Source organism: Sphingomonas sp. PAMC 26605 (genome assembly GCF_000241485.1).
Taxonomy (GTDB): domain Bacteria; phylum Pseudomonadota; class Alphaproteobacteria; order Sphingomonadales; family Sphingomonadaceae; genus Sphingomonas.
On record NZ_JH584241.1, the window covers coordinates 250,992 to 366,334 of the forward strand.

The following is a 115,343-nucleotide window of genomic DNA, read 5'->3' on the forward strand; positions in this document are numbered from 1 at the left end:
GACCGGGCCGTGCTTTGTCAAAGCAATGCTTTCGATTCTCTTCGAACAAAAACTCTATTATGCAAGACGTGGATATGGCCTAGACTGAGGCGTCGCAAAGTTGTCTGCAAATATACTCTTATTTATAGATTTCATTTATATTTAAGAGTCAGGAATTGGATTGGATGTCGCTGCGACGTGTTGATTTTCAACTATAGCAGGAGGTCATAATGACGGACGCAGTAGGACTTTATCAAGTGAAGCTGCTGGTGCAGGTCGGCGACGGGCATCTGCCGGGTGCGCCCAAGCTCGAGCTCGCTTTGCTGGTCAACGCGCCGACGGGCCACATCACCGGCACCGCGCATATCACGCAAGCGCTGCCGCCGCCCTACGGCTCGATCGAATTCCCGGTGAGCGGTGTGCTGCACCATACCGGCTTCGGTCACGACACCAAGCTGATCGCGCTTCACGGCGAATATGTCGTGTCGGTGCCGCCGCCCGCGATCGGCAGCTATCTCGCGCAATTCTGGGCCGCGCTCGCGCTCGACGCCGACTGGAACGGCGTGGGGACCTACCGGTACGGCAACCACATCGTGCCGCACGCCAAGGTCAGCAAGGAGGCCTGAGCGCCGGGCATCGCGTGCGTCGGTTGATACCGGCGCACGCTTTGCCGCGGCTCAGTAAGGCGGCTTGTCGAACCCGCCGGGGCTGAGCGTGAAGATCTCGCAGCCGGTCTCGGTGATGCCGATCGAATGCTCGAACTGCGCCGAAAGCGAGCGGTCGCGCGTCACCGCGGTCCAGCCGTCGTCGAGCAGCTTCACGTCGGCGCGGCCGGTGTTGATCATCGGTTCGATCGTGAAGATCATGCCGGGCTTGAGTTCCGGCCCGGTGCCGGGCTTGCCGACATGGACGACCTCGGGCGCATCGTGGAACAGCTGCCCCAGGCCATGCCCGCAGAAATCGCGGACGATGCCGTAGCGGTGCTTCTCGGCGTGGCGCTGGATCGCGTGGCCGATGTCGCCGAGATGGTTGCCGGGCTTGGCCGCCTCGATGCCGAGCATCAGGCATTCGTAAGTCACCTCGACGAGCCGCTTTGCCTTGATCGGCACGTCGCCGATCAGGTACATCCGGCTGCTGTCGCCGTGCCAGCCACCCAGGATCGGCGTCACGTCGACATTGACGATATCGCCGGCCTTGAGCGTCTTCTCGCTCGGGATGCCGTGGCACACGACATGGTTGAGCGAGATGCAGCTCGAATGCGTATAACCGCGATAACCGAGCGTCGCGGGCGTGCCGCCGCGCTCGACTATGAAGCGGCGGACCATGTCGTCGATCTCGGCGGTCGACGTGCCGGGCACCATGTGCGGCACGATCATGTCGAGCGTCTCGGCGGCGAGCTTGCCCGCGGCGTGCATGCCGTCGAACGCGTCGCGGCCATAGAGCTTGATCGCGCCGGTGCGGCCGGTCGGGGCGTCGGCGGTGACGGTTACATAGTCGGTCATCCGAGACGATATAGCGAAACCGCTTTCGCTTTGCGAGGGGCGGCGGCGGGGCTATGGCTGCGGGCATGACGACACGCATCTGGACGGCCGCGCTCGCGGTGATCGGCGACGAAATCCTGTCGGGCCGCACGCAGGACAAGAATGTCGCGCAGATCGCGGCGTGGCTCAACGTCCAGGGGATCCGCCTCGCCGAGGTGCGGATCGTGGCCGACAAGCCCGCGGCGATCGTCGAGGCGGTCAATATCCTGCGGACGCGCAACGATTATCTGTTCACGACCGGCGGGATCGGGCCGACGCACGACGACATCACCGTCGATGCGATCGCGCAGGCGCTCGGCGTGCCGGTGGTGTTCCATCCGCAGGCGGTGGCGGTGCTCGACGCCTATTATGCGAGCCGCGGCGGGCTGACCGAGGCGCGCAAGCGGATGGCGCGCGTTCCTGAGGGCAGCGACCTGATCGAGAACCGCATGTCGGGGGCGCCGGGGATCCGCATCGGCAATATCTTCATCATGGCGGGCGTGCCGCATATCACCGCGGGGATGCTCGACGCGCTGACCGGCACGCTCGAGGGCGGGTTGCCGGTGCTGTCGCGCACGATCGGCTGCTGGGTGGCGGAGAGCGAGGTCGCCGATCTGCTGCGCCAGGCCGAAAAGGGCCATGAGGGGGTCGCGATCGGGAGCTACCCGTTCTTTCGCGACGGGCGGACGGGCGCCAATTTCGTCGTGCGCGCGACCGATGCGGCGCTCGCCGACCGCTGCATCGCCGACCTGACCAAAGCGTTGGAGGAGACCGGCCGCAGCGTCGTGGCCGGCGGGATTTGAGACTTGGGAGCGAAGCGATGAAGCGGATCTATCTGGCGGCCGGGCTCGCGATGAGCCTGGCGGCATGCGATGGCAGCCCGAGCGGCAGCAGCGCGCCCGCCGCGGTCGCGACGCATGACCCGATGGAGGCGAAGATCGATGCGCTCTCGCCCGCGCTGCAGGAAACGACGATGTTCCGCGCGATCCAGGACGGGGGCTACACCTGCCAGAAGATCGTGCGGATGGAGAAGCACGCACCGATCGACGGCAAGGCGGTGTGGATCGCCGAATGCGACGACAAGGGGCAATATGTCATCACGCTCCAGCCCGGCGGGATCTTCTGGGTGAGCGGCGTGCCGCAACCGAAGAAGCCACGCTGACGCGGACCAAGGTCAGCGTCTGCCGGCGCAAGCGGCGGTTTGCCGACGAGGCGGCGGCGGTGGCGGCGATCGCGGCGTTGGGGCTCGTGCTGCGGCCGTATCGGTGTGACCGGTGTTGGCAGATTCATCTGACCAGCCGGACCAAGGGAAAGCGGGTTGTCGTCGCTGGTTCTGTCCGGGGTGCGCAACCCTCCGCCGTCATCCCCGCGCAAGCGGGGATCCCGCTGCCTGACCCGGGCGGAGCAGAAGAAGCGGGACCCTCGCTGTCGCGAGGGTGACGAGTGGGGGCGGGCGCGTCGTTCGCCCCAGTCATCCCCGCGCAAGCGGGGACCCCGCTGCCCGGCCCGGGCGGAGCAGAAGAAGCGGGACCCTCGCTGTCGCGAGGGTGACGAGGGGGGGCGGGCGCGTCGTTCGCCCCCGTCATGCCCGCGGAAGCGGGGATCCCGCTGCCTGGCTCGGGCCGGGAAGAAGAGGCGGGACCCTCGCTTTCGCGAGCGTGACGGCGGGAGGACTCGAACGGTGCGCCAGGATAGCGGATCGAGTCCCGCCCGATGGACGTTGAAGCGCGCGCAATGCCCGTTTCACATCGCCGTTGCAGCACGGCGCCGCGAAGCCCACATAGCCCATTCCCGCCGACCACCCGACCAGCCGATCAAGCGCTGGCATTGGAGAGCCCATCCATCCGGTCTCAGCCCCGCGACGCGCCGCTGACCCAAAGCCTTCGGACATCCCATGAGATTGCGCCGCCGGGGCCTCGCCTCGATCAACAGCGAGATTCGCGACGGCATCCTGCCCGCGGCCGGCGACATCGCGCAGGTCGCGCGCGACTCGGGGCCGGTCGACCATACGCCCAAGAACTATCGCCTCGTCGCGCTGATCATCGCCTGCGCGCTGTTCATGGAGCAGATGGACGCGACGATCCTCGCGACTGCGCTGCCGACGATGGCGCGCGATTTCCACGTGCCCGCGACCAATATGAGCTCGGCGCTGACGTCTTACTTGCTGGCGCTCGCGATCTTCATCCCGGCGAGTGGGCGGTTGGCCGACCGCTTCGGGTCGCGCACCGTGTTCCGCGCGGCGATCCTGATCTTCGTCGCGGGCTCGGCGCTGTGCGGGATCGCGCCGAGTCTGCCGTTCATCATGGGCGCGCGCTTCCTGCAGGGACTCGGCGGCGCGATGATGATTCCGATCGGGCGGCTCGTGCTGCTGCGCAGCGTCGCCAAGGAGGACATGGTCTCGGCGATGTCGTGGCTGATCATGCCCGCGCTGATCGGGCCGATCCTGGGACCCCCGGTCGGCGGGGCGATCGTCACCTATCTCGACTGGCGCTGGATCTTCTATCTCAATTTGCCGATCGGTCTGCTCGGCGTGTTCCTGGTGACGCGCTATATCGGCGAGGTGCGCGCCGAGACGCGCGTCGCGGTCGACCCGTGGGGGTTCGTGCTGTCGGGCGTGGCGCTCGGCTGTTTGCTGTTCGGGTTCGAGATGACGAGTCGGACGGGCGAGTTGCCGCTGGCGCTCGGTCTGATCGGGATCGGCTGTATCGCGGGCGCGCTCTACATCCGCCATGCGCGGCACCGTGCCGATCCGATCCTCGACCTGTCGCTGATGCGCGTGCCGACCTTTCGGCTCTCGGTGATCGGTGGATCGCTGACGCGGATCACGCAGGGCGCGCAGCCCTTCCTGCTGCCGATGATGCTGCAATTGGGCTTCGGCATGACCGCGGCGGCGAGCGGGGCGATCACCGTCGCAGGGGCGATCGGCTCGCTCGCGATGAAGGGGCTCGCGCCGCGCATCCTGCGGCGCTGGGGGTTCCGGCGCAGTTTGATTATCGGCGGGCTCGGCGGGAGCGCGGGCTATGCGGTGTGCGGGCTGTTTCGGCCCGACTGGCCGGTGCCGCTGATCTTCGGCGTGCTGATGCTGTCGGGTTTCTTCATGTCGTTCCAATTCTCGGCGTACAACACGATCGCCTATGACGAGATCCCGAGCGACCGGATGAGTTCGGCGACGAGCTTCTACGCGACCTTCCAGCAATTGATGCTGTCGCTCGGGATCTGCGTCGGCGCGGCGTCGCTGCATGTCGGGATGCTGGGGGGCGGGCACGTGCTGCCCCGGCTCGGCGATTTCACGCTGGCGTTCTGGGTGGTGACCGCGGTGTCGGCGAGCGCGACGATCTGGAACGCGCGGTTTGCCGCCGATGCGGGGGCGGGGATGAGCGGGCATCGGGGGTGATCGGGGGGGGAGGCGGATGGCGGGTTTCGACCAAGCCTCGCCATTTAAGTCAAGACCGACCTTGCAGCAAAGCCGTCATTCGGTCAGCTTGGCGCGATGAGAAAGTGGAATGTCGCACTGAGCGCGCTGACGATGCTGGTTTTGACGGCGTGCCACGAAAAAGAATATCAGACGCTGCCGGACGGTGTGAATGCGGTGAATGTGAACCTTGGCTCTGGTAAATGGACCGTGACGATCAGAAACAAGCATGGCGAAGCTTCGGATACGATTTTTGCTGCCAATGATCGTCAGCGGAGCAACATATACCTGACGCCGACGAACCAACTCGTTATCATCGAGCAAGGTGGCGACGACGTATTCTTTGCTATCCCAAAGGATGGTCTGCCGGAAGCGCTTGCAGGCAGGAAATATGCAAAACGTGATACGCGATCTGACAATTGGCGCTACGTTGGCGCGATCAGAGACGAAGTCTTAATTCCATCGACGCGGGCCCCGGAATGCATCGCCCTTTTAGGCGAGGGCCGTTCGCCCTACCGGAAGCAATACCAAGTTCCCGACTTTTGCTCATGAGCCGGTCGAAGCTCTGACGCGCAAGGTCCGCAATTTCGCTTCTGTCACCAAAATCAGCCTGTCTCGAATCTACACGGAGCCGGACAGAGCCACTTCCGTCGCCCCGGCGGAGGCCGGGGCCTCTGGATGGCTCGGGAGCGGTCGGACACAAATAGGGACGCCCCGGCCTCCGCCGGGGCGACGGTTATGGGTGTGGGCCGCACTACGCGAAGTTCGGACGTGTGCGATGCAAGACTTCAGGTTTAGGCCACGAATGGCGGAAAGGGATGCCCTAGGTCCGCCCCTCCCCTTTAGGGGAGGGGATGGGGGTGGGGGACGCCTCGCAGAGACCAACGGCTGTCACTTCCCCACCCCAACCCCTCCCCTGAAGGGGAGGGGCTTTTAAGGTGCGGGGCGCGAAATCGAGTCTTCCACGAGAAGACGTGTCTTGCCTTGGGCGAAGGGGCACGTGACCGTGGGCACATGGCGGGGACCAACCCACCCCCGTCATCCCCGCGAAAGCGGGGATCCCGCTGCCTGACCCGCGGTCTGAAGCAGAAGCGGGACCCTCGCTTTCGCGAGGGTGACGGGGGGCTACCAGACGGGGGCTACCCAATGTCGGGAATTAGCCGCCCGTCAGCCGACGAACGCGCGCTCGATCACATATTGGCCCGGATGCGAGTTCGACCCCTCGACGAAGCCCATCGTCTCGAGCTTGGCGGCGAGGTCCTTGATCATCGCCATGCTGCCGCACAGCATGATCCGGTCGGTCTCGGGGTCGAGCCGCTGCTCGCCGGGCATGTCCTTGAACAGCGTGCCGTCGTCGATCAGTCTGTCGATCCGCCCGCTGGTGTGGAACGGCTCGCGCGTCACGGTCGGGACATAGGAGAACGCCGTCGCCGCCTGCTCGTCGACCAGCGGATCATCCGCCAGCTTCGCCTCGAGCGGCTCGCGGTACGCGAGGTCGGTCACGCGCCGCACGCTGTGGACGATCTGGATCTGGTCGAAGCGATCGTAGATCTCGGGATCGCGCGCGACGCTGAGGAACGGCGCGAGGCCGGTGCCGGTCGACAGCATGAACAGCCGCTTGCCCGGCAGCAGCGCGTCGGCGACGAGCGTGCCGGTCGGCTTGCGGCCGAGATAGACCTGGTCGCCCGGCTGGATCTGCGACAGCCGCGAGGTGAGCGGGCCGTCGGGCACGCGGATCGAGAGGAATTCGAGTTCCTCGGCATAAGCCGGGCTGGCGATCGAGTAAGCGCGCAGCAGCGGGCGCTGCTCGCCGGCGAGGCCGAGCATGACGAACTCGCCCGAGCGGAAGCGGAAGCTCGCGGGGCGCGTGATCGTGAAGCTGAACAGATGCTCGTTCCACATCCGCACGCTGAGCACGGTCTCGACGCTCAAAGCCGTCGTAGGTTCGAGACCGGGCAGGCTAGTCACCACATCACTCATCAATCAATCGTCCTTCAATGCAAGTCCGCCGCCGCGCCGTGCCACCGGGTCTCGACCCGATCCCGGCGCGGCTGCCCATCGCACCTCTTCCTTCAGGCTGAACGCCCGATAGCGCGAGTCGGAGCCGTTCTGGACCCGATCCGCGCGACACGGGGCCGCATACGGCGCGGCGCCCGGGCGATCGACATAATCGCGCACCCGTTACTCCGGTCGCGCGGCACAATTCAACGGGTAACTTCGCGCGTCAGCCCGGCAGCTTCTCGACCAGCGCGGAAATGCTGTTTCCGGTAAAGGCGGTGAGCGACACGCCGTCGAGCTGGATCGCACGCTCGAGCGTCAGCGTCGCGGCTGACTGATGCGCCGGATCGAGCTCGCGCCAGGCGCGCACCGCGCCCTCGAGGCTGGTCACTTCGGCGATGTCTTCCGAGCCGCGCGGCACGTCTTCGAGCGAAGCGCTCATCCGCCAGTCGATCGCGGGGGTCTTGGTGTCGTCGCCCCAGGTTGCTTCAGCCATGATCGTTCGCCTTTGTGAGAGGATGGCCCCGCGGCCTGCTGCGACAAAGCGCCGGGGACCCACTGTATGTTCCCGCAGATGTGCCAACGCGCGGTATAGCACGTCCGGCGCCGACCCGCACAGGCGATGCGCTGTCGCTCAAATGGGGCAGGGCGATCAGTCGGGTCAGTTCGGCGTCGATCAGCTCGGCGACATAGCTCGACAGGCGGCGCTGAGCGACCCGCGGATCCGAGATCCGGCGCCCCCCAGACGCCGTGGCCGACCGCCATCATGAAGTTCGCCAGATCGTCGCGTCGCGCCGCCTTGTCTCCGCCCGGCGCGAGGAAGCCGAGCGCCGGCAGGATGTTGTCGCGCACGCGCGCATCGACCGAATGGGGGATGTCGGCGACGCGTGAGGTGCGCGTCGCCTCCGAGATCGTTTCGACGAACAGCGCGCAATCCAAGGGATCGCTCGGTTCTTCCTGCACGAAGCGCGCGATCCAGCAGCGGACCAAGTCGAAATCGCGCGTTTCGACCGCGTTGCGCAGAACGCCAATATCGGCGCGGCTGTCCGACGCGCGCTATCGCGCCGCGGTCGAGTCGTTCCTGACCTCGCTCGACGCGCAGCGCACCGCTTATGGCGCGCGGCAGGATCTCGTCGCGACGCGGCTGGCGCACGCGACCAACCGCGTCACGCTGTACCGCGTGCTGGGGAGCGGGCTCGACTGAACGGCGCGGCGGCGCAGGTGCGTGTGACGGGTGGCGCGTGCAATCGCCTGGTTGACATCGCGCCGCAAACCACAGAAATACGCGCCAGACGCGGGTGTAGCTCAATGGTAGAGCTTTTGCTTCCCAAGCAAGTGACGAGGGTTCGATTCCCTTCACCCGCTCCACTTTCCGGCCTCAGAACATCCCCTAGAGCTTTGTAAACCGCGGGAACCTGCGGTATTTTTGGCGTTGGCCGGCTCACTGGATCGCGCAAGATTTCAGAAAGGCTCCCGCCAGTGGGGACCACCTCGCGAGAAAAGCGGGCCGAACGCAGCGATCGGCACGACCGACTGCCGCCCGAACAGCTGGAGCTGGTGGGTTAGGGAGCATCAACCCGGACGCTCGGCACAGGTCCGGTCATAAACCCACTGCACCCCTTCTACCCGACCACGATGCGGATCGAAGGTCACGTCGAACAGCTTGCCATTGCGCTTCAGCCTAAGCCGGATCGGTTTTGCAATCTGGTTCGTATAGTCGTTCAGGTCGACGCCGCCTTCGACCACGTCGCCATTTCGAATGCCGGCGCGTCCGGCATTGGAGGCGCGATCGACCCCGCCAATCACCGCGCCTGCGGTCAAGTGTGTCGGTGACGAGAAACCGAGATCAAACAGCCCGATCGATACCGATTTCGAGACGAGGCAGCGACCAAAGGCGCCCTTGGCAGGCCTGATCACATCGCCTCGCATCATGTTCTGCCAATCCGCCACTGCCCACTCGCCAGCACGTTCGCGCAGAATCTGTTGCCAAGCGGCCGCCGTCGCCGGCGTACCGGCGCGCGTACGAGCGACCATGACCTTGACCAAGTCGGTCACAGTCCCGAGTTTGCGGTCTCGAAGCTTGGCGTCCAGGTCAGCGAAGTATAGGTCTCCGCGCCGGTACAGCAGGCTCCAGCTGTTTTGACCGGCGTACATCGTTTCCGCCGCCATCTTGTTTGGCAGATTGCGATCGACGTTTGAGTAATATCCTATTGCCTCCTCGTTGATAAGGCGGAGATAGGCCACGTCGTCGTACAATCCGGCTTCATGCGGTACGGTGATGCTCAGATAATTCGCGATGCCCTCGGTGTACCAGTTTCCTTCTTCACCGGGCTCGCCGGTCATCGCGCCGACGAGCGAATGGACCATCTCGTGCGCCACGAGTTGATGGAGTTTCGCGGCGGCAGGATCGCTTCCGAGCGGCAGGTAGAGCATATAGCCGCCTTCGTCCGCGCGGCCGCTCATCGTCGCGCCGCCGTCGTAAGAGCGAATGAGCAGATTATAAGCGGTTCGGGGCTGGCCGAGCGTGCGCCGCTCCGCCTCATACGCGCGTTTCGGCCAGGACGCGGCCCCGGGCAGTTTCGCCGCGGATTCGCCAAGTGCCGCCGCAACGAACCCGTCAGGCGCGCTCGATGCTGGCCAACGCGCCACGGGGCCGCTGAGAAACAGCGTGTTGCGCAGGGCCTCCGGCGATCCGGTCCAGGCCACGTCGCCGATGCCGCGTGTCGACACCGCCGACTGGCCGGCGGGCAGTCGCCAGTGCAATTTTACGTCGAGATCCGCCACACCCGCCGGAAGCAGCAGGAAGCCCGAGAACGCGCCGGAGAGACCGCCGCCAACAGCTTGAAGGTCCTGCTGAGGCCCGCGTTTCGGCGGCTTCGAGAGCGCGACCGGCATCGTGTAGGAGACCGACACCGTGCCCGACGTGGCGCGGCCGGCCTGCCAGCGCAGAAAGGTCGCTCCATTGCCGCCGCCGGCTTTTGCCTGCGCGTTCATCGTCACGGTCCCGACGGCATCCCGCACGATGAGATCCGAAACCTGGTCGCGGATACGCTGCAGCCCCGGTTCTAATGTATCGAGTTCGAGTATCAGAGGTTGCGAACTCGACCGGGACGGCAATTGATACGCGACCTGCATGGCGATCGGCATCCGCTTGGCATCGAGCACGGGCGCCAGCGTCATGAGGACTTTCTGCGATCCGCCGTCCGTATCTGCGTTGGAAGCCGAGGGGATAAGGGCTATTGCCGCAAGAAAAAATGGTTTGCTCACAATACTATCCTTACTGGATGGGGGCGCCGTGCTCGACACAGCCGTTGTTGGCACCGTTGGAATCAATGAGGTCGCCGGATGGCACATCGATGCTCCGGCAACGATAACGCGGCCGCTGGCAGCGCTGTCCGTCAGCGTGTCACGGGGTCAGGTCGCGGATCGATTGCTGGGACCGTCGAGCGAGGGTGCCTTCTGTTGTTGCTCGCGCCTGCCGCTATCGCAGCGCTTCGCCCATCTCAATAAGGTGGCCATCGGGGTCCCGTATATAGCAGCGTGTCGCGGCATCGTGGATCTTCGGCTCGGGAGGAACTCCGCGCCCAGTCTCTTTCAGCGTGGGTAGCACTCTGCGATGTTCGCGACGCAGATACCCCTTATCGTGCAAGACGTGCCGTGCGGCATCCGGCGCCGAAGGCGTTCCTCTCGCCGCCATTGCTTCGCGACGCGATCGCCAGGTTCCTTAGGCAAGCCGTGGAAGCTGCGACCGAGGAAGGGTCCGTCCCGGGCGTGATGGTGTGCGTCGCGCCACTCGTTGAAGACGCTGAGGTCGGGCAGTCCTAAAGGACGACGCTGCTGGCGGCCTGGCGTTCGTGGAACGCCGTTTCTGCGACGGGATCAGCGCGGCTGAATTCCCGTTTGACTTTCCTGTCCCCACGTGACGCCGAGGCTTGAGAAACTCGCTGGAGAAGGAACAATCCGCCATCGACGCGGCCGGGTGGCGCTTGCGCATGTCCAAGCCGCTTGCGCCGCGTCAGTTCAAAGACGGCGGCCTAAGTCGAACCGATAGGTTCCCGCCCCCACATCGAGCACGACGCCCTTCTCACCGGGCAGCTGCCGAAAATCCTTCGACGAGATCGGGCGACCGGATTCGCGGACTTCGCTGATCGAGGCGGCGGGTAGGCACAGCTCGCAGCGACTGTTGGGCGGAATGCCGATTTCGAGCGAAAACGCCCCGGACGACGATCGCTCCCACCGGGTCGTGATCGTACCCGCCTGGCTGTCGTACCGCCCGCCCGCCTTGGCCATCCGCCGGTCGTAGACGGGATCGAACCGGAAGCGGCTGAAGCCGGGCGCGGTCTGGCTGATGCCGGCGAGGCGGCGGAACATGAACCCGGCAACCGCGCCGAGCGCATAATGGTTGAACGAGTTCATCACCCGGCTTCCGACGTCGCCGTTCCAGCGCTCCCAGATGGTCGTGGCATTATCTGCGATCATATAGCCCCAGGACGGATAGGCAGTCCGCAGCAGAAGGTCGTAGACAAGTTCGTCATGGCCCGCTTCGGCCAGCACATCGAGGCTGTAGGGCGTTCCGAGAAAGCCGGTCGACAGCAGCTTGCCGCGCCGGACGATGTCCGCGACCAACCGGTCCGCCGCAACCGTGCGGAGCGCCGCGGGAAGGATGTCGAAGTGCAGCGCCAGGATGTAGCTCGTCTGCGAATCGTTGCCGACCCCGCCATCGGCCCGCACATAGGCGCGGTTGAAGGCAGCGACGATCGTCTCGGACATCGCCCGATAGCGCCGGGCGTCGGCGGTACGCCCCGTCGCCTGCGCCATGTCGGCCATCGCGTCGGCCACCCCCTTCCACATCGCTGTGCCGATGAGGTCCTTGGGCGTGGTCGGATCGCCGGGCTCCTTGCCGTCGAGCGACAGCCAGTCGCCGAAATCATTTCCGCGCTTGTTCTGCCAGAGAAAGTTCGGGTTCGATGCGCGAAGCGAGTCCACGAACCGGTCCATCGCCTGCCAATGCTCGTCGATGACCGTGGTGTCGCCGTAATGCTGCCAGCTCGTCCACGGCACGAAAACACCCGCGTCGCCCCAGCCCGGCGACGAGCCCGGCGGCGTGAAATGCTCGCGATCGCCGTTCGGCGCGATGTCCGGGAACGACCCGTCCTCGCGCTGCGCTTCGCGCATCGTCAGCATGAATTTGCGCGTGAACGCGGCCGCATCCATGTTGAAGCATGCGGTGTCCCAGAACACATGCGCGTCGCCCGTCCAGCCCAGCCGCTCGTCGCGCTGCGGGCAGTCCGTCGGGGTCCCGAAGAAATTCGAGCGCTGGCTCCACAGGCCGTTCTGCCACATGCGCTGCGGCACATATTGCCCCAGCGTCAGCTCGCCGGTCTCGGTCAGGCTGGAATGAACCACGACGCCATCGATCGCATCGGCGACCAGCCCCCCCGGCAGACCCTCGATCTGGACATAGCGAAATCCGTGATAGGTGAAGGTCGGTTCGAACTGCTCGCCGGCGGGATCGCCGCGCAGGACATAGCTGTCGGTGGCCCGCGCCGCGCGCAGGTTCGATTGATCGACGGCCCCCTTCGCGCCCAGCAATTCGGCGAAGCGGAGCGTAACGCGCCGACCGGCCGCGCCCTTGACGCGCAGCCGCACCCAGCCCGCAAAATTCTGCCCGAAATCGACAACGACGCTCCCGTCGGGCCTGCTTGCAAGCGATTTAGGTTTCAGGACCTGCGTCGGCCGGATCGGCGGGAGCGAACCGCCGAGCAGCGCGACCGACGGCGTATCGATCGGATGCGCCGGCTCCCACCGCGCGCGCGGCGGCGCGAAATCGGCGCGCGACCAGTCCGGCTGGTTCAAGCGTGCGTCGACGTCCTCGCCGTCGTAGATCTCGCTCGAGGTGATCGCAGCGCGTGAGAGCGACCATTTATCGTCCGTCGTGACGACCTCCTTGCCGCCATCCTCATATTCCAGTTCGAGCTGCGCGCGCAGACGCAGAGGCGCGCTTCCGAATCCGTATCGACCCGCAGGCGCCATGTAGCTGCCATACCAACCGTCACCGACGATTGCGCCGAGCAGGTTCGCACCCGGCTTGACCATCTTCGTGACGTCATAGGCGCGGTAAAGGACGTGCTGTCGGAAATCGGTCCATTCGGGGGTCATCTGCTGCTCGCCGACGCGAACGCCATTGAGCATCGGCACATAGGCACCGAGCGCCGTCATGTAGAGACGTGCGGACCGTACCGCGCGACGTGCGTCGAAGGAACGGCGCAACAGGAAGGCGCCTTCGCCAGGGAACGGCGCATCGTCGCCGTCCGCCCGCAGCGCATCCCACGACCGGTCGTCGAAGGCCGGGGCGCTCCACGACGCGGGGCGCCCCACCGCCGAACGCGCTGCGTCACCCTGGAAATATGCGACACGGCCCGACGCATATCGCACACGAACCAATAGCGCACATCGTGCCGGTCTCGCATCCGACGCTGCGCCTGCCTCGCCCGGTACGTAAACGGCCAGGACGCGGCGGCCTTTGGCGAGCGGGGTCAGCGTCCGATAGGGCGGTGGCGGTCCGAATGCGTCGTGGTCGCGCGGCGGCAACGCTACGGATTTCCCGTCGAGCACCATCTCGGCCTGTCGACCGGCGACCAGGAATATGGTCGCTTCGGCGGACTCCGGCAGATCCATCACAAGCCTGTAGGACCGCCCGTCCCGCGCGGCGTCCGCATGCGCGGGGGCGGTCAGATATTTCAGGCCGGCCAGGCGGTCGTCCCGCATCGTTGCGGTCTCCGCGCCGATCCAGGGCCCGGTCCAGTCGCTCGCGTCGAGCAGCCCCATGGTCCAGGTACCGACCCCGCTCTTCGCACGGACGCCAAGATCGTCCCAAATCTCGACGGTCCAGAAACAGCGCATGCGTGACGCCAGCGGCGTTCCTGCATATCGGACATCGAAACTCGCATCGCTCTCGACGCGACCGCTATCCCATAGATCGTGCTGACCGGCCGCGGCGCGGTCGCGGCTCGTCGCCACGCCCACCCTGTAGGCCTTTTGCGCGACCCCGCGCCGATCCGATCGCAAATGCCAGGACAGGCGGACGTTGGCGGAATGCAGGTTCGCCGGTTCAACGAGATTGTCGGCCTGGAGCCCCTCGACATGCAGCGGAAGCGTGGTCGCCGCAGAGAGCCGGGTGCCCACCAGCGTCGCGCTGCCCGACGTGAGGATGAAGCCGCGCCGCGATATCGTGTGTCCCACGTCATTCTCTCCCCTGCCCCTGGAACAGGGCTTGACGCATCGTGCTAGACTCGCAGCTAAGTGTCAATAAGCAGGACAGATTACCGTATTATGGGACATCTCCCGACGCACGGATCGAGCGATCGATCGAGGCGCTGGTCGTCCGAGACGTCAGCGCCATTGCAGCGCGCATCTCGGCTTCGATGAGCTGCAGCATATGCGTGAAGCCCGTCTTCCCGGCCGCGGCGAGCGCGTAGACCCGCGCACGACCGAGCGGTACGCCTTTCGCCCCGAACGCGAGCATCCGCACGGCATTGAGCCCGAGCGCACGTCGCCATCGGCGAGTACGTCAACCGGTCGCCGACCGCCTCCGCGATCGGCGACAGCGCGCGCGGTCGAGGGGACACCATCGAGTTGGCACCCGCCATGGTTCGAGACGATGATCCCGTCGGCGCGGATGAAATCGAGGTTGCGCCAGTCGACCGTGGGATCGCGGCAGCCGTCGCCGCGCGAGCCCGCGATAGTCGAGAGCGGATGCCGCCTTCATTGCAGGTTGACAAACATGCCGCCGTCGACGAGCAGCGCCGCGCCGGTGACGTAGGCGGCGAGATCGGAAGCAAGGAACACGATCGGTCCCGCCAGGTCCTCGGCCGCGCCGAGCCGACCGAGCGGGATGCGCCCCGCCATATAGGCGCGCTTGGCGGGATCGGCGAGATCCTCCTTGTTGATGTCTGTCAGGATCGTGCCGGGCAGCACCGAGTTGCACCGGATGCCGTGCTTGCCGAGCGCGATCGCGGCGGACTGCATCAGCGAATGCACCCCCGCCTTGGTCGGCGTGTAATGCGTCTGGAACTCGCCGCCGACGAGCGCGGAGATCGACGACACGGCGACGATCGCGCCGCCGTGGCCCTGCTTCACCATCTGGTTGGCGGCGGCCTGCACCATGTAATAGGCGCCGTGGAGATTGACCTTCATCGTACGTTCGAACGTCTCTTCGGGCATGTCGAGAAAGGCGTGGAACGGGCAGATGCCGGCATTGTTGACGAACACGTCGACGCGACCGAGCGCCGCGACCGCCTTCGCGACGAATTCAACCGCGGTCGAGCGTTCGGCGACGTCGCCCTTCAGCGCGAACGCGCGACGCCCCATCGCCGCGATCTCGGCGACGCAGCTGTCGGCGCCCGCATCGTCTGAATTATAGTTGATCGCGACGTCGGCGCCGTGACGCGCGGCACCGATCGCAGCGGCGCGGCCTATGCCCGCCGATGCACCGGTGACCAGAACGACTTTACCTTCGAGCAGCACGACATCCCCTTTGCTATTTCATGTATCCGCCACCCATCCCAGATCGCGGCTGATCGCCTGCGCGGCATGGCGGACCTCGTCGGACAGCGTGGCCATCCGGGCATTGCTCATATATTGCGCGGCGCTCGACACGCTGATCGCGCCGACGATCTTGCCGCCCGCCCCGCGCACCGGGGCGGCCACGCAGCGGATCTGGTCCTCGTTCTCCTCGAGATCGAAGGCGCGGCCTTCGGCCACATATTCCGCCATGCGCGCATGCCAGATCGAAGAGTCGGCCTTCGGCACGCCGGCTGCCTGGTCAGCCTCGAACCGCTCGGACCAATATGCGGGCGGGTGGTCGAGCATCAGCGCCTTGCCGAGCCCGGTCGAGGTCAATGGCTGGCGATCACCGACGCGGCTGGAAATGTTGATCCGCCGCCGCCCCGGCATCTTGTCGAGATACAACGCATGGTCGCCGTCGAGCACGCCCAGATGCACCGTGTCCTCGGTCGATGCGGCCAGCGATTCGAGATGCGGCCGCGCGACCTGGATCAGATCGGCCTGCGCCTGTGCGAGAAAGCCGAGTTCGAGCAGCTTGGGCCCGAGCCGATATCCTGAGCGCGGCGTAAAGGCGAGATAGCCGCGATCGACGAGCGCCGACACCAGCCGGTGCGTCGTGCTCTTGGTCAGGTCCAGCTTCTGCGAGAGTTCGCCCAGCGTCTGCATTTCGTGCGCGACGCATTCGATCAGATCGAGACCGCGCATGAGCGTCTGGCTGCCCGCACCGACCGCGCTGGCAGGTTCGGCCGCGTCGGCCGGCGCATACGCTGGCTTAGGGGTTGCGGTTGACGCCATCTGTTCCACTCCTTAAAACAAACTTCCACATTATGGCAAGACTCGCCCGCCCGGCGCGGCGCGACGAAGATCGTATCTTAAGGGATGGAAGCGGTATGGCGCTACCGAAGATCACAGATATCCGCGCCTCGTCGTCCGCAGCGGGGGCGCCGATTATCATGACCAGGGCGCCGGCCACTGGATCGACGACCACATCGCGACCCCGATTCACGCGCCACAATTCGCCGTTCGCCGAGTTCCTGATGATGCACCCCGGCGCGACCGAGGTCGTGCCGATGTTCGCGGCGCAAATGCTCGGCGAGCCGGTCCCCGTGAACGGCCGAATGCGCGCCAGCGCGCTCGACACGCCGGGCTTCGGCGTCGAGCTCGATCGCGACGTCGTGCTCCACCGCCCCTATATGCACTGAGGATCATTCGATGAAGCTTTGCCGCTATGGCCCCGTCGGCGCCGAGAAGCCCGGCCTGATCGACGCCGACGGCCGCATCCGTGACCTGTCCGCGCACGTCGTCGACATCACGCCCGTGGAGGTGACATGCGCGGGCATCGCAGCGCTGAAGGCGATCGATCCCGCCTCGCTGCCGTTCGTCGAGGGCACCCCGCGCTACGGCGTACCGGTTGCCGGAATCGGCAAGTTCATCGCCGTCGGCCTGAACTATGCCGATCACGCCAAGGAGGCCGGGCTGCCGGTGCCACCCGAACCGATCTTCTTTACCAAGGCGATCTCGTGCCTGGTGGGACCGAACGACGACGTGATGATCCCCAAGGGTGCACTCAAGACCGATTGGGAAGTCGAACTGGGCATCGTGATCGGCAAGACGTGCCGCCATGTCGAACAGGACGCCGCGCTCGATCATGTCGCGGGCTATGTGCTCGTCAACGACGTGTCCGAGCGCGCCTTCCAGAAAGAGCTCGGCAGCCAGTGGGACAAGGGCAAGGGCTGTGACACGTTCGGTCCGACCGGCCCCTGGCTGGTCACGCCAGACGAGGTCGGCGATGTCCAGGCGCTCGACATGTTCCTCGACGTGAACGGCCAGCGCATGCAGACCGGCAATACCGCGACGATGATCTTCCCGGTCGCCGAATGTATCGCCTATGTCAGCCGCTTCATTACGCTGCACCCCGGCGACCTGCTCATCACCGGTACTCCCCCGGGCGTCGGCGAGGGGCAGAAGCCCACGCCCGTCTTCCTGAAGGCGGGCGACACGATGCATCTAAGCGTCGCCACCCTCGGCGAACAGCGACAGACTGTGATTCCGTTCGCACTCGGCGACGACGCATGACGACGTTTGCGGACCGCTATGCAGGCCGGACGGCGATCATCACCGGCGGCGCCTCGGGTCTCGGCAAGGCCGTTGCCCGGCGGATCGTAGCAGAAGGCGGCACCGTCGCGCTCTGGGACCAGAACGCGGACGCGCTGACAGCGGCGAGGGACGAAGTCGGCGCCGCAAGCGTCGTGGCGCTCGACGTCGCCGACCGGGCCGCGGTCGAGGCCGCAGCGAGCGAGAGCCTTGCGGCGCTGGGCAAGATCGATATCCTCGTCGCGTCCGCCGGCATCACCGGGGCCACCGCCCCGGTACACGAATATCCGGTCGACAGCTGGTTGCGTGTCTTCGACATCAACGTGAACGGGCTGTTCTATTGCTGCCGCGCGATCGTGCCGTACATGCTCGCGGCAGGCTATGGCCGGATCGTCAACGTGGCGTCGGTCGCGGGCAAGGAAGGCAACCCCGACGCGTCGGCCTATTCGGCATCGAAAGCCGCGGTCATCGGTCTGACCAAGAGCCTGGGCAAGGAATTGGCGGGCAAGGGCGTTATCGTCAACGCGCTGACGCCTGCGACGTTCGAAAGCCCGATTCTGGCGCAATTGCCGCAGAGCCAAGTCGATTACATGCGATCGAAGATCCCGATGGGCCGGCTCGGCGAGGTAGAGGAATCGGCGGCGATGGTCTGCTTCATGGCGAGCGAGGAATGCAGCTTCACCACTGCCTCGACCTTCGACACATCGGGGGGGCGAACCACCTTCTGACCCGGCGATCGGCGCAGCACGTCCCGACAAGAGGGCGGCCGCGCATTTGAAGAGGATAGCGAATGCGCGACCTGCCCTTTGTCGATGCCCATATCCATCTCTGGGACCTGGCCACCCTAAGTTATCCGTGGCTGACCGGACCGTTCGACGACACCAGCCCGAACGGCAGCGTCGAGACGATCGCGCGCACCTATCTGCCCGCCGACTACCGCGCCGATGCTGCCGGCTGGAATCTCGTCGGTGCGGTGCATGTCGATGCCGGCGCGCTGCCCGAACATGCGCTGGCCGAGACGGAGTGGTTGGAAGGCCTATCGCGCGACTCCGGCATTCCCAACGCGATCGTCGCCTTCGCCCCGCTGGACGACCCCGACGTCGAACGGCTGCTGGCGGCGCACGCCGCGCACCCGCACGTGCGCGGCATACGCCATATCGTGAACTGGCACGCCGACCCACGCCGGACCTACACCCCGCGCGACGTGACCGGCGATGCGGCGTGGGAGGCGGGGTTCGCGCTGCTCGGTCGATACGGGCTGTCGTTCGATCTGCAATGCTATCCGTCGCAGATGGCAGGACTGGCGACGCTATTCGCCCGCCATCCCGAGACCCAGGTCGTCATCAACCATGCCGGAATGCCCGTCGATACCGACGCGGCCGGCGTGGCACTCTGGCTGTCGGGGATGCGCGCGCTGGCGGCGCTGCCCAATGTCGTGACGAAATTGTCAGGCTTCGGATTCGTTCATCGCGCCTGGACGCTCGATCAGATCCGCCCCTACCTGCTCCACGCAATCGACATCTTCGGCACTCGCCGCTGCCTGTTCGCGAGCGATTTCCCGACCGACCGGCTGTTCGGCAGCTTCGGCCGGCATCTCGACGCCTATCATGCCATCGTCGCAGACTTTTCCGATGCCGAACGCCGCGACCTGTTCGGGCGCAACGCCAACCGCATCTATCGGCTCGGGCTCGATCTGTGAGTCCGCGCTTCCCCTGACGACCACGACGCGCCGCCACGGGCGCCCATACCTCGCGCTGGAGACGACCATGCCTGCCAATCCGCTGCTCGGCGTACTGTTTCACTGGATCGGCGGGCTCGCTTCGGCGAGTTTCTACGTCCCCTATCGCGGCGTCAAACGCTGGTCGTGGGAGATTTTCTGGCTGACCGGCGGGATCGTGTCTTGGCTGATCGCGCCATGGTTCTTCGCGTGGCTGGGCACCGAGGATCTGGGCGGTGTGATGGCGCAGGTGCCGGGATCGACCGCCGGCCTGTGCATCCTGTTCGGCGTGCTGTGGGGCTTCGGGGGACTGACTTATGGTCTGACGATGCGCTATCTCGGCCTGTCGCTGGGCATGGCGGTGGTGCTGGGCTTGTGTACCGTGTTCGGCACGCTGATCCCGCCCATCGTCCAAGGCGACTTTCACGAAAAGCTGCTCGCGACCACATCGGGGCGAATCATCCTGCTGGGGCTCGTGGTGACGCTCGCGGGGATCATCGTCGTGGCGGCGGCGGGCGCGAAGAAGGATGTGCTGCTCTCCGACGATCAGAAGCGCGCCGCGATCGGCGAGTTCGATTTCCGCAAAGGCATCATGGTCGCGATCTTCTCCGGGATCATGTCAGCCTGCTTCGCCTTCGGTCTCGCCGCGGGCGAGCCGATCAAGGCGCTGTCGGCGAAGGCCGGCACCGGCCCGCTCTGGACCGGCCTCCCAATATTGTGCCTGGTGATGTTCGGCGGGCTGCTGACCAACGCCGCCTGGTGCGTGCTGTTGATCGTCCGCAACCGCAGCGCCGGACAGTGGATCGGCCGCGGCACCGCCGCCGCCACTGACGAAGCGGGAGCGAAGGCGCCGTTGCTCGCCAACTATCTGTTGTGCGCTTCGGCCGGTGCCGCGTGGTACTTCCAGTTCTTTTTCTACACGATGGGAGAGAGCCAGATGGGCCGCTACGGCTTCTCGTCCTGGACGCTGCACATGGCATCGATCATCATCTTCGGGACGCTGTGGGGCTTCGCCTTTCGCGAATGGAAGGACGCGCCGCCCCGCATCCGCGCCATGGTGTGGAGCGGCGTCGGCCTGCTCGTCTTCGCCACGGTCGTGATCGGCTATGGCAACATGCTGGCGGCATGACCGGGCACGGGCCGGGCATCCGATGTGCCGCACGGTGACGGGCGGGGTCCGGCCGCTTCCGCGAGCGAAAAGACCGCCTTTTACTGCGCGCGCTGCGTTTCGATCAGGCGAACCGGCCCGAGCAACCCTGACGGGCGAAGCTCGGTATGCGCGGTGATCGTATCGGTCGGCGCCGTCGTGAAGAAAGCGGCGTCGGGAATGCCGCGCTTCATCCCGATGATCCTGTTCAACCAGGTGTTCGCAACCTCGATCTCCAAGCTGTTGCGACCCGTCCGGAGAAACCGGCCGACATCGAGCCGGTACGGCGCCTTCCAGGCCGTTCCCGCCAACTCGCCGTTGATGCGCACCGTGGCGACATCGCCGACCCGCCCCAGATCGAGCGATACCGTTCCAGACCTGCGATCGAGGTCGAACGTTGTCGAATATATCGCAGTGCCCGAAAAGAACCGCACTGCTGCATCGCTGCTGTCTGACCATGAGGTCAGAGCCGGCAGGATGATGGTCGATGCCGGACGACCGGGATGCAGGAACCGCACGGACCAGAGTCTCGCGATCGTGGCGAGATCAGGCTCGGTGTCGGGGGACAGCACGCGCAAATGCGCGGACGGGTGCCCGCGAAACACGACGAAGGTCGATGCGCCGGCAGCGAGGTTCAGCGGCACGCGCGTCATCGCGCCATCGTCGTCGAAGGACGCCGGTGTTGCGGACCCGGTATCGGCGTTCCAGTATTCGACGTCATGGCCGCTCGTCCGGAACGTTCCGGTCGTGGAAACCGGCCGCGCGGACGGGTTGGTGACGAAATAGATATCGCCGGCATCCAGACGCCGGTGGTAAAATCGCAGGTCGGCGGCGGACGAAAAATCCGGCGCGATGCCGCTGATTTGCAGGGCTTGGGGGAGGGGACCGGTCAGAACCTGGCCGCGGCCGTATCGCCGCCCCTGCCCCTGGGGCCCCCAGAGCAGATCCGCGATGTCGAGGGTGGCCCGGTCGGGCGCCGTCAGACCGCGAGTGCCCGTCGGCTTCGGTCCGACCAGGGTGGCGCCCTTCGCGACCAGATCGCGGATCTTGGCCATGACCCGCGGGTCGAGCCGTTCGGTCCCGACCCCGAGCTTGAGCAGTCCATAGGTCATGCCGCTTCGGGTCCGGATGCGCCCGTTCTCGAAATCGACCAGGTCGAGAAAGCCCTGTTGGTCGACGCAGTCCATGCCGAAGCCGGTGGGGACCGGATCGTCTCCCTTCTGCGGCCCGACGCGAACGCCATCGCCCAGCAGGCACAGCACGTCACGGACCGCCAATCCCTGCTGCAACAGATAGCTCGACCGCGCGATATAGGTCATCCACGCTCCGGCCTGTTCCCCCCAGGTCTCATGTCGGGTGAAATATTGGCCATAAGGACCAAGCGTCATGCCCGGGGCCCTTTCGTCCGGCTGGTGAACCGATGTGTGGACGACGACCCGATTGAGACCCTCGGCGAACATTGCATCGACCTGCGGCTGCAGGTCGCCGGGCACGGCGGAGAATGGGGGATGCTCGGTATTCGGCGCGTAGGTGAAGGATTCGGCGGCAACGATATTCTGTCCGTAAACATGCGCGATCGACGCGGCACCGACCACATCGGCGATCAGGCGCGGATCGACGCCGCCCGCCCAGAACTCCCCCATCGGCACGTCGCCGAAACTGCGGTTGCGGATGTCGTTGCCGGCGAAGGGGCGAAAACCCGCCATCGATTCGGCATAATATCGCAGGCCGTGCTCATGCGCATAGGCCGCGATGGTGCGATAATGCGCGTCGGCGAAGAGGTCGACGATGGTCTGCCGGTAGTCGGCCAGGAAGCGGTCGCTCGCTTGCGCGGACGACACCACCCGGCCTGTCAGCACGGGAATCCAGGGGCGGGGATCATAGCCACGCCGCGTCCGGAATTCCTCGAACAAACGCGGCGACCAATTCTGCTGCCCGGCTTCGTAGCTGTCGGTCAGGATCGCCTGAAGGCCATCATGCCCCTTGTAATCGCCGACCGCCGCCAGAATGGGATCGTAGAAGCTCGCCAGATATCCCCGCACCGCGGTCGCATCGAGCTTGTCGACCTCGAGCCCCGTACCCTCGCGGGTGGCGGGCGAATTGCGGTGACCGGTCAGGCTCGCGCCGAGTCGCAACACGACCCAATCGCCTTTGGGCGCTTGCCAGTCGAGATGCCCCGATGCGTCCATTTTCGCGGTGAGATCTACGATCGACGCCGGATCGATCTCGCCCTGGCGATCGCCGGGTGGTGTCGCCGCTCTGTCATAGTCGACGAGCGAATCGAACGCCGCCTTCGCCTCGAAGCGATTGACGCGCGCTTCGTCGGTCAGGACCATTTCGCTGAGGGCATAGGTGCGGGTCGGCTCCGCCCCCGATTTCGTCGGCTCGAGCACCAGTCGAAACCGGCTGGAGGTGACGGCCGAGGGAAACGCGATCGTGCGCGCAGGCAGTGCGCCGAAGACGTCGCCGGGCGGATCCGCGTCGATCTCAGCGACCTTCGTGAAGCGGCCATCCGATGCTTCCGCCTCGACCCGTCCGTGCGGAAAGGCGCCGGCGACGCCGATGACGATCGCGCGCTTCGTCACGGCGTTCGGATATTCGATCCGGATGATCGCGCCGCCGTCGGCGCTCGCGCGGATAGTCTGATTGCTCGAATAGGCACCATCCGACAGGAGCGCGGTCGACAGCAAAGCGGCGTTCGCGGTGATCCGCGCCGCAACCCGCGGTCCGCGCGACGGCCGCTTGTACGCGACGACGCTGATGTCTTCGTAATGCGGCGCGACGATCGGCTTGGTCGAGACCGCGTTGCCGAAATATTCGAGATACGGATAGTCCTGATACGGCCTGCTGGTGACCGGCGGAGGCGCCAGGGCCGCGCGGACATGCGTGCCGCCGCGCACCTCGGTCTCGCTCCAGACGAGCTTTTTCATCGCACGTTCGGGCGTTACCCATGGTCCGCCCGTCAGGCTCCATCCGTCCGAGCTGGCGATCGTGAATTCCAGCCCCAGCCGCGCCGACTGCTCGGCGGTGTACCGTATGGCGTCCTTCCATTCGGGCGACATGAAGGTGACCGGATGGTCGACCACCCGCGGCGTGTCGAGATTGCCGTTGAACATCGTCATGCCGCCGATCTTCACCCGCTTCATCCATTCCAGATCGCGGCGGATGCCATCCTTGGTGACGTTGCCGTTCATCCAGTGCCACCATACGCGCGGCCGTGCGGCGTTTGGCGGATCACGGAACCCCTCCAGCAGCGGATCGGCGTGCGGCTGCGCATGGAGTTCCATGCCGGATGCCGAGACCAGGAGCAGGAGAGCCAGGCGTGCGCGCCGCTTCGAAAGGTATGACATCTCAGCGGTACCTTAAAGTCGATGATGGCATCGCCTGCGCGATCAGGGTGTCCAGTCGACTGCGAGACGACGACCCTGCAAGCGCGCGCTGCCCGTCAGGTCCGCGGCGTCGGCGGAGCGGCCGACCATCACGCCGTACGTACCCGGCGCGACGATCCATTGCTTTGACGCCTCGTCGAAGCGACCGAGCAGCCGGGGATCGGCTTGAAGCGTGATCGATCGGCGCTCCCCGGGCTTCAGATCGGCGCGGGCGAAACCGATCAACCGACGCACCGGCCGACCGGCGGCGTTCGTCAGATAGACCTGGGGCACGGCCGCTCCCTCGCGGGCGCCGATATTTTTGACCGAGAACGTCACCGAGATCGTCTTGCCGCCGCGCAGCGTCAGGTCGGAGAAGGTGAAGTCGGTGTAGGACAGACCGTGGCCGAACGAAAATGCGGGTGTCCGTCGTTCCCGCGCATACCAGCGATAGCCGACGTCCGACCCCTCGACATAATCGACCGCCACGTCGGCACCATCGGGCTGCCAAAGGTTCGGTAGCGCAGGCCGTTGACTCTGCGCGTCATCGATGGGGAAGGTGATCGGGAGGTGACCCGAGGGGTTTACCTCGCCCGTGAGGATCTCCGCGATGGCACGGCCGCCCTCCTGCCCCGGATACCAGGCGGCCAGGACGGCGCGGACATCCTTCAGCCACGGCATCGCAACGGGATCTCCGGTTTCGAGAACCACGATGGTGTTACGGTTGGCCGCGGCGACTGCCTTGATCAGCTCGTCCTGACCCGACGGCAGCGTCATGCTTGGAACGTCGGCGCCCTCGAACTGATATTGTGTCGCGAAGACGATCGCGATGTCCGCCGAGCGGGCAAGGGCTGCGGCCGAGTCGGGATATTGGCCGGGGTCGAAGATGATCTCGGTACGGGCCAGTCGCTTCTGGAGCTCGGCGTTCGGGGAGGAGGGAAACCAGATCTCGCGCCGCAGGCCTTCCATCTCGCCCGGCCCGCCGATGTGGATGCTGCGGGTCTCGCCGTTCGACGGCTTAACCTGAGACGAGCCGCCGCCCGACAGGACGCCGAATTGCGCGTTGCCGCCGATCAGGGCGATCCGCTTGATCCCAGGCGCGAGCGGCAGCGCCCGCGCGTCGTTCTTGAGGAGGACGATCCCCTCGCGCGCAACTTGGAGCGCGACCTGCGCGTGGGCGGGATAGTCGATTGGACGCGGCGCCGTATCGTCGGTGATGCCGACCGCGAGCATCGACCGGACGATGCGATAGGCCATGTCATCGAGCCGGCGCATCGGCACGTCGCCGCGAACGACGGCATCGCGCAGAGGATTGCCGAACCAGACCTGCTTGTCGATCTGCTCGCCAGATTGCTGGTCGAGACCGTTCAGCGCGTAGTCGGTGGCGTGGACCGCACCCCAGTCGGACATTACCCAACCCTTATATCCCCATTGCGTCTTGAGGACGTCGTTGAGCAGCCACGCGTTGCCGCACGCCCATGGCCCGTTGACCCGGTTATAAGCGCACATGATCGACGCCGGATGCCCGCGTTCGATCGCGAACTGGAACGCCAGCAGATCGGATTCGCGCAGCGCCGCGCGATCGATCCGCGCATCGACCGACTTGCGATTGGTTTCATGCGCGTTCAACGCGAAATGCTTGATCGTCGAGAGGATCCCTTGACGCTGAACCGCGGCTACCTGTTCACCCGCGATCGTACCGGCCAGCAGAGGATCCTCGCCCAGATACTCGAAGTTGCGCCCGCCGCGCTGGTCCCGCGTCAGGTTCATGCCGCCGCCGAGCAGGACGTTGAAACCCTTCGCCCTGGCCTCGCTGGCGATAACGCCCGCGCTTCTTCCTGCAAGTGCGGGATCGAACGTCGCGGCCAACGCCAAGTTCGCGGGGAACGCGGTCGCCCTCGGTCCCGCACGGTCGTTCCCGGCACCCCCCACGCCCATACTCGCGTCGGTCTCGTGGAGCGCGGGTATGTTCAGTCTTGCAATACCGGGCACATAGCCTGCCCCGTCCACGGTGTTCTGAGAATAAGGGCCGGTTTCGCCCGCTTTCTGCAGCCCGCCGGTGGAGCCGTGGACCAGACGGATCTTCTCGTCGAGCGTCGCCCGCGCGACGATCTCCTTGGCCCGGCGATCCACGCTATCCGGCCCGGGGCGGTGCTCCGCCCGCGTCCGCCCGATACTGGCGGAGACGGGCAGAACACCGAGCATGAGCACAGCCAAGACCGCGCTTCTTCGATGCTTCATACGGGGCACCCCGATGGGTTGCTTAGAACTTCGCACGAAGACCCACGGTTACGAGCCGACCCAAGGGGGAGGCATAAGTGGCGTTGTAGCCGTCCCCGCCATTGTAGAAGGGCGGATTCTTGTCGAACAGGTTCTCGATATTGACGAGCAGCTGAAGTCCCGACGCCATGGGGAATGCGGGAATATCGATGACCGTGTTCACGTCCAGTGTCGTGAACGCTTTGACCCGCTGCGTCGGCGTCACGCCGGGATTTTCGTAGGACCCGACATAATTCACGAAGATGTTGGAATCGATCGGACCGTGCGTCCATCCGATGCCGCCGCGTGCACGCCACTTGACCTGTCCATTCTCCAATTCGTCGCGGACGGTGGCGCCTGGCGCGGCCTGGGTGCGATACTGCGTGTAGGTCAGGCCGTTGGCGCTCAGGCGCAACCGGTCGTGGGGGGTGAGATCGAAATCATACTGCGCCTGATAATCGAATCCGGCGACGATCGCGCTTCCGACATTGATGCCCCGCGCGTCGATGAAATAATCGGTCTGGCCGGACGCGAACCGCGGCCCCCGGACTTCGGTATTGCCGATCAACTGCGCCAGCTGCGCGTCTGTCGGATGAGCCACCACATATTTCGCCAATGCGGGGTTGGTGAACGCCGCGCCGAGCGCGCCACCGATGCGGTTCGTAAATTCGACGTGAAAATAGGTCGTGCTCAGCTTCAGTCCGTGGAGCGCTTCGGGCTTTATGTCCCCGCCGAAGGAGTAGGTGGTCGCTTTCTCGGGCGTCAGGCCCGGATTGCCGCCGGCAAGGAGATAGACGTTCCTCGGTTGGGTATCGCCCACCGGCGTGAAGAGTCCCGGCGCGATGACAGCCGGATGCACTTCGATGTTGGTGTCGTTGGGATTGGTCTGTGCAAGGCTTGGCGCGTGGAACGACTTGGCGAACGTCCCGCGAAGCTGCAATCCCTTCACCGGCGCCCATGAGATCCCGACCTTCGGATTCGTGGTGCCGCCGACGTCGTTATAGTGGTCGTAGCGCACGGATGCCGAGAGCGTCAGTTCCTGGAATCCGGGCACGGCATTCGCCGCGCCGAAAACCGGAACGTAGATTTCACCAAAGGCCGAACTGACCGTCCGATTCTGTGCCAGAACCTTGACCGTTGCGGTCTCGCGCGGACCTTCCACGTTGGTGAAGTTGAACGTCTCGTGCCGGATCTCACCGCCCAATGCGACGCGGACATCGCCGGCCGGCAGGGCAAAGAGCGGACCGTCGAGCTTGGCGACGCCCTGATAGAGATTCTGCGTGCCCCGCGGATCGCTGACATAATTGGTGACCGCCGAGATGACCGACGGATTGGTTTGGCCGCCGAACGGATCGAAGGCGGTTGCGCGCGTCGTCGCGGCGGTCGCCGATGAAAGCGCGACGCCGTTCAGACCCTGTTGTGTGACCTTGGGCAACCCGCGCCCGTAATTCCCCAGGATCTGACCATGCCAGCGTGCCCCGATATCGACGTCCGCGCCGGCGCTCGCACCATAGGTTTCCAGCAGCTGCGTATCGTAGCGCTGGCTGCCCAGTTCGCGGGTGAATACGTAGTTGACCGTTTCCTGGGTCGCGCCGGACCTCGAGAAGTCCTGGAAGAAGGGGTTGGTCGACGGGATCGTCAGCTGCGCATTGAGCTGCGGCTGATAGATGATCGTGAAGCTGCGCAGGTAATTGGCATCGCCAAAGAGATGGACGCGATCGCCGAGATCCTGATGCCAGTTCAAGACGACACTGTGACGGGTCGTGCGCGGCAATATGTCGTTGAACTTGGCATTGTCCGCCTTACTGACGACACCCGCCAAGAAATTCGGACCGCCGTAATTGATGCCGCCGATCGTGACGTTGGGCGGGCTGGTGGTCAGACTGCGTCCGTCGACTCCGCCGCGACCGCTGAGATCCTGGGATGCGTACGAGCGATCCGTGCCGGTGAGCGCGTCGTTGTGATAATATTGATACCCCAGCAGGATCGAGCCGGTCTTCCACGCCTTGCCCACGACTAGGCTGGCATTGGTCTCGGCATAGCCGCTGGCGATCCCGTAGGTAGCCCGTGCGTCGATGCCCGAATAATTGCGCTTGAGGATCACGTTGATCACGCCCGCGATCGCATCCGAGCCATAGGTCGAAGAGGCTCCGTCCGGAACGACCTCAATGCGTTCGATGGCGGCAGCCGGAAGAAGGGTCGGATCCGACACGGTGTTTATCACGCCCAAGCCGACCAGCCGGTGGTTGTTGAGCAGCGACAGCGTGGATGTCGCGCCGAGACCGCGGATATCGGGCGACGTCAGCGGAAAGCCGCCTCCGGGGCTCGGCCGCGGACGCGTGCCGAAAGAGGCCAGCTGCGGAATGGTCGCAAGCACCTGAGCGATATTAGCGCGGCCCGAGGCTTCGATGGCGCGGCTGTCGATCTGGATCGATTCGGAACCGGTCGGTGCGATACCCCTGATCGACGTCCCGGTCACAACGATGTCGTCCGACGGAGTAGAAGACTGGATGGTAGCGGGTGCCTTGCCCGCAACGCCCGAATCCGCCTGATCCGTGCCGGCGTCCTGTCCAGCAGCGGGTGCAGGAGCGACGTTCGCCCTAGCGACCTCCTGTCCATAGGCCAGACCAGGAACCAGCGCGAGCGTCGAAAGCCCAAGATGCAGTGCCGCCTTTTTCATGATGCCCCCCCTCCAAGATATGCGCTCAAAATGGCGCATTTATAAATCCCATTATGTGGAACATAGGGCCATATGTGGAAAATGTCAAACGAATTTCGGCAGATGGTCTGCTTTGAGGTTTCGGTGTTTGGTCCGCCTGCCTCAAAGCCACCGATCCCGGGCTCCACAAAGGCCGGCGCGGGTGGCCCTCACACTTCAGCAAAGGGACCCCTCCGCGCAGAAACGCCTTGCGATCGCCATGCGCGATAGGTGACGCCTCTGAGGCGTGGCTTTGCGAGTCGACGCTGTTTACCCTTTCCGAAGAACTGGAATGATCTAACGCGCTGCACGTGCGCTTCCCGCAGTGATGGCATTTTCACAATTCCGGCGCGTGCCGATGCGACACGCGGGTTCTTGGCTACTGGCGTCGATGTCGCCGCCTCTGAATCGTGACGGCAATTGCTCCGCCTTCGATTGACTCGAGGCAATAGAGATTTCGCCATGCAAGCTGGCACAACCCAGTGCGTCGAACCGTTCTAGCGCGCCGATCCCGAGTGCGGGTGAAGATCGCGACCGCGGCCCGGCGAGCCTTGGATCGTATTGGTCACGCATGGATTATTCCTACGCTGCCGCATCCAGCATCCCAGCTCGATCTACGAAAAGGAAATGAAGCCATAGTGAGGGCCACAAATTTGCTGCATCGCAGCATTTATTGGAAAAACCGCCAGAGAGTGAGTCGTTGCGACTGCCTTCTCCCGCTCTCTTCTCCTTCCCGGGTCGCTTCCCATCCTCGCGCCACATGCGCTAGGTAGCGCCCAGCCGCCGCACCGGCCGCGCGATGAGACAGGGATGGCCCGATGACGCTCGAAACGCTTTCCACCACGCGCTCGCATGGCGGGACGCAGGGCGTCTATCGCCATGATTCGTCGCAGACCGGCACGCCGATGACCTTCAGCGTGTTCGTTCCCGATCATGCGCCGGGCGAACGCCTTCCGGTCTTGTGGTATCTGTCGGGGCTGACCTGCACGCACGCGAACGTCACCGAAAAGGGCGAGTTTCGCGCGGCGTGTCGCGAAGCGGGGATCATCTTCGTCGCGCCCGACACTTCGCCGCGCGGCGAGGGCGTTCCCGACGATACCGTGGGCGCCTATGATTTCGGGCTCGGCGCGGGCTTCTATGTCGATGCAACGCAGGCGCCGTTCGCGCAGCATTACCGGATGGCGAGCTATGTCACCGACGAGCTGCCCGCACTCGTCGCCGCCAATTTCCCGGCCGACCTCGACCGCCAGTCGATCACCGGGCATTCGATGGGCGGGCATGGCGCGCTGACGCTCGCGCTGGCGCGGCCGGGGCGGTATCGCTCGGTCTCGGCGTTCGCGCCGATCGTCGCGCCGAGCCAGGTGCCGTGGGGGCACAAGGCGCTGGCGGGCTATCTCGGCGACGACCGGGCGACATGGCGCAAGCATGACGCGGTCGCGTTGATCGAGGATGGCGCGCGGGTGCCGGCGCTGCTGGTCGACCAGGGAGATGCCGATGCGTTCCTGAAGGATCAGCTGCGGCCCGAATTGCTGGAGGCCGCTTGCGCTGCGGCGGGCATACCGCTCGAGCTGCGGATGCAGCCGGGGTATGATCACAGCTATTATTTCATCTCGACCTTCCTTGCCGAGCATGTCGCCTGGCACGCGCAGCACCTTGCGGTGTGAGGCTCAGAACAGCCGCTTCAGCAGCCCGACATTGGTCTTGGCGAGGTCGATCACCGAATCGCCGCGGCCGCTGATCACTGCCTTCGCCATGTAGAGCGTGAAGCCCTTCATCTGCTCGAGCGTGATCGCGGGGGGCATCGACAGCTCGTTGCGCGCGGTCACCGCGTCGAGCAGCGCGGGGCCGGGGTGGGCGAGCACGTCGCGGACGGCGGTCTCGACTTGGCCGGGGTCGGTGACGCGTACGCCGTGGAGGCCGATCGCGCGCGCCATCGCGGCGAAATCGGGATTGTCGAGATCGACGCCGGTCTCGACCAGCCCCGCCGCCTTCATCTCCATCTCGACGAAGCCGAGCGTGCCGTTGTTGAAGACGATGATCTTCACCGGCAGCCCGAGCTGCTTCACGGTGAGCAATTCGCCCATCAGCATCGCGAGCCCGCCATCGCCCGACAGCGTGACGACCTGACGCTGCGGATAGGTTGCTTGCACGCCGATCGCCTGCGGCAGCGCGTTCGCCATCGAGCCGTGGTTGAACGAGCCGATCAGGCGGCGGCGGCCGTTCATCTTGAGATAGCGCGCGGCCCAGATCGTCGGGGTGCCGACGTCGCACGAGAAGACGGCGTCATCGGCGGCGAGCTCGCTCACCACGCGCGCGACGTGCTGCGGATGGAGCACGCCGCTGCCCGGTGTGCCGTGCGCGAGTTCGTCTAGGCCTTCGCGCGCCTTGGCGTAGTTTTCGCGCGCGTCCTTGAGGAAGGCGCTGTCGCGCCCGGCCTTGAGCTGCGGCAGCAGCGCGGCGATCGTCGCGCCGACATCGCCGACCAGCCCGAGGTCGATCGCGGTGCGGCGACCGAGGTTTTCGGGGCGCAGGTCGATCTGCGCGACCTTGGCCTTTTCGGGGTAGAATTGGCGGTAGGGGAAATCGCTGCCGAGGATCAGCAGCGTGTCGCAGCCGAGCATCGCGTCATAGCCCGACGAGAAGCCGATCAGCCCGGTCATGCCGACGTCATAGGGGTTGTCGTATTCGACGAATTCCTTGCCGCCGAGCGCATGGACGATCGGGGCCTGCAACGCGCCAGCGAGCTCGACCAGTGCGGCGTGCGCGGTTCGGCAGCCGCGGCCGGCAAGGATCGTGGCCTTGTCCGAGCCGTTAAGCAATTCGGCGAGCTGTGCGATCTCGGGCGCGCCGGGCACGACGGTGGCCTGCTTAGGCAGCAGCGCCTGCGCCGAGCGGGCGAGCGTGCCCGTCGTGCTGCGCAGCGCGACGTCGCCCGGCATCGCGACGACCGACACGCCGCGATGCCCGACCGCGGCGCGGATCGCGGTGTCGAGCGTGCGCGGCATCTGGTCGGCGTCGGAAATCGTCTCGCAATAGACGCTGCATTCGCGGAACAGCGCCTCGGGGCGCGTTTCCTGAAAATAGTTCGAGCCGATTTCGCCGCTCGGCACCTGCGCGGCGATCGCCAGCACGGGGACGCGCGTGCGGTGGCAATCGTACAGCCCGTTGATGAGGTGCATGTTGCCCGGCCCGCACGACCCGGCGCAGACCGCCAGCTTGCCGGTCAGCTGCGCCTCGGCGCCCGCGGCGAAGGCGGCGGCTTCCTCGTTGCGGACGTGCACCCAGGCGATCTTGCCGCGACGGCGCAGCGCGTCGGTCAGGCCGTTGAGGCTGTCGCCGACGACGCCGTAAATGCGCTCGACGCCGGCGAGTTCGAGCGTTTCGGCGAACAGGTCGGCGATTGAGGTCTTCGACATGGAGAGTCTCCGCGAGCGGTGAGGGTCAGCGCAGGTCGGGCTGCCAGCGATACCCGGTCCCGCTCTTCACGACGCGGCCGACGCCGGGGAAAGGGAAATGCGGCGAGAAGATGCGCTCATGGCTTGCAGCGAGTTGCGCGAGCGTCGCCTCGCGGCGGACCACGCCCTGCTTGGCGTCGGTGTCGTAGGCGATCACCCATTCGGGCTTGGCGAGCGAGACGATCGCGCTGTGCGCGCTGTCGCCGATGTCGAGCAGCCGCTCCTTGCCGGAGCTGATCTCATACCCGGAATGGCCGGGCGTGTGCCCCGCGAGCGGAACCGAACGGATGCCAGGCACGACCGTGGCGCCGGGGGTGAAGGTCTGCACCTTGGGCGTGATCGCGGCGGCCAGCGCGGCGTTGTCGGGTTTGCTCTTGAGGAACGCCCATTCGGCCGCCGCCATCCGGATCGTCGCATTGGGGAAGGCGAGGCCGCCCTCCGCGGTGACGAGACCGCCGACATGGTCGCCGTGCGAATGCGTGATCAGCACGTCGGTCACCTTGGCGGGTTCGACGCCCGCCGCAGCGAAGCTCTTCGGGAGCGACCCGCCGACCTTGGGGCCGAGGCCGGTGTCGATCAGCACGGTGTGCCCCGGCATTTCGACGAGCAGCGCGTCGACACCGAGCGGGAGCGTATCGGTTGGCGCGCCCGCTGCGCGCAGCACCGCCGTCACCGCGGGTACACCGACTTGCGGGCCGAACACGCTGGCGTCGTTGGGCACCGCGTTGATCATGTCGCGCAGCGCGACGAGCCGCAGGCTGCCGAGCTTGAACGCGGTGGCGGCGGGGGCGATCGGCACGGGGCCGGCGAGGGCGGAGCTTCCGACGAGCACGGCGAGGGCTGCTGCGGAGAGCGATTTGACGGGCATGGAAGATCCTCGTGAAAGCGGAGCAACGATCCGGGATCGCCGCGGGTCTAACCCGTGGTCAGTTTGCGGGTTCCACCGGCGTGCCGTCAACGCCGCCGATGCAATCCGACGCTACCGCTTCGCTCCACACCACGCTAATGGCGATGGTAACACGAGAAACTAAGAGAGGCCGATCATGAACCAGATGGATTTCGCGCTGGGCGAGACGGCGGATATGATCCGCGACACGACGCAGCGCTTCGCGACCGACCGGATCGCGCCGATCGCCGCGAAGGTCGATGCCGAGGACTGGTTCCCGCAGAGCCTGTGGCCCGAAATGGGTGCGCTCGGGCTGCACGGCGTGACCGTTGCGGAGGAGGATGGCGGGCTCGGGCTCGGCTATCTCGAGCATGTCATCGCGTGCGAGGAAGTATCGCGCGCGTCGGCGTCGGTCGGCCTGAGCTATGGCGCGCATTCGAACCTGTGCGTCAACCAGATCGCGCGCTGGGCCAGCCCCGAGCAGAAGGCGAAGTATCTCCCCAAGCTGATTTCGGGCGAGCATGTCGGCAGCCTTGCCATGTCCGAGGCGGGCGCGGGGTCGGACGTCGTCGGGATGAAGCTCAAGGCCGACAAGGTGCAGGGCGGCTATGTGCTCAACGGCACCAAGTTCTGGATCACCAACGCCGCCTATGCCGACACGCTCGTCGTCTATGCCAAGACCGGCGAGGGCTCGCGCGGCATCACCACCTTCCTGATCGAGAAGGACATGCCGGGCTTCGCGATCGGGCAGAAGATCGACAAGATGGGGATGCGCGGCAGCCCCACCGCCGAACTCGTCTTCACCGATTGCGAGGTGCCTGAGGAAAACATCATGGGGCCGGAGAATGGCGGCGTCGGCGTGCTGATGTCGGGGCTCGATTACGAGCGGACCGTGCTTGCGGGCATCCAGCTCGGCATCATGCAGGCGTGCCTCGACGTCGTCGTGCCGTACGTGCGCGAGCGGCGGCAGTTCGGCAAGGCGATCGGCAGCTTCCAGCTGATGCAGGCGAAGGTCGCCGACATGTACGTCGCGCTCAATTCGGCGCGCGCCTATGTCTATGCGGTGGCGCGCAGCTGCGACGACGGGCGGACGACGCGCTTCGATGCGGCCGGCGCGATCCTGCTCGCGAGCGAAAATGCCGTGAAGGTCGCCAACGAAGCGGTGCAGGCGCTGGGCGGCGCGGGCTATACCAAGGACTGGCCGGTCGAGCGCTACTATCGCGACGCCAAGCTGCTCGACATCGGCGCGGGGACCAACGAGATCCGCCGAATGCTGATCGGCCGCGAACTGATCGGCAACGACGCCCCCGCCGCGCAATAGCGCAGCCGGGGTCTTCCCCCGCCGAAGCCGTTCGAACCCGTCTGGAGCCTGCCGATGAAACTGGTCCTCCCCGCACTCGCCCGCGCTCTGCTCGAGCCCAGGCTGCCCGCCGGCCTCGACACCGTCTGGGTCGCGACCCCCGCCGAGGCGACCGCGGCGATGGCCGATGCCGATATCGGCTGGGTCGATCTCTACCCGCACGGGCTGACGCCCGAAGCCGTCGCCGCCGGGCGATCGCTCAAATGGCTGTTCACCGCGATCGCCGGGCTCGACTCGCTCGATCTCGCCGAGCTCGCGCGGCGCGGGACGATCGTCACCAACGGCACCGGCATCAACGCGATCGCGGTCGCCGAATATACCGTGCTCGGCATGCTCGCCGCGGCGAAGCGCTTCGACGAGGTCGTGCGCCTCGCCGACCGGCATGCATGGCCCGATGCGGCGCCGGGCCGGATCGAACTGTTCGAAAGCCGTGCGCTGATCGTCGGCTATGGCGCGATCGGCACGCTCGTCGGCGAGCGGCTCAAGGCCTTCGGCGTCGCGGTGACCGGCGTCACGCGGTCGGGTCGCGACGGCACGCTCACCCCCGACGCCTGGAAGCCGCGGCTCGGCGAGTTCGACTGGGTGATCCTTGCCGCCCCCTCGACCGGCGCCACCAAGGCGGTGATCGGCGCCGACGAGCTCGCCGCGATGAAGCCCAGCGCGTGGCTGATCAACATCGCGCGCGGCGATATGGTCGATCAGGACGCGCTGATCGCCGCGCTCACCGCCAAGACGATCGCCGGCGCCTATCTCGACACCGTCAGCCCGGAGCCGCTGCCCACCGATCATCCGTTATGGTCGGCGCCCAATACGATCCACTCGATGCATCTGGCGGGCCGCAGCCAGACCAGGATGTTCCAGCGCGCCGCCGCTTTGTTCCTGCGCAACCTCGACGCGTTCCTCGCCGGACGCGCGATGGAGAATGTGGTCGATCTCGACGCGGGATATTGAGCGCGGTCTAGATCGACCAAAGATCCTCGATGCTGAGATATTCGGTCAGGATGCAGCCGGCGACGCCGTCGTGCGACCAGCGCACCACCCCGCGGCGCTCGAGCTCCGGCGCGATCTGCACCTTGACGTGAAGCCCGGCGGTGAACCGCCCATCGTGCACCAGCTTGATCCCGCGCTGCGAAATGTCGCGCGCGCGCGCGATCTGGATGCCGAGTTCGCTGGTCACCACGACGATTCTTTCCATGGGCAATCGGAGATGCCGCGATTTCGCGTTGGTCTGTTCCGCGTAGAGGTCGCGCAACACCGCTCTACTGTCGATCGGCGCGGACAGTCTTACGCCGCATCGCGCGCCGTCGTGCCACGCGACATGTCCGCCCAGCGTGCAGGTCTCGGACAGGTCGATCGCGATCGGGCTGCCGAGCCCGACCTGAAGCTGGCTCGACAGCATCAGCCCTTCGTTCGACAGATTGTGCACCCGGGCCAGGCCGCACCGCCCATGCGCATGGACGCGCGCGACGCGATAGACGGTGCGCAGCCGCAGACTGTCCCTGCGGTCGGACAGCTGCGCCGACGTGTCGACCCTTGTGGCCACTCCCGGCGCGGGACGATCAAGCTCATTGTGCATGCGGTTCTCCCTCCCCCGACGTTTCCGAAAGACCGGGCGGGCGGGATAGCTGTGGAAAGTCCTACAGACTGCGTAGCAAAGCGTTTACCTTACGCTTGCTCGGCGGGGAGCGGGTCGAGGCCCGCGGTAATGGCAAGCCGGATCGCGCCGGAAAAGCTCGATTGGCCGAGCCGGTCCATCATGCTGGCGCGGTGCATCTCGACCGTGCGGTTGCTGATCTGCAGGCGATACGCGATCAGCTTGTTGGGCAATCCCGCGACCATCAGTTCGAGCACGTCGCGCTCGCGCGGAGTCAGCTGCTCGAGCTTGCGCTGCGCCGCGCGGCGGCGCTGCTTTGCTTCGTCCGCACCGCGCGACGCCACGAGCGCGGATTCGATCACGGCGATCAGCGCATCCTCGACATAGGGCTTTTCGATGAAATCGACCGCGCCGAGCTTCATCGCCTTGACCGCGCCGCTGACCCCGCCGAAACCCGTCACCACGATCACCGGGAAAGCCGCGTCGCTGCGCATGACCGCCTGCAGCACGTCGAACCCCCCGACCTCGGGCATCTGCAGGTCGAGCAGCACCGCGCCGACCGCCAGCTCCGGCAGCGCATCGAGAAAGTCCGCGCCGCCGGCGAAGGCGCGCGGTTGGAATCCGGCGGCCGACAGCATGAACCATGTCGACCTGCGCACCGTGGCGTCATCATCGACGATGTAGACGATCGGGCGCGGGACGTGTGTGATGGCCTGACTCTCGGGCAAACTGTGCAATCGAACGGGACAGATCTGCTCCTGCGGTCCAATAGTTCAAAAAGCAACGCGGATCGAACCGACACGAAGCGCCGCGCGGGAAGGAATGTATCGGTCGCGGCGCGGGATCTGAAAAAACTCGGTCGGCAGCGCTTTTTTGTATGGCTCTAGGCTGGCGCTCATTGTCGTGATCTTAACATCGCTCAATCATAGGAGTTCATTAACGAAGTTAGCGGAAGACGGATTGAACCCGAGTATTGGGATCCGTCATTTTCGATCGCGCTCGCTTGGCTGCGGGAAATGCGTCTTGCGAAACGCCGTTTGCGGCGCGTGACCAGGCGATAACGGCGCGGAGACGATGCCGGTGGCCGCGTACCCCCTGTTCCCCAAGGAGAAACGCTTGCTCTTCGGTCCGATCGCCTCCGCCCCGGTCTATGTCGTCGATGACGACGCGCTCGTGCGCGAATCGACCCAGTTCCTGCTCGCCACCCTGGGCATCTCCTCGCGGACTTTCGCCGATGGCGCGGGGTTCCTCGACGCGGTCGAGCAGCTTCCCGATGGCTGCCTGCTCGTCGATCGGGTGATGCCGGGGGTCGGCGGGCTCGAGATCGTGCATGCGCTCCACGCGCGGCAGCGGCAGATGCCGATCATCCTGATGACCGCGGCCACCAATACGCCGAGCCGCCGGCTCGCCGACACGATCGGTCCCCATACCCTGCTCGAAAAACCCTTTGCGGAAAGCGCGCTGCTCACCGCGCTCGGCAGCGGTTTTGAAAGGCTCGCCTTCGGTTCGGAGCAGGATGCGGCGAACGCGCGCGACGTCGTCGCGCAATTGCCGCCGCTCCAGACCACCATCCTGCGCGGCCTGATCGCGGGGCTGGATACGCCCGCGCTGGCCGAACGCCTCGGCCTTGCCGAAACGCGCGTTCGCCGGAGCCGCGTCGCGTTGAAGGCGCGGATCGGGGCGCGCGACGTCCATCATGCCATCGCGATCGGCAGACGCGCGGGGTTGCCGCCGTTGCCAGCGCACGACGATGAGAAAGCGCCTTCGCGATGGTGAGCGCGCCGCCCGCGAGCGTGGCGTGCGCGGCAAGTGCCGAGGAGATCGAGGATTCCCAGCTCCGCTATGCCGCGATGGAGGAACTGTATCGCTTCACCATGCGGATCAACCGGCAAATTCCCTTCGTCGCGGACGCAAGCGGCGCCTTGCTCTCCATCGATCCGATCTGGGCCGAATGGCGCGGGGCCCCATTGTCGGCTGCGCTCGGCTTCGGATTGCTCGACGATGCGCATCCGCTCGATCGGGCCGGCGCAAGCGCGGCATGGGACGAGGCGACGCGGCATGCGCAGACCTTCCTCCATGACTATCGCGTGCGTATGGCGGACGGCGCCTACCGCTGGTTCCGCTGCGCGGCGGAACAGTATCGGGTGGCGGGCGAGGCGCCGCGCTGGCGCGGCGTGCTGACCGACATCGACGAACTCTGCCATGCGCGGACCGCGGCACAGGCGAGCGAAGCGCGCTTTCGCACCGCGACGCTCGCAACGCGTGACGTCATCTGGGATCTCGATCTCCAGACCGAGACCATCATCTTCAGCGAGTGTCTTGCCACCGCGTTCGGATACGACATGTCCCAAACGAACGCGTTGGCGTGGTGGCGCGCGCATATCCATCGCGACGATGTCGACCGGGTCACGGCATCGTTTCGGTCGTCTCCGCCGGGGCAGCGCTGGCTGTGCGACTGGCGGATGCGACGCGCCGATGGCCACTATATCCATATCCAGGCGCGCGCCTTCATCGAGCGCGGTGCCGGCGGACGGCCGGTCCGCGTCACCGGCGCGCTCGCCGATCTGACCGAGGAGCGCGCCACGCAGCGAAAGATCGAACGGCTGCAATCGGAAATGGCGGACAGTTCGCGATCGGGCGCGGCGGCGGCCTTTGCGATGCTGTCGCACGAGCTCAACCAGCCGCTGACGTCGCTGGCGAATTTCGTTCGAGGGGCGCGGCGGCTGCTCGACCAAGGCGATCCGGAGTCGCGCGACCGGATCCTCAGCGCGATGGATGCCGCCGCGACCAGCGCTTCGGACGCCGGGGCGATCGTGCATCGGCTGAACGATCTCGTCTCGCACGGCGAGGGGCGGCTCTCGGCGCAGAACTTGGGGGAGGCGGCGAACGACGCCCGTGCGCTGACCTGCCTCGACACCGCCGGCGCCCAAGTGCGGATCGAGATCGCGGACGATCTTGGCGACCTCGAGGTGATCGGCGACCGCGTCCAGATCCGCCAGATCTTTCTCAACCTGTTTCGCAACGCGGTCGAAGCGCTCGAGCATACGACGAACCCGCGCGTCTCGGTTTCGGTGGAATCGACCGGTGACTTCGCCTGCATCGCGGTCATCGACAATGGCCCGGGCTTCGGCGCTGGCACACCCGAGGCGCTGTTCGCGCCGTTCACGACGACCAAGGCGAGCGGCGTCGGGCTGGGCCTTTCGATCTGCCGCATGATCATCGAGTCGAACGGCGGGCACATCACTGCCGAGCCGCATCCGGCCGGCGGCGCGGCGTTCTTTTTCACCATGCCGCTGACCGAAACGACGGCGTGATTGCCGCGGTCCGGATGCGGTGCGACCGGCACGCGGATCCGACAGGCGCAGGGCGATCCCGGCTGCGACGCGCGGCAAGGCAAAATTCTTAAAATAATCCTAATGGCTTAGACGGTAATCGCCCGAGCTATTCCGCTGCTCGCGGCTGCGTCACTGCGGGGGTGCGCGGTGCGCCCTTTGGGCGGCATCGCAGCGATCACCAACAGGAGACTTTCATGTCCACCAAGCAGATACTTTCGCTTTCGCCGCGCATCGTGGCGCTGGCGGCGGCAGCGACCGTCGCCGCCGCAGCCGCGCCCGCCTCGGCCCAAACCGCGACCTCCACGATGGCGGTCGGCGCAACGGTCACGAACAATTGCATCGTGTCGACCACGCCGATCGCGCTCGGCAACATCGACGTGACGAGCACCGCGGCACGCGACACGACCGGCGGCATCGCCGTGACCTGCACCAACGGCGCGGCCTGGTCCGCGGCGGCGGATGCCGGTCAGGCCGCCGGCGCAACGCCTGCTACGCGCCAGATGGCGAGTGGCGCCGATCTGCTCAACTACGCGCTGTACAGCGATGCCCCGCGGACCGTCCTGTGGGGCGATGGAACGGCCGGCACGGTCGCGATCACCGACGTCGGCACCGGCGCGGTGCAGAACAAGGTCATCTACGCCAGCGTTCTCCCGGGGCAGGCGACGGTCCATGCCGGCACCTATGCCGACCAGATCAACGTCACCGTCACCTATTGAATGCCGATCCGTCACCTTAGCGGTCTGACGGGCGGGGGCGGTCGTGCGCGCACGGCCGCCCTTGGCATGCCGCTCGCCGCGCTCGCCGCGCTCGGCCTTGCCGCCGCCGCCGATGCCAGCACCTTTCAGGTCAACCCCGTCGTGCTCGAAGCGCCGGCCGGCGCCCACACCGCGATCCTGACGATCCGCAACAGCGAGCTGCAGCCGGTCTCGGTCCAGCTTCGGCTGTTCCGCTGGACGCAGCGCGATGGCGCGGACGTCTATGAACCGACCGATACGCTGATTGCGTCTCCGCCGGTCGCCACGATTGCCGGCGCTGGGTCGCAGCTCGTCCGCGTCGGCCCGCGGGCGGGACAGCTGTCGGGGGCGTATCTCGTCATCATCGAGGAAATCCTCCCGCCCGCGGTCAACACTGGTGCGGTGCGGATCGCGCTGCGGCTCAACCTGCCGCTGTACGTGATGCCGCGCCTCGGCGCGAAGGCGATGCTGCGCTGGTCGGGATGGCGCGACGCCACCGGCCATGTCGTGCTGCAGGCGCAGAACGACGGCGCGCGCTACCAGACCGTCGTCGGGATCAGCGCTGCCACGCCGGGGCAGAAGGGCGTGCGCCTCACCACGCATTTCGGCGCGGTTCTGCCCGGGGGCAGCAAGCGATGGGACGTCGGCCCGCATCCCGAGCTAGCCGGCGGTAGCGCGCTGGAGCTGCTGGTGGAGGGCAGTGACGGCGTCGTGACGCGGTCACCGGTGACGCTGGCGCCGCGCTAGGCGCGTCGCGAATGGTCGCCGCTCCGATCGCGATTGTCGCGCCCGCCGCAGCCGACGCGCTGCAGGCCGCGTGGCTCGCCGTGACGATGAACGGCGTCGCGCAGGGCGACGTGCTCGTCCAGCGTCGCGCGGGGCGTGTCTATGTCCCGGCCGAGGCGCTGCGGCGCTGGGGGGTGACGCTCGACGGATTGGCGATCGTCACGCTCGACCATCAGCCCTATGTCGCGCTCGGTGGCGACGGCCTTGCCTATACGGTGGAGGAAGCGACGCAGGCCTTGCGGCTGACGGTCGCCCCCGCGCGACTGCAAGCGACATCGCTCCCGGCGCGGCGCGTATCGCTCGGTCGCGTGGCGCGCAGCGGCTGGGGCGGGTTCGTCAATTACGATCTGCTTGCCGACCGCAGCTATGGCAGCACCAGCGTGAGCGGGCTGTTTGAAGTCGGGCTGTTCTCGCCGCTGGGATCGGGCACGAGCACCTTCGTCGCGCGCTCGTCCGGGCCCGGCGCGAATGTGGTGCGGCTCGAATCGGGCTGGACGATCGACGATCCCGACCGGTTGCGCTCGCTACGGATCGGCGACAGCGTCACCCGCTATGGCATCGGCGGGACGCCGTTTCGCTTCGCCGGGCTTCAGTTCGGGCGCAGCTTCGAGACCCAGCCAGGCTATGTCACGCTACCCTTGCCGACGCTCGGCGGTGCGGCGGCGCTCCCCTCCGTCGCCGATATCTACGTCAACAACGTGTTGACGGGGCATCAGGACGTCCGACCCGGGCCGTTCGCGATCACCGACGTGCCTGTCGTCAGCGGCGCGGGGCAGGTCAGCCTGGTGGTGCGCGACATGCTCGGCCGGCAGACCACGATCAGCCAATCCTATTACACCGCGCCCGACCTGCTGCGCGCCGGGCTGTCCGATTATTCGTTCGAGGCCGGTGTCGCGCGCCGCGACTTCGGCACGCGCAGCTTTTCCTACGGATCGGCGTTTGCGGCGGCGACCTATCGCTACGGCCTGTCCGACACGCTCACCGGCGAGGCGCATGCCGAGGCGACGCCGCGGCTCCAGCAAGCCGGCGCGGCGGCCGATTTCGTGCTCCCCGGCGTCGCGCTCATCACGCTCGGCGCCGCGGCCAGCCACGCGCCGAGCGGGGCGGGGGCGATGGTGACCGCGGGGATCCAGCGCAATGCGCCGCGCATCTCGTACGGCGTCACCGCCGAGCTCCTCTCCGATGCGTATGTGACCTATGGGAGCTCGTACAAGAGCCCGCGGCGCTCGGTGACGGCGTTCGTCGGGATGCCGGTGCGATTCGGGTCGATCGGCGGGTCCTTCACGACGCGCAGCTATCGCAGCGCCCCCAGCCTGCAGATCACCAGCCTCAACGCGACGATCCACGCGACGCGCTTTGCAAGCTTCAACCTGATCGGCAGCAAGACCTGGGGCGCGGTCGCTGACACGGCAGTGCAACTGCTGATGCTCGTGCCGCTCGGCCGGCGGACGAGCGCCAGTGCCGGCGTCAGCGCGCATGGCGCGGGCGAGTCGGCGGTCGCGACGCTGCAACGCGATCTGCCGGTGGGGGACGGGATCGGCTACCGGGTCAGCGGCGAGGCCGGCGAAATCGATCGGCTCGACGGCGAGGTGTCGCTCCAGACCGGGGTCGGCACCTATTCGGTCGAGGGGAGCTGGACCGATCAGGGCGGCGGGGTGCGGCTTTCCGCCTCGGGGTCGATCGGCATGATCGACGGCAATGTGTTCGCGGCGCGCCCGCTGACGCAAAGCTTCGCCGCGGTGCGCGTCGGGGATTTCCCCGATGTCGGGGTCTATGCCGACAATCAGCTGGTCGGCCACACCGGCCGCAATGGCCTGATGATCGTGCCCAATTTGCGCATGTTCGACGACAATCCGCTGCGCATCGACACCGACGATGTCCCGATGACCGCGCAGATCGTCACCGACAAGCAGACCGTCCGGCCGCCCCGGCGATCGGGCGTCCATGTCGATTTCGCGGTGGTCGACGAGCGCGATGCGATCCTGACGGTCGTGCTCGCCGATGGGACTGCGTTGCCGAAGGGCGCACGCGTGGTGAGCGGAAGCGGTGAGGAGACCGTCTCGGCCGCCGGTGGCGAGATCTATCTGGCGCATTTGCGCGCCACGACCACGGTAACCGTCGCGCTGGAGAAGACCGCATGCAGTTTCGACGTAACGCGCCCCGCCGACAGCGGCGCACAGCCGCGGCTCGGCCCCTTCACCTGCGCGCTGCGGCCGTCATGAGGCGGGTGAGGCCACTCGGGTGCGCGCTCACGCTGCTTGGACTGCTGGCCAGCCGACCGGCACTCGCGGCGAGCTGCTCGGTCTCGTCCTCGGGGGTCAATTTCGGCGCCTACGACCCGGCCGATGCCGCCGACACGCGCGGCACCGGAACGGTGCGGCTCAGCTGCGACGCCGCGGTCACCGCGAGCGTTGCGCTCAGCGGCGGGGGGCGTTCGGCGACCGACCATGCGATGAGCAACGGTATCAGCCAGCTCGGCTATGGGCTCTATACCGACGCCCAGCGCAGCACGCTCTGGGGGGACGGGACGGGGGGCTCGCAGACCGTCGCGTTCGACGGCACGGTGGTCGATCGCTCGGTCTATGGCGCGATCCCGGCACGGCAGCGGGTGACGGCCGGGAGCTATGCCGATACGATCACGCTGACCGTGAGCTATTAGCCGGGGCGGCGCTGGTGCGCCTTCCGGGCTCCTGGAATCATTGACGATAGTCGCGCGGGCGCCCAATATTGTCACCGATGACAATATTGGATGCGTCCCCGCGTCGACGCCGGCGCCACCCCGACGAGTTGCGTGACGAGGCGCTCGCCGCGGCACGTCGACTGCTGCTGGCGGACGGGCCGAGCGCGGTGACGCTGCAAGCCGTGGCGCGCGCGCTGAACATGGCGCACGGGAACATCACGCATCATTTCGGATCGGCCGCGAAGCTCCAGGCGGTGTTGGCGGATGCGCTGATTGCCGAGCTGCTCGCGGCGGTCTCGACCGGAACGCGGCGGCTTCGGTCGGGCGAGATCGATGAGGCCGATCTGGTCGATCTGGTGTTCGACACGTTCGAGGAAAGCGGGGTCGGGCGCCTGATCGGCTGGCTCGCCGCGCAGCGCAGCGTCCAGCTCGACACGCTCTATCACCGCTTCGCGCAAGCCTCCCGCGACCTTTCCGGCGCCCGCGACGATGGCGCGATCCTGACCGACGAAGCCTTGTCCCCGGTCATCGCGACCGTCGTCATAGCAGCTTTGGGGGCATCGCTGATCGGCCCCGGCATGTCCGCGGCGCTGGGGTTGCCCGTCGCGTTCATGCGCGCGCAGGCGACGGCCGATTTCGTGCGGCAGCGTCAGGCGGCGGCAACGCATCGGGGCGAATGATCCGGGCGGGGAGCGTCGGCGCACGGAGCGCCTGTTCGCGCGTGCGGCACTACCCGTCAGCTAGCGGGCCAAGGCCGGAACCCGGTGTCTTCTCGTCAGCATCGACGCGGACATTCTCGGCTAGGGTCGACGCGGCGCCGCGGGCGTAGAGCGATTCGAGCTGCGTGGCGACGGCCGCGACGAACGCGCCGTGATCGACCAGATCGCGGAACAGCGGCTGGATCGACAGCAATGGCTGGGCGGGCGTCGCCGACGCCGTAGCGCGCGGCGCGGCGGACCGCGTCCGCCTCGCGCGTGACGGGCGTGATGCGATAGACCATCGTCGCGAGGAAGCGCGCCGCCGCCGGCGTGACCCCGCCCGGATCGTAGCCCGGCGCCGCGAGCCCCGCGGGCAGATCGCGCAGGATCGCGCGCGACAGCCGTCTCACCGCGGCTGCGGGCCGCCGAGCACCGCCATGCGCGCCGCGCTCGCCAGCCGGTCGGCGATGGTCGCGTCGAAATGGCGGCTCATCAGATCGCCCGCCATCGGCGCGTCGCGATCGGCGATCGCCTGTGCGAGATCGCGGTGCGCGAGGAGCACCGCGTCGCGCTGCGGTTCGGTCTCGCGCGTGTGCCAGGCGGTCGGCACCGCGACGCGCATCAGCCCCTCGAACGAGCGGACGATCTGGAGGAACAGCGCGTTGCCGCTGGCGGCGGCGATCGCCTGGTGGAAGGCGATGTCGTGATGCGTCACCGCCGCGAGATCCCCCCCCGCCGCGCGCATCGCGTCGGCGGCAGCGATGATCGCGCGCGCTTCGGGATCGGTGCGGTGCTGCGCGGCGAGGTCGGCGGTGCGCAGCTCGAGCGTGCGGCGCACGTCCCATACGTCGCTGGTCGAGATCTGCGCGGTGGCGACGGCATGGTTGATCGAGGCGGCCATCACCGACCCGTCGATCGCGCCGACGCGCGGCTTGCGGCCATTGCCGATGTCGAGCAGCCGCAGTGCGGCGAGCGCGCCGAACGCCTCGCGCATCACCGCCCGGCTGACGCCGAGCTCCTCGGCGAAACGCCCCTCGCCGGGCAGCGTGTCGCCAACCTTCAGATCGTGCGCGGCGATATGGTCGCGCACGCGTCGCATCGCCTGTTCGACCAGCGAACCGTCCGATGTCGGGATCATGCCGCGATCCGGTGGGCGCGGACGTGCGACGGTGCCTCGCCGAAGCGACGCGAGAAGGCGCGGGTGAAGCTCGCATTGTTGAGATAGCCGCAGCGATAGCCGATCGCCGAGATCGGCAGGTCGCTCGCCAGCAGCAGATGTCGCGCGCCGCCGAGCCGGCGTTCGGTGATCGCGTCGCTGACGGTGCAGGCGAACATGCTACGGAAGCCGCGCGTCAGCTTGCTGCGATTGAGCCCGCACGCCCGCGCGATGCCGTTGAGCGTCAGTTTCTCGCGCCACTGCTCGTCGATCATCCGCTGCGCCGCGACGATCCGCTGCGAATCGCGTTCGGACAAATGCCCGCATCCGTCGGCCGGGACGAGTCCCGCTTCGCGCAGCGCTTCCATCACCGCACACAGCAATTCGATGCTCTTGGCGAGGCGCAGCGTCGCGCGCGCGGGCTCGGCGAGCGCACACTCGAGGATCGCGAGCGCGATCGCGCGGATCGCGCTCGGCAGATGCCATACGCTGCCATCTTGGGCTGGCACGAGGCCGAAGACCCGCTGGCACGCCGTCTCAGTGACGAGCAGCACGAGCTCGCACTCGGTCGTGTCGCCGCCACCGAGCGTGACGGTCGCATCGGCGAGGCGAAAGGTGAGGACCAGTGGCTGCTCGAGGGTGGTATCGTCGATCGGCCCCGTGCCCAGCAGCGCCACCATCTCGGGCGACACGTCGATCCGCTGTCTCATCCTGCCTCCTGTCGCGGCTCGTGATTCGAGCTCGTCGGCGAAATCGTACAGCTATCAGATAGGAACGCAATAGCTATCAGATAGGTTTGTCGGTCGCGGTGCGGGGGGCGGTTCGGATCGCGAGGATGAACGCCAGCGCGGCAAGGAGGCTGACGGCGACCCCGACGATCGCCTGCCCCGCCCCGAGCTGCGCCTCGCCGCCGAGCAGGCCGCTCACGGTCGTCACCAGGGTCGGGGCGAGCCCATAGCCAATCACGCCGGCCAGCGCGATGAAGGCGCCGATGCACAGCCCGCGCAACTCGTTCGGCACGAGCACGGTGAGCGCCACCGACGTGCCGAGCCCGGTGATCGTGCCGCACAGCACCAGCACCCCGAGCCCGATCGCAAAGCCGGACACGCCCGGCGCGACCGCGAACAGCGCGGCAGGCACGCCGACCAGCGCCGCCGCCGCCGCGCCGTAGAGCACGCCGCCGCGCCGGCCGCTGCGCTGCCCCATGTCGGCGGTGACGCCGCCGAGGATCGTGCCGACCAGGCCGGCGGCGAACATCAGCGTTCCCATCCAGCCGGCGAACTGGTCGGGCGTCAGGTGATAGCTGCGCGAGAGGATCGGCGCCGCCCAGATCCCGGCGGCGGCATCGGCCATCACGACGCTGATCTGCCCGACGAACAGCGGCACGAGGAAGCGGCGGCGCGACCACAGCTCGGCCACCACCACCCGGAACGGCGCGTGCGTCCCCGCGACGACCTCCTGCCGCTTCGGCTCGCGCAGGAGCAGCAGCGGCAGCGCGAAGAGACCCGCGAGGATCGCGAGCACGACATGCGCGCTGCGCCACGGCGCGAGGCCGTGGGTGAGCGGCAGCGTGCCGCCGTGGAGGAACCAGCCGAGCAGCGCGCCGGTCAGACCGAAAGCCAGCGCCACGCCGAGCGTCTTGCCGAGGGTGACGATCAGCAGCGCGCGCCCGCGCTGGTCTGGCGCGCACAGATCGGCGCCGAGTGACAACGCTGCGGTCAGGCCGCCAGTGGTGCCGATCCCGGTCAGCATCCGCGCGACGAACAACACGGCCGGCCCGGGCGCGACGGCAGTGAGCGCCGCGCCGAGCGTCCAGATCACCGCCATCGCCAGCAGCAACCGTACCCGCGAACCGCGATCGACGAGGATGCCGATCGGGATCGAGAACAGTGCCAGCGGGATCGCGGCGGACAGGCCCTGGATCAGCCCCAGCGCGCGATCGCTAAGGCCCATTTCGAGCTTGGCGCCTTCCTGCACCATGCTGAACGAGCCCATCGTCGTGAAACCGAGCGCCATCGCCAGCGCGAGCGCGAGCAGCGGCGGCAGCGCGCGGGTGAAAGAACGGGGTGCGGCGGACGCGCTCACTTCACCACCATCGCGCGACGGAGCGCGTCCATCCGGTCGCGCCGCGCCTGTGCCGCGACGGCGGCGTTGGGGTCGATGTCGAAGCCGTGGAAGCCGCCGGGATAGACATGCAGCTCGGTCGGCACGCCAGCGCGGATCAGGCGGCGGGCATAGTCCAGGTCTTCGTCGACGAAGAGATCGAGCGCGCCGGTCGCGATATAGGTCGGCGGCAGCCCGGCGAGATCGGTCGCGCGCGCCGCGGCGGCATACGGCGACACGTCGTCCGCCCCAGGATCGCGCCCGAGCAGCGCGCGCCATCCGAAGCGGTTGTTGTGCGGCGTCCAGATGAACTGGCCGGTGGCCGGGTTGGGATCATCGCGCGTGCACGTCCGGTCGTCGAGCATCGGATAGGTGAGGTGCTGGAACGCCAGCCGGTACGTCCCGCGGTCGCGCGCGAGCAGCGCCAGCGCGGCAGCGAGGCCACCGCCCGCGCTCTCGCCGATCACGCCGATCCGCGCCGGGTCGACACGCAGCTCCGTCGCCTGCGCGAAGGTCCAGGCGAGGCCGGCATAGCAATCCTCGATCGCGCCGGGGAACACCGTCTCGGGCGCGAGCCGATAGTCGACCGAGACGATTACGCAGCCGAGCGCCTCGGCCATCGGCCGGTGCGCGAACTCGAGGCTCGCGGCATCGCCCATCACATAGCCGCCGCCATGGATGTGAAAGAGGCACGGAAACGGCCCCGTGCCAGCGGGCGTGTAGATCAATAGCGAGACGTCGGGCGCGCCCGCGGGGCCGGGCACCGAGCGCCGCTCGCACGTCACCGCATTGGGCACGACCGGCGGCGCCGGCAGGCGACTGCCCGCCGCGCGGATCGTCGCGAGCAGGTCGGCGTCGAGCGCCAGCGTCGGCCACTGGTCGAGCATCGGGCGCAGTTCGGGGTCGACGAGCGAAAGGTCGGTCATGGAAAGCCCGTTTCGTTAGAGCGCGAAGATCTTGCCGGGGTTGAACAGGTCGCGCGGATCGAGTGCGCGCTTGACCGTGCGCATCAGCTCGACCGCCTCGCCGAGTTCGGCGACGAGCCATTCCTGTTTGCCGAGACCGATGCCGTGCTCGCCGGTGCACGTCCCGTCCATCGCCAGCGCGCGCTCGACCAGCCGCGCGTTGATCGCCTTCACTTCGGCGAATTCGGCGGCGTTGGCGGGGTCGATCGCGAAGATAACGTGGAAATTGCCGTCGCCGACATGGCCGAGGATCGTCGCCGGGACCCGCGTCGTCGCCAGATCGGCCTTTGTCGCGCCGATGCATTCGGGCAGCCGGCTGATCGGCACGCAGACGTCGGTGGTCCAGCCGACCGCGCCGGGGCGCAGCGCGACCGCGGCATAATAGGCCTCGTGCCGCGCCTTCCACAGCCGCGCGCGCTCCTCGGGCAGGTTCGCCCAGGCGAAATCGCCGCCGCGATTGTCGATCGCCAGGGCGCGGACCGTCGCGATCTGCTCGGCGACCCCGGCAGGGGAACCGTGGAACTCGAAGAACAGTGTCGTCATTTCCGGATAATCGAGCTTCGACCAGCGATTGACCGCGCGCATCTGCATGTCGTCGAGGATCTCGACGCGCGCGAGCGGCACGCCGAGCTGGATCGCCTGCACCACCGTGGTCACCGCGCCGTCGAGCGTCTCGAAGCCGCACACCGCCGACGAGATCGCCTCGGGGATCGGATGGAGCCGGAGCGTGACCTCGGTGATGATCCCGAGCGTTCCCTCGCTGCCGACATACAGCCGGGTCAGATCGTACCCCGCCGCCGACTTCCGCGCCCGCCGCGCGGTGCGGATCACACGCGCGTCGGGGGTGACGATGGTGAGCGACAGCACCGCCTCGCGCATCGTGCCGTAGCGCACCGCATTGGTGCCACTGGCGCGGGTCGAGGCCATCCCGCCGATCGTCGCATTCGCGCCGGGGTCGATCGGGAAGAACAGGCCGGTGTCGCGCAGATGCTCGTTGAGTTGTTCGCGCCGCACGCCGGCCTGGACGCGACAGTCGAAATCCTCGGCATTGACCGCGACGATCGCGTCCATCTGCGACAGGTTGACGCTGACCCCGCCGCGCGCCGCGAGTGCATTGCCCTCGATCGAGGTGCCCGCGCCGAACGGCACGATCGGCACGCCCGCCGCGGTGCATAGCTCGACCAGGGCGACGACATCCTCGGTCGAGTGCGCGAAGACCACCGCGTCGGGGGGCATGGGCGCGAAATGCGCTTCGCTGTGCCCATGCTGCGTCCGCATCGCCTCGGTGACGTGCAGCCGGTCGCCGAACCGCGCCGCCAGCGCATCGAGAAAGCCGGGAGGAAGAGTCTGGGGCACGGGACGCTCCGTCATCGCGTTCATCGGATCAGAACTTGAAGGTCGCGCGCACGCCGTAGCGCCGGCGGTCGCCCTGCAGCGCGAGATTGGCTGCGATCGGCGCGAGGCCGGCGCGGACCAGCGCCGACTTGTCGATATAGCTTTCGATGAATTTGGTGTTGAACAGGTTGGTCCCGAACGCCGCGATCTCGAACCCGCTGGCGAAGCGGAACGCGACCGACGCGTTGGTGAGCGTATAGGGCGACAGCCGTGGCGCAGTGTTGGGATCGAGACTCGACCCGATCCGGCTGCCCTTGCCGATGACGCCGGCGTTGAGCACCAGCGCCTTCAGACCGACCGGCACGGTGTAGGTCGTGCTCGCGTTGAAATTGTAATCGGGCGTGAAGATGATCCGGTCGCTCGATACGTGGACGCCGGTCGTCGCGAAATACTGGCTGTCGTCGGTGATGCGCGCGTGGAGGTACGACACGCCGGCATCGATCCGCCATTGGTCGGTCAGGCGAAGATGCGCCTCGGCCTCGGCGCCATAGCTGGTGACATGGCCGGTGTTGAGGTTGATCGCGACGAAGCCCGCGCCGGTGGCGTTGGGTGCGAGCGAGTTCTGCCCGATGAAGTCGTTATAATCGTTATAGAACACATCGGCATCGAGCGACAGGCGGCGGTCGAACGCCGAAATCTTGGTCCCAACTTCGTAGGTCCAGACATTGTCGCCCTTGTAGAGCGCATCCTGCGCGCGCGTCCCCGGCCCGTTCTGCCCACCGCCGCGCGCGCCCTTGGCGACCGAGGCATAGGTCATGAAGTCGGGCGTCCAATGCTTGGTGAGCGTGACTCGCGGCTGGAACTGGTCCTTGGTATAGACCGGCGGGATGTAGAATGCGGGCGTCGCACCGATCGTCGCGACGTCGGTCTGGCTGCCGGTCAGCCGCTGGTGATCGTAGCGGCCGCCGAGCGCGAGATCGATCGTGCCGAGCTTGACGAACACCGTCGCGAACACCGCACGCGTGTCGTTCTGCGTCACCGCATGCGAGGTCGAGGTGCGCGCCGGGATCGTGCCTGCGGGCAGGGCGAGCAACGGGCTGAGATCGAGCCGGTTGGTCGTGTCGCCGCGCTGGACGTAGCGATCGCCATAGACGCCGATCAGCGTCGAGATCGCGTCGCTCCACTGCGTATCGGCGCGCAGCTCGACCGTCTTGGTGATCAGCCGCGAGCCGCCATTCGAGCGCAGCAGATCGACCGCGCCGAAATCGCCGTCGCCGACGCTGGTCAGATCCTTCTGATTGTAGGCGCCGATCGCGGTGATCTTGGTGTTGAACCCGACATCGAACTCGCCCTTCAGATTGGCGCCGTAATAATCGATGCCGGTGCGGTTGAGCACATTGGTCGCGCCGGTCTCGCGATAATCGGTCGGGCCGTCGACATGTTCGTAGGCAGTGCTGCCGCCAAAGGCGTGGTCGTAGCTGCCGTTGAGCGTGAAGGTCGCCCAGCTCGCCGGCAGGAAGCGCAGCGTGCCGTTGACGGCATGCTGTTCGAGCGGGTTCATGTCGCCGATCGCGAGCGTGTTGCGCTGGAACCCGTCCTGCTCGTGATACGACGCGCCGATGCGGAACTGCAGCACGTCGCGGACGATCGGACCGCTGACCGTGCCCGACACGGTCGCATAATTGTCGGTCCCCGCGACCGCGGCGTCGAAGCGGCCGGTCCAGCTGTTCGACGGCTGGCGCGTGACCACGTTGATCGCGCCGCCGAGCGTGTTGTTGCCGAACAGCGTGCCCTGCGGCCCGCGCAGCACCTCGATCCGCGCCACGTCGACGATCGGATTGTTGAGGTAGGAAGTGTTGGGCTGATAGACCCCGTCGATGAAGATGCCGACGCCGGGCTGGACCGTGTCGATCAGCGTCGTGCCGATCCCGCGGATCGAGATGAACGCGCGGCCGACCGAGTCCGAATTGATGCTGAGCCCGGGCGTGTAGGCCGCGATATCCTTGATCGAATTGGCCTGGCGGTCCTTGAGCTGGTCGCCGGTCAGCGCGGTCACCGCGATCGGCACGTCCTTGAGCGATTCCTCGCGGCGCCGCGCGGTGACGACGATGTCGCCGGGATCGGTCTGGGCGGCGGGCTGGGTCGTGGCCGCTGGCGACGGCTGGTCTTGCGCTGCGGCCAGGCCGGGGATCGCGAGACAGGCGACCGAAGTCGCCAGACTGAGCAAGGTGCGCTGACGCATGATGAAATCCTCTCCGTGGCGGCGGATCGTGGCGTCCGCTCGGCTCATCAGAGCTATAGGCGTGTTTCAACCTATCTGAAAGGTCGTTCCGCTGTGCCGATCGGCCGTCGCTTTTGGCCGGGCGGCTTTTGGCTCAGGGCAGGAACGGGGCTGCCGGCAGCGGCGCTTCGCGCACCGTCGCGTCGGCTGCGAGGTGATGGACGTTGCGCTCGTCGCGCGTGAATTCGGGCCAGGGCAGCGTCCCGTCGCGCGCGAAATCGACCCATAGCCGGTGGATGCGGTCGGCGAGCGCCTGCGGCGGATTGGGGCCGCACAGCCCGGTTTCGCCGGTCACGGTCGCCAGCGTGTCGAACACGAACGGCAGTTCCATCGCGTGCGCCGCGCCGAGTTCGCCGCCAAACAGTGGCGAGCGCCATTCGAATTCATAGACATGCGTGCGCCCGCGATGCTCCTCGGCAAAGCGCCGCGCGGGCCAGCGAAAGACGAGGTCGGTCAGCGCGTCGGTCAGCGCCTGTCCGGGCTTCTTGCCCGGCTCCCCGATCCCATAGGCGCGCAGGACTTTTCGCGCGTGCGGCTGCGAACGGTGGAGAAAATAAGTGGCGAGCAAGCGACCGATCGTGTCGCGGACTCCGCTCGGGACGAGGTAGAGGTTCATCTCCTCGGCGTTGCTCCCGATCAGCAGATCGACCCCGGACCCCGCCCCGTTGCGCAACGCGTCGAGCGGTGGCTCGGGCAGCACGGCGTCGCCGTGCACCGGCACGAAGCGGCTGATCCCGAAGACCGGCTCGCGACCGTCGGGGCCGCGCAGGTCGAGCCGCGTCGTCGGCTGCGACACCGTTTCGATCGCGTCGAGCGCCGCGCCGGGGGCGATGCGTTCGAAGCCTTCGCGATCCGGGGTCACCTTCAGCAAGTCGGCGAGCTTGCGCACCAGCCGCTGCGCGACCGTAATGTCGCGCGTCATCGCGCCGTGTCCGCTCTCGACGATCGCGCGGTGGAACAGGCCCTTGGCAAGCGGCGAGGTGATGAGATCGGCGATCGCCATCGCCCCGGCCGATTCGCCGAACACGGTGACGTTACCGGCGTCGCCACCGAAGGCGGCGATGTTATCCTGGACCCAGCCGAGCGCGAACAGGATGTCGCGCAGGCCGAGATTAGTCGGCACGCCCGGGATCGGCAGGAAACCCTCGATACCGAGGCGATAGTTGATCGCGACGCAGACCACGCCGTCGCGCGCGAAGCGGCTGCCGTCCTGCACCGGCGCATCCTTGCTCCCGACCACGAAGCCGCCGCCATGGACGAACACCATCACCGGAAGGGGCTCGGCGGCCTGCGCGGGCGTCCAGATGTTGAGCGTGAGATAGTCGTCGCCTTCGACCCAGCCGCTGCCGATCAGCGCCGCGACATCGAGCCCCGCGACGGCACGGGTGCGCTGCGGCGCGGTGGCGCCGGCGCCGGTCGCGTCGCGGACGCCGTGCCACGGCGGCGCCGGCTGCGGCTTCGCGAAGCGATGCGCGCCAACCGGCGCCGCGGCGTAGGGGATGCCGAGAAAGCGGCGGACGCCGCTCGCTAACGACCCGCGCAATACGCCGATCGAAAGTGCGACGATGGGGCTGGGGGATGCGGCGACGGGATGTGACATGTGCTCGGTATAGCGCATTTGCGCCTACCGATCGGATCAACGATTTTGCCGGATGGATCGATCGAGCGGTCGCCGCCACCCATGGCGGCCGGTCGGTCCACGATCCGTCGCACCGCGGTCCTGATCGTTCGCAAAAACCAAGACTGTGATGTCCCCGCCATGGTTGGGGGGCCGGTAAGCCTACATCTCGATCCCAAGACCCGTCGCTGTGACCAATCAATTAGAAACCGACTTCAATTTAATTGACAAAATGGTTTATTTAATGAATTTTGCAGATCTCGATTCCTGGTAAGCGGCTGAAGCTCGAAATCCAGGTTGCGGGCTCGATATCTGAGCGGAGAGGGTATGATCTTGACATGGGTGTTCCGCCCCTATCGGCGCTTGGCGATCGCGACGGCGGGGGGCGCTATCATGATCGCATCCGGTCTCGGGTGTGCCTACGTTTCTGCGCGGGGCGTGCGTCCGAGCTTGCCTGGGGTGGATCAAGCCAATCCGCTGGTCGGCACGGCGCCGCTCTACCGACCGGACCTGATCGGCAACGCCCCGCCGGCCGGCGAGCCGCTTTATTCCGGCATAACCTCACCCGGCGCGCGTTTGCCGCACAGCGCGGTCGAGGCTGCGCCCGTCAATCTCAATGTCGAACTCAGCTATCCGTCTGGGGTGGCGACGCCGTATTACTACAGCAACCCGACGATGATCGGTTTCACCGGCGGTGGCGGGCCGACCTATGGCGCGCGGGCGCAGCCAATGCTGATGCCGGTGGTCGGCGACTGGATGGTGCCGCCCGCCTATAGCGAAGCGTATTACGACAAGGCGCGCGAGACGGCGGCGCCGGGCTATTATTCGGTATTTCTCGATAGTTTCAAAACCAGGGTCGAACTCACCGCGACGCAATCGACTGCGCTGATGCGCTTTACCTTTCCGGCGACCGAACGCGCGCATGTCATCCTCAATCTGCCGGGGCGGGGCGGCGACGTCGAGATCGTCGGCGACCATATGGTGCGCGGCATTGCAGCCGAGCACGGCGACAACGACGCGCGCGACGGTGCCTATTTCGTAGCGGAGTTCTCGAAGCCCTTCAAAAGCTTCGGCATGTTTCGCAAGTCGGCCAGTGCCGATCGCGGTTACGGCATCGGCGACAAGGACGTTCTGCCGGGCGCGCGGACGATCGCAGGCAGTTTTGCCGGGAGCTATCTCGACTTCACGACGCGTGCTGGCGAAACCGTATTGGTCAGGATGGCCCACGGCCCGAGTTATGCTGCCGCCGAGCAGCGCTTGCGCGGCGAAAGCCCGGACTGGAATTTCGACGGGGTCCATGCTCGGGCCCGCGCCGAATGGGCGGCCTTGCTCGACAAGGTCCAGGTCAGCGGCGGAACGGAGAAGCAGCGAATGCTGTTCTATTCGACGCTGTTCCAGTCGTTCGCCAGCCCGCGGCTGGTCGCGAGCAAGGGCGAGCGCTTCACCGACACGCACGGCGCGACGCAAACCGCGACGTACGATCGCTACGGCCCGGTGCCGTTCTGGGATACCGGCCGCAACCAGATCGTGCTGCTCGAACTGCTCGAGCCCGAAGTGACTCGCAACGTTATGCAGTCGGAACTCGACATGGCGCGCGAGCGCGGCTTCATGAATACCTCGTTCCACGGCGACAATGCGGTGTTCCTGTATCTCGGCGCAATGCGACGCGGGATCCGGTTCGATTACCAGGCGGCCTATGCGTACATGCGCAAGAACGCGACCGATCCCAACGGGCCGCGCGGCTATCTGGCGGAATACGATCGCAACGGATGGATCGCCGACGAAATCCCTGCCGGGAACCCGAGCCCGCCCTATGCCGGTGGCAAGGCGGGGGCAGCGACGACGCTCGAATATGCCTGGGACGATGCCGCTATGGCGGATTTCGCGACGCGGCTGGGGCATCCCGACGACGCGCGTCTGTTCGCCAAGCGCGCCGGCAATTATCGCAACGTGTTCGATCGTTCGATCGGCTTCGTGCGCGGTCGCACCGCCGACGGAAAATGGATCGCGCCGTTCGATCCGCGCGAGCCCTATTATAATTTCATGATGAAGGAGGCGTCTGGCTGGTCGACCCTGTGGTTGGTCCCGCACGACGTGGCAGGCCTGATCGACGAGCTCGGCGGGCGTACGGCGTTCAATGCAAAGCTCGACCAGTTCTTTACGACGCCGTACAATCCCAAGGGTATCTGCCGCGATTGCACGGGGGTGATCGGGCAATATGTGCAGGGCAATCAGCCCGACCAGCAAGCGCCGTATCTCTACGCTTGGAGTGGCCAGCCGTGGAAGACGCAAGCGCTGGTGCGCCGTATCCTGCGCGATCTCTATGGCAGCGATGCGAGCGGCTACGGCTATCCCGGCATGGACGATCAGGGCGCGACCTCGTCCTGGTACGCGCTGAGCGCCCTCGGCTTCTATCCAGTCGATCCGTCGAGTGACATCTACGTGCTCGGGAGCCCGCTGTTCGATCGCTCGGTGCTCAAGATGGGCAATGGCAAGGCGCTCGAGATCGTCGCGAAGAACAATTCGGCGCAAAACCAGTACATTCAATCGGCAACGCTCAACGGCCAGCCCTGGACCAAGCCGTGGTTCCGCCACGGTGACGTCGCCGGCGGTGCGACGCTGGTGCTGACGATGGGGCCGAAGCCAAATCCCAGATGGGGCAGCGCGCCGGCCGATGCGCCGCCATCGATGGTGCGACCATGAGGACGACGATGCGTAAATTTATACTCCCGCTCCTGCTGAGCGGTGCGGGGAGCGCGGGCGTTGGCGCCCAGAGCGCGCCGCCGCCGCGGACGGATTCGGTCTATACCGGCGCGATCATGACGCGCTGGGGCAAGACGGTGACCCCCGCCAACGCCTGGCGCAGCTATCCGCGCCCGCAGCTCGAACGCGCCAAATGGCAAAACCTCAACGGCCTGTGGGACTATGCCATCACCAAGGCGGCAGCGCCGCTGCCACCACGGATGGATGGCCAGATCCTGGTGCCGTTCGCAGTCGAATCGCGTCTGTCGGGCGTGGCGCGCACGCTGCTGCCCGAAGACCGGCTGTGGTATCGGCGACATTTCACGGTCCCGGCCGATTGGACCGGGCAGCACGTCCTGCTGAACTTCGGCGCGGTCGACCATGTCGCGCACGTCTGGGTGAACGGTGCGATCGTCGGCACGCATGTCGGTGGCTCGGATCCGTTCTCGTTCGATATCACCGATTTCCTGAAACCCGGCGAGAATATAGTGGCGGTGCAGGTGGCCGACCCGACCAGTGCGGGTAGCCAGCCGCGCGGCAAGCAGTCGCTCGCTCCCGAGGGCATCTGGTACACCGCGGTCAGCGGCATCTGGCAGACGGTGTGGATCGAGCCGGTTCCGGCGCTCCACATCGCCGACGTCCGCGTGACGCCCGATATCGATCGCGGCAGGGCCGAGGTCGATGTGGCGCTCAGCGCTTCGGCGAGCGACACCGACGCGGTGCGAGTGAGCGTGCGCTCGGGGGGCAAGACGATCGCTTCGACGATCGTCCGCGCCAATCGCCACGCCAGTCTCAGCGTGCCGGGCGCGCATCTATGGTCGCCCGAGGATCCGTTCGTGTACGATATCGTCGCCGAGTTGGTGCGTATTCAGGACCCGTACGCCGGCAGGGCGGAGCGCGATCGCGCCGCCTATGACGCGCGTTTCACCCAGCGCGAAGGGGTCACCTTTGCCGCCGCGCAGGTCACTGGCGTGCCGCGCGACCGCGTGACGGGCTATTTCGCGATGCGCAAGATTTCGGTCGGGCCGGGCAAAGTGATCGGTCAACCGGCGCTGTTGCTCAACAACAAGCCTTATTTTCACAACGGCACGCTCGACCAGGGCTGGTGGCCCGACGGGCTGCTGACCCCGCCGTCCGAAGTGGCGATGCGATCCGACCTGGAGTTTTTGAAGAAAGCGGGCTTCAACATGGTCCGCAAGCACATCAAGGTCGAACCCGCGCGCTATTATTACGATGCGGATCATCTCGGCATGTTGATCTGGCAGGACATGCCGGCTGGCGGCGGCGAAGACCAGTTCGTCGCGGGCACCAGCCAAAGCCAGGCGGTGCTGTCGTCCGACGTAATGGCCGAGCAGCAGAACGAGCTGGCGCATATGATCGGCAGTCTGCGCGCGTTTCCGTCCATCGTGCTGTGGGTCGTGAATAACGAGGGCTGGGGGCAATATGATTCCGCGACGCTCGCGCGTTATGTGAAGGGATTGGACCCGAGTCGCTTGGTCGATGCCGATAGCGGCTGGCTCGACGCCGCTCCGGGCGTGTCCGACGTGTTCGACATCCACACCTATGAGGACGTGCCCCACACCCCGACGCACCAGAGCGACCGTGCGATCGTGCTCGGCGAATATGGCGGCGTCGGGCGCCCGATCGACGGCCATTTGTGGCGCGAAGACAAACGCTGGAGCTACCAGGTGACGAGCGATCCGAAGGATTATGTCGCGCGCTACAAGCGGAAGTTCGACGAGGTCGTGCGTCAAGCGCGCGAAAATGGGCTCAGCGCGTCGGTCTATACCCAGACAACCGACGTCGAAGGCGAGATCAACGGACTGCTGACCTACGACCGCGAAATCGCCAAGGCACCCCCCGAAACCTTCGCACGAATGGCGTCGCCGCTGTTCGACGCGCCGAAATAGCAGAGATCGCGAACGGCGCGCCGGCGCCGCCGCGATCGCTCGCCCCGCCGCAATGGCGCTGGCACCGGTCGTACAAAAGTGACGTCGCATCACGTTTTAATTGACAATTTGGTTTTTAATTAGAATTCTATCGTCGCGGTTCGCGGTCATCGCGCGGACGAGAAAAATAACCGATCGGGCACAGTCCGACGCTGGGAGAGGAACAGAAGTATGTCTCAGTTTACGAAGGCGCGACATGGTCGTGCACTGCGCCGCCTGCTCGGGTCGGTGAGCGCGGTGATCGTCTTTGGCGGCGTCGCACAGGCGCAGACCGCCCCCGCGCCGCCGCCCCCCGCTCCAACGACAAATGCGCCGCAGCCGGCGGCGCCGGCCGATGCCGGCCCGGCGCCCGCGCAGGACGCCGCCGGCGATTCGAGCAAGGACATCGTCGTCACCGGATATCGCCGCTCGATCGAGACCAGCTTGGCGCGCAAGCGCGACGCCAATGCGTTCATCGACGTGATCACCGCCGAAGACGTCGGCAAATTTCCCGACAAGAACGTCGCCGATTCGTTGCAGCGCGTGCCGGGCGTGGTGATCGAGCGCAGCGGTGGCGAGGGCAGTCGAGTCAGCATTCGCGGCTTGCAGTCGGACCTGACGCTGACCGAACTCAACGGCAACTTCATCGCTGGCGCCGACACCGGCGACCCATCCCGCTCGTTCAATTATCTGCTGCTCCCGTCGAACATGATCGGCAGCATCGACGTCTATAAGTCGCCCGAGGCGCGGCTCGACGAGGGGGGCGTCGGCGGTACGATTATCCTGCACACGCGCCGGCCGCTCGACTTGAAGCCTTGGTCCGGCTTCGTTTCGGCGGAAGGCACCGATTCCGACGTGACGCACAAGATCGAGCCGCAGGTGTCGGGCCAGCTGTCGTGGCACAACGCGTCGGGCACGCTCGGACTGCTGCTCGGCGGTACCTATCAGAAGCGCACCAATCGCGAGATGGATGGCTCGACCGAGAGCTGGCAGTGGTGGGCCGATGGTGGCCGCGGCGGCGGTAGGCCCGCCACCGACGTCAACGGCAAGACTTTCGCGAACGATGCCGCGGTCACCTATTGGTCGCAGAACCGCGGCGAGACGACCCAATCGGGGCAGCACTATAACGGCTATTGGGCGCCGCAGGCAGTCGACGAATCGATCGTCACGTCGCAGCGCGAGCGGATCGGCGCGCAAGCGACGCTCGAGTGGAAACCAGCCGATAACCTGCGCTTCACCGCCAATTATTTCCGCTTCCAGCTGAACAGCCAGACCACGTCGAACGTGCTGAAGATCCCCGAATGGGGTTATGATAATTTCTTCACCGGCGCCAAGTTCGACAAAAGCGGGACCGTCCTGCAGTCGGCGACCTTCCAAGTGCCGGCAGCGGGGACCGGCTGCCTGACCCAGACGCCGATCTGCACGATGGAAACCCCGCAGATTTCCGGCACCTATGCCAAAGAGAAAGATATTTCGAACACCTTCGACCTGCATGGCGACTGGTCGCATGACCGGATTTCCGCGTCGTTCATCGTCGGCAAGACGCGCTCGACCGGCGGTCCGTCGCAGCAATTCTATGTCGCAGCCAAGCCGCGCCTGACCGGGACCGTGACGCAGAACGGCAACAACCTCAGTTCGTACGATTTCAGCCGCGGCGGTCTGAACATGACCTTCTCGCCCGAACTCCAGCAAAACCTTATGAATGGCGTCGCGCAGATCGATACCGGGTCGACCGGCTCCGGCTTCACCAACAGTTCGATCGAGCAGAAATATGCGCAGGTCGACGTGACGCGCAAATTCGGTGGCGTCCTCGAATCGATCCAGGTCGGCGGCAAATGGCGCGACGGCAAGATCACGCGCGAGACGGGCGAGCTCGATTGGTACGCCAATCCGGCGACGCTGCTGCGTTTCCAGGACACGCCGCAGGGTGCGGTGGCGCAGCCATCGTTCTTCTACGGCCAGCCGATCGGCAATATTCCCGGCGGTTTCACGGCGAGCTCGTTTCCGGGGATCAACCTTCCCAACTATCTCACCTATCTCAACACCACCTACGGCAACGCGGTCAAAGTACCGCAGCCGCAGAATCTCTACCGGATCGACGAGCGGATTCTCGCCGGGTATATCGAGGCGAACTTCAAGGCGGGGCCAGTGCGTGGCAATGTCGGGTTGCGGATCGCCAACACCAAGCAGTCGGGCATATCGACCGACACCCTGTATCTCGAGAACGACTATTGCGTCGACGGGCCGGGCGGTCCCTTCTCGCCGGCGCCGCTCGGACCCGACGGCAATTGCCAGGTCATCCCGCAAAGCCAGCGCGAGTCCCGCATCTATGCGCCGGTGACCGAGTCCAAATCCTATACCGACGTGCTGCCGAGCCTCAACGTCTCGTGGGACGTGACGAGCAAGCTGCTGCTGCGCGGCGCGGTGTCGAAGGTCGTGGCGCGCCCGGCCTATAACGACCTGGCGTCCTCGCGGTCGCTGACCTTCCATTCGGACGCTTATACCTACGATCGTGCGCAGTTCGGCGAGCGATCGGGCTGGTCGGGCAGTGGCGGCAATTTCGACCTCAAGCCGTTTTCAGCCTGGGCCTACGACCTCGGCGCGGAATGGTATTTCCACCGCGGGTCGGTGATCGGCGCGGCCTTGTTCCGCAAGGACGTCAAAAACTTCGTCGTGCCGCTCGTGCTCGATCTGACGCAGACCGTGCAGGGGCAGAGCGTTGTCGTTCAGCAATATTCGACCCAGGCGAACGGAGCGAGCGCAGTGTCGGAAGGGGTCGAACTCTACGCCCAGCATACGCTCGATTTCGGGCTCGGGGCGCAGGTAAACTTCACCTACAACCACACGTCGACCGCCGATGTTTCGCTCAACGGCGTCAAGATCGGCACGTCGCCGCTGGTCGGCAGCGCCAAGACGCAGTGGAACGCGTCGGTGTTCTACGAGAAGCACGGCGTGCTGCTACGCGCGTCATACAATCGCAAGGGCGAGCAGGTCGGCGGGATCGTCTCGGGACTCAACGTCTATTCGTCGCCGTATGAACAAGTCGATCTCAACGCGCAGTACAACCTCACCGATCATATCTCGCTGACCGGCTCGGTGATCAACCTCACCAAGTCCGAACAGAGCGCGCATCTCGGCAACGATACGACCGCGCGCTATTATTCGAGCCAATATACCGGGCGCCGTTTCTATCTCGGCGCGCAATGGACCTTCTGAGATGGCGTGCCCCCCCGGACCACGCCGCGCGGCATCGTTCCCCCAGCGATGCCGCGCCTTTTTCTGGCTGGGGTGGTAAGCTGCCGATGCGTCTGACGGGATTGCTAGCGCTGGCGGTGGCGGCGGGTGTCACGCCCGCCGCTGCGCATAACCCGATCGTGCCGGGGTGGTATGCCGATCCGGAAGTGCGGGTGTTCGCCGGGCAATATTGGATCTACCCGACCTATTCGGACGATGTCGGCAAGCCCGACCTCTCGGCGCACTTCACTGCCGAGCAAGCGGTATTGCGCAAGCGGCATACGGTGCGGCCTTCCTATCTGCAGCAGACCTTCTTCGACGCCTTCTCGTCGCCCGATCTCGTCCACTGGTCCAAGCACCGCCATGTGCTCGACGTCGCCGGCGTGGCGTGGGCGGCCTATGCAATATGGGCGCCGTCGGCGATCGAGCGGAACGGACGCTATTATCTGTTCTTCGGCGCCAACGACATCCAAAGCGACGCCGAGCACGGCGGGATTGGCCTGGCCGTTGCCGACACGCCCGCGGGCCCGTTCAAGGATGCGCTCGGCAAGCCGTTGATCGGCGGCTTCCATAACGGCGCGCAACCGATCGACCCGTTCGTCTATCGCGACGACGATGGACAGGTGTATCTATATTATGGCGGCTGGAAGCATTGCAATGTGGTACGCCTAAGCGCGGACCTGCGCTCGGTGCTGCCGTTCGCCGACGGGACGACCTACAAGGAGATCACGCCGCCCGGCTATGTCGAGGGCTCGTTCCTGATCAAGCGCCAGGGCATCTATTATCTGATGTGGTCGGAAGGCGCATGGACCGGCTCCGACTATAGCGTCGCCTATGCGATGGGCGCGAGCCCGACCGGACCGTTCAAACCGATGGGCGAGATCCTCGCCGAGGATCCCAGGATCGCGCGCGGCGCGGGGCATCATTCTGTCGTCAACGTGCCAGGCACCGACGAATGGTACATCGTCTATCACCGCCGCCCGCTCGGCGACGCCAAGGGCGAGCATCGGCAGATCGCGATCGACCGGATGCGGTTCGCGCCCAACGGTGCGATCGAGCCCGTCATGCTGACCAATACGGGCGCCCCGCCGCGCTCGATCCATTTCGCCAAAGGAGACTTGCGTTGAAGACGCCCTTCCGGACATTGCTTGCGCTGGCTGTCAGCACCGCTTTGGTCGCCCCCGCACCGATGTTCGCGCAGGCGGCGCAACAAGGCGAATCACTGGCCGATCTGGTCAACCCGCTGATGGGCACCGACTCGAACCACGAGCTGTCGTACGGCAATACCTACCCGGCGGTTGCGGTGCCGTGGGGAATGAATTTCTGGTCGCCGGTTACCGGCAAGCCCGGCAGCGGCTGGGGCTATATGTACCATGATCCCAAGATCAACGGCATCAAACAGACGCACCAGCCGAGCCCGTGGATGAACGACTATGCGGCGTTCGCATTGTTCGCCGAGACCGGTCCGCTCAAGATCAAGGAAGACGAGCGCGCCAGCTGGTACAGCCACAAGGCCGAGCAAAGCCACCCGTACGACTACAAAGTCTATCTCGCCGATTACGATGTGACCGCGGAAGTGACGCCGACCAACCGCGCCGCGCAGTTCCGATTCACCTTCCCCAAGAGCGACGACGCGCACATCCTGCTCGACGGACTGGCGGGCGGGTCGATGGTCAAGATCGACGCGGCGACGCGCCGGATCACCGGCTATGTCCGCAACAATCACGGCGGCGTGCCCGACAATTTCCACAATTACTTCGTCGCGCAGTTCGACCATGATTTCACCGTCAGCCGCACGTGGGACGACAATTGGCAACTCGGGGCCGAGACGGTGCGCGAGGGGGGGCATGTCGGCGCGGTGGTCAGCTTCAAGACGCGCGACGGTGAGCAAGTCGGCGTCAAGGTCGCGTCGTCGTTCATCAGCGCGGATCAGGCCGAGCGCAATCTCGACAGCGAGATCGGCCGCGACAGCTTCGCCGTGACGCAGGCCAAGGCCAAGGCGGCGTGGGAGCAGGAACTCGGTCACATCCGAGTCAGCGACCCGAGCCTCGACAATCGCCGTACCTTCTATTCGGCAATGTACCGCATGTTGCTCTTCCCGCGCATGTTCCACGAGATCGATGCGCGCGGGAAGATCGTCCATTACAGCCCGTATGACGGCAAGGTTCATGACGGCCCGCTGTTCACCGACAACGGCTTTTGGGACACGTGGCGCGCGGTGTTCCCGTATTTCGCGCTGGTCCGTCCCGAGCTCGACGCGCAGATCATGCAGGGGCTGGCCAACGCCTATAAGGAGGGCGGCTGGCTGCCCGAATGGATGAGCCCGGGGCAGCGCGACGTGATGATCGGGTCGAACTCGGCCAACATCATCGCCGATGCCTATCTCAACGGCGTTCGTGGCTTCGACGTCGCGACATTGTACGAGGCGATGGTCAAGAACGCGACCAGTTCGCAGGGCCGACCGACCGACAAGCAGGGCCATGTGCTAAGCGCGGTCGGGCGCGAGGGCGTCGAATGGTATAACAAGCTCGGCTACGTCCCCTACGATGTCGGCATCAACGAGAATGCCGCGCGCACGCTCGAATATGCCACCGCGGATTTCTCGCTCTCGCGGCTCGCCGCCGCACTCGGCAAGACCGACGATGCGAAGAAATACGCCGCGCAGGCGCAGAATTACCGCAAGCTCTACGACACGCAGTCGGGCTGGATGCGTGGCCGCAACAAGGATGGCAGCTGGATGCAGCCGTTCAATCCCTATGCCTGGGGCGATGCCTTCACCGAGGGCAATGCCCTGCATTACAGCTTCTCGGTGATGCAGGACGTGCGGGGCTTGATCGACCTGCAGGGCGGCGACCGCAAATTCACCGACAAGCTCGACTCGATCTTCACGCTGCCGCCGGTATTCGACGACAGCTATTACGGCTCGGTGATCCATGAGACGCGCGAGATGCAGATCGTCAACATGGGGCAATATGCGCACGGCAATCAGCCGATCCAGCACATGATCTACCTTTACGATTGGGCCGGCCAGCCGTGGAAGACGCAAGCGCATGCCCGTGACGTGATGGCCAAGCTCTATTCGGCAACACCCGACGGCTATCCCGGCGACGAGGACAATGGCCAGACTTCCGCGTGGTACGTCTTTTCGGCACTGGGCTTCTATCCGGTGACGCCCAGCGTCGGGCAATATGCGATCGGCAGCCCGCTGTTCCGCTCGGTGCGCGTGACGATGCCGGGTGGCAAGGTGCTGACGATCGAGGCGGCCAACAACGACGCCAAGAATGTCTATATCCAATCGGCGACCTTCAACGGCCAGCGCTACGACAAGCCGTGGCTGTCGCGCGAGGCGTTGCAGGCGGGCGGCACGCTGCGCTTCGTGATGGGGCCGACGCCGAACACGCGCTGGGCGACCGCCAAGGCCGACGCGCCCTTCTCGATGAGCGCGGCGGTCGGTAAAGGACACGAGGAGCAAGCAGAATGAATCGTCGCGATCTTATCGCCGGCGCAGGGGCACTTACCGTTGCCGCAGCATTGCCAGCGCGGGCGTTGGCAGCGGGCGCGCACGTATCGCAACGGCCGGCGGCCGGTGCGCGCCGTTTCACCAGCAAGGCGGTCGAGGCAGAGATCAAGGCAGTCAAGGCGCGGATCGCCGATCCCGAACTCGCCTGGATGTTCGAGAATTGCTACCCCAACACGCTCGACACCACGGTCAAGCTGTCGATGATCGACGGCAAGCCCGACGCCTTCGTCATCACCGGCGATATCGACGCGTTGTGGCTACGCGACAGTTCGGCGCAGATGCAGACCTATCTCCATCTCGCCGCCAGGGATGTCGATCTGCGCCGCGTCTACCATGGGCTGATCCAGCGGCAGGCACGCTGCATCCAGATCGATCCCTACGCCAACGCCTTCATGGAAGATCCGAACGCCAAGTCGAGTTTGCCCGCGATTGCCGACCAGACCGAGATGAAGCCCGGCGTTGCCGAGCGGAAGTGGGAGGTCGATTCGCTCTGCTACCCGATGCGGCTGGCGCACGGCTATTGGAGTGCGACGCGTGACAAGGCGCCGTTCGATTCATTGTGGGCGCAAGGCATGGCGCGCGCGGTTGCGACGTTCCGCGAACAGCAGCGCAAGGACGGGCCTGGGCCGTATCGCTTCCAGCGCGTCGACAAATCGCCGACCGAGACGCTGATGCTCGACGGTTACGGCGCACCGACGCGCAAGGTCGGGCTGATCCATTCGATGTTCCGGCCGTCGGACGATGCCACCGTGCTCCCGTTTCTCATCCCGTCCAATCTGTTCGCGGTGTCGGCACTGCGGATGTTGGCGAGGGTCCACCACGAGGCCCGGGCCGATACCGCGGCGGCGCGCGACTGTCTTGGCGCTCGCCGCCGAGGTCGAGGCGGCGCTCGCGTCGCACGGCACGATGTCCGACGGGCAGGGCGGCACGGTGTGGGCATATGAAGCGGACGGGTTCGGCAATACGATCTTCATGGACGACGCCAATGTGCCGAGCCTGTGCGGGCTGGCCTTGCTCGGCGCCGCGGATCGCAACGACCCGCTGTTTCGCCGCTCCGCGGACTTGGCGTGGAGCCCGCGCAACCCGTTCTTCTTCAAAGGCAAAGCAGCGAAGGGGATCGGCGGGCCGCATGTCGGCATGAACCAGATCTGGCCGATGTCGATCATGGTCCACGCGCGCAACAGCGACGACGATGCGGTCGTTCGCCAATGCCTGCGCTGGCTCAAGCAGACGCATGCCGGGACGGGCTTCATGCACGAGAGCTTCGACAAGGACGATCCCGCGACGTTCACGCGGACATGGTTCGCCTGGGCCAATGGCCTGTTCGGCGAACTGATCCTCGACACTCTGAGACGTAAGCCGGCGCTGCTCGCCGCGCGGTTTTGATCCCCTTTCGGAGCGCACGCATGCTCACTGCAAATCGCCGCGAAATGCTCGGTGGGGTCGGGCTCGCCGCGTTGAGCGCGGCCACGCCGGGCAAGGCGGCAATAGCCCCCGCGGCGGGTACGCCCGACCTGTTCGTCGGGACCGGCGGACACGGCCATACCTATCCCGGCGCGGCATTGCCGTTTGGCATGGTGCAACTCGGGCCCGATACCGACAACGCGCGATGGGACGCTTGCTCGGGCTACCATCGGAGCGACGGCTCGATCATGGGCTTTTCGCATACCCATCTGTCGGGCACCGGCATCGGCGACATGCTTGACGTGTTGGTGGTACCGGCGCGCGGGGCGTTGCAACTCGAGCCGGGATCGCTCGATCACCCCGAACACGGGTATCGCCAGCGTTTCACCGACGAGTTCGCCGAGCCCGGTTATTACCGTGTCCGGCTCGAGAATGGCGTGCAGGCCGAGCTGACCGTGACCGAGCGGACGGGGTTGCACCGCTATCGTTTCCCCGCCGGTGCGGGACACATATTGATCGATTTCGCCCACATGATGGTCGATACGTGGGACAAGGGCGTGGTGCTCGACGCCGCGTCGCTGACGCTCGAAGCGGACGGCCTGCTGACCGGCAGCCGGCGCGTGCATCGCTGGGCGAAAGGCCGTCGCATCCATTTCGCGATGCGGTTGTCGCGCAAGCCCGATCGCGTGCAGTTTTTCGTGGACGGCACGGCCCCGTCGACCGCCGGAACGCTGCAGGTTGCCGGCACCCGATTGAAAATCGCGCTGTTCTTCGACGAGGCCGGGGGCGAGCCGATCCTGATCAAGACCGGGATATCCGCAGTCGATGTCGCTGGCCAAAGGCCGCGCTGGCAGCGGAAGCGCCGGGCTGGGCGTTCGACACCGCGCGCCGTTCCACCCGCGCGCGGTGGGCGAAGGAATTGGCGTGCGTCCGTGTCGAGGGCGGCACCGCGGCGCAGCGCACGATCCTGTCGAGTGCGCTCTATCATTGCCTGCTTGCGCCGACGCTCTTTACCGATCGCGACGGGCGCTATGTCGGGATGGACCGCGCTGTCCACCAGGCGCCGGCCGACGCACCGGCGTTTAGCACCTATTCGCTGTGGGATACATATCGCGCGCTGCATCCGCTGCTCACGCTGGTTCGGCCCGAGCGCGCGGCGTTGTTCACCCGCGACTTGATCCGGCAGACGCAGCAAAGTCCTTACGGCCCGCCGGTGTGGCAGTTGCAGGGCGTCGAGACGGGCACGATGATCGGCTGGCACTCGGTGGCCGTACTTGCCGAAGCGCGTGCCAAGGGGATCGCTGCGGATTATGCCGCCGCCTGGCCCAACATCCGCCGCCGCGCCTTCGATCGCAATTTTGCCGACAGCGATGCCTCGCTCGGTCGCGGCTATTATCACGACCTCGGCTATGTGCCGGCTGACAAGATCTGGGAGTCGGTAAGCCGCACGCAGGAATATGCCTATGACGATTGGGCGATGGCGGTGCTGGCCGACGCGGCGGGCGCGAAGGACGACGCCGTGGCACTCCGCCGACGCAGCCGCAACTATCGCAACGTGCTCGATCCAAAGATCGGCTTTGCGCGCCCGAAATACGCCGATGGAAGCTGGTGGACGCCGTACGATCCGATCCAGCTCGGCCATACCGACGCATATCGCGATTATACCGAGACCAATGGCTGGCAAGCGACCTTCCTCAACCAGCACGATGTCTATGGGTTGATCGAATGGTTCGGCGGTGACGCCGCGTTCGAGGGCAAGCTTGACGCGCTGTTCAGCGCGCCGTCGACGCTCCCGAACAACGCACCGCCCGACATTAGCGGCCTGCTCGGCCAATATGCGCATGGCAACGAGCCCGACCAGCACGCGGCCTATCTCTATGCCTTTGTCGGCGCGCCGTGGAAGACGCAGGCGCTGGTGCGGCGCTTGCTGACCGAGATGTACAAGCACGATCCCGACGGGGTGATCGGCAATGACGATTGCGGGCAAATGAGCGCGTGGTTCGTGCTCAGCGCGCTCGGTTTCTATCCGGTCGATCCGGTCAGCGCGGTCTATGTGTTGGGATCACCGCTGTTCGACCGCGCCGAGATCGATGTCGGCCACGGAAAGACCTTGCATGTCCTCGCCCGCGGTAACGCTGCCGATCGGCCCTATGTCCACTCGGTGACGTGGAACGGCAAGCCTTGGACGCGCAATTGGATCTCGCATGCCGAATTGGCGCGTGGTGGCACGCTTCTGTTCGAAATGGGCGCAGTGCCGTCGCGCTTCGGCAGCGCCAAGGCGGATCGGCCGCCCTCGTTCGGCCACGACGCAGTCTAGGCTGGCTCGTCGACCCCGTCGGGATGCCCTTGCGCCTTCCACAAAGCGCCGGGCTTGGGCAGCAGGAAGTGGCTGAACGGGAGGATCGCAGCACCAACCGCCGGCGCGTCGGCCGAGAGCGCGGCGCGTCGGACGGGCGCGACCGAGGGAAGCAGCGCGGCACGCTGGCGCATCAGCGCATCGGTGCGCGCCGCCAGCGCATCGAGTTCCGGCGTCGGCAGGCGCCCCCCGAGCAGGATCACGCCCGGGTTGACCAGGCAGTTGATCGCGTCGATCGGGACGGTCAGTTGATGCGCCGCGCGTTCGATCCAGTCGGTGACGCAGGCGGACAAGCCCGGCTCGGCCGCGCCCTGCATGACGGCGGCCAGGGCATAGCCTTTCTCCTCGAGACTGCGCGCAAGACCAGAAAGCGAAACGAAGGTCTGGATCTGCTCGCCGGGCGTGGCGTCATGCTGGGGCGAGCGCATGAACCCGAGCTCGCCGCTGCGTCCGTTCGCACCGCGGATATAGGTGCCGTCGATCACCAACCCGCCACCGAGGCCGGACGACAACAGGATATAGAAGAAGCTGTTGTTGCTTTGCCCGTGACCGAGCTGCATCTCGCCCATTGCGGCAGCGGCGGCATCGTTTTCGACGAACACCGGCAGGGTGAAGGGTTGCTCGAACAGGCTGGCGATCTCGACCTCGTCCCACGCCGAATAATTCGCCGGCCGGCCTGGCAGATCGACCAGGCCAAGATCGTCAGGCACAGCAACGCCAAGACCGACGATCTTCGCGATATCGACATTGGCCTTGCGCAGCATCGTGCGGATCGACCGGCGATAGAGCGCACGCACTTGATCGGGTAGCGCGAAGTCGACGTCTTCGGTGACGCGCGCGAGCGTCTCGCCCGAGAAATCGACCAGCACGATCGTGATATGATCGCGATCGATGTTGACGCCGATCGAATAGCAAGCGTCGCGCTTGACCACCAATTTGGTCGGCGGCTGGCCGCGGCCGCCGCGGCGTTGCCCGGCCTCCTCGATCAGTCCGTCCTGCAGCAGGCGTTTGGTGATGTTGGCGATCGCCGGGCCGGTGAGTCCCGTGATGCGCGCCAGCTCGACCCGCGTCAGTGGGCTCATCACGCGGATGGCATGGAGCGTCACGCGCTGATTGTGATCCGCTGCGCGTTCGAGGTTGGTGCCCGATAGGCGCGGGCGTTCGTGTGACGCTCGGCCGGTCATGCGCGGCGGGTCTTGATCGTCATGGCTGTGTTCATCGGGCCTTCTCACTTCATTTCGATCAGCGCTTCGAGCTGCTCTAGCGGGACTCCGCGCGCTTCGGGGAAATACCGCCATGTTACAAAAAATTGCACGACCATCGCCGCGGCGAACAGCCAGAACGGCAAAGCTTGGGTATAGTGTGCCACGATGGGAAAGGCGAAAGCGAGCAGCGCGTTCATCCCGCAATGCGTCGCGCTGCCGATCACCTGGCCCCACGCGCACACCGCCGTCGGAAATATTTCGGAGAGACTGACCCAGATCACCGCGCCTTGCGAGATCGCGAAGAACAGAATGCACACTATCAACGCGGGCAGGAGCAGGGTTTCGCCGCGACCAATCGCCAGCAGGATCGGGCGGCGATCGACCCGCCATTGCAAGCGCGCCGGATCCGAGGTGCGCGTTGCGAATTCGGCGAGCAAGCGGTCGGGGTCGCCGATCGCCCTGCGCGCCTCGGCCGCTCTACCCTTTTGCGCGAGCCAGCGGCGGCCGTCCGGAATGCGCAGCAGCTTGACGAAAAAGACGATAGCCGGCAGCGCGGCGATTGCCAGCTTGAGTCGCCACGCGGCGTCGCCATCGAACATGCGGGCGACCGTAAAATTGCTGACATAGGCCGTGAGAATCGCGGCCACTACGCTCAGCTGGAACAAGCCGACCATCCGGCCGCGGCGTTCTGGCGGGCTGACCGCGGCGATGCCGACGGGCGCAAGCACCGACAAGCCACCTATCGCCAAGCCGCCGACGAAGCGAAACGCGATCAGCATCGCCAGACCGTCGCTCGCGGCTGAACCGACCGCCGACACCATATAAGCAAACACGATCCAGATTAGCACGGCGCGGCTACCATAGCGATCGTCTGGAGCGCCGGCGCCGAGCGCGCCGATCAGGGTCCCGACCAAGGCCGCCGCGACCGCCGCACCGGCTCGCGCCTGCATCATTCCATCTCCCGACTTATTGAATTATCTAAATTGGAATATTAAAGCCGGGAGGCGGTCTGGCAAGCGGCATATCGCTGATCGCGGCAGGCGAGGTTTAGGAGGAAAATACCATGCTATGCGGCACTCCGATACCGGCGCGGACAGGGTGGTGACGTTAGGTCGAAATGGTTCGTCGTTGCACGCCGGCGTCGAACTCGGCGGCACCAAATGCGTCTGCACTTTGGCGCACGGGTCGGGCGCGATCGTCGAGCAAAAGATCGTTCCGACCAGGCAACCCGAAGAAACGCTGCCCGCCATCTTGGCGATCCTGCAAGCATGGTATCGCGAGCATCGCTTTGCGGCCTTGGGCGTAGCGTCGTTCGGGCCGCTCGAGTTTGATCCAGCATCGTCGCGATATGGTCAGATCCTCGCGACGACCAAGGCGGGATGGGCGGGCACGGACGTGCGCGGTCGGCTTTCCGCGCCATTCGACGTCCCGATCGGCTTCGACACCGACGTGAATGGCGCCGCGCTCGCCGAAATGGCGTGGGGGTGCGCGCAGGGTATTTCGGACTTTGCCTATGTCACCGTCGGCACCGGCGTTGGTGTCGGCTTGATCGTGCATGGGCTGCCGACCCGCGGCATCGGGCATAGCGAGTTAGGGCACATTCGTGTGCCGCGCCTCGCCAATGACGATCAGCCGAGCGTCTGTCGTTTTCATGACGATTGCGTCGAAGGCCTTGCTTCGGGATCGGCGCTAGCGCTGCGGCTTGGCGAGCGCCGGGCCGGCGATGTCGCGCGCGACGATCCGATATGGGAGCCGGTCGTGCATACTCTGGCGGCGCTGTGCCACGCGATCGTCTGTGCGACCGGGCCACACCGCATCGCCATCGGGGGCGGAGTCCTTGTCGGGCAACCGCATCTCCTCGCCCGGATCGAGGCCGGCCTCACGGCAAGTCTGAACGGGTACATGGCGTTACCGGCCGGTGCCGCATACGTGGTGGCACCAGCGCTTGGTGACAAGGCAGGTCCGTTAGGGGCGATTGCGCTTGCGGCGCAAGCGCCTCCAAGAGCGCGACAGTGAAAAGGGTTCGAACGAAAATTTGGGTGAGCCGTATCTATTGGGACTAAGCCGGCTGCCCAAGAATCGGTCCGGCGGCATTGACGCGGACAAGCACCAATACGGCTCGAAGACCGACAGATGAGCCAGGGGAATCTGGGGGGACGATCATGCGGTCCACTCGGCGCACTTGCGCACCCGGCCGTCGTCGGGTCGCCGCCCGATCATGGCTATAGGCCCACGACGCCATCGACCTCGTCAAGCTGCGTAATCGACCCCGGGAAGGAGCGTAATTGTTGGCAGTTGACGGCATCGGCCGGGTCGCTGCAACGCACGCGTCCGCAAGCTGGGTCGCCGACCACGCGCATCATCCGATCGTCAAGCGCGCCGTCGGGCTACGAGCGTACGATCAGCCTTAGCGAAGTTTGCATCGCTCAGCGTAAGGGAGAGCGATCGCTGCTGACCTTTATTCGGTGCGGCCGTCCCGGGCGGCACGAGGGCTGATCAGCCGTCCTTCTCGGCGCGCTTGCGATCAGCCTTTTTCGCTCGACGGATGGCCGCGGCATGCTGACGGGCACGCTTCTCCGAGGGCTTCTCATAGTGTTTCCGGAGCTTCAGTTCGCGATAGACTCCTTCGCGCTGCAGCTTCTTCTTCAGAACGCGGAGTGCCTGGTCCACATTGTTGTCGCGTACGATAATCTGCATGCTGGCCTTCTCAAGGGTGTCGTCTAGCGCCGAAGACGCAATGCGCTCTAAGGTCCGGGACCCCGCAAGCCAAGACCCCGATGTACCGGATCGGTGCCTATCATCAAGATGTGAACGCTCGACGCTGTCGATAGCGAATGCGGGTCGAGCCTGCACCGCCCGTCTTCAACGACCAGGGCAACACGGCGGAAGGGAGCGACCAGCTCAGCGCGGGGGGGCGAAGATCGGCGTTCCTTGCGCGGACCAACTGACGCGTTGGATCCGGGGCGCGCGTTTCGCCGTGCACTTCATGTCGGGCGCGGGATTGGCATGATAGACGATCCAGGTCTCGCGTCCGCCGGCGGCGGTGAAGAAGCCATTATGCCCCGGCGCGTAGATCCCCGCGGCAGGGGCCTTCGCCACCACCGGGCGGGGCGCCTTGCGCCAGACCGCGGGATCGAGCGGATCGCTCCCGCTCGGGGCACTGAGCAAGCCGATTGCGTAATCGTCCGACCAGCACGCGCTGGCGGAGTAGCTCAGGAACAGATCGCCTTTCGGCCCGGCCAGAAATTCGGGCCCCTCGAGGATCTGCCGTCCGCCCCGGCGCTCCCAGTCGCGATCGGGGCGCGCGATGATGCTTTCGGCCCCGACCAACGTCCAAGGATTGGCCATTTCGACGATTGCGAGGTCGCTGTCGGGCCCGACATAAGGCGAATAGACGAAATAGCGCTTGCCGCCATGGCTGAAGGTGGTGCCATCGATGCCCGGGTGCGCCGTCGTCAGGCGGCCGCGGTCGATCCATGTCCCGCGCATCGGGTCGGCGCCGCTATTCTCCAAGACGAAGATGCCGCGATGCGCATCGTCGTCATGTCCGCTCTCGGCGGCGGTATAATAGATGTACCAGGCGCTGCCGATCCGGTGCAGTTCTGGCGCCCAGATCGATTGCGCGTTCGGGCCGGTCTTGGGCGGCGTCCACACGGTGACTTCCGGCGCGTCCGCCAGTCGCGCAAGGTCCCTGGTCTTGCGGATCGCCAGGCGGTCGCCGAGCGTGTTCATGTAGAAATAGGTCTTGCCTTGCCGGACGATCCACGGATCGGGTCCCGAGGGCAGCAGCGGATTGGTGATCTCCGTTGCGGCGCCGCGGGCCTCGGCGGCCGTCATGGGCGGAGCCAGCGCCGCCAGCCCGGCGATGCTCAGCAGCGCGGGCGCGCGGATCCGACCCACGGTCATTTGTCCGGGAATGCGGCGACGATCGCGTCATATTGCGCGCGCGAAATGCCGATCATCGATCCGTGGCGCAGCCCGGCGGGCATCTCGTAGCGATTCCATTCGGGCACGCCGCTATTGCCCGACACCTGGAACCACGGCCCGGCAAGCTTCGGTGCCATCGACAGGCCGTAGCTGGTCCCGGCATATTGCTCGTAATACAGCATCCACTCCTTGCCACTCGGCGCGCGGATCAGCGTCGGCGCCTCGCGGAAATTGGGGCTGAGCGGGGGGCCGGGAAGCGGATAGGGGCCGAGCAGCTTTGCTGCGCAGCTCATTCGTACCGTCTTGCCGGTGGTCCATGCGTAGGACGGGTAGCGTTCGTCCTTGATGATCGCGCAATAGCCGCCCTTGGCATCGTCGTTCGGCGTGATGATCGTGTCGATCGTCGCCATGTTCCAGGCGAACAGCCGGCGTGGCGGGGCGGCGAAAGTCTTGAGGTCCTTCGACTGGACGTACAGCGTACGCTGGCTGCCCCAATAGCGTTCGGGATCTTCCTTTGAGCCCTCGAGGCTCGGGGTGTGCCAGGTCAGCAGGAACTGGCCCGACGGCTTGTCGAAGAACAGCTTCGGTGCTCCGATCCGCTGCAGCGGGTGCGGATAGTCGGGGATCGCCTGCAAGTCCGGTTGATAGGTGCCATAAGGCGTCCAGCGCACCAGATCGTCCGATACCCAGAAGCGGATCAGGGGATCATCGTCGCCCTTGTTGCCGACGAGATAATAGCGCCCGTCGCCGCCTCGTGCCACCGAGGCATGGCCGTGATAGTCGGCCGAGACGGGCTTGCCGGCATTGACCTGCCGCCAGTGCAGCCCGTCGAGGCTGACCGAATAATACAGGACGCCGTAGCGTTCCTTGGTCATGTGGAGAAAGAGATAGGCCTTTGCCGGATCGACATAGGGGGTGACCGGCCCGCCCGGAGCGACCTGGGCGCCCACCCCGCTGCCGGAGACCGCGGCCAAGGCCAGACCTACGCCCAACCCGGCGCGCACGATCGTTCGAACCAGACGCATCGCTCCAACTCCCTTTTCTATCTTTAAATCATACAAATACGATTATATCCTTCGTGTCTAGCACGTTCGTCAGAAATCGAACGGCTGGGCGCGCTCCTGGCGCGATACGAGAAAGGCGTCCGCGACGAGTTGCAGCGGACGCAGATCGACGTCGCTTTGCCCGGCGCGGACAAGCGCAGCGAAGCGGTCGTAGAGGCGCGGATATTCGCCAGCGTCGGCGCCGAGGGCTATCTCGGCCTTATCGATGAAGAGGCGCTTGCCGCCTTCGGTGAGGTGAAGCGTACCGCCGGTCGTCTCGACCGTGATGGTCCAGCTTTGGGCGCCCGTTTGGAGGAAATCGAGATCGAGCAGCACCGGCGCGTCGTTGGTCAGGCGCAGCGCGATCTGCGCGGCGATCGGGGACGCGCGATTGGCGGGGACGAAGATCGTACCGCTCTCGACGATGAGATCGTGCGGCATGATCGCGGTCGCGATCGACACGGCGTTGATACCGGGATCGAACACGCCGAAGCCGCCCGCCGCAAGGATCCACTCCTGTCCGGGATGCCAGACGCGAATGTCTTCACGCCAGTGGATCGCGACGTGTGTCACGGTGCGCCGTGCGAGCCAGTCGCGGGCCGCATCCACGCCCGCGGCTTCGCGCGAATGCCAGCTGGCAAAGAGGGTCACCCCCCGTTCGGCGGCGAACCTGCGCACCGCAGCCACCTCGCTCACCGTCGCGCCGGGTGGCTTTTCGATCATCACATGCTTGCCCGCCGCGATCGCCGCGCGGGCGATACGATCACGACCATCGGGCGGCGTGCAGATCGACACCATATCGAGCGGGGGGCCGTCGGCGAGCATCGCTTCGATGCTTGCGAAATTGGGCTGGCCGTCGAGCGCGGCATGGCGGCTCGCGGCGGCGACCAGGACGAAGTCATCGGAAGCGGCGATTGCCGGAAGGTGCTGGTCGCGCGCGATCTTGCCCACGCCGACAATACCGAGCCGCCACGGTTCTGCTCTAGGAGGTGTCATCTTATGAACCGATCTCGCGGGATTCGCTCGGCAGCCGCATCATCTCTCTCCGCGATTTTTCTTTTATCCGATAAATCGGCTTTCTATCGATACGTCGCTGGGCTATCAATCGCGAAAGCGTTGCCGCGCGCTCGGCACGCAGGTGTAGCTTGGGGGAGGCGAAGATGGTCGGCTATTCAACCGCGCGGCGCGGGAGCGTCGTAAAGTGAGCGACGACGGCATGGTGAAGTTGCGGTCGCGCGCCTGGTTCGACAACATCGCCAATCCCGACATGACCGCGCTCTATATCGAGCGCTATCTCAATTACGGGCTCAGCCTGGAAGAGCTCCAGTCGAACCGGCCGATCATTGGCATCGCGCAGTCGGGGTCAGATCTCGTGCCGTGCAACCGCCACCATCTGGTACTCGCCGAGCGCGTCCGCGACGGCATTCGCGATGCGGGCGGTATCCCGATCGAATTTCCGACGCATCCGCTGCAGGAGACGGGCAAGCGCCCGACCGCCGGGCTCGACCGTAATCTTGCCTATCTGTCGCTGGTCGAAGTATTGTTCGGCTATCCGCTCGACGGCGTCGTGCTGACGATCGGGTGCGACAAGACCACCCCCGCCGCGCTGATGGCGGCGGCGACGGTCAATATTCCGGCGATCGCGCTGTCGGTCGGGCCGATGCTCAACGGCTGGCACAATGGCGAGCGCACCGGGTCGGGCACGATCGTATGGAAAGCGCGCGAGCTGCTCGCGGCGGGCGAGATCGACTATAAGGGCTTCATCGAGCTCGTCGCTTCGTCGGCGCCGTCGACCGGCTTCTGCAACACGATGGGCACCGCGACGACGATGAATTCGCTGACCGAGGCGCTGGGCATGTCCTTGCCCGGCTCGGCGGCGATCCCGGCGCCGTACCGCGATCGGCAGCAATGCGCCTGGGAGACCGGGCGGCAGATCGTCGAGATGGTCCATGCGGACCGCAAGCCCAGCGACATCCTCACCCGCGCCGCGTTCCTAAACGCAATCAAGGTCAATTCGGCGATCGGCGGATCGACCAACGCGCCGATCCACCTCAACGCGATTGCGCGCCACATTGGCGTTGAGCTGACGCTGGCGGACTGGGAGGAGGTCGGGGCGGACGTGCCGCTGATCGTCAACCTGCAGCCGGCGGGCCAATATCTCGGCGAGGATTATTATCGCGCCGGCGGCGTGCCCGCGGTCATGGGAATGTTGCTTGCCGCGGGCGAGATCGACGGCGACGCCGTGACGTGCAACGGCAAGAGCGTCGCCGAAAATGTCGGCGGCAAGGCGACCGTGGATGTCGACGTCATCCGGACGCTTGCCGACCCGCTGATGCCGGCCGCGGGGCTATCGGTGTTCGGCGGCAATCTGTTCAACGGCGCGGTGATGAAGCTCAGCGTCATCTCAGAAGAGTTTCGCGACCGCTATCTGCGCAATCCGGCGGACCCGGAGGCGTTCGAAGGCCGCGTCGTGGTGTTCGACGGGCCCGAGGATTATCATCACCGGATCGACGATCCGACCCTGGCGCTAGACCAGAACACTGTGCTGATCATGCGCGGGGCAGGGCCGGTCGGCTATCCCGGCGGCGCCGAGGTCGTCAACATGCGACCCTCCGCCGCGCTGATCCGCGCCGGCGTCCACGCGCTGCCGTGCATCGGAGACGGGCGGCAATCGGGGACGAGCGGATCCCCGTCGATCCTCAACGCGTCGCCCGAGGCTGCGGTCGGCGGGGGACTGGCGGTGGCCGAGACCGGCGATCGGATCCGGATCGATCTCAAGACGCGGCGCGTCGATCTGCTCGTTTCCGACGCGGAGATGACGCGCCGCCGGCACGCGCTCGCGGCCATCGAACAGACGCTCGCCCCGCCGTCGCAAACGCCGTGGCAGGAAATCCAGCGTGGTATCGTTGGTCAGTTCGATACCGGCGCGGTACTCGAGCCGGCGGTCAAATATCAGCGGATCGCGCAGCAGGGACTGCCGCGGGACAGCCATTGATCGCGCCGCGCGTGATCCCGCGCGATCGCCGCGACGTGCTGGGCGAGGGGCTCGGCGGCGCGCTGTTCGAAGTCGATCCCGGCTGTATCGGCACGCCGACCCAACGCTATCGCGGATACGATCAGAGGAGAGCAATGTGAAACGACAAAATGGTGCGGCACTGGCCGCGAGCGCGCTGGCCCTGGTTCTGGCGAGCCCGGCGGTCGCCGGCGAGGCGAAGCAGAGCAGCTTCGGCACGCTGCCCGACGGCCGCCCCGTCGCCGCGGTGACCTTGACCAATGCGCACGGCGTCTCTGCGCGCGTGATCGCGCTGGGTGCGGCGCTGCAGTCGATGATCCTGCCCGATCGCAACGGCAAGCCGATCGATGTCGCGGTGGGGTACGACACGCTCGAGGGTTACGCCACCAAGCCCGAATTCTTCGGGGCGACGGTCGGTCGTGTCGCCAATCGCATCGCCGGCGGCCGCTTCACCTTCGACGGCCACACCTATCACACGCCGGTCAATAACGGCCCCAATTCGCTGCACGGCGGAACCAAGGGCTTCGACAAGGTGCTGTGGGAGGTCGTCAGCGTGAAGAGCGGCCCGACCGCTTCGGTGACGTTGCGCTATGTCAGCCCCGATGGCGACATGGGCTATCCCGGCACGCTGACCACCTTCGCCACCTACGCGCTCGACGAGCGCAATCAGCTGACGATCGAATATCGCGCCACCACCGACAAGCCGACGCTCGTCAACATTTCGAACCACAGCTATTGGAACATGGCCGGCGCGGGCTCGCCCGGCGGCGCGATGGGGCATCTCGTCACGATCCCGGCCGAGCGCTACACGCCGACCGACGCGACGTCGATCCCGACCGGCGCCCTGCCGAGCGTGGCGGGCACGGTGTTCGACTTTCGCACGCCGCAACCGGTCGGTGCGCGCGTGCGCGACGGGCGCGATCCGCAGATCGTCTATGGTCGCGGCTATGATCACAATTGGGTGATCGGCACCGCCGTCACCGCGCAGCCGCATCTGATGGCCAAGGTGACCGAGCCGCAATCGGGCCTCGGCTTCGAACTGTGGTCGAACCAGCCGGGGTTGCAATTCTATTCGGGCAATTTCTTCGATGGCAGCGTGGTCGGCAAGGGCGGGCGGATCTATCGCATGGGCGATGCGATCGTGATGGAGCCGCAGCTCTTTCCCGACGCGCCCAACCAGCCGAAATTCCCCTCGGCACGGCTCGATCCCGGCCAGACCTATCGCAACGTCATCATCTACAAATTCACCCTCGATGCGAAACGTTGAAGTGCGGGAGGCTGTCATGACCCGATTTACGGTGCTCCTGCTCGGCACGGCGGCGATCTTCGCCGCGGCGAGCGCCCCGGCGGAGGCGCGCGAGCGCTGGACGCCCCAGCAGGCCAATGGCTGGTACGCCAGACAGCCCTGGCTGGTCGGCTCGAACTACACCCCCGCCTCGGCGATCAATCAGCTCGAAATGTGGCAGGCCGCCACCTGGGACCCCAAGCGGATCGATGCCGAACTGGGCCTGGCGCAGGGCATCGGCATGAACACGATGCGCGTGTTCCTGCACGATCAACTGTGGGAGCAGGACCCGGAGGGCTTCAAGCGCCGGATCGATGAATTCCTGACGATCGCCGCGAAGCACAGGATCAAGCCGCTGTTCGTCTTGTTCGACAGCTGCTGGGATCCCAATCCCGTGCTGGGGCCGCAACATCCGCCGATCCCGGGGGTGCACAATTCGGGCTGGGTCCAATCGCCGGGCCTGCCCGGACTGCGCGACCCGGCGCGCTATCCGAAATATCGCGCCTATGTCACGGGCGTAATCGGCGCGTTCGCCAAGGACGAGCGCATTCTCGGCTGGGACTTGTGGAACGAGCCCGACAATCCCGCCGAGCAATATAAGGGGCAGGAGGGCAAGGAGCCGCTGGTGCGCCACCTGCTCGCGCAAGTGTTCGACTGGGCGCGCGCTGCGGAGCCGATCCAGCCGGTGACGAGCGGGGTATGGTGGCACGACGACTGGTCCCCGGGCGCCAAGCTGACCGGGATGGAGAAGCTCCAGCTCGAACAGTCGGACGTCGTCACCTTCCACGACTATGGCTGGCCCGAGCAGTTCGAGGGCCGCGTGAAGCAGCTCATACTCTACGGTCGCCCGGTGCTGTGCACCGAGTTCATGGCGCGCGGCAACGGATCGACCTTCGACGGATCACTGCCGATCGGCAAGCGCTACAATGTCGCGATGATCAACTGGGGTTTCGTCGATGGCAAGACGCAGACGCGCCTGCCGTGGGACAGCTGGAAGAAGCCCTATACGATCGACGAGCCGACCCTGTGGTTCCATGAGGTGTTTCGCGCCGATGGAACGCCGTATCGCCCGGCCGAAACCGCTTTGATCCGGCGCCTTGCGGCCGCGCCGAAGACGGTTGTGCCAGCTCAATAAGCGCAAGGCAGCGGACGTCTTTAGGGCGGCGTCCGCTGCACCGGTCCTCATTGTCGTGGTCTGACAAATATGACTTGTCCTATCGGCACGGGTTCGATAGGCAAAGGTCTCAGCCGAATGGAAAAGTCGGCGGGTTTTTCAGGAGGGGTAAAATGATGTCGAAATTCGCAGTACTTTCGTCTGTGTCGCTGTTCGCCCTGATCGGCGCGGCACCCGCTTTGGCGCAAGATCAGGCGCCGGCGCCATCTCAGGCGGCGGCGCAGGATGATACCGCCGCCACCGATATCGTCGTCACCGGGATCCGCGCCTCGCTCGCCAAGGCGGCGGACATCAAGCGCGATTCCTACAATGTCGTCGATTCGATCGTCGCCGACGATATCGGCAAGCTGCCCGATCGCACCGTCGCCGCCGCGCTCCAGCGCGTGCCCGGCGTGCAGGTCACGGTCGGCGACAATAACGAGATCGTCAACCCGATCATCCGCGGCCTGCCCGACATCCTCACCACGCTCGACGGGCGCGAGATCTTCACCGGCACGGGGCGCGGTTTCAGCTATCAGGACCTGCCGGCGGAAGCGCTGGCGGGTGCCGACGTCTATAAGTCGAATTCGGCCGAGCTGATCGAAGGCGGCGTCGCCGGCGTCATCAATCTGCGCCTGCACAAGCCGTTCGACTTCAAGGGCTTCACGCTCGCGGGCAATGCGCGCGCGGTCTATAGCGGCAATGCGCAGGAGGTGAATCCGGTGCTCGGCCTGCTCGTTTCGGATCGCTTCGAAACCGGCCTCGGCGAGATGGGCCTGCTGGCCGACGTCTCGTATTCGCACAACGTGTTCGACCGCCCGGTCGCCTTCAATTGCGATTTCCGCAGCGGCACGCAGGGCCCTCCCGGTGCCGCCGGCGTCATCGCGCCGACGTGCGTCGGCGGCGTCGAGCAGCAGGGCACGTATGAGCGCAAGCAAGCCAATGTGGCCTATCAGTGGAAGGCTGCGCCGGGCCTCGAGATTTACGCCAATGGCCTGTACACACGCTACAGCAACAAGTCGGCGAGCTATTTCCAGATCGACGACGTGTTCAGCGGCACCTCCTTCAGCAATGTCCAAAAGACGAACGAGTGCAAGAATTATGCTGTCAATGGCGCGGGTTTCTATGATCCCACCGGCACGGTGCAGAACCTATGTACCGCCAGTTCGTTTACTTCGACCGGGCATGGCGGCTTCACCAGCACGCAAGCGCATTACGATCGCACCTCGGTCTATATCATCTCGGGCGGTGCGAAATATACGGCTGGCAATCTCAGCCTGAGCGGCGACGTTTCGTATCAGCATTCGCAAGTGCGCAATCAGAACTTCATTCTCGACGTCTTCAAGTCGGGCAACGGCATTACCACCAACGTTGCGACCAACGTCAATGGCGGCGCAGTCTACACCGACACCGTCAATGGTCTGGGCGACCCGACGAATTTCGCGCTGTCGCCACTGAACCAGGACAACGTCCGCGATCGCGGCAAGGAATTTGCCGCGAAGGTCGACGGGACCTATCGGATCGGCAGCATTCTCGACAATATTCAGTTCGGTGCCCGGTACGCCGATCATAGCGCTACGCACCAACAATCGCTCGGCGGCACCTGCGGCACCGTTTGCGGGACGCTCATCTCGAACGTCCCGTTCCTGGATTCGAATTTCCTCATCCATGCGCTCGGCACGCCGACGATCAACAATGGCTTCGGCATCATCGTTCCGAACCAGGACGAACTGCGCAACCCTGCCGTTCAAGACAAACTGCGGGCGCTTTATGGCCTCGGCGCGGGCTTCCCCGATTTTACGCCGGATCGCTCCTTCTCCGCGTCCGAAAAGACCTATTCGGCCTATCTCCAGGCTGCCTACAAGGTGCCGATCAGCGGACCGATCACGCTCGATGGCCAGATCGGCGGGCGCTACACGCGGACCGAACGGCAAATCGCGGGTGCATCGTTCGTGACCCCGGCATCGACGACGGCGGTGCCCAACCCGGCGCCCGTTTTGACGCCGTTCGGTGCGAGCACCACCGACAACGACTTCCTGCCGAGTGCGAGCGCGCGGTTGCGGTTCGGCGGCGGCTTGCAGGCGCGCGCGACCTACTCGCGCGCGATCGCACGGCCGAGCTTCGGGGATCTCAACCCCGGGCTCAGCTATCTGATCTCGACCAACAGCCTGATTCTGCCGGCCGGGTCGGGCGGCAACCCGAATTTGCGGCCGCAAAAGTCGGACAGCTATGATGCGACGCTCGAATATTATTTCTCGCGCAACGGCTTCGTCGCGATCGGCGGCTATTACAAGGACATCAAGGACCGCGTGATCAGCCAGAGCCAGGTCGAGACGATCAACGGCTTCAACTACAACATCACCCGCCCGCGCAACGTCGGCGCGGTGACGCTCAAGGGGATCGAAGTCAGCGCGCAGACGTTCTTCGATTTCCTGCCCGGCGCGCTCAACGGCTTCGGGGTCTTCGGCAACTTCACGCTCGCGGACAGCAAGGTCAAGACCGTCGGCGATCCGCTGTTCGGCCAGAACATCCAGGGCGTGTCGAAGTACAATTACAACATCGGCGGGCTGTACGACAAGAAGGGCCTGACCGGCCGGGTCGTCTATACCTATCGCTCGAGCTATTATGATGAGAATTATGGCGGCACCAACGTCCGCCCGGTCGGCCAGTCGCTGATCCTCAACCAGGTGCGTCCGAACGGCCGTCTCGATGCGAGCATCGGTTTCGAGTTCCGCAAGGGCGTAACGCTGTCGATCGACGGCACCAACCTGACGCGCGCCAAATATCGCAGCTATTATGGCGATTCGAACCTGCCGCGCGATTATCGCTACGACGATTCGTCCTACTCGTTGGGCGTCGCAGTCCGGTTCTGAAGTCGCTTCCCGATGTCCCTGGTATCCGTTCGATGTGGATCGACCGGATGCCCCTTCCTCGCGGACGTGGCCAAGGCCGCGTCCGTTTTTTTGGGGTACCTGCCGTTCATTCGGCGGACGAGCGGACGATCAAGTCCATCACGTCGTCGAGGATGCGCAGCATCGCGATGCGGGACGCTTCGGGATCGCGCGCTTCGATCGCGAACAGCACCGCCTCGTGCGCGGCGAGATCGGCTGTCCGGCCCTGGATACGGTTGGTAAAGCGGATCGAGGTGCGCAGCGCGGTCGCCACGACATCGCAGAATTGCGCGAAGAACGGATTGGTCGAAGCGCGCAGGATCGCGACGTGAAACGCGATGTCCGCCTCGAGCGTGTCGTCCTCGCCGGTTTCGGCAACGCGCATCCGGTTGAACCCGGCCCGGATCAGCGCCAGCCCCTTCTTGTCGGCGAAGGTCGCGGCGAGCGCCGCGGCGGCCGGCTCGATCGCCACGCGCAATTGATTGAACTCACGCAGCAATTTGATCGAGAATTTGCGATCGAGCAGCCAGCGCAGCACGTCGGGGTCGAACAGATTCCACGCGCTGTCGGGTTGGACGATGGTGCCTTGCCGCGGTCGCGCGCTGAGCAGGCCTTTGGTCGTCAGCATCTTGACCGCTTCGCGCGTCACCGAGCGGCTGACGCCGTGCTGCTTCGACAATTCAGCCTCGGTCGGAAAGGCTTTGTCGGCATAGCCGCCGGTGACGATGGTTTTGCCGAGATGATCGAGCAACCCGTACGTCAGATTACGCCCGAGCGAGATCCGAATTTCACCGGGGTCGGTAGACATTGCTTGCACTCCTTGCGGTTCGCCTTGTAGGTAGAATAGATCATATAAATGGGCCGGCCGCTATGCCATGCTTAGCTGGCGGACCGAATTTGGGGAAGGGTTCGGGATGCAGCTTGCCACAATCGACATCATCGTCGTCGCGGTCTATTTCGTCTGTATCTTCGGATTGGCGCAATATGTCTCGCGCGACCGGGCCGGTGCGGGGCCGAAGAACACCACCGATTATTTTCTGGCGTCGAAGAATCTGCCGTGGTGGGCGGTCGGCGCTTCGCTGATCGCGGCGAACATCTCGGCCGAGCAGATCGTCGGCATGTCGGGCTCGGGCTATGCGATCGGCCTGGCGATCGCCTCGTATGAGTGGATGGCGGCGCTGACGTTGCTGATCGTCGGCAAATTCTTTCTGCCGATCTTCCTCAAGAACCAGATCTACACAATGCCGCAGTTCCTCGAGCGGCGCTACGGTCCCTCGATCCGCACGCTGATGGCGCTGTTCTGGCTGGCGCTGTACGTCTTCGTCAACCTGACCTCGATCATCTGGCTGGGCTCGATCGCGGTGACCAAGGTCGCGGGCATCAACCAGGATCTCGCGCTCGTGCTGCTCGGCGCCTTCGCCTTGCTGTACCAGATTCGCGGAGGCCTGAAGGCCGTCGCGCTCACCGACATCGTGCAGGTTACCCTGCTCGTGCTCGGTGGCCTGATCATCGCCGCGTTAACACTCGGCAAGCTGGGCGAGGGGGCAGGACTGATCGCCGGCTTTCATCGCCTGACCGCGGCGATCCCCGACCATTTCCACATGATCCTCAAGCCAAGCGACCCGCATTACATGGATCTCCCCGGCCTCTCGGTGCTGATCGGCGGGATGTGGATCGCCAATCTCAGCTATTGGGGGTTCAACCAATATATCATCCAGCGCGCGCTGGCGGCCAAGAGCATCGGCGAGGCGCAGAAGGGCATCATCTTCGCGGCGTTCCTGAAGCTGCTGATGCCGCTCGTCATCGTCCTGCCGGGCATCGCCGCGGTGGTGCTGGCGCCCGGCCTGGCAAAACCCGACGAAGCCTATCCGACGATGATGCGGCTGTTGCCGAGCGGTCTGCTCGGGCTGGTCTTTGCGGCACTGATCGCCGCGATCGTCGCGTCGACCGCATCGAAGATCAACTCGATCGCGACCATCTTCACGCTCGATCTCTACGCCAAGCGGCGCGGCGGGGTCGATCGCGGCGAGGCGCAGGAGCGACACCTCGTCTTCGTTGGCCGGGCGGCGGCGGTGGTCGCGATCCTGTTGGCGATCGTCACCGCGCGGCCGCTGGTCGGCAGTTCGGAACAGGCGTTCCAGTTCATTCAGGAATTCACCGGCTTCTTCACCCCGGGCATCACCGTGATCTTCCTGCTCGGCCTGTTCTGGAAGCGCGCCAACGAAGCCGGCGCCCTCACCGCCGCGGCGGCATCGGTGATCCTGTCGTGGGCGTTCAAGGCGCTGCTGCCGACCTTGCCCTTCATGAACCGGATGGGGCTGGTGTTCCTCATCGCGCTCGGTCTGGCGGTGATCGTCTCGCTCATCACGCGGTCGCGCAGCGCGACCGATACGATCGACACAAAGTCGGTCAGCTACGCGACCGAACCGTCGTTCAACGTCGGCGCGATCGGCGTGTTGCTGATCCTCGTCGCTTTGTACGGGACGTGGTGGTGAGCGCACCCGCCTTCATTGCTGGCCGCTGCCGAAGCGCGATGCCGTCGAGATCAGCTCTAGTCCATTGAGCGCAGCACTGCCGGTCGCGCGCTGCAACGCCTCCCACGCGCGCTCCAGCGTTTCCGGCGGCGCACCGGCGGCGGCAACGCCCGTCGCCTCGCAGATGCTCATGTCACACAGCACGTCCAGCGGCGCATCGCGCCCGACATCGGCGACGCTGGTGATCCGATCCTTGATCGCGGCTTCGGCGCGGCTCGCCCAGAGCGGGTCGCGGCGCTCCTGGCGCACCAACGCGTAGAGCTGACGCGGGTCTTGCGCGCTTGCATCCGCGGCGATGTCGGCCGCGCTCGATGGGGCGCGCGCAGGACTGGCGGGGGAGGATCGCTTCGGACGACGATGATTGCGGTGCCGCTCCGACCTTTCGTCGGTCGAGCGCCCGGCCAGAGCGTCGCCGCGACACACAGGCAGCCGACGATCAGACCCGCAATGATACCCGCTCTCATCTTATCCCTCCGCCTCGGGGCAGCAATCGCGCCGGACGACGGATGTCGCCCGGCCCGATCGTTCAGTTCGCCGAACCGCGTCCGAAATACATCAGGCAGTGGCTGGTCTGTACGCGACTGGCCATCTCAAGCACGCTGGCGCCTTTCGAGACCGACAAGAGCGGCGAAGAGTAATTGGGGCAGTAATTGTCATAAGCGCCGGGGACAGAAACGGGCGCGGTGATCGTCGTCCACGGCCAGGCGACGCTTCCGCTCGCGCTCTTGAAAATGGTCGACCCGTTAGCCGCAGCGACCGAGCCGTCGCCGTTCATCAGCACTTGCCCGACCATCATGATCGCGCCGTTGGGCAGCACGGTGTTGGTGGGGGCGTGTGCGAAATAGCGCCCGTCGGCAAGGCGAATGGCCGAACCGACATTGTGCGCATCGCTCCAATCCCACCCATCGGTGGAGGTTTTGTAGAAGGCCGTACAGGCGGCGGGGCCACACAATTCGAAGGTCATGATGCGCGACCCGCTGGCGAGTTTGGACACCACCGCCATTCCCGGCCGGTCGGCCTGTATGCTGCTCGACACCAGGTCGCCAAGGTCTTGCCATGCAGTGCCGGTGTAGCTGCGTGTCTTGACCAGACGCTGGCTGTAGGCGGCATTGGTTTCGTCCGAATACATCATGCCATGCTCCGGCAGCTTCGTAGCAGCGTGAATGAAAATCGCTTCTCCATCCGACGGCCGAAAAAGGTGTCGCCCCGCGAGAGCCAAAGTATTGTTCGGCCCGCCGCGACTTGGCAGCCACCAGTTTAGCGCTGCTGCGTGCAGTTCGCGCGTCGCATCGTCCGCCAATCGGCAGCAATGCGACGAACGCGCAGACTTTAAAACCGCAGCCGTATACCGGCTGTGGCCGATTGGTCATGATCGTCGCGACCCGTTTGCGACGCGGCCGAGACGAACAGGTCGAGCCCGCTCGGGAGGCGATAGCCGATACCGGCCGTCGCTGTGCCGACCCAGCGCGCACGCGGCGCCCCGACGGCTTCCAGGGCCAGCGTGCCGCCCGAATAGCCCGCCACGGCGGCGGTGCTCTGTCCTTCGATCTGATAGCGCGCGCCGAGCGACACGAACGGACGGAAGCGCGCGGCAGATGTGTCGCTACGGCCGAAGAAGACGCCCGCATCGGCGAACCCGGCGACGTGGCGGTCGCGCGCCACCGTCAGCGCGAAGGCGCTGTTGCTGGCTTCGACCACGCCGCCGCGTGCGGTGCGGACATAGGTCACGCCGACATGCGGGCGCAGGGCCCAGCTCGCGGGCAGCTCGACGCCATAGCTCAGGGAAACGTCGCCGACCCAGCTGCGCAGGCCGTACCGCCCGGTTGCCGACATCGCGGCGGGAAGCGCGCGTTCCGTCCGCGCGTCGCCGCCGTCGTACAGGATCGAGGCGGTGACCCCGAGCGCACCACTGCGGTATCGACCGTGAACCCCGGCCACGACGCCATCCGACTTGGTCCGCGCGCCCAGCGCATCGATCTGCTGGCGATCGTTGAGATACCCGCCGAAGGCGCCAACGCTCCACGTCGCGTCGCCGAAGCCCAAGCCGCCGAGGAAACCGTAGCTGTTGCCGCGCGTGGCAGCGGTGCCGGCCGCAGGGCCGTCGCCCAGTTGATGCCATCCGCCCAGCACCTGGGCGAAGGTATAGGCGTGCGGTGTATCGCCGCTCGCCGCGAAGCCCGCGCCGCGCGCCGCGCCGGTCAGCGTCAGCGCATTGTCGACGCCGATCTGCGTGGCCGAAGCGTAGGCCTCAGGTGTGATTTGGGCGAATGCGATCGGGTTGGAGGCGCCCGAGCTGGTTAGCAGCGCCGGGACGGCCGCGAACAGCGGGCTGGTCGCGGGCAGCGCCACGAGCTGGGCGTTGGCATAAGCGATGCTGCGCGCGACCTGCGGCGAGAAGCTCGCGTCGCCGAGGAACTGGCCAAGCAACTGGATGCGGTCCGCGCGCTGAACCAGGACGCCGAACAGGTCGGCCGGCTTGAGCACCGTCGTAAACGAACCGCTGATGCCGCCGGTCGTGGTGATGAGGTCATACGAGGCGCCAGGTCGCAACGTCCCGATCGGCACGATCTGGAGCGTCGCGCCCGACGCGATCGAAACCGCGCCGTTGACGACCAATTTGTCCGATACGCCCGAGGTCAGCTCGAACAGCGCTATCGAGCCGCCTTGCAGCGCGACATTGCCGTTGACCGTCATCGTGCCCGGCGATGCGCCTGGGCTGAGCGTCCCGGCGACCGTGATGTTGCCATTGACCGTCCCGGCCGAGCCGAACGTCGCGCCTTGCCGCACGGTGATCGACGATGCCCCGATCGTCGAGCCGGCGAGGCCGACCAGCCGACCGCCGGAGAGATCGACACTGCCGAGCGCGGCCGAGCCGGCGATGGTCGCATAGCCCGCCGACATGCCGAAGCTCTCGACATTTGCGATCGTGCCGAAGGCCACCGGTGCGTTCGCGCTGCCGCCCGAGACCGCGATCGTGTCGTTACCGGCGCCGCCATCGACCGATCCGGCGAACTGGCCGGCGATGCTCAGCCGATTGTTGCCCGCGCCGAACTGGAGCTGCGCGACGGTTAGCGAGCCGCCGGCCAGCACAGCCAGATCGGTGTTCGCCGAGATCAGCGCATAGGATTGGCTGTCGGGGATCGACAGCGTACCGGTGCCCTCGGTCGCCAGCGTCTCGAAGCCCGTGAGCGTGCTCGCCGCGAGCGTGCGGTCGCCAGCGAGTTCGATCGTCGCGCTGTCATTGCCCGCGCCGCCCGCGACGCTGCCGTTGAGGATTCCGCCCGCCGCCCAGCGGAAGCTGTCATTGCCCGCGCCGAGGTCGATCACCCCGGCGATCGTCCCGCCGCTCGCGAGCACGAGCTGCTGGTCCCCATCGCCGAACGCAAGCGGCGCGCCCGCCGCGCCGAGCGTGCCGGTGACCGTCAGCGCATTGCCCGTAAGCAGCACGCGCTCGAATCCGGTGGCCGACCCTGACAGCGTGACCGGGCCCATCGCGGTGAAGCGCAGCAGGTCGTTGCCGGTGCCGCCGTCGTAGCGCCCGGCCGCGCGGGTCGTGCCGAGCGACAGCTGATCGTCGCCGCCGCCCAGCGCGACGCTGGCCACGTCGCCATCGACCGCGAGCGCTTCCGCCGCGTCGCTGCCCGTCACCGCGCCCACGCGGAAACCGCCGAGCGCGAGGTTGAGGCCGGTGCCGGCGAGGGCGATGCTCGCGAAATTCTGGTCGAGCGCCAGCGTCAGCGTGCCCGTCCCGGCGACAGCCAGCTGTTCGAACCCCGTGCGCTGGCCGATGCCGCTCCGGTCGCCGGCGAGCATCACGGTGTAGAGGTCGGTGCCCGCGCCACCGTCGACGCCGCCGACGACGCGGCTGCCGACGCCCTCGACGAAGGTGTCGTCGCCGCTGCCGAGCGTCACCGCGCCGCGGATCGTGCCATTGTTGACGACGCGGTCGTTGCCGCCCGCCGTGTCGATCGAGCCGGCGATGGTGCCGTTGTTGGTGACGGTCTCGTTGGCGTCGCTGCCGGTGATCGTCACGGGACCGGCGCTCCCGAGGGTCTGGCCGGCGTTGACGGTGATGTCGCCGCCCATCACGGCGATCGTGTTGAAGCTGAACGCGCCCGAAAAAGTGACGTTGCCCGCGCCAATCTGGCTGAACCGCTCGAAATTGACGAACTGATTGGCATTGATCGTGCCGCCGCCGGTCGCATCGACGATCAGGCTGTCGGTGCCGGCGCCGCCGTCGACGGTGCCGATCAGGCTGGCGCTCGCCTGCTGCAGGAAGGTGTCGTCGCCGGCGCCGAGGAACACGTTGCCCTGGATCGTGCCGCGATTCTCGATCGTGTCGTTGCCGCCGCCGAGCGCGATCGAGCCGATGATCGTGCCGGTGTTGACGATCCGATCGTCGGCATCGCCGACGGTCTGGATCGCGCCGGCGAGATAGGTCGAGCCGATCGAATTCACCAGCGAGTCGTCTTGCGCGACGGTCGTCCCTGCGCCACCGCGGATCGTGCCGGCATTGGTCAGCGAAAGCCCGGGACCATAGCTGATCAGCGCAACCGAACGTGCCCCCGTCGCCTCGATCACGCCGCCGGCAGCATTGGCGACGTTCAGCGTGCCGGTTGCGGTGGTTAGGCTGAGTCCGGTCGCAATCTGCGTGTAGCGGTATGTGTCGCCGTTGCCGTAATCATAAGCGTATTCGACGCCGCCACCGTTGGCGCGGATCGTGCCCGAATTGCTGACAGCGATCGCCGTCGGTCCGGCTTGGGCGCCGTAATAATAAGAATACGGGTTGTAGCTGTACAGCGAGGCGCCCGTGCCTGCGACGCCGGTCGCTTCGATCGTGCCGCTATTGGCCAGCGAGATCGTTCCGCCAACGCCTTGTACGTCGTTCAGGTTGAGTGACACCGCTTGGGAAAGGCTACCGATATTCCCCGAGTTGGTGAGGGAAGCCGCGAGCGGCGCGGAGACTGCTCTCGGGTCGGTGTAATATGTGCCGCCGGATGTGGCCGACAGGCCTCCCGTGATGGTGCCAGAGTTCGATGCGGTGACCGCGCCGGAATAGCTCGCCAACGAAACCGCCACCGTGCCATCGCCGTTCGCGATTTGGCCGGTGTTGGCAAAGGTCAGACCGGTCGAGTCGCTGCCTAGCGCCACCGCCGCGTTGCGCAGCGTGGCGGAGCCGATCGTACCCGCATTGGAGAAACTGCGCGTCGCGCCGACGAAGCCGTCGCGGATGCTGCCCTGGTTGGTGAACGCGGCAAGCAGCAACGACGCATCGGGGTCTGCGTTGCCAGGCACATAGCCGAACGAGCCCACCCGAACGGCGCCGTTGACTGAAGCCGTGTTGACGATGCTGCCATCGCCCGAGAGATAGAGGTCGGATGCGACCGGTGTGGCGGCGCTGGCCGTGACGATCGTGTCGGCGCCAAGCGCGCGGACGCCCTGCAGCTCGAAATTGACGATCCCCGGCAGGCCGAGCGTGACGTTCCCGGTGGTGTTGCGGGCGTGGATGAACAGATCGGTGCCCGCCCCACCGTCGATCGTGCCGCTGACGCCGGTAATGTCGTTCAGCGCGATTAAAGTGTCAGAGCCGCTTCCGAACGTCAGGTTGCCGGCAAGCGTGCCACCATTGGCCAGATAGAAGCCGCTCGCATACGACGGGCCGCCATAGGGCGAATAGCTCAGATCGACCGATCCGGTGATCGTCCCCGCATTGGCGATCGCGCCGCCGGACAGCTGGATCGCCGACTTGCCGGCGCCCCCGGCAATCGTGCCGCCCGCCAGATTGGTGATCGCGAGCGAAGAGACATAGCCGTTGGGATCGGTCGCGATCGCGGTCGTGCCCGAGCTCGCGATGCGCCCCGAATTGGTGATCGACGCGCTCGTATAGCTGACCAGCACCGCGTTGCCCGCAACGTCGATCGTGCCGCTGTTGACGAGCGAGCCGACGTTCACGACGCCGACCGATGCGGGCGTGCCCGCGATCTGGACGATGCTGCCGCCGTTGGTGAAGGTCTTCGCGGCGGACACCCCGGCCGCCCCGCCGAGGCTGATCGTGCCCGAGTTGACGACGCTCGCGCCACCCGCGATCGCGTTGATCCGGCTGTAGACCGTCGTCGCGGTGTCGGTGACGGTGATCGTCCCGGCATTGATGAAACTGTCGCCGGAGCCGAGCGAGACCGCGGCATAGGGGTAGAGGTTGCTGTTCGAATGCGTGAGCGACAGCGCGCCGCGGCTGGTGATCGCCAGCGCGCTGGTCAGCGGATAGGCCTCGCCGGGTGCGGTCAGGACCGAGGTCACCGCGATCGCCGGCTGGCTCCCCGTGGCGGTGATGGTGGCGTTGAGATCGACGCTGCCGGTGCCGGCCAGCGACAGCGATGCAGCCGACCCGCCGGTCAGCGTAAGCGCCCCCTTGTCGGACAGGTCATAGCCGACGCTCGCAAAACCGGCCGGAAGGCCGAGCGTCGCGCTGGCGGCGGTGCGTACGCGGTAGCGCAGCGCGGCACCCGCGCCGGTCACGGTGCCGGTGATGCCGGCAAAGGCGCCGGGGCCGGTGTTTACGATGTCGGTGATCAGCGTATTGCTGCTGGCGAGCGTCAGATTGCCGTTCAGCATGCCGCCTGGCAGCGCGAAATAGCGGTTGCCGTTATAGGTGTCCCCGGCGATCCCCGACCCCGGCAGGCGGACGTCGCCGTTGATCGTGCCGGCGTTCGCGACGGTTGCTCCGAACAGCGTAGTCAGCGCGGAAATGGCGGCCCGCCCGCCCGTGACGACACCGCCCGCGCGATTGTCCAACACGCCGTAGTAACTCAGCGATACGCCCGTGTCCGATGAGGTGATTGTACCCGTATTAATGAGCGAGGTGCTGAGCTGCGCCCCGATCGTCGCGCCTTCGATCCGGCCGCTGTTGGTCTGATTGCCCCCGCTGGACCCCGTCAGGACGAGGCCGATGCCGCCGGTCGAGCGGATCGTGCCGGAATTGGTGAAGTTCGAGCCGAACAGCGACACGCCGGTTCCTGCAGCGGTGATCGTCCCGCTATTGACAACGCTCCCCTGGATGAAGCTGACCAAGCCTGCCCCCGAAGCGCTGATCGTGCCGCTATTCTCGAAGCGAGCGGCGATTGAGCCTAGATCGACCGCAAACACGCTCGCCGTCCCGGCGGTGGTGCGGATCGTCCCGGCGTTGACGAACGATGGATAGTCCTGTGGCACGCCCAAGCCCGACAGCATGACCGCCTGTGTCGTTCCGGTCAGGGTCGTCTGATTGATGACCGTGCCGTTCCCGCCAATCAGCAGCGGTGCGGGCGCGCTGAAGCCGGCGGCGAGCGTCGTGGTCACCTTTGCGGCGGGTGCGAGGATCAGGCGTTCGAAATTGGCCGGAACCGCGATCGCACTCTTCAGCGTTGCATCGGCGGCGAAGCGTAGACGAAGGGTATCCGTCCCCGCGCCGCCGTCGATCGCGCCCGTGATCCCGGTGATCGGCCGCGTGCCGTCGAAGTTCGCGATCAGCGTATCGTCGCCCGCACCGAAGGTGACGCCGCCGCTGATCGCGCCCGCGGTCGAATCGATCGTGCTGCCGGTCGCGTATGATGGCGCTGCGGCGGTCACGATGTTGCCGGTGATCGTGCCGGCATTGAGCAGCGAAAGGTATGTGTTGGCCCGGATCGCGGTCGTGCCTGCGCTCGAGATCCTGCCACCGACCGCATTGGTGATCGCTAGAGACTCGCCCGTGATCGCCGCGCCGGTGCCGCGATTGGCGATCGTGCCGCTGTTCGACAGCGATCGTCCCGCCAGATTGGCAAGCGTCGCCGCGCTGCTCGTCGATACGATCGATCCGGTGTTGGTGAGATCGCCGTACAGCCCGGACGTCCCGGTTCCCGGATCGACCGCGCTCCGCGCACCGCCATCGATCGTGCCGGCGTTCGAGATCGTGCCGACCGGGCCGCTGATCGCGCCGATCGTGCCCGTCGCGCGGTTGGTGATCGACTGGAACCCGATAAAATTGGGGGCAGATGCCAGCAAGGCGATCCCGCTCGATCCGGTTAGCGTCCCGGCATTGTCGATGATCGCGGAGGCGGTGTTGCCCGTGCTGTTGGCGGCCTGGCCGATATTGACCGCGTTCACACCGCCGACCTGCCCGCCCGCGGCGACCGTCAGCACGAGTAGGGTCGGAGAAAACCCCGTTCCGCTGGCGGCGCGTTGCCACAGCGCGCTGACGCCGGGCTGCGTGCCGCCGTCGATCCGTCCCGCGACCGTCAGCGTGACGGGGCCGCCATAGACGTCCGACGGCAGCCTGACGGCAACCGCCGGTGTCGTCGTTCCGAGCACGGTCGCGCCCGCCGGGACGACCACGGTGGTGCCATAGGTGGTGACGGTCAGCCCGTTCGGGTCGATCCCGGAACAGCTGACGGTCCCGTTGGCTGGGGTCGGCTCTGGCGCGCATTGCGCAAAAGCGGGACGCCCGATCGTCAGCGCCAACACGATAGCACTCGTCTGGAGCGCACGCGCGCGGAGACGCTTCGCGGAAGAAGTGGTGCCGATCATGACGCTAACCCCCTGTATTTTTGTGTTGGGTTAGTGGCGCGCAATCTCGCTGTCTAGGCAGATTTAAGATCAACAAAGCAAACCAATCCGTGCTGCATTGCCGAGAGATGCCATCGTTCTTTATTGAATAATTGGCGACCAAGATCCCTAGCGAAGACCAAGCGTATCAGCGGGTCGCTAAACCGCCCATCAGTCTTTTCGGTGGCGGCTCGGTCGAATACCGTGATCCGCATCTGGAAGACGGGCCACTCGCCCGTCTCTTGAACGTCACTGGGGCGACCGGCTTCAAAAAAGGGGCTTCATTGGAAGTTCGCAAGGCTCACCAAAGTAGGCGGAGCAACCAATAATCTGCCGTCGCGCAAGCGGACCGACCTCTTTCCACTTACATCAAGCGGTTCAACCTTCAAGCCGGGCATGCCAATATCTGCCGTTACACTGGATGAATGAAAGGCGGATTTTCGGAAGCGTGCTGAGCGGCTTGAATTTCGTGTTGTGGGTCATTGCAGGCGACGATGTAGCGCCGATACCGACCGTCTCCTTTCGTTCCAGTGGGATCCTTTGATGACCGTCATTGCCATATTCTTGTACTTTCGGACCGTTATCGAACTTCGCAACGATTACGGGGACATGCAGTGCGGACAACGGGTAACAGCGCGCTAGCAGTAATTGTCGTATTCACCGGGACATCCGCTGGCGCCACAGCCTTGACGCAAGGCGACCCACCTACGTCGGACTCTTCTGACAACGGCACGGACATCATCGTTCACGGCCGCCACGTCCGCGGAAGCGCGGTTGGCTCGATCGAACCGATCGCGGTGCTGGACGAGAACGCGCTTAAAGGCTTGGGGGTGACGACGATCAAGGACGTCCTAGCGCGGCTCAAGGGGATCGCCACGTCGGCTGCGGGTGGAGAGCCCGCGCTCCTGCTGAACGGACGGCGCGTGTCGGGCGTGGAGGACCTCTACAGCCTTCCGTTTGAAGCGATCGAGCGGACGGAGATTTTGTCGGAGCAGGACGCCGCGCGGTTGGGCTTCCCGTCAACTGTGCGAGTGATGAACTTCATCACCAAGAAGCATTTCCGTGCGCTGTCGGTCCAGGGAACAGCCGGCACGACCACTGAAGGTGGTGGCGGCACGCACTATGCCGAACTTAATGCGACGCGGATCAATGACGGCCGCCGCTTGTCGCTAACTGGATCGTACACGCATCAGGACAACATCCTGCAGAGCAGCCGGTCGATCCTTCCTGATCCCGCCGTGCCGTTCGCGCTTCAGGGCAACGTCACGCGCATCGGAGGCGGCAGCATCGATCCCGCGCTCGACGCACTTGCCGGCCGCGCAGTGACGATCGCGGCGGTTCCGCCCGACGCGCAGGCGCGCCGTAACCTCTCCAGCTATGCGGCGGCGGGGCAGGCGATCACCGACATCGGACCCTATCGAACGCTCCAGCCGAGGACTGACCAACTACGGTTCGACGGCACGCTCGCAGTGCCGATCAAGACGATCGATCTGTCGTTTAACCTCTCGGCGCAGCAGAACTGGACGGCCGGGTCGAACGGCTTGGCGGCGGCCGCGATCACGGTTCCAGCGGGCCCGCCGGCTTTGCCGTTCACGACGCCTGTGCTCGTCAATCGCTATCTGCCGGGTATCATCCTGCGACAGCAGGGGCAGGCATCGACGCTGCACGGCGGTATGACCGCGCAGGGCGGCATCGGGCGCTGGGCGTGGAACGCGTCCGCGCGCTATGATCGCGTCGTCAATCGCAGCGCATCCGAGACCGGGGTGCCGACCGACGCGCTTCAGGCTGCAATCGCAGCCGGCGGCGATCCGCTCCAGCCGCTCGGATCGGCAGAGGCGGCACAGCGGCTGGTCCAACGCAGCCGGACCCGCACCGATACGGTCGCGACGCACGGCGGCGTGAATGGGCCGCTGGTCCGGCTGCCGGCCGGCGACGCGCTCGTCACGGTCACAACCGACTTTAGCCGTTCCGCCAGCGCGCTAAGCAGCGGCGGCGGACAGAATGCCGATCAGCCGTTCGCGCGATCGATAACCAGCGCTAGCGCCGCGATCGATCTGCCGATCGCCTCGGCGAATCAGAACGTTCTCGCCTTCGCCGGGCAATTGGGGGTGAATGCTTCGGCTGGCGTTTCGGCCGTGTCGGGCTACGGCCGTCTGGCAAACAGCACCGTCGGTTTCGACTGGACGCCGACCCGACCAGTGCAATTGAGCGGTTCGATCATCCGGACGCGAACCGCGCCGGCGATCAACTTGCTCGTGGATCCTCTGCTCACCGTGCCGAATGTGCCGGTGTTCGACTATGTCACGGGCAGCAGCGCGCTAGTTTCGACGCTCAACGGCGGCAACCCCACGCTCGCGCCCGAGCAGCGGCGGGTCAGCACGCTCAGCGTCCAGCTGCAGCCTTTCCGGAAGAAGGAATTCCGGTTGACGCTCGACTTGGTGAACACGCGCATCGAGGGGCAGAGCGCGTCACTCGGCAACGTCACCGCGCCATTCCAGGCCGCCTTTCCAGCGCTCTTCAGCCGGGACTTGCAAGGCAATCTCTTCAGCGTCGACCTGCGGCCGGTTAATCTTGCACGTGAAAGCGAACGCAAGCTCCACTGGTCACTAAGCGGCAACGCGCAAATCGGTCCCACGCCGCCTGCACCGCCGCAGTCGCCGCTCGCGGCCAAGGCGGCGCCCCCGCCGCCCCCGCCGCCGCCCCGGCTCAACGTCTATGTGTTTCTCAGCGGCAACTACCGGTTCAGCGATCGGCTTGAACTGAGCGGTGGCCAGCCGGTGCTCGACCTGCTCAACGGAGCGAGCCTGACCGGGAGTGGCGGGAGACCCCGCTGGGATGTCGATGGCACGATCGGCGGCTCCTACGGGGCGGTGAATGCCGGCATCTATAGCCAGCTGCAGGGATCGACACGCATTCGCAGCGATGTCGCCACCTCGGACCTGCGGTTTTCGAGTCGAACGTTGCTGCTTTATTATACGAACATCGAAATTGAGAAACTCTGGAAGCAGCCTTGGGCGAAGCGGCTTTCCCTCAATTTCGCCATTGAGAACCTGCTCGACAACCGCATCGCGGTCCGCGACCGTGACAGCGGGACACCCAACCGCTTTCAAGGCGCATACCTTGACCCGGCGGGTCGAACGGTCCGGCTCGGGGTGCGAAAGCTCTTCTGATCGTTCTGGACCCGCGTTCGCCTTGAACACGCGCCACTTCGGCTGTCAGTTGGATTGCAGGGGAAGTGAGCGACAGGCGTTGCAATTACCAGCTGTCGCCATTCTCAACACAAACCTTTGATGAAAAACGGTCGTCCGGTCGCAAATGTCGGGCGACGTGGAAGATTAATGAATGTCGGAAGTTTGGAAGCCTGGAAAGGCCGTCGAGTGGCCAGTTGTGGGTCGTCATTCGCTTGAAGAGGCTCTCCCTTCGAATGTCGCGGCTCTGATGCGGACGGTCAGAGCCAGTTCGTCGCGCGCCGTCAGGACTTTGCGGCGAACGTCGATCGGCAAGGCGGGGTGCGCATCGAGAAACCCCTCAACCACCTGGAGTGCCGCAGGATCGCGCTGGCCGCCGACGAATGCGTCGATCCAGGCAGGCAGGAAGAAGATCCGCCGGTTCTGGCGGATCCACTCCAGCCGGTCGAGCGCAGGGCGGAGGAATGGCAGGGTAAGAGCTGCCTCCTCGATCGTGTTGAACGCGCCAAGGCTTTCGCTTGCCCATGCTTCGTTGAGCGCGGCATCGTCGAAGTAACGGCTGAAGTAGGAAGCCTTGACCGAACGGTCGGGCGTGGCGGCGTAGGCGACGAAAGCGTCCTTCACCGCCTCGCTCGATCGATCGAGCCGCTGCTCGGCGGCGAACAGCGTCGCGGCGTCGGGCGCGCCAACGCCGATCAGGCGGTGGACGATCGCCCAGCGCGTCGGCTGGCGGATCGCGGCACCGACCAATGTTGCGCGGCCAGCGAGAAGGTCGCGCAACCGGGCGAGAGCAAGTGGCGTTCGTCCAGTCGCGATCAAACGATCGAGCGCATCCTTGCGCAGGCCGTAGCCAAGGGTGGGGTCGTCGATGCGGGCGAGCAGCGCCTGTTCCCAGTCGGGCCGCAGCGGTGCGGACTCGCCGTCGGGCAGGTAGACGTCGAGCGCAGTCGCGCCACGCGACAGGATCGTGCGCGAGATTTGCTCGTCGATTTCGCCGGGCAGGTGGTCGAGCACCATCGCGATGTAACGCATCGGGGCGAAGCGGACGTCGCGGACCGTGTCCCACACCGCGCTCCACAGCAGCGCGCGCAGCAGGGAGTCCTTCACCGTGCCGACGTTCTTGACGATCCAGGTGACGGTGCGGTCGTCGGGCAGAAACAGGCCATATCCCTGATCGTCGTCATTCGGCCAGACATAGTCCGGGACGGCGAGCCCCGCCGCCCCCGCGACGATGGCCTTGGCGCCGTCGAACGCGGCGTCGAGCACGACGTCCGCCCGGTCCCGATAGCCCAGCCGCACCCGGACCTTCATCGGCCATGCGCCGCCGCGGTCGCCGGGAAGTGATCGCACCGGTCGCTGGACGAGTGTCAGCGAACCGATCCTGTCGCCGGTCACCTCGAGCTGCGTATCGACACGCGGAAGGCCGGCGCGCAGCATATACTGGCTGCCGAAGGCGGTCAGATCGACCCCCGACGCGCGACCGACCGCGCCAAGCAAGTCCTGCCAGGTCGCGTTGCCATAAGCGTGGTCGGTCAGGAAGCGGTTGAGGCCGCGGCGGAACCCCGTCTCGCCGACCAGGAAAGCGAGCTGCTTGATGACCGCTGGTGCCTTGTTGTAGACGATCGGGCCGTAATTGCCCTTTGCGGCATCGAGATTTTCAAGCGGCTGCCACAGCGCCTGTGTGCCGCTGGTCGCATCGGCCCGATACGCGGGCGTCTTGGTCGATAGCAAGAAGGTGGTCCAGGCGTTGCTGTCGGGCTGAAGCTCGGCCTGGATGCGCGCGGCCATGTAGGTCGAGAAACCCTCCTTCAGCCACAGGTCGTCGAACCAGCGCATCGTGACATCGTCGCCAAACCATTGATGGCTGATCTCGTGATAGATCGTGGCGTCGCGGCCGACCCGCTGCGGCAGCGTCGGGGGTTCGCGGAAGATGAAGCGATCCTCGTTGTAGAAGACCGCGCCCACATGCTCCATGCCGCCGAACGGGAAGGCCGGCGCGAGCAGCAGGTCGAGCTTGGCGAAGGGGAAGGGGACACCGAACCAGTCGCCGAGCCAGCGTACGGCAGCGCGGTTGGTCGCGATCTGCGCCTCGGCGTCAACCTCGGCACGGCGCGAGGTCCGCGCGTACAGGTTGATCGGCCGCTCCCCCGCTGGTGCCGACGTCCAGTGCGTCCAGGGCCCGGCGGCAAAGGCGGCGAGATAGGTGGGTATCGGCTCGGTTTCAGCAAAGCGCCAACGCGTGACGCCGGTCGCCGGCTGTTGCGTGTCGAGCGGGCCGTTGGCGATCACCGTCCACGCTGGTGGCGCTGTCAGCGTCCAGCGAAACCGCGCCTTCAGATCGGGCTGGTCGAAACACGGGAACAGCAGGTTGGCGTCGGAGGGGACAAGTAACGTATAGAGATAGGTCTGACCGTCCTTGTCGTCGTGATAGCGGATGATTGCCGCCCCCGATGCCGCGATCGGCGTTGCAAACCGCGCGGCGACCACGTTGGCGCCGGTCTTCAAGAGCGCTGCGGGCAGGACGAGATGGCCGTCGACCCGCACTGTGGTGGACAGCGGGCGATCGTTGACGGTCAGATCGGCCAGCACCGGTCCGCGAAAGTCTAAGACCAGATCACCGCCGTTCTGCACCCGATCGAAGCGTATCGTGACGGTGCCCGTTGCGGTGTCCGCCGCGGTCAGGTCGAGCGACAGGTCGTAGTGGATCGCCGAGATCTGCGCCGCGCGCCGCCGCGCGAGTTCGATCGAAATGCCCCGACCGATGTCGCCATCCGCCGCCATGCCGGCGGCGAGGGCTTTTCCCGGGGTCCAAAGCCCCATTGGGGCGAGCATCGCCGCGCGTAAAAGTGTGCGGCGCGTGTCGATGAAATCCAGTTCGGCCCCCTGTCGCGGTTGAGCGGCGATCCTAAGGCCATAGCGCGCCGCCTGTCGATTGATCGGACTGTCCCTTCTCCACCCCACCGTTGCTTCGCAACTGAGTCGGCTCAGACCGCAGTGCGTTCGGCCAGTTCCAAAGCGTCCTCCCCGTCAACGCCCAAGTAGCGGACCGTGCTGTCGATCTTGGCATGACCGAGAAGGATCTGAACGGCGGAGATTGCCAGTCGCCTTGTAGATGATCGATGCTTTCGTGCGCCGGCCCGGCGAGCGCGCATGACTGGCTTGCTCCCGAAAGCGAATTGCCCGTATTACGATTGCAATCGTTTGTAGAGGCGAATTGCGGGGGAAGAGGGCATGCGGTTGCATATGGGATTGCTGGTCGCTGGCGTCGCCGTGGCGCTCGCCGGAACCCGGGCAGAGGCCAAGGTGATTGCGCCCGCCGGCGCGCGCGTGTTCCGTCTGGACGGGGCGGGGGTCACCTATGCGCAGGGCGCCGACGTCGCGGTGTATGTCACGGTCGGCACCGGCATCGGCGGCGGTGCGATCGTCGCGGGACGGCCCGTCCACGGGCTGCGCGACCTCGAAATGGGGCATATGCTGCCACGACGCCACCCGGATGACCGGGACTTCGCTGGCATCTGTCCGTTCCACGGCGATTGCCTCGAAGGGTTGGCGAGCGGCCCGGCGATCCTCGCGCGCTGGGGCATGTCGCTGTCCGAGCTACCGCCGCGGGATCGCGGGCCGGAGATCATCGCCGATTATCTCGCGCAACTGGTGGTCGCGCAGCAAGCGATCGTGTCGCCGCAGCGCATCGTGTTCGGCGGTGGCGTGCTGGCGACGCCGGGGTTGCTCGATCGCGTCCGCGCGCGCGCCGAAGCGCTGGCCGCAGGCTATTTCGGGAACGCTGGCGGGCTGATCGTCGCGCCGGGGCTGGGCGAGCGCGCAGGGCTGCTCGGGGCGCTCGCGCTGGCGCAGCGGGTGCTGCAATGACCGCAGCGCCCGAGCCGATCCGCTCGATCCTGATCGTCGGTGGTGGGACCGCCGGCTGGATGACCGCCGCGGCGCTGGCGCATGCCTTGCCGCGCGGCTGTGCGATCACCTTGGTCGAATCCGAGGAGATTGGCACGGTCGGCGTGGGCGAGGCGACGATCCCACCGATCCGGCTGTTCAACCAGACGCTCGGCATCGACGAAGCCGAATTCCTGCGCGAGACCGGCGGGACCTTCAAGCTCGGCATCGAATTCGTCGACTGGGGGCGCGTCGGCCAACGCTATTTCCATCCGTTCGGCACGCACGGCAAACCCTTCGATCTCGTCGCCGTCCACCAGCACTGGCTGGCGGCGCGCGCGGACGGCTGCACGGTCGCGTTCGATGATCTGGCGATGGCGTGGGGTGCCGCCCGGCGCGGCCGGTTCGCGGCACCGATGGCCGATCCGCGCCATGTCGGCTCGACCTTCGATTACGCCTATCATTTCGATGCCGGCCGCTATGCGGCTTTCCTGCGCCGCTACGCCGAGCAGCGCGGGGTCACGCGGGTCGAGGGCAGGGCGGTCGACGTGGCGCGCGATGGCGAGACCGGTCTGGTCGATACGGTGACGCTCGCCGACGGGCGGACGCTGGCGGCCGATCTGTTCGTGGATTGCTCGGGCTTTCGCGGGCTGTTGATCGAGGGCGCGCTCGCCGCCGGGTACGAGACCTGGAACCAGTGGCTGCCGTGCGACCGCGCGGTCGCGGTGCCGTGCGCGTCGGTCGGGCCGCCATTACCCTATACGCGCTCCACCGCCGATGCCGCCGGATGGCGCTGGCGCATCCCGCTGCAGCACCGCACCGGCAACGGCTATGTCTATCGCGGCAGCGACATATCCGATGACGAGGCGGCGGCGACGCTGCTCGCCAAGCTCGATGGCGAGGCGCTCGCCGAACCACGCTTCCTGCGCTTCACCACCGGGCGACGGCGCAGCTTCTGGTCCCGCAACGTCGTCGCGATCGGCCTGTCGAGCGGCTTCATGGAGCCGCTCGAATCGACCAGCATCCACCTCATTCAGGCGGGTATCGCCAAGCTGATCGCGCTGTTCCCCGATCGCGGTTTCGACCCCGCACTCATCGCCGAATACAATCGCATCGCCACGACCGAGTTCGAGCGGATCCGCGACTTCCTGATCCTGCACTACAAGCTCACCGAGCGGCGCGACACGCCGCTGTGGCGCGACTGCGCGGCGATGGCGGTGCCCGAGACGCTGCGGCTCAAGCTCGATCATTTCCGCCGCTCGGGACGCCATGTCGCGCGCGAGATGGACCTGTTCGGCGAGGCGAGCTGGACCGCGGTGCATCTCGGCCAGGGCAACTTTCCCGAGGGGCGTGATCCGCTGCTCGGCTATGCGCCCGACGCGGCGGCGAGCCGCGTCTTCGTCGAGCGGCTGGCGGGGGCGATCGGGACCGCCGCCGAGAGCATGCCCCCGCACGACCAGTACCTCGCGCATTTGCTTTCCCGGTTACACTGACTCGCCACCACAATCGATTGCAAGAATCCTGTTGCAATCGATTGTAGGCGGGATTATCGGGCGATTGAGAACACGCCGATGAGCGTGCCGAAATAAGTGGGAGGAATGCGATGAAGGCGACCCTGTATCTGTGCGCGTCGGTGAGTGCGATAGCCGTGGCAATGCCGGCGGCGGCGCAGACCACGACCGCCGATCCGCTTGCAACCGCCCAGACGACGACCGCGACAGGCAACGACACCTCGGCCGACCAGGCCGCTGCGCAGGCCACGCTCGACGCCGGCAAGGACATCGTCGTCACCGCCGCCAGCCCCGGCCGCTCGCGCTTCCGCAGCTCGATCTCGGTGTCGCAGCTGAGCCAGGACGCGGTCCGCGATTTCACGCCGCGCTCGGAGGCCGAAGTGCTGCGCGCGATCCCCGGCATCCAGCCGCAGGACACCGCCGGCCCCGGCGGCAATTCGAACATCGGCGTGCGCGGTATCCCCGTCTCGACCGGCGGCTCGGAATATGTCGCGCTGCAGGAAGACGGGCTCCCCGTCACGCTGTTCGGCGACATGAACTTCGGCAACAACGACTATTGGCTCCGCTTCGACAACAATGTCGAACGCGTCGAGGCGGTGCGCGGCGGATCGGCCTCGACCTTCGCGAGCCAGGCGCCGGGCGCGGTGATCAACTATATCAGCAAGACCGGCGACAAGCCGGGCGGCGAGATCGGCATCAGCGAAGGCCTGTCGATCCGCGAGACGCGGATCGACGGCGATTACGGCGGCCGCCTGTCGGACAGCCTGCGCTATCATGTCGGCGGCTATTTCCGCACCGGCAGCGGCGGCGACCATGTCGATTACGACATTCTGCGCGGCTATCAGATCAAGGGCAACATCACCAAGGATCTGGCGGGCGACCGCGGCTTCATCCGCATCTCGGTCAAGCGGCTCGACGAGCATGCGCCGACCAACACCGTCCAGCCCTCGATCGCCAAAATCGACGGCAAGAACGTCAGCGATTTCCAACCGCTGCCGACCTTCGACGCGCGCACCGGATCGACCTATTCGATCTACAACCGCAGCTTTCAGTACCTGACCAATGACGGCCAAGTGCGCAACGCGAACGTCGAAGGCATCCATCCGCGCGTCTTCTCGATCGGCGGGCAGATCCATTACAAGGCGACCGACTGGCTGACGATCGACAACAATTTCCGCTACAGCGACATCAGCGGCAACTTTACTACGCAGTTCCTCAATGTCGCCCCGACCAGCAGCATCCTCGGCAGCACGGTCAATGGCGGCGTGGTCGGATCGTTGCGCTATGCGGCGGGCCCCAAGGCGGGCCAGACCTTCACGGGCCCGTACGTCAACAACAATCCGAACATCAACGTGTTCATGCGCGACATGGGGTCGATCGCCAACAACCTGTCGCTGGCGGCGAAGCAGAACGGGCTCGGCGGCACCTTCACCGCGACCGCCGGCTGGTTCCACATGAGCCAGAACATCTCGCAGGAATGGCACGTCAACCCGCAGATCAGCGAGCTCAACGGGCGCAACGAAGTGCCGCTCGACCTGTTCTCGACCACTGGGCGCCAGCTTTCGGTCGCGGGGCAGACCGGCTTCAACAGCAATTGGGGCACGTGCTGCGCGCGCGACGTCAATCTGACCTATACCGACGACGCCCCCTTCCTTAACCTCGCCTATAGCGGCCACGGGCTCGACCTCGACGGCTCGGTGCGGTTCGATCGCGTGTCGGGCGTCGGCACCGCGCTCGGCGGCGTGACCGGCCCGACCGTCACCGTCACCGACGCGCTCGGCAGCGCGGCGCTGCCGTCGCTGGTGGCGGGCGGCCCGGTCGAGCGGATCAATTATCTCAAATCTTATACGAGCTGGTCCCTGGGCGCGCTGTACGAGGTCGGCGCCAATACCAGCGTGTTCGCGCGTGCCAGCCGCGGCGGTCGCTTCAACGGCGACCGCCGCGTGCTCGGTGGCAATTTCAATGCCGACGGCTCGCTCAACGCGCAGGGACAAAGCACTGCGATCAACTTCCTTGAGCAGCAGGAGATCGGGCTCAAGCAGCGCGGCGGCTTCAGCGGCGGGAGCTATTCGTTCGAGCTGACCGGCTTCCATTCGAAGCTGACCGAGGTCAATTACGACTTCACGCGGATCAACAATCCTGCGCCGAACAACAATCCCAATCTGTCGAACGGCTATCGCGCCTACGGCGTCGAGTTCACCGGCAATGTCTCGTCGGGGCGATTCCGTCTGACCGCCGACCTGACCTACACCGCCGCCAAGATCACCAGCAGCCTGAGCGATCCGATTACCGCGGGCAACCGCCCGTCGGGAATCCCGCAATTCCAATACAATATCCAGCCGTCCTATGACGCCGGCCTGTTCGCGATCGGCGCGAGCGTCGATGGCCAGACCAACGTCGCGAGCGACAATTTCAACACTTATTTCATCGCCGGATCGACCTTCGTGAACGGCTTCATCAAGGTCCGGCCGGTCGATCGGCTCGAACTCGGCGTCAACGTCAACAATTTGTTCAACACGTTGGGATATCGCACCGGTGGGCTCGGCTTCACGATCACTCCGACGAGCGGTCTGTTCCAGAATTCGGCGGTCTATGGCCGGATCGTCACCGCCTCGGCGCGGTTCCGGTTCTGAGCGTCTGGTCGATCAGCGGCACGATCGCTTGACAGGCACGGGTCGCTCCCAACAGGTAGCGACCCGATGACCGATTCCGATATTCCGGTGCCCCGCGTACGCACCATTGCCGATCTCGCGCGGCTCGCCGGTGTTTCGACGGGCACGGTGTCGCGCGCGCTGGCGGGCAAGTCGCTGGTCAACACCGAAACGCGCGAGCGCATCCAGGCGCTCGCGACCGAACACGGCTTCCGCCCCAACCAGATGGCGAGCCGGCTGCGGACGCAGCGCACCGGCGCGATCGGCGTGGTGGTGCCGCTCGGCCACGAACGCCGCCAGCATCTGTCCGACCCGTTCTTCATGGCGATCCTCGGCCATCTCGCCGACGCGCTGACCGAGCAGGGCTATGATTTGATGCTGTCGCGCATCATCCCCGATGCCGAGGATTGGCTCGAGCGGATCGTCGAATCGGGCATGCTCGACGGCGTGCTGCTGATCGGCCAGTCGGACCAGCTCGAGACGATCGAGCGCGTCGCGCGGCGTTATCGGCCGATGGTGGTGTGGGGCGCACATCGCGAGGGGCAGGCACATTGCGCGGTCGGCGTCGACAACCGGCTCGGCGCGCGCCTCGCGGGGGAACATCTCATCGCGCGCGGATGCCGCAAGCTGGCGTTCATGGGCGAGATTCGCACGCTCGAGCTGGTCGAGCGCTTCCACGGGCTGACCGACGCGACGCGCGCCGCCGGTCTGCCCGATCCGCTGCAGCTCGACACGCATCTCGCGTCGGACATCATGGCCGAGGAGATTGGCGGCCATCTCGACCGCGCGCTCGGCAGCTTCGACGGGATCGCCGCTGCCTCCGACGTGATCGCGATGCGCGCGGTTCGCGCGTTGATCGAGCGGGGGGTTTCGGTGCCCGACATGATGCCCGTCACCGGGTTCGACGATCTGCCGCTCGCCGAGCAGGTCGCGCCGCGCCTGACGACGGTCCGGCAGGATCTCGTGCTCGGTGCGCGCCATATGGTCGACGCGCTGTTCGCGCGAATGGCGGGCGAGGATGTGCCATCGGTGCAGATGGTGCCCGAGCTGATCCTGCGCGAGACCGCCTGATCGCGCGCGCGGCGCACCTCAGCCGATCGTCACCGCATCACCGTCGAAACGCAGCTGGAAGAACGGCGCCGCCACGCCGCCGAACCGGGCGCGCCGCGCCTCGGGGGTCGCGGCGTGCGGATCGTCAGATCCGGGATAATCGATGAAGCTCGCGACATCGCCTTCTGCTGTCACCCACCAGCAATAGGCCTGGAACGGCGCCTGCTCGGGGTTGCCCGCGACCAGACCGGTGCCGTTCACCGGCCGGTACGGGCCGAGCAACTGATCCGCGACCATGCCATAGAGGCCGGTCGGTGCGACGAGACCCTCGGCGAAGCGCCGACCCTGGGTCGACCAGAACAGATAATAACGCCCGTTGCGCACGATGACATGCGCGCGCTCGAGCTCGCTGTTGACGTCGGGCGCCTCGAGCAGCGGCGGCAGCAGCGTCCACTGAGCGGCATCGCGCCGGGCAATTCCGATCACGCCGGTCTTTCCGTCGGTGACAGCGGAACCGGTGAACAGCAGATATTCCTGCCCATCGGCGGGATCGCGGACATACCCCGGATCGCGAAATCCGAGGATCCCGCCATCGACCGGCGCATCCTGATCCGCGCAAGCATACCAATGCCCGTCCGCCACGACCGTCTCGACCGGCGTGCTCCAATCGTCGCAGCGCGCGCTATCGGGATCGATGACGAGCCGCCCGCGAATTGCATAGAGCCGCTGCGCGAAGCGCGGGCCGCCCTGGCGGTCGCCGGCGGCGGTGAAATAGAGCGTCAGCGTCTCGCCGTCGGGCGCCAGTCGCGCAGAGCCTGACCATTCGCGGCTCCCCGGCGTCGCACCGTCGGGCAAAGCGGAGCCGTGGTCACGCCAGCCATCGCCGCCGTGGCTGAGCAGATGGATGCGCGCGTGGTCGTGCCGCAATTCGGGATCGCCCGCGCGCGGGACGGCGAGGAAAAACCAATAGGTCCGGCCGTGGCGCGCCAGCGTCGCGCCCGTGGCATCTTCGATCTGCCACATGTCCCACAGATCGAGCCCGGCAACCACCGGGCCGATCGCCGCCTCGCGCAGCACGTGCAGCCGCGCATCCTCGGCGCCGATCGCAGCGACCGCCGTACGCGTCCAGATACTCGTAACCATCGCCTTCGCCTCGTCTCTCAATCCGGTATTTCGCATTGCTTACGAATGCCGCGTTGCGCCAACCTGCAGGTCTTCGGTGTTCCGCGCGCGCACCCACCACACCGACGCCGCCGCGGCGAACAACAGGCAGCCGCACAGCGTCAGCACGTTGCGCGGATCGCCGCCGAGCAGCGGCCCGTAGTACAGTGGCATGGTGATCGCGATCAGCAGCATCGGGATGACGATCATCATGTTGAAGATGCCCATATAGACTCCGGTGCGCTCGGGCGGGATCGATCCGGCGAGGATCACGTACGGATTGCCCATCATGCTCGCTCAGCCGATCCCGATGCCGATCGCGGGGACGAACAGCCAGGCCGTCTGCGTGACGTGCGGCAGCCACAGCATGCCGATTCCGGCGAGCACGAGGCAGGCGGCATGCAGCGCCGCCGCCCCGATCTTGCGCGCGATCGGCACGAGGGCGAAGGCGGCGAGGAAGGCGACGCCATTGTACCAAGCCGCCATCTCGCCATTGGTCAGCACCGCCGAATGGAAGCCCGAGCTGTTCGGGTCGGCGGTCTGGAACACCGACCGTCCGATCGAGAAGATCACATAATTCCAATAGGCTTGCATGGCATACCATTGGAACAGGCTCATCAGCGCGAGCTTGCGCATCGCGACCGGCATGTCGCGGATCGCCGCGGCGATCTCGCGCAGCGCCGCGCCGAGCCCGCCGGGTTCGGAAGCGATCCGCGCGCGCTCGGCGGCGTCCAGCGGCAGCTCGGGGACACTGCGCACGGAATAGAGGATCGTCGCGAGCGACAGCACCGCCCCGGTCAGGAACGCGATGCGGGCGGTATACGGGATGTGATGCGCATCGACCCAATCCTGGTTCATGCCCGCTGCGACCAGCAGCGTCGGGGTCAGGAAGGCGAGCATCTGCGCGAGCCCGGTGAAAGCCGACTGGGTGAGGAAGCCGATCTCGTGCTGATCCTCCGGCAGGCGGTCGGATACATAGGCGCGGTAGGGCTCCATCGTGATGTTGTTGCCCGCGTCGAGGATCCACAACAGCGACACCGCCATCGCCAGCGATGCGGAAAAAGGCATCAGCAGCAGTCCGGCCGAGCACAACACAGCGCCCGCGATGAAATACGGCGTGCGCCGCCCGAAGCGCGACGTCGTGCGATCCGACAAGGCGCCGATCAGCGGCTGGACGAGCAGACCCGTCATCGGCCCTGCCAATTGCAGCAGCGGCAGCGATGCCTCCGATGCGCCGAGATAGCTGTAAATCGGCGCCATATTGCCCTGTTGCAGCCCAAAGCTGAACTGGAGCCCTAGGAAGCCGAGGTTCATCTGGATGATACGGACCATGCTCAGGCGAGGCTTGTCATTCGCGGCACGCATCGGGATATCCTCTCTCCACATGCCGTTGAAACAGCGTCTGTGCAGCCCTCGTACCGTGACCACAGCGGCATGACAACAATCGATTGCAGCGAAGTGTGAGGGGCTGCCGGCGCCGATGGTCAGAATGCGTCTTTCCCTGTTTGCCTAACGACTACCCTTGGGGTGACTATCGGCCGGACGTCGCGGATTCGCGCATTCCTGTCAAAAACAACACGGAATATCACGGCCTGAGGTCGCTCGCGGGGCAATACCACGCGGCAGCCATGGATACAGAAACGAGCCATCACTGGCTGATGGCGGCTTGAGCGCGCGCGTCCGAACGGTCCTGTTTGTTTGTAGCCAGAACAAGCTGCGAAGCCCTACCGCCGAGCAGGTGTTCTCGCGTCGAAAAGATCTCGAGGTAGACTCCGCCGGGACCAACCATGATGCCGAGAACCCGCTCACGGCTGAACTGGTCAGCTGGGCGGACCTGATCTTCGTTATGGAGAAGACGCATCGGAGCAAGCTGCAGCGTCATTTTCGGGCAGCTCTGGCAGGCAAGCGCGTGATTTGCCTCGATGTGCCGGACAATTTTGCGTTCATGCAGCCGGAGCTGGTCCGGCTGCTCGAGACGAAGGTGAGCAGGCACCTCCCCGCACGCGCCATGGCAACCGAGAAGCGGTTAAAACCGGAACATGAATGAGCGGCGGTTTTCGGGAAGCAGGCAGGCCGGTCCGAGTATCGCCTATTGGGTCGTATCCCCTCAACTCGACGATCGAACTATTTAGCCCGGCCGGCCTTCTCGTCCGCCATCCGCTTCTCGAACAAGGCCGCATAGGTTTCAGCATAAATTCGGCAGGCTTTGCTGTCGATAAACGGATTAGGGATTCGCGATACCCCCAGCTTGCGCGCTTTCACATCGCCGTCGGACTGCCCGGGGTGCGGCGTCAGGAGGATGTTGCACGGCAGCGCGCGTAAGGGGGCAAAGCTGCGGCGGAAGGCGTCGGCTTCTTCGGGATGCCCTGTGTAGCGATAGCCTGGTCCGGCGATCGGGTTGAAGCTGGAGGCAAAGACCGTGTCCAAACACCGACCGCCTTCGCAGGATCGCCACGTCCAACCCATGCTGCCGGGGGTGGCCCGTGCGAGGGCACGGACGCTACGCCGGTTGCGCGACGTCGGGCTCGAACCGTGGATCGACCCGGCGACGGGGTTGTTCGTCTGGGCGCGATTGCCCGGCGGCGGCGCTCGCGCGGACCGCGCTGGACGAGGATATCGTGCTCGCGCCGGGAAACGTGTCGAGTACGAGCGGAACCTGGGGAGACTATCTGCGCTTAAACGTTGTGACGAGCGACGACGACCGCGTCAGCGCATTTCTGGAGATTGCCGTCGGCAGCTGAGCCGCGACGGCGTTACGACAGCTTCGGGCGATACGTACGGCTGCGTGCGTCGATCGCCGCCTGCCACACGCGCAGCACGTTACCGCTCCATAGCGCCTCGATGTGCGCGGGTGATCCACGATAGGCCTCACTCATTTTGGATCGATATTTGGACGCTGTGTAGCCCGCGTTCTCAGCCGCTGTGCGGGCGGCGCGGATCAGAACCTCGGAAAGGTCGGAATCGGTGCGAAGATGAGCGCCAGCAGGCCGAACAGCGCGATCGCGACCAGCGCGCCGCCGACGCCGACGATCAGCGTCCTGGGGGCAAGCCGTTTGACGAGATAGGCGCCGATCGGTGCAGCGACCACGCCGCCGATGACCAGACCCGTTGCGGCGATCGTCACCGACTGCAGGCCAAGCGTCCCGATAAACGCCGCGAGCACGGTGACAGTGACAAAAAACTCTGCCGCATTGGCGGTCCCGATCACCGAGCGTGGGTTCGCGCCTTGCGACAGCAGATTGCCGGTCACGATCGGCCCCCAACCGCCGCCGCCCGATGCGTCGAGCATCCCGCCGAGGAACCCGACCGTTCCGACCAGGCGCGTCCGGCGGAACGTCTGCGGACGGCGCGGACCGCGCCAGAGGAGATAGGATCCGACCGCGGCGAGATAGACCAGCACCACCGGGCGCATCAGCGCGATCCCGACATGGGTGAAGATCCACACCCCGATAAAGCCACCCGCGATGCCGGGGATCACCAGCCGGCCGAACAGCGACCAGTCGACATTGCGCTGAAGCGCGTGGCTGAGCCCCGAAATCCCGCTGGTGAAACTCTCCGCGGTGCGAACCGCAGCCGAAGCAGCCGGGCCGGGCAGGCCGAGCGCGACGAGCAGGCTGTTCGTCATCACGCCGAACCCCATGCCCACCGTACCGTCCACCACCTGCGCCAGGAACCCGATCGCGACGAACGGCGCGAGATCGCGCCAGGAGATCGCGCTGAAATCGATCATGCGCGCGGTCCTCCATGTTGGGGCCGGGCGGCGCCGCGAAGGCGTCCGATCGGCGCGGTGAGCAGGAAGACGATCGGGAACAGCAGGGCGAGCATCGACAGGACACCGCTGATGGCGGGGCCAGCCCCCGCCAGCCACGGCAGTACCGCCGCCCAGATCGACACGGCCAGCGTGATCAGCAAGGCGCGCTCCTGCTCGGTCTCGTCGAAGGCGGCGAGCGGGGTGGTGATCCTCCCCGCAAACAACGTCCGCAGCCCCAGGGTGGTGCTGCTCTTGCGGTCGATAAAGGCCGGCGGAACCGCCGACTGCGCCATCGCGCGAAGTCCCACCGCGATCAGGCGCGCGCCGACCGAACCGGCGAAGCGCCGGTAGGTGGGGCTCCTGTCGCTGATCGTGCGAAGACCGCTGCGGCCCCCGAACACCAAAGCGACCAGCGCGTCATTCTCGCCGGTGACGGGTGCTGTCATGGCCGACGCTTGGGTGGAGACGATCCATTCGAGGATGCTCGACGGCACGTCCACGCCGCACGCCCGCTCGAGCCCCTGGAACCCGGGTGCCGAGTTCGCCTCGCAAATGCGATAGCCCGTTTCATCGAACAGAATGTCGATGCCGGTCACGTCGAGGCCGAGCGTATCCGCCGCCTGGACCGCCAGCTCGGCCATTTCCCGCGGCGGGTTATAAGCGATCCCGACCCCGCCGAGCGACACGTTCGACTTGAACCCGCCGGTGAGCGATCGCCGTTCCATCGCCGCGACGACCCGGCCGCCGACCACGAGGACGCGGACGTCGCGCCCGTGGCTGGCGCGGATGTAATGCTGCATCACGAAATCGGCTTGCGCCTCGGCGCTTTCCAGCAGCCCTGCCAGATCCTCGAACTGGCTGCGGTTTTCGCATTTGAGCACCCCGGTTCCGCGCGTCCCCTTCAGCGTCTTGACGATCACGGGGAAGCCCAGTTCGCGCTCGACCAACTCGATATCCACCGGGAACTTGCCGAGGATTGTTCGCGGGACCGGCAGCCCTGCCCGCACCAAGGCCTGCAGACTGTGCAACTTGTCCGCGACGAGTTCGATCGCAACCGGGCCATTCACCAGACGAATGTTGCGGCGTTCGAAATGGCGGAGCAGCGCCAGGGTGAAATAATCGGTCTCGGCACCGCTGCGACAGAGGACGAAATCGGGTCGCGCGATCGGGCTCCCCTGATACTTCACCGCCCAATCCTCATCCGCGCCGACGACCAGATCGAAATGGTGCGGGTGGAGGATCTGCAGATCGAGTCCCATGGCCGCGGCGGCTTCCTGAAAACGGAAGATTTCGGGCACTTCGGGCAACGCCGGGTCAAGCGCGCGATGAAACAGGATCCAGCCCAGCATTGTCGCGGTTCCTTCGATAGCGATCGTCGAATGCGGCGGCTCCGCCGGTTGCCGTGCGACCACAAGCTGCCGATCGTCTTGTCGGTCGCGGTCGCGATTGGCAACCGGGATGGGCGGTGGTGCCCGTCTCGTCAGCCGGAGCGGGGCATGGCGCTGTTCGCCGGGGGCTGCTTTCAGGGCGGAGTTGACACCGGCGCCGGTGCATTGCTCAATACGCCGATGGGGCCAGCGATCTCCCCGTGAGGCGACAGCCGAAGCATCGCGTCCTTGCTGTACCGGAGGGCGCTTCATGCCCGCGATCGATGCCATCGCTCCCGAGAAACGCGACGCCGGGCGACTGCTGGATCGCTGGTGCCGCGACGCGACTGGCGAGACGCATCATTGGGTTTCGCATCACCTCAAGGCGGCACGCCCCAAGGTCTCGGCATGAGCACACTGGCGGACGGCACAGCCGCACCGATGCCGCGCCCCGCGCCGGTGACGCTTCGGCAAGCCTTCTGGGTGTGGCTGCGGATTGCGGCGCTGTCGTTCGGCGGACCCGCCGGTCAGATCGCGGTGATGCACCGCATCCTGGTCGAGGAGAAACGCTGGATCGGCGAGCATCGGTTTCTCCACGCGCTCAATTATTGCATGCTGTTGCCGGGGCCGGAGGCGCAGCAGCTCGCGACCTATATCGGCTGGCTGCTGCACCGGGCCCGCGGCGGGATCGTCGCGGGGACGCTGTTCGTGCTGCCGGGGGCGGTGTCGATCATGGCGCTCAGCTGGATCTATGTGCTGTACGGGCAGGTCGGGATGGTCGCGGGGCTGTTCTTCGGGCTGAAATGCGCGGTCCTCGCGGTCGTGTCGCAGGCGGTGGTGCGGATCGGGAGCCGCGCGCTGCGCAACGGCGTGATGCGCGCGCTCGCGGCCACCGCGTTCGGGCTGATCTTCGTTCTGGGCGTGCCGTTCCCGCTGATCGTGCTGGGCGCGGGGCTGGTCGGGTATTTTGGCGGCCACGCCGACATGCCGGCTTTCCGGATCGGCGGGGGGCATGCGTCGGGCAAGGTTGCGGTCGTCGCGGATGACGATACGCTGCTCGGCGCGGCCTTGCCGGCGCATGCCAACCCCACGATCCGCCAGTCGGTGCAGCAGGCCGGGATGTGGCTCGTGCTGTGGCTGGCACCCGTCGCCGCGTTGCTGGTGCTGCTGGGGCAAGGCAGCGTCTTCACCCAGATCGCGACCTTCTTCTCGACCATGGCGGTCGTCACCTTCGGCGGCGCCTATGCCGTGCTCGCTTACGTCGCGCAGCAGGCGGTCGAGCAGTATCACTGGCTCACTGCGCGCGAGATGCTCGACGGGCTCGGCATGGCCGAGACGACACCCGGGCCGCTGATCATGGTGCTCCAGTTCGTCGGGTTCCTCGGCGCGTATCGCCACCCGGGGATGTTGTCGCCGCTGCTGGCCGGGACGCTGGGCGGTTTGCTGGCGACCTGGGTGACGTTCGTGCCGTGCTTTTTGTGGATCTTTCTCGGTGCGCCGTTCATCGAACGGATGCGTGGCAACGTGGCGCTGTCGGGCGCGCTGTCCGCGATCACCGCAGCGGTGGTCGGCGTGGTGCTCAACCTGGCGGTGTGGTTCGCGATTCATACGCTCTTTCGGACCGTGCGGCCGTTTACGGCGGGGCCGGTCCGGATCGACCTGCCCGTGCTGGCGAGCGTCGACCCCTGGGCGCTCGGGATCGCGGCTGCCGCGATCGTTGCGATGTTCCGGCTGAAGCTCGGCATCTTCGCGACGCTCGGGGCTGCATCGGTGGTGGGGATCGTGCTGCAGGTGAGTGGTGCCCGGTGACCGGGATTGTGACAGAGCTTTTATGCGGGGATGCACCTTTTGGCCCAGCCGACGTTCGGCGGCGTCGGAGCGGGCGATCCTTCTGGAATGGGTGCCACTGATCGCGCTGTGACGCGTTGGAAACCGGCACGCCAGTACGTTCGTTCCGATCTGCATGCGATCTCCGGATTTCCGGTCGCGACGCGATCGGATTTGCCTGCTAGGGATATAATCTATCGCAATGATAGGAATTGGATGCGGCAAATGGTCGTTAGGGATCGGCTCCCTCTTCTCGTGGCTTTCATGGCGTATCGCATCTCGTGATTGATCATGTCGCAATCGTTGGGGCCGGGTTTTCCGGCTCGCTCATGGCGATCAACCTCGTTCGCCATGATGGCCCGCGTGCGACGCTGATCGATCGATTGGCGGAACCCGGGACCGGGCTGGCGTACGG

82 protein-coding genes, 1 tRNA gene and 6 pseudogenes (1 of these 89 only partly in view) are annotated in these 115,343 nt (G+C 66.0%); 47 read left to right on the forward strand and 42 right to left on the reverse strand.

Translation table 11 applies throughout. The features are described from left to right. The first annotated feature begins 209 nt into the window (after nucleotides 1-209). Nucleotides 210-605: a DUF1842 domain-containing protein gene (locus RH90_RS01240; protein WP_010183377.1), complete on the forward strand. Its 396-nt coding sequence runs from the start codon at nucleotides 210-212 to the stop codon at nucleotides 603-605. A gap of 51 nt (nucleotides 606-656) precedes the next feature. Here RH90_RS01240 and map read toward each other — a convergent pair whose 3' ends face one another. Then, a complete protein-coding gene (gene map, locus RH90_RS01245) occupies nucleotides 657-1,481 on the reverse strand; it encodes a type I methionyl aminopeptidase (RefSeq protein WP_010183378.1) in 825 nt (274 codons plus the stop codon). A 65-nt stretch (nucleotides 1,482-1,546) separates the two neighbouring features. On the opposite strand from map, the gene RH90_RS01250 reads away from it, so the two are divergent. The 4 genes from RH90_RS01250 to RH90_RS23255 all read left to right on the forward strand — a co-directional run bounded on the left by RH90_RS01250 (nucleotide 1,547) and on the right by RH90_RS23255 (nucleotide 5,463). Next, nucleotides 1,547-2,302 carry a competence/damage-inducible protein A gene (locus RH90_RS01250; RefSeq protein ID WP_029624944.1) on the forward strand — a complete coding sequence of 252 codons (756 nt, stop codon included), beginning with the start codon at nucleotides 1,547-1,549 and terminating at the stop codon, nucleotides 2,300-2,302. Nucleotides 2,303-2,319: 17 nt separating this feature from the next. Further along, on the forward strand, nucleotides 2,320-2,661 hold the full coding sequence (locus RH90_RS01255) for a hypothetical protein (protein ID WP_010183380.1): 342 nt from the start codon (nucleotides 2,320-2,322) through the stop codon (nucleotides 2,659-2,661). 732 nt (nucleotides 2,662-3,393) lie between these two features. Further along, the gene (locus RH90_RS01260) at nucleotides 3,394-4,893 is read left to right on the forward strand and encodes an MFS transporter (protein WP_010183382.1); all 1,500 of its coding nucleotides are present in this window, start codon (nucleotides 3,394-3,396) and stop codon (nucleotides 4,891-4,893) included. Between the two features lie 96 nt (nucleotides 4,894-4,989). Then, the gene (locus RH90_RS23255; protein ID WP_157134492.1) at nucleotides 4,990-5,463 is read left to right on the forward strand and encodes a hypothetical protein; all 474 of its coding nucleotides are present in this window, start codon (nucleotides 4,990-4,992) and stop codon (nucleotides 5,461-5,463) included. 615 nt (nucleotides 5,464-6,078) lie between these two features. Here RH90_RS23255 and RH90_RS01265 read toward each other — a convergent pair. After that, complete coding sequence (locus RH90_RS01265) at nucleotides 6,079-6,891, reverse strand: ferredoxin--NADP reductase (RefSeq protein WP_029624947.1); 813 nt, start codon at nucleotides 6,889-6,891, stop codon at nucleotides 6,079-6,081. A gap of 244 nt (nucleotides 6,892-7,135) precedes the next feature. Continuing rightward, nucleotides 7,136-7,405: a hypothetical protein gene (locus RH90_RS01270; protein ID WP_010183384.1), complete on the reverse strand. Its 270-nt coding sequence runs from the start codon at nucleotides 7,403-7,405 to the stop codon at nucleotides 7,136-7,138. Between the two features lie 254 nt (nucleotides 7,406-7,659). On the opposite strand from RH90_RS01270, the gene RH90_RS23260 reads away from it, so the two are divergent. The 3 genes and pseudogenes from RH90_RS23260 (at nucleotide 7,660) to RH90_RS01280 (ending at nucleotide 8,277) form a co-directional block, all read left to right on the forward strand. Then, nucleotides 7,660-7,800: a hypothetical protein gene (locus tag RH90_RS23260; protein ID WP_157134493.1), complete on the forward strand. Its 141-nt coding sequence runs from the start codon at nucleotides 7,660-7,662 to the stop codon at nucleotides 7,798-7,800. A 142-nt stretch (nucleotides 7,801-7,942) separates the two neighbouring features. Next, nucleotides 7,943-8,113 (forward strand): annotated as a pseudogene (locus tag RH90_RS24170) (transporter); the annotation flags it as partial. A gap of 90 nt (nucleotides 8,114-8,203) precedes the next feature. Continuing rightward, a tRNA-Gly gene (locus tag RH90_RS01280) sits at nucleotides 8,204-8,277 on the forward strand. Between the two features lie 204 nt (nucleotides 8,278-8,481). Here RH90_RS01280 and RH90_RS01285 read toward each other — a convergent pair. The 5 genes and pseudogenes from RH90_RS01285 to RH90_RS01310 form a co-directional block, all read right to left on the reverse strand. Further along, nucleotides 8,482-10,176, reverse strand: a complete 1,695-nt coding sequence (locus tag RH90_RS01285; RefSeq protein ID WP_157134494.1) for a hypothetical protein — start codon at nucleotides 10,174-10,176, stop codon at nucleotides 8,482-8,484. Nucleotides 10,177-10,929: 753 nt separating this feature from the next. Continuing rightward, the gene (locus RH90_RS01295) at nucleotides 10,930-14,151 is read right to left on the reverse strand and encodes an alpha-L-rhamnosidase (protein ID WP_010183387.1); all 3,222 of its coding nucleotides are present in this window, start codon (nucleotides 14,149-14,151) and stop codon (nucleotides 10,930-10,932) included. An 88-nt stretch (nucleotides 14,152-14,239) separates the two neighbouring features. Next, a pseudogene (locus tag RH90_RS22420) lies at nucleotides 14,240-14,652 on the reverse strand (alpha-hydroxy-acid oxidizing protein). A gap of 21 nt (nucleotides 14,653-14,673) precedes the next feature. Next, entirely contained in the window at nucleotides 14,674-15,435 is a 762-nt protein-coding gene (locus tag RH90_RS01305) for an SDR family NAD(P)-dependent oxidoreductase (protein WP_010183389.1), read from the reverse strand. A gap of 18 nt (nucleotides 15,436-15,453) precedes the next feature. Continuing rightward, the gene (locus tag RH90_RS01310; RefSeq protein WP_010183390.1) at nucleotides 15,454-16,269 is read right to left on the reverse strand and encodes an IclR family transcriptional regulator domain-containing protein; all 816 of its coding nucleotides are present in this window, start codon (nucleotides 16,267-16,269) and stop codon (nucleotides 15,454-15,456) included. A 209-nt stretch (nucleotides 16,270-16,478) separates the two neighbouring features. Between RH90_RS01310 and RH90_RS22425 the strand changes: the two are divergent. From RH90_RS22425 to rhaT, 5 genes and pseudogenes are all read left to right on the forward strand, one after another. Then, a pseudogene (locus RH90_RS22425) lies at nucleotides 16,479-16,676 on the forward strand (L-rhamnonate dehydratase); the annotation flags it as partial. Between the two features lie 10 nt (nucleotides 16,677-16,686). Then, entirely contained in the window at nucleotides 16,687-17,550 is an 864-nt protein-coding gene (locus RH90_RS01320; protein WP_010183392.1) for a fumarylacetoacetate hydrolase family protein, read from the forward strand. Beyond that, the gene (locus tag RH90_RS01325; RefSeq protein ID WP_010183393.1) at nucleotides 17,547-18,296 is read left to right on the forward strand and encodes an SDR family NAD(P)-dependent oxidoreductase; all 750 of its coding nucleotides are present in this window, start codon (nucleotides 17,547-17,549) and stop codon (nucleotides 18,294-18,296) included. The genes RH90_RS01320 and RH90_RS01325 overlap by 4 nt, the downstream gene beginning before the upstream one ends. A gap of 62 nt (nucleotides 18,297-18,358) precedes the next feature. Beyond that, a complete protein-coding gene (locus tag RH90_RS01330; RefSeq protein ID WP_010183394.1) occupies nucleotides 18,359-19,267 on the forward strand; it encodes an amidohydrolase family protein in 909 nt (302 codons plus the stop codon). A gap of 67 nt (nucleotides 19,268-19,334) precedes the next feature. After that, entirely contained in the window at nucleotides 19,335-20,414 is a 1,080-nt protein-coding gene (gene rhaT, locus RH90_RS01335; protein WP_010183395.1) for an L-rhamnose/proton symporter RhaT, read from the forward strand. A gap of 80 nt (nucleotides 20,415-20,494) precedes the next feature. Here rhaT and RH90_RS01340 read toward each other — a convergent pair whose 3' ends face one another. The 3 genes from RH90_RS01340 to RH90_RS01350 form a co-directional block, all read right to left on the reverse strand. Then, the gene (locus RH90_RS01340) at nucleotides 20,495-23,719 is read right to left on the reverse strand and encodes a glycosyl hydrolase (protein ID WP_010183396.1); all 3,225 of its coding nucleotides are present in this window, start codon (nucleotides 23,717-23,719) and stop codon (nucleotides 20,495-20,497) included. A gap of 105 nt (nucleotides 23,720-23,824) precedes the next feature. After that, nucleotides 23,825-25,933 (reverse strand): beta-glucosidase family protein, encoded by a 2,109-nt coding sequence (locus tag RH90_RS01345; RefSeq protein ID WP_010183397.1) that lies wholly within the window; start codon nucleotides 25,931-25,933, stop codon nucleotides 23,825-23,827. Between the two features lie 130 nt (nucleotides 25,934-26,063). Further along, nucleotides 26,064-28,778 carry a TonB-dependent receptor plug domain-containing protein gene (locus RH90_RS01350; RefSeq protein WP_081476850.1) on the reverse strand — a complete coding sequence of 905 codons (2,715 nt, stop codon included), beginning with the start codon at nucleotides 28,776-28,778 and terminating at the stop codon, nucleotides 26,064-26,066. A gap of 797 nt (nucleotides 28,779-29,575) precedes the next feature. Between RH90_RS01350 and fghA the strand changes: the two genes are divergently transcribed. Next, nucleotides 29,576-30,421 carry an S-formylglutathione hydrolase gene (gene fghA, locus RH90_RS01355; RefSeq protein WP_010183399.1) on the forward strand — a complete coding sequence of 282 codons (846 nt, stop codon included), beginning with the start codon at nucleotides 29,576-29,578 and terminating at the stop codon, nucleotides 30,419-30,421. Between the two features lie 3 nt (nucleotides 30,422-30,424). Here the strand turns inward: fghA and poxB are convergent, their stop codons facing one another. Beyond that, the gene (gene poxB / locus RH90_RS01360) at nucleotides 30,425-32,173 is read right to left on the reverse strand and encodes a ubiquinone-dependent pyruvate dehydrogenase (protein ID WP_010183400.1); all 1,749 of its coding nucleotides are present in this window, start codon (nucleotides 32,171-32,173) and stop codon (nucleotides 30,425-30,427) included. Between the two features lie 25 nt (nucleotides 32,174-32,198). Beyond that, a complete protein-coding gene (locus tag RH90_RS01365) occupies nucleotides 32,199-33,080 on the reverse strand; it encodes an MBL fold metallo-hydrolase (RefSeq protein ID WP_010183401.1) in 882 nt (293 codons plus the stop codon). Between the two features lie 175 nt (nucleotides 33,081-33,255). Between RH90_RS01365 and RH90_RS01370 the strand changes: the two genes are divergently transcribed. Continuing rightward, nucleotides 33,256-34,419, forward strand: coding sequence for an isovaleryl-CoA dehydrogenase (locus RH90_RS01370; RefSeq protein ID WP_010183402.1), 1,164 nt, complete (start codon nucleotides 33,256-33,258; stop codon nucleotides 34,417-34,419). Between the two features lie 54 nt (nucleotides 34,420-34,473). Then, a complete protein-coding gene (locus RH90_RS01375; protein ID WP_010183403.1) occupies nucleotides 34,474-35,409 on the forward strand; it encodes a D-2-hydroxyacid dehydrogenase in 936 nt (311 codons plus the stop codon). A 7-nt stretch (nucleotides 35,410-35,416) separates the two neighbouring features. Here the strand turns inward: RH90_RS01375 and RH90_RS01380 are convergent, their stop codons facing one another. From RH90_RS01380 to RH90_RS24575, 3 genes are all read right to left on the reverse strand, one after another. Then, nucleotides 35,417-36,034, reverse strand: coding sequence for a PilZ domain-containing protein (locus RH90_RS01380; RefSeq protein WP_010183405.1), 618 nt, complete (start codon nucleotides 36,032-36,034; stop codon nucleotides 35,417-35,419). Between the two features lie 89 nt (nucleotides 36,035-36,123). Continuing rightward, the gene (locus tag RH90_RS01385) at nucleotides 36,124-36,780 is read right to left on the reverse strand and encodes a response regulator transcription factor (protein ID WP_232280278.1); all 657 of its coding nucleotides are present in this window, start codon (nucleotides 36,778-36,780) and stop codon (nucleotides 36,124-36,126) included. Nucleotides 36,781-36,825: 45 nt separating this feature from the next. Continuing rightward, nucleotides 36,826-36,951, reverse strand: a complete 126-nt coding sequence (locus RH90_RS24575) for a hypothetical protein (protein WP_269724289.1) — start codon at nucleotides 36,949-36,951, stop codon at nucleotides 36,826-36,828. A 181-nt stretch (nucleotides 36,952-37,132) separates the two neighbouring features. Between RH90_RS24575 and RH90_RS01390 the strand changes: the two genes are divergently transcribed. From RH90_RS01390 to RH90_RS01420, 7 genes are all read left to right on the forward strand, one after another. Then, the gene (locus RH90_RS01390; RefSeq protein WP_157134495.1) at nucleotides 37,133-37,828 is read left to right on the forward strand and encodes a response regulator transcription factor; all 696 of its coding nucleotides are present in this window, start codon (nucleotides 37,133-37,135) and stop codon (nucleotides 37,826-37,828) included. Then, nucleotides 37,822-39,366 carry a PAS domain-containing sensor histidine kinase gene (locus RH90_RS21955; protein ID WP_010183408.1) on the forward strand — a complete coding sequence of 515 codons (1,545 nt, stop codon included), beginning with the start codon at nucleotides 37,822-37,824 and terminating at the stop codon, nucleotides 39,364-39,366. The genes RH90_RS01390 and RH90_RS21955 overlap by 7 nt, the downstream gene beginning before the upstream one ends. Before the next feature lie 215 nt (nucleotides 39,367-39,581). Beyond that, a complete protein-coding gene (locus RH90_RS01400) occupies nucleotides 39,582-40,103 on the forward strand; it encodes a Csu type fimbrial protein (protein ID WP_010183409.1) in 522 nt (173 codons plus the stop codon). Nucleotides 40,104-40,169: 66 nt separating this feature from the next. Next, a complete protein-coding gene (locus RH90_RS21960) occupies nucleotides 40,170-40,868 on the forward strand; it encodes a fimbrial biogenesis chaperone (protein ID WP_157134496.1) in 699 nt (232 codons plus the stop codon). An 11-nt stretch (nucleotides 40,869-40,879) separates the two neighbouring features. After that, a complete protein-coding gene (locus RH90_RS01410; RefSeq protein WP_010183411.1) occupies nucleotides 40,880-43,129 on the forward strand; it encodes a fimbria/pilus outer membrane usher protein in 2,250 nt (749 codons plus the stop codon). A 5-nt stretch (nucleotides 43,130-43,134) separates the two neighbouring features. Next, nucleotides 43,135-43,566 (forward strand): Csu type fimbrial protein, encoded by a 432-nt coding sequence (locus RH90_RS01415; protein ID WP_010183412.1) that lies wholly within the window; start codon nucleotides 43,135-43,137, stop codon nucleotides 43,564-43,566. Nucleotides 43,567-43,643: 77 nt separating this feature from the next. Continuing rightward, the gene (locus tag RH90_RS01420; protein WP_081476852.1) at nucleotides 43,644-44,267 is read left to right on the forward strand and encodes a TetR family transcriptional regulator; all 624 of its coding nucleotides are present in this window, start codon (nucleotides 43,644-43,646) and stop codon (nucleotides 44,265-44,267) included. Between the two features lie 49 nt (nucleotides 44,268-44,316). Here RH90_RS01420 and RH90_RS01425 read toward each other — a convergent pair whose 3' ends face one another. From RH90_RS01425 to RH90_RS01460, 8 genes are all read right to left on the reverse strand, one after another. After that, complete coding sequence (locus RH90_RS01425) at nucleotides 44,317-44,499, reverse strand: hypothetical protein (RefSeq protein ID WP_010183414.1); 183 nt, start codon at nucleotides 44,497-44,499, stop codon at nucleotides 44,317-44,319. 192 nt (nucleotides 44,500-44,691) lie between these two features. Next, nucleotides 44,692-45,423 (reverse strand): FadR/GntR family transcriptional regulator, encoded by a 732-nt coding sequence (locus RH90_RS01430; RefSeq protein ID WP_010183415.1) that lies wholly within the window; start codon nucleotides 45,421-45,423, stop codon nucleotides 44,692-44,694. Next, entirely contained in the window at nucleotides 45,420-46,151 is a 732-nt protein-coding gene (locus RH90_RS01435; RefSeq protein WP_010183416.1) for a helix-turn-helix transcriptional regulator, read from the reverse strand. Before RH90_RS01435 ends, RH90_RS01430 begins: the two co-directional genes overlap by 4 nt. A gap of 76 nt (nucleotides 46,152-46,227) precedes the next feature. Next, nucleotides 46,228-47,526 (reverse strand): MFS transporter, encoded by a 1,299-nt coding sequence (locus tag RH90_RS01440; protein ID WP_010183417.1) that lies wholly within the window; start codon nucleotides 47,524-47,526, stop codon nucleotides 46,228-46,230. Beyond that, entirely contained in the window at nucleotides 47,523-48,470 is a 948-nt protein-coding gene (locus RH90_RS01445) for an alpha/beta hydrolase (RefSeq protein ID WP_010183419.1), read from the reverse strand. The genes RH90_RS01440 and RH90_RS01445 overlap by 4 nt, the downstream gene beginning before the upstream one ends. 15 nt (nucleotides 48,471-48,485) lie before the next feature. Next, nucleotides 48,486-49,889: an FAD-binding oxidoreductase gene (locus tag RH90_RS01450; RefSeq protein WP_010183420.1), complete on the reverse strand. Its 1,404-nt coding sequence runs from the start codon at nucleotides 49,887-49,889 to the stop codon at nucleotides 48,486-48,488. A gap of 4 nt (nucleotides 49,890-49,893) precedes the next feature. Further along, complete coding sequence (locus RH90_RS01455) at nucleotides 49,894-52,086, reverse strand: TonB-dependent receptor (RefSeq protein ID WP_010183422.1); 2,193 nt, start codon at nucleotides 52,084-52,086, stop codon at nucleotides 49,894-49,896. 133 nt (nucleotides 52,087-52,219) lie between these two features. Further along, nucleotides 52,220-53,743, reverse strand: a complete 1,524-nt coding sequence (locus RH90_RS01460; protein ID WP_010183424.1) for a carboxylesterase/lipase family protein — start codon at nucleotides 53,741-53,743, stop codon at nucleotides 52,220-52,222. Nucleotides 53,744-54,202: 459 nt separating this feature from the next. Between RH90_RS01460 and RH90_RS01465 the strand changes: the two genes are divergently transcribed. The 8 genes and pseudogenes from RH90_RS01465 to RH90_RS01495 all read left to right on the forward strand — a co-directional run bounded on the left by RH90_RS01465 (nucleotide 54,203) and on the right by RH90_RS01495 (nucleotide 68,888). Beyond that, the gene (locus RH90_RS01465) at nucleotides 54,203-56,446 is read left to right on the forward strand and encodes a GH92 family glycosyl hydrolase (RefSeq protein ID WP_232280279.1); all 2,244 of its coding nucleotides are present in this window, start codon (nucleotides 54,203-54,205) and stop codon (nucleotides 56,444-56,446) included. A gap of 8 nt (nucleotides 56,447-56,454) precedes the next feature. Next, complete coding sequence (locus RH90_RS01470; protein WP_232280280.1) at nucleotides 56,455-58,395, forward strand: glycoside hydrolase family 2 protein; 1,941 nt, start codon at nucleotides 56,455-56,457, stop codon at nucleotides 58,393-58,395. 210 nt (nucleotides 58,396-58,605) lie between these two features. Further along, entirely contained in the window at nucleotides 58,606-61,629 is a 3,024-nt protein-coding gene (locus tag RH90_RS01475) for a TonB-dependent receptor (RefSeq protein ID WP_010183428.1), read from the forward strand. Nucleotides 61,630-61,715: 86 nt separating this feature from the next. Next, nucleotides 61,716-62,774 (forward strand): glycoside hydrolase family 43 protein, encoded by a 1,059-nt coding sequence (locus RH90_RS01480; protein WP_010183429.1) that lies wholly within the window; start codon nucleotides 61,716-61,718, stop codon nucleotides 62,772-62,774. Then, entirely contained in the window at nucleotides 62,771-65,128 is a 2,358-nt protein-coding gene (locus RH90_RS01485; RefSeq protein WP_010183430.1) for a GH92 family glycosyl hydrolase, read from the forward strand. The genes RH90_RS01480 and RH90_RS01485 overlap by 4 nt, the downstream gene beginning before the upstream one ends. Beyond that, nucleotides 65,125-66,111: a glycoside hydrolase family 125 protein gene (locus RH90_RS01490; RefSeq protein WP_010183432.1), complete on the forward strand. Its 987-nt coding sequence runs from the start codon at nucleotides 65,125-65,127 to the stop codon at nucleotides 66,109-66,111. The genes RH90_RS01485 and RH90_RS01490 overlap by 4 nt, the downstream gene beginning before the upstream one ends. Beyond that, nucleotides 66,074-66,553 (forward strand): glycoside hydrolase family 125 protein, encoded by a 480-nt coding sequence (locus RH90_RS24725; RefSeq protein ID WP_442852460.1) that lies wholly within the window; start codon nucleotides 66,074-66,076, stop codon nucleotides 66,551-66,553. Before RH90_RS01490 ends, RH90_RS24725 begins: the two co-directional genes overlap by 38 nt. Nucleotides 66,554-66,573: 20 nt before the next feature. Beyond that, nucleotides 66,574-68,888, forward strand: a pseudogene (locus tag RH90_RS01495) (GH92 family glycosyl hydrolase). On the opposite strand, the gene RH90_RS01500 reads toward RH90_RS01495, so the two are convergent. Together RH90_RS01500 and RH90_RS01505 are read right to left on the reverse strand one after the other, a co-directional pair. Then, nucleotides 68,885-70,111: an ROK family transcriptional regulator gene (locus RH90_RS01500; RefSeq protein WP_010183439.1), complete on the reverse strand. Its 1,227-nt coding sequence runs from the start codon at nucleotides 70,109-70,111 to the stop codon at nucleotides 68,885-68,887. The pseudogene RH90_RS01495 and the gene RH90_RS01500 overlap by 4 nt on opposite strands. Nucleotides 70,112-70,155: 44 nt before the next feature. Further along, the gene (locus tag RH90_RS01505) at nucleotides 70,156-71,085 is read right to left on the reverse strand and encodes an MFS transporter (RefSeq protein WP_010183440.1); all 930 of its coding nucleotides are present in this window, start codon (nucleotides 71,083-71,085) and stop codon (nucleotides 70,156-70,158) included. A gap of 175 nt (nucleotides 71,086-71,260) precedes the next feature. On the opposite strand from RH90_RS01505, the gene RH90_RS01510 reads away from it, so the two are divergent. Then, nucleotides 71,261-72,148: an ROK family protein gene (locus tag RH90_RS01510; protein WP_010183442.1), complete on the forward strand. Its 888-nt coding sequence runs from the start codon at nucleotides 71,261-71,263 to the stop codon at nucleotides 72,146-72,148. A gap of 480 nt (nucleotides 72,149-72,628) precedes the next feature. Here the strand turns inward: RH90_RS01510 and rpsU are convergent, their stop codons facing one another. The 4 genes from rpsU to RH90_RS01525 all read right to left on the reverse strand — a co-directional run bounded on the left by rpsU (nucleotide 72,629) and on the right by RH90_RS01525 (nucleotide 76,098). Then, nucleotides 72,629-72,829 (reverse strand): 30S ribosomal protein S21, encoded by a 201-nt coding sequence (rpsU, locus tag RH90_RS22430; RefSeq protein ID WP_010160813.1) that lies wholly within the window; start codon nucleotides 72,827-72,829, stop codon nucleotides 72,629-72,631. A gap of 204 nt (nucleotides 72,830-73,033) precedes the next feature. Then, a complete protein-coding gene (locus RH90_RS01515) occupies nucleotides 73,034-74,038 on the reverse strand; it encodes a glycoside hydrolase family 43 protein (RefSeq protein ID WP_010183443.1) in 1,005 nt (334 codons plus the stop codon). Next, entirely contained in the window at nucleotides 74,035-75,084 is a 1,050-nt protein-coding gene (locus tag RH90_RS01520) for a hypothetical protein (protein WP_010183444.1), read from the reverse strand. The genes RH90_RS01515 and RH90_RS01520 overlap by 4 nt, the downstream gene beginning before the upstream one ends. A 69-nt stretch (nucleotides 75,085-75,153) precedes the next feature. Continuing rightward, entirely contained in the window at nucleotides 75,154-76,098 is a 945-nt protein-coding gene (locus RH90_RS01525; protein WP_029624954.1) for a Gfo/Idh/MocA family protein, read from the reverse strand. Between the two features lie 220 nt (nucleotides 76,099-76,318). On the opposite strand from RH90_RS01525, the gene RH90_RS01530 reads away from it, so the two are divergent. From RH90_RS01530 to RH90_RS01545, 5 genes are all read left to right on the forward strand, one after another. Further along, nucleotides 76,319-78,097 carry an IlvD/Edd family dehydratase gene (locus RH90_RS01530; protein ID WP_037492982.1) on the forward strand — a complete coding sequence of 593 codons (1,779 nt, stop codon included), beginning with the start codon at nucleotides 76,319-76,321 and terminating at the stop codon, nucleotides 78,095-78,097. Beyond that, the gene (locus RH90_RS23265) at nucleotides 78,094-78,237 is read left to right on the forward strand and encodes a hypothetical protein (RefSeq protein WP_157134497.1); all 144 of its coding nucleotides are present in this window, start codon (nucleotides 78,094-78,096) and stop codon (nucleotides 78,235-78,237) included. The genes RH90_RS01530 and RH90_RS23265 overlap by 4 nt, the downstream gene beginning before the upstream one ends. Then, nucleotides 78,234-79,382, forward strand: coding sequence for an aldose epimerase family protein (locus tag RH90_RS01535; protein WP_010183447.1), 1,149 nt, complete (start codon nucleotides 78,234-78,236; stop codon nucleotides 79,380-79,382). The genes RH90_RS23265 and RH90_RS01535 overlap by 4 nt, the downstream gene beginning before the upstream one ends. 16 nt (nucleotides 79,383-79,398) lie before the next feature. Further along, entirely contained in the window at nucleotides 79,399-80,535 is a 1,137-nt protein-coding gene (locus RH90_RS01540; protein ID WP_010183448.1) for a cellulase family glycosylhydrolase, read from the forward strand. A gap of 152 nt (nucleotides 80,536-80,687) precedes the next feature. After that, nucleotides 80,688-83,426, forward strand: a complete 2,739-nt coding sequence (locus tag RH90_RS01545; protein WP_010183449.1) for a TonB-dependent receptor — start codon at nucleotides 80,688-80,690, stop codon at nucleotides 83,424-83,426. Between the two features lie 106 nt (nucleotides 83,427-83,532). On the opposite strand, the gene RH90_RS01550 is transcribed toward RH90_RS01545, so the two are convergent. Continuing rightward, nucleotides 83,533-84,252: a FadR/GntR family transcriptional regulator gene (locus RH90_RS01550; RefSeq protein ID WP_010183450.1), complete on the reverse strand. Its 720-nt coding sequence runs from the start codon at nucleotides 84,250-84,252 to the stop codon at nucleotides 83,533-83,535. A gap of 106 nt (nucleotides 84,253-84,358) precedes the next feature. On the opposite strand from RH90_RS01550, the gene RH90_RS01555 reads away from it, so the two are divergent. Then, nucleotides 84,359-85,939, forward strand: a complete 1,581-nt coding sequence (locus RH90_RS01555) for a sodium/sugar symporter (RefSeq protein ID WP_010183451.1) — start codon at nucleotides 84,359-84,361, stop codon at nucleotides 85,937-85,939. A 12-nt stretch (nucleotides 85,940-85,951) separates the two neighbouring features. Here the strand turns inward: RH90_RS01555 and RH90_RS01560 are convergent, their stop codons facing one another. From RH90_RS01560 to RH90_RS01570, 3 genes are all read right to left on the reverse strand, one after another. Continuing rightward, nucleotides 85,952-86,227: a hypothetical protein gene (locus RH90_RS01560; protein WP_157134633.1), complete on the reverse strand. Its 276-nt coding sequence runs from the start codon at nucleotides 86,225-86,227 to the stop codon at nucleotides 85,952-85,954. A 277-nt stretch (nucleotides 86,228-86,504) separates the two neighbouring features. Then, nucleotides 86,505-87,110, reverse strand: coding sequence for a hypothetical protein (locus RH90_RS01565; protein ID WP_232280281.1), 606 nt, complete (start codon nucleotides 87,108-87,110; stop codon nucleotides 86,505-86,507). Nucleotides 87,111-87,307: 197 nt separating this feature from the next. Continuing rightward, on the reverse strand, nucleotides 87,308-94,519 hold the full coding sequence (locus tag RH90_RS01570) for an autotransporter outer membrane beta-barrel domain-containing protein (RefSeq protein WP_010183454.1): 7,212 nt from the start codon (nucleotides 94,517-94,519) through the stop codon (nucleotides 87,308-87,310). A gap of 704 nt (nucleotides 94,520-95,223) precedes the next feature. On the opposite strand from RH90_RS01570, the gene RH90_RS01575 reads away from it, so the two are divergent. Then, on the forward strand, nucleotides 95,224-97,707 hold the full coding sequence (locus RH90_RS01575; RefSeq protein WP_010183455.1) for a hypothetical protein: 2,484 nt from the start codon (nucleotides 95,224-95,226) through the stop codon (nucleotides 97,705-97,707). 225 nt (nucleotides 97,708-97,932) lie between these two features. On the opposite strand, the gene RH90_RS01580 is transcribed toward RH90_RS01575, so the two are convergent. After that, nucleotides 97,933-100,545, reverse strand: coding sequence for a M1 family metallopeptidase (locus tag RH90_RS01580; protein ID WP_198283380.1), 2,613 nt, complete (start codon nucleotides 100,543-100,545; stop codon nucleotides 97,933-97,935). Nucleotides 100,546-100,709: 164 nt separating this feature from the next. Next, a pseudogene (locus tag RH90_RS24175) lies at nucleotides 100,710-100,860 on the reverse strand (integrase); the annotation flags it as partial. 96 nt (nucleotides 100,861-100,956) lie between these two features. Here RH90_RS24175 and RH90_RS01585 point away from each other — a divergent pair. From RH90_RS01585 to RH90_RS01600, 4 genes are all read left to right on the forward strand, one after another. Next, nucleotides 100,957-101,592 (forward strand): ROK family protein, encoded by a 636-nt coding sequence (locus tag RH90_RS01585; protein WP_081476854.1) that lies wholly within the window; start codon nucleotides 100,957-100,959, stop codon nucleotides 101,590-101,592. Next, nucleotides 101,589-103,103: a tryptophan halogenase family protein gene (locus RH90_RS01590; protein WP_010183459.1), complete on the forward strand. Its 1,515-nt coding sequence runs from the start codon at nucleotides 101,589-101,591 to the stop codon at nucleotides 103,101-103,103. The genes RH90_RS01585 and RH90_RS01590 overlap by 4 nt, the downstream gene beginning before the upstream one ends. Before the next feature lie 110 nt (nucleotides 103,104-103,213). Further along, a complete protein-coding gene (locus RH90_RS01595; RefSeq protein WP_010183461.1) occupies nucleotides 103,214-105,754 on the forward strand; it encodes a TonB-dependent receptor in 2,541 nt (846 codons plus the stop codon). Nucleotides 105,755-105,820: 66 nt separating this feature from the next. After that, a complete protein-coding gene (locus RH90_RS01600; RefSeq protein WP_010183462.1) occupies nucleotides 105,821-106,843 on the forward strand; it encodes a LacI family DNA-binding transcriptional regulator in 1,023 nt (340 codons plus the stop codon). Nucleotides 106,844-106,861: 18 nt separating this feature from the next. On the opposite strand, the gene RH90_RS01605 is transcribed toward RH90_RS01600, so the two are convergent. Beyond that, nucleotides 106,862-107,965, reverse strand: a complete 1,104-nt coding sequence (locus tag RH90_RS01605) for a glycoside hydrolase family 68 protein (protein WP_010183463.1) — start codon at nucleotides 107,963-107,965, stop codon at nucleotides 106,862-106,864. A 39-nt stretch (nucleotides 107,966-108,004) separates the two neighbouring features. Beyond that, nucleotides 108,005-109,348, reverse strand: a pseudogene (locus RH90_RS01610) (MFS transporter). Between the two features lie 301 nt (nucleotides 109,349-109,649). Between RH90_RS01610 and RH90_RS01615 the strand changes: the two are divergent. After that, nucleotides 109,650-110,030 carry a low molecular weight protein tyrosine phosphatase family protein gene (locus RH90_RS01615; RefSeq protein ID WP_010183465.1) on the forward strand — a complete coding sequence of 127 codons (381 nt, stop codon included), beginning with the start codon at nucleotides 109,650-109,652 and terminating at the stop codon, nucleotides 110,028-110,030. A 77-nt stretch (nucleotides 110,031-110,107) separates the two neighbouring features. Here the strand turns inward: RH90_RS01615 and RH90_RS01620 are convergent, their stop codons facing one another. From RH90_RS01620 to RH90_RS01630, 4 genes are all read right to left on the reverse strand, one after another. Further along, the gene (locus tag RH90_RS01620) at nucleotides 110,108-110,410 is read right to left on the reverse strand and encodes a hypothetical protein (protein WP_010183467.1); all 303 of its coding nucleotides are present in this window, start codon (nucleotides 110,408-110,410) and stop codon (nucleotides 110,108-110,110) included. A gap of 326 nt (nucleotides 110,411-110,736) precedes the next feature. After that, nucleotides 110,737-110,859, reverse strand: coding sequence for a hypothetical protein (locus tag RH90_RS24580; RefSeq protein ID WP_269724290.1), 123 nt, complete (start codon nucleotides 110,857-110,859; stop codon nucleotides 110,737-110,739). 62 nt (nucleotides 110,860-110,921) lie between these two features. Beyond that, nucleotides 110,922-111,713 (reverse strand): sulfite exporter TauE/SafE family protein, encoded by a 792-nt coding sequence (locus RH90_RS01625; protein WP_029624955.1) that lies wholly within the window; start codon nucleotides 111,711-111,713, stop codon nucleotides 110,922-110,924. Beyond that, nucleotides 111,710-113,083, reverse strand: a complete 1,374-nt coding sequence (locus tag RH90_RS01630) for an ATP-grasp domain-containing protein (protein WP_037492986.1) — start codon at nucleotides 113,081-113,083, stop codon at nucleotides 111,710-111,712. Before RH90_RS01630 ends, RH90_RS01625 begins: the two co-directional genes overlap by 4 nt. Before the next feature lie 289 nt (nucleotides 113,084-113,372). Between RH90_RS01630 and RH90_RS23270 the strand changes: the two genes are divergently transcribed. The 3 genes from RH90_RS23270 to RH90_RS01645 all read left to right on the forward strand — a co-directional run. Beyond that, entirely contained in the window at nucleotides 113,373-113,513 is a 141-nt protein-coding gene (locus tag RH90_RS23270) for a hypothetical protein (protein ID WP_157134498.1), read from the forward strand. Then, on the forward strand, nucleotides 113,510-114,910 hold the full coding sequence (chrA, locus tag RH90_RS01640) for a chromate efflux transporter (RefSeq protein WP_010183471.1): 1,401 nt from the start codon (nucleotides 113,510-113,512) through the stop codon (nucleotides 114,908-114,910). Before RH90_RS23270 ends, chrA begins: the two co-directional genes overlap by 4 nt. Before the next feature lie 299 nt (nucleotides 114,911-115,209). Further along, nucleotides 115,210-115,343, forward strand: partial view of an FAD/NAD(P)-binding protein gene (locus RH90_RS01645; protein WP_029624957.1) — the beginning only. Its footprint extends 1,210 nt past the window's final position; the window shows 134 of its 1,344 coding nt (coding positions 1-134); its start codon is at nucleotides 115,210-115,212; its stop codon lies beyond the right edge, outside the window.

Coding starts and splice junctions, on each gene's coding strand:
- RH90_RS01340 (WP_010183396.1), bottom strand. CDS start 23,719: ATGGAACTCCATGCGCAGCCGCACGCCGATCCGCTGCTGGAGGGGTTC.
- RH90_RS01365 (WP_010183401.1), bottom strand. CDS start 33,080: ATGCCCGTCAAATCGCTCTCCGCAGCAGCCCTCGCCGTGCTCGTCGGA.
- RH90_RS01630 (WP_037492986.1), bottom strand. CDS start 113,083: ATGCTGGGCTGGATCCTGTTTCATCGCGCGCTTGACCCGGCGTTGCCC.
- RH90_RS01555 (WP_010183451.1), top strand. CDS start 84,359: ATGCAGCTTGCCACAATCGACATCATCGTCGTCGCGGTCTATTTCGTC.
- RH90_RS24575 (WP_269724289.1), bottom strand. CDS start 36,951: ATGAGCGCCAGCCTAGAGCCATACAAAAAAGCGCTGCCGACCGAGTTT.
- RH90_RS01455 (WP_010183422.1), bottom strand. CDS start 52,086: ATGCGTCAGCGCACCTTGCTCAGTCTGGCGACTTCGGTCGCCTGTCTC.
- fghA (WP_010183399.1), top strand. CDS start 29,576: ATGACGCTCGAAACGCTTTCCACCACGCGCTCGCATGGCGGGACGCAG.
- RH90_RS21955 (WP_010183408.1), top strand. CDS start 37,822: ATGGTGAGCGCGCCGCCCGCGAGCGTGGCGTGCGCGGCAAGTGCCGAG.
- RH90_RS01530 (WP_037492982.1), top strand. CDS start 76,319: ATGGTGAAGTTGCGGTCGCGCGCCTGGTTCGACAACATCGCCAATCCC.
- RH90_RS01325 (WP_010183393.1), top strand. CDS start 17,547: ATGACGACGTTTGCGGACCGCTATGCAGGCCGGACGGCGATCATCACC.
- RH90_RS01490 (WP_010183432.1), top strand. CDS start 65,125: ATGAATCGTCGCGATCTTATCGCCGGCGCAGGGGCACTTACCGTTGCC.
- RH90_RS01310 (WP_010183390.1), bottom strand. CDS start 16,269: ATGGCGTCAACCGCAACCCCTAAGCCAGCGTATGCGCCGGCCGACGCG.
- RH90_RS21960 (WP_157134496.1), top strand. CDS start 40,170: ATGCCGCTCGCCGCGCTCGCCGCGCTCGGCCTTGCCGCCGCCGCCGAT.
- RH90_RS01480 (WP_010183429.1), top strand. CDS start 61,716: ATGCGTCTGACGGGATTGCTAGCGCTGGCGGTGGCGGCGGGTGTCACG.
- RH90_RS01265 (WP_029624947.1), bottom strand. CDS start 6,891: ATGAGTGATGTGGTGACTAGCCTGCCCGGTCTCGAACCTACGACGGCT.
- RH90_RS01460 (WP_010183424.1), bottom strand. CDS start 53,743: ATGCGCTATACCGAGCACATGTCACATCCCGTCGCCGCATCCCCCAGC.
- RH90_RS01525 (WP_029624954.1), bottom strand. CDS start 76,098: ATGACACCTCCTAGAGCAGAACCGTGGCGGCTCGGTATTGTCGGCGTG.
- RH90_RS01505 (WP_010183440.1), bottom strand. CDS start 71,085: ATGATGCAGGCGCGAGCCGGTGCGGCGGTCGCGGCGGCCTTGGTCGGG.
- RH90_RS01270 (WP_010183384.1), bottom strand. CDS start 7,405: ATGGCTGAAGCAACCTGGGGCGACGACACCAAGACCCCCGCGATCGAC.
- RH90_RS01435 (WP_010183416.1), bottom strand. CDS start 46,151: ATGAGACAGCGGATCGACGTGTCGCCCGAGATGGTGGCGCTGCTGGGC.
- RH90_RS01430 (WP_010183415.1), bottom strand. CDS start 45,423: ATGATCCCGACATCGGACGGTTCGCTGGTCGAACAGGCGATGCGACGC.
- RH90_RS24580 (WP_269724290.1), bottom strand. CDS start 110,859: ATGAGTGAGGCCTATCGTGGATCACCCGCGCACATCGAGGCGCTATGG.
- RH90_RS01545 (WP_010183449.1), top strand. CDS start 80,688: ATGATGTCGAAATTCGCAGTACTTTCGTCTGTGTCGCTGTTCGCCCTG.
- RH90_RS01370 (WP_010183402.1), top strand. CDS start 33,256: ATGAACCAGATGGATTTCGCGCTGGGCGAGACGGCGGATATGATCCGC.
- RH90_RS01470 (WP_232280280.1), top strand. CDS start 56,455: ATGCGTAAATTTATACTCCCGCTCCTGCTGAGCGGTGCGGGGAGCGCG.
- RH90_RS01600 (WP_010183462.1), top strand. CDS start 105,821: ATGACCGATTCCGATATTCCGGTGCCCCGCGTACGCACCATTGCCGAT.
- RH90_RS01250 (WP_029624944.1), top strand. CDS start 1,547: ATGACGACACGCATCTGGACGGCCGCGCTCGCGGTGATCGGCGACGAA.
- RH90_RS01580 (WP_198283380.1), bottom strand. CDS start 100,545: ATGGGGCTTTGGACCCCGGGAAAAGCCCTCGCCGCCGGCATGGCGGCG.
- RH90_RS01590 (WP_010183459.1), top strand. CDS start 101,589: ATGACCGCAGCGCCCGAGCCGATCCGCTCGATCCTGATCGTCGGTGGT.
- RH90_RS23270 (WP_157134498.1), top strand. CDS start 113,373: ATGCCCGCGATCGATGCCATCGCTCCCGAGAAACGCGACGCCGGGCGA.
- RH90_RS01445 (WP_010183419.1), bottom strand. CDS start 48,470: ATGACCGACCTTTCGCTCGTCGACCCCGAACTGCGCCCGATGCTCGAC.
- RH90_RS01255 (WP_010183380.1), top strand. CDS start 2,320: ATGAAGCGGATCTATCTGGCGGCCGGGCTCGCGATGAGCCTGGCGGCA.
- RH90_RS01410 (WP_010183411.1), top strand. CDS start 40,880: ATGGTCGCCGCTCCGATCGCGATTGTCGCGCCCGCCGCAGCCGACGCG.
- RH90_RS01550 (WP_010183450.1), bottom strand. CDS start 84,252: ATGTCTACCGACCCCGGTGAAATTCGGATCTCGCTCGGGCGTAATCTG.
- chrA (WP_010183471.1), top strand. CDS start 113,510: ATGAGCACACTGGCGGACGGCACAGCCGCACCGATGCCGCGCCCCGCG.
- RH90_RS01420 (WP_081476852.1), top strand. CDS start 43,644: ATGACAATATTGGATGCGTCCCCGCGTCGACGCCGGCGCCACCCCGAC.
- RH90_RS01520 (WP_010183444.1), bottom strand. CDS start 75,084: ATGCGTCTGGTTCGAACGATCGTGCGCGCCGGGTTGGGCGTAGGTCTG.
- RH90_RS01260 (WP_010183382.1), top strand. CDS start 3,394: ATGAGATTGCGCCGCCGGGGCCTCGCCTCGATCAACAGCGAGATTCGC.
- rhaT (WP_010183395.1), top strand. CDS start 19,335: ATGCCTGCCAATCCGCTGCTCGGCGTACTGTTTCACTGGATCGGCGGG.
- RH90_RS01320 (WP_010183392.1), top strand. CDS start 16,687: ATGAAGCTTTGCCGCTATGGCCCCGTCGGCGCCGAGAAGCCCGGCCTG.
- RH90_RS01605 (WP_010183463.1), bottom strand. CDS start 107,965: ATGGTTACGAGTATCTGGACGCGTACGGCGGTCGCTGCGATCGGCGCC.
- map (WP_010183378.1), bottom strand. CDS start 1,481: ATGACCGACTATGTAACCGTCACCGCCGACGCCCCGACCGGCCGCACC.
- RH90_RS01375 (WP_010183403.1), top strand. CDS start 34,474: ATGAAACTGGTCCTCCCCGCACTCGCCCGCGCTCTGCTCGAGCCCAGG.
- RH90_RS01515 (WP_010183443.1), bottom strand. CDS start 74,038: ATGACCGTGGGTCGGATCCGCGCGCCCGCGCTGCTGAGCATCGCCGGG.
- rpsU (WP_010160813.1), bottom strand. CDS start 72,829: ATGCAGATTATCGTACGCGACAACAATGTGGACCAGGCACTCCGCGTT.
- RH90_RS01540 (WP_010183448.1), top strand. CDS start 79,399: ATGACCCGATTTACGGTGCTCCTGCTCGGCACGGCGGCGATCTTCGCC.
- RH90_RS01585 (WP_081476854.1), top strand. CDS start 100,957: ATGCGGTTGCATATGGGATTGCTGGTCGCTGGCGTCGCCGTGGCGCTC.
- RH90_RS24725 (WP_442852460.1), top strand. CDS start 66,074: ATGTCCGACGGGCAGGGCGGCACGGTGTGGGCATATGAAGCGGACGGG.
- RH90_RS01400 (WP_010183409.1), top strand. CDS start 39,582: ATGTCCACCAAGCAGATACTTTCGCTTTCGCCGCGCATCGTGGCGCTG.
- RH90_RS01565 (WP_232280281.1), bottom strand. CDS start 87,110: ATGATGTATTCGGACGAAACCAATGCCGCCTACAGCCAGCGTCTGGTC.
- RH90_RS01240 (WP_010183377.1), top strand. CDS start 210: ATGACGGACGCAGTAGGACTTTATCAAGTGAAGCTGCTGGTGCAGGTC.
- RH90_RS01625 (WP_029624955.1), bottom strand. CDS start 111,713: ATGATCGATTTCAGCGCGATCTCCTGGCGCGATCTCGCGCCGTTCGTC.
- RH90_RS01330 (WP_010183394.1), top strand. CDS start 18,359: ATGCGCGACCTGCCCTTTGTCGATGCCCATATCCATCTCTGGGACCTG.
- RH90_RS01350 (WP_081476850.1), bottom strand. CDS start 28,778: ATGCGCCATTTTGAGCGCATATCTTGGAGGGGGGGCATCATGAAAAAG.
- RH90_RS01595 (WP_010183461.1), top strand. CDS start 103,214: ATGAAGGCGACCCTGTATCTGTGCGCGTCGGTGAGTGCGATAGCCGTG.
- poxB (WP_010183400.1), bottom strand. CDS start 32,173: ATGTCGAAGACCTCAATCGCCGACCTGTTCGCCGAAACGCTCGAACTC.
- RH90_RS01380 (WP_010183405.1), bottom strand. CDS start 36,034: ATGCACAATGAGCTTGATCGTCCCGCGCCGGGAGTGGCCACAAGGGTC.
- RH90_RS23255 (WP_157134492.1), top strand. CDS start 4,990: ATGAGAAAGTGGAATGTCGCACTGAGCGCGCTGACGATGCTGGTTTTG.
- RH90_RS01570 (WP_010183454.1), bottom strand. CDS start 94,519: ATGATCGGCACCACTTCTTCCGCGAAGCGTCTCCGCGCGCGTGCGCTC.
- RH90_RS01450 (WP_010183420.1), bottom strand. CDS start 49,889: ATGAACGCGATGACGGAGCGTCCCGTGCCCCAGACTCTTCCTCCCGGC.
- RH90_RS01475 (WP_010183428.1), top strand. CDS start 58,606: ATGTCTCAGTTTACGAAGGCGCGACATGGTCGTGCACTGCGCCGCCTG.
- RH90_RS01500 (WP_010183439.1), bottom strand. CDS start 70,111: ATGACCGGCCGAGCGTCACACGAACGCCCGCGCCTATCGGGCACCAAC.